Annotated in this window: 95 protein-coding genes (2 of these 95 running past the window's edge); 78 read left to right on the forward strand and 17 right to left on the reverse strand. The window is 55.5% G+C overall.

Translation table 11 applies throughout. From position 1 onward, the window contains the following. Positions 1-2,100, forward strand: the 3' portion of a protein-coding gene (locus W02_RS18210; RefSeq protein WP_173050308.1) for a TonB-dependent receptor. The gene continues 372 nt to the left of window position 1, outside the view; the window shows 2,100 of its 2,472 coding nt (coding positions 373-2,472); its start codon lies beyond the left edge, outside the window; the stop codon is at positions 2,098-2,100. A 207-nt stretch (positions 2,101-2,307) separates the two neighbouring features. Here W02_RS18210 and W02_RS21665 read toward each other — a convergent pair whose 3' ends face one another. Then, positions 2,308-3,249, reverse strand: a complete 942-nt coding sequence (locus tag W02_RS21665) for a transposase (RefSeq protein WP_173050311.1) — start codon at positions 3,247-3,249, stop codon at positions 2,308-2,310. A 500-nt stretch (positions 3,250-3,749) separates the two neighbouring features. Between W02_RS21665 and W02_RS18220 the strand changes: the two genes are divergently transcribed. The 6 genes from W02_RS18220 to W02_RS18240 all read left to right on the forward strand — a co-directional run bounded on the left by W02_RS18220 (position 3,750) and on the right by W02_RS18240 (position 12,520). Continuing rightward, positions 3,750-4,817 carry an efflux RND transporter periplasmic adaptor subunit gene (locus W02_RS18220; RefSeq protein WP_173050313.1) on the forward strand — a complete coding sequence of 356 codons (1,068 nt, stop codon included), beginning with the start codon at positions 3,750-3,752 and terminating at the stop codon, positions 4,815-4,817. A gap of 33 nt (positions 4,818-4,850) precedes the next feature. Continuing rightward, positions 4,851-7,463: an efflux RND transporter permease subunit gene (locus W02_RS18225; protein ID WP_197742065.1), complete on the forward strand. Its 2,613-nt coding sequence runs from the start codon at positions 4,851-4,853 to the stop codon at positions 7,461-7,463. Further along, the gene (locus W02_RS21840; protein ID WP_197742066.1) at positions 7,429-7,962 is read left to right on the forward strand and encodes an efflux RND transporter permease subunit; all 534 of its coding nucleotides are present in this window, start codon (positions 7,429-7,431) and stop codon (positions 7,960-7,962) included. The genes W02_RS18225 and W02_RS21840 overlap by 35 nt, the downstream gene beginning before the upstream one ends. A 164-nt stretch (positions 7,963-8,126) precedes the next feature. Next, positions 8,127-8,642, forward strand: a complete 516-nt coding sequence (locus W02_RS18230) for an RNA polymerase sigma factor (RefSeq protein WP_173050315.1) — start codon at positions 8,127-8,129, stop codon at positions 8,640-8,642. A gap of 58 nt (positions 8,643-8,700) precedes the next feature. Then, on the forward strand, positions 8,701-9,693 hold the full coding sequence (locus W02_RS18235) for a FecR family protein (protein WP_173050317.1): 993 nt from the start codon (positions 8,701-8,703) through the stop codon (positions 9,691-9,693). A gap of 262 nt (positions 9,694-9,955) precedes the next feature. Next, entirely contained in the window at positions 9,956-12,520 is a 2,565-nt protein-coding gene (locus W02_RS18240) for a TonB-dependent receptor (RefSeq protein ID WP_173050319.1), read from the forward strand. Positions 12,521-12,524: 4 nt separating this feature from the next. On the opposite strand, the gene W02_RS18245 is transcribed toward W02_RS18240, so the two are convergent. Then, positions 12,525-12,752: a hypothetical protein gene (locus tag W02_RS18245; RefSeq protein ID WP_173050321.1), complete on the reverse strand. Its 228-nt coding sequence runs from the start codon at positions 12,750-12,752 to the stop codon at positions 12,525-12,527. Positions 12,753-12,927: 175 nt separating this feature from the next. Between W02_RS18245 and W02_RS18250 the strand changes: the two genes are divergently transcribed. The 25 genes from W02_RS18250 (at position 12,928) to W02_RS18370 (ending at position 49,585) form a co-directional block, all read left to right on the forward strand. Beyond that, positions 12,928-13,446, forward strand: coding sequence for an RNA polymerase sigma factor (locus tag W02_RS18250; protein ID WP_173050323.1), 519 nt, complete (start codon positions 12,928-12,930; stop codon positions 13,444-13,446). After that, positions 13,443-14,414, forward strand: coding sequence for a FecR family protein (locus W02_RS18255; RefSeq protein WP_173050325.1), 972 nt, complete (start codon positions 13,443-13,445; stop codon positions 14,412-14,414). The genes W02_RS18250 and W02_RS18255 overlap by 4 nt, the downstream gene beginning before the upstream one ends. 362 nt (positions 14,415-14,776) lie before the next feature. Continuing rightward, positions 14,777-17,293 (forward strand): TonB-dependent siderophore receptor, encoded by a 2,517-nt coding sequence (locus W02_RS18260; protein ID WP_173050327.1) that lies wholly within the window; start codon positions 14,777-14,779, stop codon positions 17,291-17,293. Positions 17,294-17,391: 98 nt separating this feature from the next. Continuing rightward, positions 17,392-17,910, forward strand: a complete 519-nt coding sequence (locus tag W02_RS18265) for a sigma-70 family RNA polymerase sigma factor (RefSeq protein WP_173050329.1) — start codon at positions 17,392-17,394, stop codon at positions 17,908-17,910. Then, positions 17,907-18,896 (forward strand): FecR family protein, encoded by a 990-nt coding sequence (locus W02_RS18270; RefSeq protein WP_173050331.1) that lies wholly within the window; start codon positions 17,907-17,909, stop codon positions 18,894-18,896. The genes W02_RS18265 and W02_RS18270 overlap by 4 nt, the downstream gene beginning before the upstream one ends. Before the next feature lie 253 nt (positions 18,897-19,149). Then, complete coding sequence (locus W02_RS18275) at positions 19,150-21,633, forward strand: TonB-dependent receptor (protein ID WP_173050333.1); 2,484 nt, start codon at positions 19,150-19,152, stop codon at positions 21,631-21,633. Positions 21,634-21,746: 113 nt separating this feature from the next. Then, positions 21,747-22,259 carry a sigma-70 family RNA polymerase sigma factor gene (locus W02_RS18280; protein WP_173050335.1) on the forward strand — a complete coding sequence of 171 codons (513 nt, stop codon included), beginning with the start codon at positions 21,747-21,749 and terminating at the stop codon, positions 22,257-22,259. An 85-nt stretch (positions 22,260-22,344) separates the two neighbouring features. Then, entirely contained in the window at positions 22,345-23,397 is a 1,053-nt protein-coding gene (locus W02_RS18285) for a FecR family protein (RefSeq protein WP_173050337.1), read from the forward strand. 664 nt (positions 23,398-24,061) lie between these two features. Continuing rightward, positions 24,062-26,530: a TonB-dependent siderophore receptor gene (locus W02_RS18290; protein WP_173050339.1), complete on the forward strand. Its 2,469-nt coding sequence runs from the start codon at positions 24,062-24,064 to the stop codon at positions 26,528-26,530. Between the two features lie 397 nt (positions 26,531-26,927). Next, positions 26,928-27,443: a sigma-70 family RNA polymerase sigma factor gene (locus W02_RS18295; RefSeq protein WP_173050341.1), complete on the forward strand. Its 516-nt coding sequence runs from the start codon at positions 26,928-26,930 to the stop codon at positions 27,441-27,443. Positions 27,444-27,531: 88 nt separating this feature from the next. Next, positions 27,532-28,533: a FecR domain-containing protein gene (locus W02_RS18300; protein WP_173050344.1), complete on the forward strand. Its 1,002-nt coding sequence runs from the start codon at positions 27,532-27,534 to the stop codon at positions 28,531-28,533. A gap of 127 nt (positions 28,534-28,660) precedes the next feature. Continuing rightward, positions 28,661-31,231, forward strand: coding sequence for a TonB-dependent receptor (locus W02_RS18305; RefSeq protein ID WP_173050346.1), 2,571 nt, complete (start codon positions 28,661-28,663; stop codon positions 31,229-31,231). Between the two features lie 117 nt (positions 31,232-31,348). Further along, positions 31,349-31,897, forward strand: a complete 549-nt coding sequence (locus tag W02_RS18310) for an RNA polymerase sigma factor (protein WP_173050348.1) — start codon at positions 31,349-31,351, stop codon at positions 31,895-31,897. Then, positions 31,894-32,961, forward strand: a complete 1,068-nt coding sequence (locus W02_RS18315) for a FecR family protein (protein WP_173050350.1) — start codon at positions 31,894-31,896, stop codon at positions 32,959-32,961. The genes W02_RS18310 and W02_RS18315 overlap by 4 nt, the downstream gene beginning before the upstream one ends. 161 nt (positions 32,962-33,122) lie before the next feature. Then, a complete protein-coding gene (locus W02_RS18320) occupies positions 33,123-35,681 on the forward strand; it encodes a TonB-dependent receptor (protein ID WP_173050352.1) in 2,559 nt (852 codons plus the stop codon). Positions 35,682-35,864: 183 nt separating this feature from the next. After that, entirely contained in the window at positions 35,865-36,386 is a 522-nt protein-coding gene (locus W02_RS18325; RefSeq protein ID WP_173050354.1) for an RNA polymerase sigma factor, read from the forward strand. A gap of 76 nt (positions 36,387-36,462) precedes the next feature. Beyond that, positions 36,463-37,458 (forward strand): FecR family protein, encoded by a 996-nt coding sequence (locus W02_RS18330; RefSeq protein WP_173050356.1) that lies wholly within the window; start codon positions 36,463-36,465, stop codon positions 37,456-37,458. Positions 37,459-37,556: 98 nt separating this feature from the next. Beyond that, positions 37,557-40,142 carry a TonB-dependent siderophore receptor gene (locus W02_RS18335; RefSeq protein ID WP_173050359.1) on the forward strand — a complete coding sequence of 862 codons (2,586 nt, stop codon included), beginning with the start codon at positions 37,557-37,559 and terminating at the stop codon, positions 40,140-40,142. A gap of 137 nt (positions 40,143-40,279) precedes the next feature. Then, the gene (locus tag W02_RS18340) at positions 40,280-41,800 is read left to right on the forward strand and encodes a PepSY domain-containing protein (protein ID WP_173050361.1); all 1,521 of its coding nucleotides are present in this window, start codon (positions 40,280-40,282) and stop codon (positions 41,798-41,800) included. A 407-nt stretch (positions 41,801-42,207) separates the two neighbouring features. Beyond that, the gene (locus W02_RS18345; protein ID WP_173050363.1) at positions 42,208-43,542 is read left to right on the forward strand and encodes a nodulation protein NfeD; all 1,335 of its coding nucleotides are present in this window, start codon (positions 42,208-42,210) and stop codon (positions 43,540-43,542) included. A 1-nt stretch (position 43,543) separates the two neighbouring features. After that, positions 43,544-44,323 (forward strand): slipin family protein, encoded by a 780-nt coding sequence (locus W02_RS18350; RefSeq protein ID WP_173050365.1) that lies wholly within the window; start codon positions 43,544-43,546, stop codon positions 44,321-44,323. Positions 44,324-44,566: 243 nt separating this feature from the next. Further along, complete coding sequence (locus tag W02_RS18355) at positions 44,567-45,121, forward strand: RNA polymerase sigma factor (protein WP_255458534.1); 555 nt, start codon at positions 44,567-44,569, stop codon at positions 45,119-45,121. A gap of 40 nt (positions 45,122-45,161) precedes the next feature. Further along, positions 45,162-46,166, forward strand: a complete 1,005-nt coding sequence (locus tag W02_RS18360) for a FecR domain-containing protein (protein WP_173050370.1) — start codon at positions 45,162-45,164, stop codon at positions 46,164-46,166. 169 nt (positions 46,167-46,335) lie between these two features. Further along, complete coding sequence (locus W02_RS18365; protein ID WP_173050372.1) at positions 46,336-48,843, forward strand: TonB-dependent receptor; 2,508 nt, start codon at positions 46,336-46,338, stop codon at positions 48,841-48,843. A gap of 442 nt (positions 48,844-49,285) precedes the next feature. Beyond that, on the forward strand, positions 49,286-49,585 hold the full coding sequence (locus W02_RS18370; RefSeq protein WP_255458535.1) for a TonB-dependent receptor domain-containing protein: 300 nt from the start codon (positions 49,286-49,288) through the stop codon (positions 49,583-49,585). 598 nt (positions 49,586-50,183) lie between these two features. Here the strand turns inward: W02_RS18370 and W02_RS18380 are convergent. Together W02_RS18380 and W02_RS18385 are read right to left on the reverse strand one after the other, a co-directional pair. After that, on the reverse strand, positions 50,184-50,561 hold the full coding sequence (locus W02_RS18380; RefSeq protein WP_173050378.1) for a type II toxin-antitoxin system RelE/ParE family toxin: 378 nt from the start codon (positions 50,559-50,561) through the stop codon (positions 50,184-50,186). Positions 50,562-50,567: 6 nt separating this feature from the next. After that, on the reverse strand, positions 50,568-50,900 hold the full coding sequence (locus tag W02_RS18385) for a hypothetical protein (RefSeq protein WP_173050380.1): 333 nt from the start codon (positions 50,898-50,900) through the stop codon (positions 50,568-50,570). Positions 50,901-50,981: 81 nt separating this feature from the next. Here W02_RS18385 and W02_RS18390 point away from each other — a divergent pair, with 81 nt between their 5' ends. The 6 genes from W02_RS18390 to W02_RS18415 all read left to right on the forward strand — a co-directional run bounded on the left by W02_RS18390 (position 50,982) and on the right by W02_RS18415 (position 57,656). Further along, the gene (locus W02_RS18390) at positions 50,982-51,263 is read left to right on the forward strand and encodes a hypothetical protein (protein ID WP_173050382.1); all 282 of its coding nucleotides are present in this window, start codon (positions 50,982-50,984) and stop codon (positions 51,261-51,263) included. Between the two features lie 108 nt (positions 51,264-51,371). After that, on the forward strand, positions 51,372-52,937 hold the full coding sequence (locus W02_RS18395) for a PepSY domain-containing protein (RefSeq protein WP_173050384.1): 1,566 nt from the start codon (positions 51,372-51,374) through the stop codon (positions 52,935-52,937). A 3-nt stretch (positions 52,938-52,940) separates the two neighbouring features. Next, entirely contained in the window at positions 52,941-53,252 is a 312-nt protein-coding gene (locus tag W02_RS18400) for a DUF3325 domain-containing protein (protein ID WP_173050386.1), read from the forward strand. Between the two features lie 142 nt (positions 53,253-53,394). Continuing rightward, positions 53,395-53,895, forward strand: a complete 501-nt coding sequence (locus W02_RS18405; RefSeq protein WP_173050388.1) for an RNA polymerase sigma factor — start codon at positions 53,395-53,397, stop codon at positions 53,893-53,895. Between the two features lie 14 nt (positions 53,896-53,909). After that, positions 53,910-54,899, forward strand: a complete 990-nt coding sequence (locus W02_RS18410; protein WP_173050390.1) for a FecR family protein — start codon at positions 53,910-53,912, stop codon at positions 54,897-54,899. Positions 54,900-55,091: 192 nt separating this feature from the next. Then, positions 55,092-57,656 (forward strand): TonB-dependent receptor, encoded by a 2,565-nt coding sequence (locus W02_RS18415; RefSeq protein ID WP_173050392.1) that lies wholly within the window; start codon positions 55,092-55,094, stop codon positions 57,654-57,656. A 300-nt stretch (positions 57,657-57,956) separates the two neighbouring features. Here the strand turns inward: W02_RS18415 and W02_RS18420 are convergent, their stop codons facing one another. The 4 genes from W02_RS18420 to W02_RS18435 form a co-directional block, all read right to left on the reverse strand. After that, positions 57,957-58,226, reverse strand: coding sequence for a hypothetical protein (locus W02_RS18420; protein ID WP_173050394.1), 270 nt, complete (start codon positions 58,224-58,226; stop codon positions 57,957-57,959). Beyond that, positions 58,177-58,467 (reverse strand): BrnT family toxin, encoded by a 291-nt coding sequence (locus W02_RS22265; protein WP_173050396.1) that lies wholly within the window; start codon positions 58,465-58,467, stop codon positions 58,177-58,179. Before W02_RS22265 ends, W02_RS18420 begins: the two co-directional genes overlap by 50 nt. A gap of 87 nt (positions 58,468-58,554) precedes the next feature. Next, positions 58,555-58,914, reverse strand: a complete 360-nt coding sequence (locus W02_RS18430) for a type II toxin-antitoxin system HigA family antitoxin (RefSeq protein WP_173050398.1) — start codon at positions 58,912-58,914, stop codon at positions 58,555-58,557. Positions 58,915-58,929: 15 nt separating this feature from the next. Then, positions 58,930-59,223 (reverse strand): type II toxin-antitoxin system HigB family toxin, encoded by a 294-nt coding sequence (locus W02_RS18435; RefSeq protein WP_173050400.1) that lies wholly within the window; start codon positions 59,221-59,223, stop codon positions 58,930-58,932. 290 nt (positions 59,224-59,513) lie between these two features. On the opposite strand from W02_RS18435, the gene W02_RS18440 reads away from it, so the two are divergent. The 3 genes from W02_RS18440 to W02_RS18450 all read left to right on the forward strand — a co-directional run bounded on the left by W02_RS18440 (position 59,514) and on the right by W02_RS18450 (position 63,863). Beyond that, complete coding sequence (locus tag W02_RS18440) at positions 59,514-60,032, forward strand: RNA polymerase sigma factor (RefSeq protein WP_173050403.1); 519 nt, start codon at positions 59,514-59,516, stop codon at positions 60,030-60,032. A 93-nt stretch (positions 60,033-60,125) separates the two neighbouring features. Further along, positions 60,126-61,100, forward strand: coding sequence for a FecR family protein (locus tag W02_RS18445; RefSeq protein ID WP_173050405.1), 975 nt, complete (start codon positions 60,126-60,128; stop codon positions 61,098-61,100). 126 nt (positions 61,101-61,226) lie between these two features. Further along, positions 61,227-63,863 carry a TonB-dependent receptor gene (locus W02_RS18450; protein WP_173050407.1) on the forward strand — a complete coding sequence of 879 codons (2,637 nt, stop codon included), beginning with the start codon at positions 61,227-61,229 and terminating at the stop codon, positions 63,861-63,863. Between the two features lie 87 nt (positions 63,864-63,950). Here W02_RS18450 and W02_RS18455 read toward each other — a convergent pair whose 3' ends face one another. After that, a complete protein-coding gene (locus W02_RS18455; protein WP_173050409.1) occupies positions 63,951-64,349 on the reverse strand; it encodes a type II toxin-antitoxin system death-on-curing family toxin in 399 nt (132 codons plus the stop codon). Positions 64,350-64,352: 3 nt separating this feature from the next. Beyond that, a complete protein-coding gene (locus W02_RS18460; RefSeq protein ID WP_173050411.1) occupies positions 64,353-64,580 on the reverse strand; it encodes an AbrB/MazE/SpoVT family DNA-binding domain-containing protein in 228 nt (75 codons plus the stop codon). Between the two features lie 549 nt (positions 64,581-65,129). Here W02_RS18460 and W02_RS18465 point away from each other — a divergent pair. After that, positions 65,130-65,498 (forward strand): hypothetical protein, encoded by a 369-nt coding sequence (locus W02_RS18465; RefSeq protein ID WP_173050414.1) that lies wholly within the window; start codon positions 65,130-65,132, stop codon positions 65,496-65,498. A 51-nt stretch (positions 65,499-65,549) separates the two neighbouring features. Here W02_RS18465 and W02_RS18470 read toward each other — a convergent pair whose 3' ends face one another. Together W02_RS18470 and W02_RS18475 are read right to left on the reverse strand one after the other, a co-directional pair. Then, entirely contained in the window at positions 65,550-65,846 is a 297-nt protein-coding gene (locus W02_RS18470; protein WP_173050416.1) for a type II toxin-antitoxin system RelE/ParE family toxin, read from the reverse strand. Further along, a complete protein-coding gene (locus W02_RS18475) occupies positions 65,843-66,121 on the reverse strand; it encodes a type II toxin-antitoxin system Phd/YefM family antitoxin (RefSeq protein WP_173050418.1) in 279 nt (92 codons plus the stop codon). The genes W02_RS18470 and W02_RS18475 overlap by 4 nt, the downstream gene beginning before the upstream one ends. Positions 66,122-66,449: 328 nt before the next feature. On the opposite strand from W02_RS18475, the gene W02_RS18480 reads away from it, so the two are divergent. From W02_RS18480 to W02_RS18510, 8 genes are all read left to right on the forward strand, one after another. Then, complete coding sequence (locus W02_RS18480) at positions 66,450-66,962, forward strand: RNA polymerase sigma factor (protein ID WP_173050420.1); 513 nt, start codon at positions 66,450-66,452, stop codon at positions 66,960-66,962. After that, the gene (locus W02_RS18485; RefSeq protein ID WP_173050422.1) at positions 66,959-67,999 is read left to right on the forward strand and encodes a FecR family protein; all 1,041 of its coding nucleotides are present in this window, start codon (positions 66,959-66,961) and stop codon (positions 67,997-67,999) included. Before W02_RS18480 ends, W02_RS18485 begins: the two co-directional genes overlap by 4 nt. Positions 68,000-68,156: 157 nt before the next feature. After that, a complete protein-coding gene (locus tag W02_RS18490; RefSeq protein WP_173050424.1) occupies positions 68,157-70,667 on the forward strand; it encodes a TonB-dependent receptor in 2,511 nt (836 codons plus the stop codon). Between the two features lie 155 nt (positions 70,668-70,822). Continuing rightward, the gene (locus tag W02_RS18495) at positions 70,823-71,380 is read left to right on the forward strand and encodes an RNA polymerase sigma factor (RefSeq protein ID WP_173050426.1); all 558 of its coding nucleotides are present in this window, start codon (positions 70,823-70,825) and stop codon (positions 71,378-71,380) included. Continuing rightward, complete coding sequence (locus W02_RS18500; protein ID WP_173050428.1) at positions 71,373-72,410, forward strand: FecR family protein; 1,038 nt, start codon at positions 71,373-71,375, stop codon at positions 72,408-72,410. Before W02_RS18495 ends, W02_RS18500 begins: the two co-directional genes overlap by 8 nt. 260 nt (positions 72,411-72,670) lie before the next feature. After that, positions 72,671-75,115, forward strand: a complete 2,445-nt coding sequence (locus W02_RS18505; protein ID WP_255458602.1) for a TonB-dependent receptor — start codon at positions 72,671-72,673, stop codon at positions 75,113-75,115. Positions 75,116-75,253: 138 nt separating this feature from the next. After that, positions 75,254-75,490, forward strand: coding sequence for a hypothetical protein (locus W02_RS22270; RefSeq protein WP_370467946.1), 237 nt, complete (start codon positions 75,254-75,256; stop codon positions 75,488-75,490). Further along, on the forward strand, positions 75,487-75,684 hold the full coding sequence (locus W02_RS18510; protein WP_173050432.1) for a DUF2283 domain-containing protein: 198 nt from the start codon (positions 75,487-75,489) through the stop codon (positions 75,682-75,684). The genes W02_RS22270 and W02_RS18510 overlap by 4 nt, the downstream gene beginning before the upstream one ends. Before the next feature lie 143 nt (positions 75,685-75,827). Here the strand turns inward: W02_RS18510 and W02_RS18515 are convergent, their stop codons facing one another. Then, on the reverse strand, positions 75,828-76,505 hold the full coding sequence (locus tag W02_RS18515; protein ID WP_173050434.1) for a DUF4136 domain-containing protein: 678 nt from the start codon (positions 76,503-76,505) through the stop codon (positions 75,828-75,830). A 338-nt stretch (positions 76,506-76,843) separates the two neighbouring features. Here W02_RS18515 and W02_RS18520 point away from each other — a divergent pair, with 338 nt between their 5' ends. The 16 genes from W02_RS18520 (at position 76,844) to W02_RS18595 (ending at position 100,350) form a co-directional block, all read left to right on the forward strand. Continuing rightward, a complete protein-coding gene (locus tag W02_RS18520) occupies positions 76,844-77,350 on the forward strand; it encodes an RNA polymerase sigma factor (protein WP_173050437.1) in 507 nt (168 codons plus the stop codon). A 53-nt stretch (positions 77,351-77,403) separates the two neighbouring features. Next, complete coding sequence (locus W02_RS18525) at positions 77,404-78,441, forward strand: FecR family protein (RefSeq protein ID WP_173050439.1); 1,038 nt, start codon at positions 77,404-77,406, stop codon at positions 78,439-78,441. 273 nt (positions 78,442-78,714) lie between these two features. Continuing rightward, positions 78,715-81,183 (forward strand): TonB-dependent siderophore receptor, encoded by a 2,469-nt coding sequence (locus tag W02_RS18530; RefSeq protein ID WP_173050441.1) that lies wholly within the window; start codon positions 78,715-78,717, stop codon positions 81,181-81,183. Between the two features lie 687 nt (positions 81,184-81,870). Continuing rightward, entirely contained in the window at positions 81,871-82,173 is a 303-nt protein-coding gene (locus W02_RS18535) for a DUF3649 domain-containing protein (protein WP_173050444.1), read from the forward strand. 38 nt (positions 82,174-82,211) lie between these two features. Further along, entirely contained in the window at positions 82,212-83,753 is a 1,542-nt protein-coding gene (locus tag W02_RS18540) for a PepSY domain-containing protein (protein WP_173050446.1), read from the forward strand. A 3-nt stretch (positions 83,754-83,756) separates the two neighbouring features. Further along, the gene (locus tag W02_RS18545) at positions 83,757-84,089 is read left to right on the forward strand and encodes a DUF3325 domain-containing protein (RefSeq protein WP_173050448.1); all 333 of its coding nucleotides are present in this window, start codon (positions 83,757-83,759) and stop codon (positions 84,087-84,089) included. A 161-nt stretch (positions 84,090-84,250) separates the two neighbouring features. After that, positions 84,251-84,850 carry an RNA polymerase sigma factor gene (locus W02_RS18550; protein ID WP_173050450.1) on the forward strand — a complete coding sequence of 200 codons (600 nt, stop codon included), beginning with the start codon at positions 84,251-84,253 and terminating at the stop codon, positions 84,848-84,850. A 96-nt stretch (positions 84,851-84,946) separates the two neighbouring features. Beyond that, positions 84,947-85,963, forward strand: a complete 1,017-nt coding sequence (locus tag W02_RS18555; RefSeq protein ID WP_173050453.1) for a FecR family protein — start codon at positions 84,947-84,949, stop codon at positions 85,961-85,963. Positions 85,964-86,135: 172 nt separating this feature from the next. Continuing rightward, on the forward strand, positions 86,136-88,694 hold the full coding sequence (locus tag W02_RS18560; protein ID WP_173050455.1) for a TonB-dependent receptor: 2,559 nt from the start codon (positions 86,136-86,138) through the stop codon (positions 88,692-88,694). 321 nt (positions 88,695-89,015) lie between these two features. Next, entirely contained in the window at positions 89,016-89,771 is a 756-nt protein-coding gene (locus W02_RS18565; protein ID WP_173050457.1) for a ZIP family metal transporter, read from the forward strand. 446 nt (positions 89,772-90,217) lie between these two features. After that, the gene (locus W02_RS18570) at positions 90,218-90,730 is read left to right on the forward strand and encodes a hypothetical protein (RefSeq protein WP_173050459.1); all 513 of its coding nucleotides are present in this window, start codon (positions 90,218-90,220) and stop codon (positions 90,728-90,730) included. A 945-nt stretch (positions 90,731-91,675) separates the two neighbouring features. Continuing rightward, complete coding sequence (locus tag W02_RS18575; RefSeq protein WP_173050461.1) at positions 91,676-92,191, forward strand: RNA polymerase sigma factor; 516 nt, start codon at positions 91,676-91,678, stop codon at positions 92,189-92,191. 89 nt (positions 92,192-92,280) lie between these two features. After that, positions 92,281-93,282: a FecR family protein gene (locus W02_RS18580; protein ID WP_173050463.1), complete on the forward strand. Its 1,002-nt coding sequence runs from the start codon at positions 92,281-92,283 to the stop codon at positions 93,280-93,282. A gap of 242 nt (positions 93,283-93,524) precedes the next feature. Beyond that, positions 93,525-95,933 (forward strand): TonB-dependent receptor, encoded by a 2,409-nt coding sequence (locus tag W02_RS18585; RefSeq protein ID WP_173050465.1) that lies wholly within the window; start codon positions 93,525-93,527, stop codon positions 95,931-95,933. 198 nt (positions 95,934-96,131) lie between these two features. Beyond that, positions 96,132-97,187 (forward strand): efflux RND transporter periplasmic adaptor subunit, encoded by a 1,056-nt coding sequence (locus tag W02_RS18590; RefSeq protein ID WP_173050467.1) that lies wholly within the window; start codon positions 96,132-96,134, stop codon positions 97,185-97,187. A gap of 64 nt (positions 97,188-97,251) precedes the next feature. Next, positions 97,252-100,350 carry an efflux RND transporter permease subunit gene (locus W02_RS18595; protein WP_173050469.1) on the forward strand — a complete coding sequence of 1,033 codons (3,099 nt, stop codon included), beginning with the start codon at positions 97,252-97,254 and terminating at the stop codon, positions 100,348-100,350. A 196-nt stretch (positions 100,351-100,546) separates the two neighbouring features. Here the strand turns inward: W02_RS18595 and W02_RS22275 are convergent, their stop codons facing one another. Next, positions 100,547-100,903 (reverse strand): DUF72 domain-containing protein, encoded by a 357-nt coding sequence (locus tag W02_RS22275; protein ID WP_370467947.1) that lies wholly within the window; start codon positions 100,901-100,903, stop codon positions 100,547-100,549. 137 nt (positions 100,904-101,040) lie between these two features. On the opposite strand from W02_RS22275, the gene malQ reads away from it, so the two are divergent. The 3 genes from malQ (at position 101,041) to W02_RS18615 (ending at position 106,021) form a co-directional block, all read left to right on the forward strand. After that, positions 101,041-103,329: a 4-alpha-glucanotransferase gene (gene malQ / locus W02_RS18605; protein ID WP_173050473.1), complete on the forward strand. Its 2,289-nt coding sequence runs from the start codon at positions 101,041-101,043 to the stop codon at positions 103,327-103,329. 41 nt (positions 103,330-103,370) lie between these two features. Further along, positions 103,371-104,525, forward strand: coding sequence for a sensor histidine kinase (locus W02_RS18610; RefSeq protein WP_173050476.1), 1,155 nt, complete (start codon positions 103,371-103,373; stop codon positions 104,523-104,525). An 86-nt stretch (positions 104,526-104,611) separates the two neighbouring features. After that, positions 104,612-106,021 (forward strand): sigma-54 dependent transcriptional regulator, encoded by a 1,410-nt coding sequence (locus tag W02_RS18615; protein ID WP_173050478.1) that lies wholly within the window; start codon positions 104,612-104,614, stop codon positions 106,019-106,021. On the opposite strand, the gene W02_RS18620 is transcribed toward W02_RS18615, so the two are convergent. Genes W02_RS18620 through W02_RS18630 form a run of 3 tightly spaced genes read right to left on the reverse strand, consistent with a single transcriptional unit; the run spans position 106,022 to position 107,378 of the window. Continuing rightward, complete coding sequence (locus W02_RS18620) at positions 106,022-106,465, reverse strand: hypothetical protein (protein ID WP_173050480.1); 444 nt, start codon at positions 106,463-106,465, stop codon at positions 106,022-106,024. Beyond that, positions 106,462-106,878: an Lrp/AsnC ligand binding domain-containing protein gene (locus tag W02_RS21670; RefSeq protein WP_232068592.1), complete on the reverse strand. Its 417-nt coding sequence runs from the start codon at positions 106,876-106,878 to the stop codon at positions 106,462-106,464. Before W02_RS21670 ends, W02_RS18620 begins: the two co-directional genes overlap by 4 nt. A gap of 8 nt (positions 106,879-106,886) precedes the next feature. Further along, a complete protein-coding gene (locus W02_RS18630) occupies positions 106,887-107,378 on the reverse strand; it encodes a hypothetical protein (RefSeq protein WP_173050482.1) in 492 nt (163 codons plus the stop codon). Positions 107,379-109,129: 1,751 nt separating this feature from the next. Here W02_RS18630 and W02_RS18635 point away from each other — a divergent pair. The 9 genes from W02_RS18635 to W02_RS18675 all read left to right on the forward strand — a co-directional run. Then, positions 109,130-109,786, forward strand: a complete 657-nt coding sequence (locus W02_RS18635) for an NADP-dependent oxidoreductase (RefSeq protein ID WP_173050484.1) — start codon at positions 109,130-109,132, stop codon at positions 109,784-109,786. Then, entirely contained in the window at positions 109,783-110,046 is a 264-nt protein-coding gene (locus W02_RS18640; protein WP_173050486.1) for a zinc-binding dehydrogenase, read from the forward strand. Before W02_RS18635 ends, W02_RS18640 begins: the two co-directional genes overlap by 4 nt. A 265-nt stretch (positions 110,047-110,311) precedes the next feature. Beyond that, positions 110,312-110,533, forward strand: a complete 222-nt coding sequence (locus tag W02_RS22280) for a cupin domain-containing protein (RefSeq protein WP_197742249.1) — start codon at positions 110,312-110,314, stop codon at positions 110,531-110,533. A gap of 88 nt (positions 110,534-110,621) precedes the next feature. Further along, complete coding sequence (locus W02_RS18650; RefSeq protein ID WP_173050488.1) at positions 110,622-111,044, forward strand: DUF6130 family protein; 423 nt, start codon at positions 110,622-110,624, stop codon at positions 111,042-111,044. Between the two features lie 437 nt (positions 111,045-111,481). After that, positions 111,482-111,751, forward strand: coding sequence for a hypothetical protein (locus W02_RS18655; protein WP_173050490.1), 270 nt, complete (start codon positions 111,482-111,484; stop codon positions 111,749-111,751). A gap of 242 nt (positions 111,752-111,993) precedes the next feature. Next, the gene (locus W02_RS18660) at positions 111,994-112,557 is read left to right on the forward strand and encodes a hypothetical protein (protein WP_173050492.1); all 564 of its coding nucleotides are present in this window, start codon (positions 111,994-111,996) and stop codon (positions 112,555-112,557) included. 816 nt (positions 112,558-113,373) lie between these two features. Next, a complete protein-coding gene (locus W02_RS18665) occupies positions 113,374-113,919 on the forward strand; it encodes a helix-turn-helix transcriptional regulator (protein WP_173050494.1) in 546 nt (181 codons plus the stop codon). Continuing rightward, positions 113,916-115,157, forward strand: coding sequence for an efflux RND transporter periplasmic adaptor subunit (locus W02_RS18670; RefSeq protein ID WP_173050496.1), 1,242 nt, complete (start codon positions 113,916-113,918; stop codon positions 115,155-115,157). The genes W02_RS18665 and W02_RS18670 overlap by 4 nt, the downstream gene beginning before the upstream one ends. A 14-nt stretch (positions 115,158-115,171) precedes the next feature. Beyond that, positions 115,172-115,343, forward strand: the 5' portion of a protein-coding gene (locus W02_RS18675; protein WP_173050498.1) for an ABC transporter ATP-binding protein. The gene runs 533 nt beyond the window's last position; only the first 172 of its 705 coding nucleotides appear in the window; the start codon lies at positions 115,172-115,174; its stop codon lies beyond the right edge, outside the window.

Genomic DNA, 115,343 nt, shown 5'->3' on the forward strand with positions numbered 1-115,343 from the left:
GAATCGACACCATCAGGGCAGGGATCGCAAAAGCCGGTCAAGGTGCCGGAGATTCTCGTGAAGGAGGTTCGGGAGCGCGACAACGATACGAAATCCTATGTGGCCGAAGAAGCGAGCACTGCCACGAGAAGCAATACGCCGGTTCGTGACGTGCCGCAGTCGATTCAGGTGATCACCCGGAAAGTCATCGAAGAACAGCGGACGTTTCGTCTACAGGACAGTTTGGAAAACGTATCCGGCCTGGTCACCAATCGCAGTTCCCAGAACCTCAACGATTCGTTCCTCATCAGAGGATTTCAAGTCAACAATGTGTACCGTAATGGTCTCATCGATCCCAGCAATATTCTGAACGGGACAGATAGTTACAATATCCAGCGACTCGAGGTGCTAAAAGGACCGGCCGCGGTCCTGTATGGACAGGGTGATCCCGGAGGCATCGTCAACCTCATCACGAAGAAACCGCTGCCCGATCCGTATTACTCCATCAATGCGACATTCGGAAACTACAACTTCTACCGATCCGAGATCGAAGCGACCGGCGCACTCAGTCCCGGTAAGACGCTGCTTTACCGCCTCAACGTTGTCGGACAGGATGCGGGAAGCTTCGTCGATTACGTGAGGCGAGATCTGGTAGGCATCGCTCCCTCCTTCACGTGGTTGATGAACAATCGCACGACACTTACGGTGGAAGCCGACTACTTTAGACGATGGATGCCTCGGTACAGTGGAGTTCCTGCCCTTGGAACCGTGCTTCCGAATATCAACGGCGCGCTCCCACGCAGCCGGAATGCATCGCTTGGCGACTTCGAGAAGGACACGCGACAGCAGACTCGGGTCGGCTATGACCTGACGTATCAATTCAACAACGATTGGGCGGTTCGCAATGCGTATCGCTATACGGTGTTTGAACGGACCGAACTCGTGACCGCAAATCCGGGCGTCCTGCAAGCCGATGAGCGGACGCTGACCCGCTTTGGCCAAGAAGGCACGTGGCAACGCCACTTCCACAACATGTTCACGAATCTGACCGGCCGATTCAAGCTGTTGGAAATGGAACATAATCTGCTCGCCGGCTTCGAACTGCGGCAGGACAAGACGGACCCCACCGAAGGGGTGTCGCGAACGGCCCCCAATATTGATCTCTATGCGCCGAACTACTCACAGGGGTTGGGGCCGATCACGGCTCCGTTCCTTTTAAAGGATGATAGCAAGATGGCAGGGGTCTATCTGCAGGACATGATCGCCTTGTTGCCAAATTTGAAATTTATGGGAGGAGTCCGCTTTGACTATGTGCATCAGAGTATCAACCCCACGTCCAGCACTCAGGACACCTCTGACGATACCGCTGTCAGCCCCCGGCTAGGCTTGGTGTATCAACCTATCGAACCGGTTTCGCTCTATACCTCTTGGACCAGAGGCTTTCTTCCCAATACTCCTTCTGTGTTCAATCCCACTGGGCAATTGTTTAAACCTGAACGATCGACGCAATATGAAATCGGCATCAAATCTTTCTTCTTGGACAATCGAGTATCAACAACGCTTGCCTGGTATCATCTCACGCGAGAGAATTTACTCACTCCGGACCCCTTCAATCCTCTTGCCCAGGTCCAGACCGGGGAGCAACGCAGCCAGGGTGTTGAGTTTGATGTGGCCGCCACTCTAACCAGCGGATGGAATGTCATTGCAAGCTATGCCTATACCGATGCCGAGGTCACGCAGGACAATGATCCGACACTGGTCAACAAACGCCTCGCCTTTGTTCCATATAATAAGGCCACGTTGTGGTCGACGTATTATTTTCAAGAAGGAGTGCTGCAGGGGTTTGGAGTTGGCGGCGGTGTATTCGGCTACTCGAGTCGCAATGCTTCGCTGTTTGGGCCACAGTTGAACGTGCCAGGCTTTGTGCGAGTGGACGCCGCCTTGTACTACAACCACGATGTGCACTCCGGCAACTGGCTTCATGCAAAACAAGTCAATCTCGCGCTGAATTTCCGCAATCTCTTTGATCAGGGCTATATCGAATCCGCTTTTAACTCCACCACTCGACTCTTTTACGGCGAACCTCGCACCGTGCTGGCCACTGTGGGGCTGAAATTCTAACGGCTAGCTCACGGAGGCGATTGTGTTGCAAAAATTCTGCGTGTCCGAGGTTCCTAGCCCTGCCCCAAACTGGGGTCAGTTCTTGACTTTGCATGCGGCAAAAACTCGGACTTGGTGAGGCGAACGGGGTGCGGCTTCGATTGCCGTCTGAATTTTCGAGACTCGCGACAGGGAGATTCGAAAGCGAATCGAATTCAAAAACTGGGGTCAGTTCTTGACTTTGCATGTGGTAAAGACTCGGACCTGCTGAGGAGAATGTGATGCGGCTTCGATCGCCGTCTGAATTTTCGAGACTCGCGACAGGGAGATTCGAAAGCGAATCGCGACGGTCTGCAGCGGTTCATTCGCCACGCGCCGCAGCAAGTATACCGCTGTGTGATAGGCCTCGCGGTGTGAACGCTCGAGGACGGCATGCACCGGTAATCGATACGTGGTGGCAACGCGCTCGAGGACTTCGTCTGGAGAGAGACGGGTGGGGCAGGTTTGAAGAGCGGGAACGTTGATCAGCGGCTTCCCTTGAACGAGTCGTTCGATGCGTTCACGGAAACTGAGGCTGCCAAGAAAGATTTGGCCTCGCAGGTCCTTCCACGGTGACGGCTGGTGAAGCCCTTCGGCAACGAAGCGTCGGTAAGCGCTCCGAGCGGTTGATGTGTTGCGGTCGAAGAGGGACAGCACTGCAGAGACGGCAACCCAGTCTGGCGCGTCTTGCATGCCAGCGGTGGCTCGATAACTACTCCACGGCCACACCCCTGCCTCCGGCACCATGCCGGCTCGCACCGGATTCAACACGACATAACGGCAGAGTTCCTGGAGGTAGGGCTCCTTTTCCACAAGCAGACTTTTGAACCGGCCTTGCAGCAGGTGTCCCACGCGTTGATGGCCGCGATTGAACCATTGGGTGTAGGTGCCATGGAGTCGCCGGAGGCCACGACTGAGATTTGGCTCAGGCGTTTCAATCACGAGGTGATAGTGGTTCCCCATCAAGCAGTAGACGTAACAGTGCCAGCGCTGTTGCTGGACCTCACGACTGAGTAGGCGGATAAATTGTTGCCGATCGCCGTCATCAAGGAAGATAGGTTGTTGAGCATTACCGCGCGCGGTGATGTGGTAGAGCGCGCCGGAAAATTCGAGGCGGAGCGGGCGGGCCATGGGACGAGACGATAGGGCGTAGCTGATGCGAAGTCAAGAACTGACCCCATTGTGCCTTCTGACCCCCATTGTGCCTTCAAGAACTGACCCCATTGCGCATTGTGCCTTTCGGCATTGAAACCTGTCTCAGCCTGGACTAGGATCAACAGGGCTTCCAAGCGGCCGGAGGGTCTCGAATCCCGGAGCCTGTGTCCACAATAAGGATCACGAGACCATGATCAAAACATCCGTCGCTGTTGAACGCACGGTGGCTTGCTTCGATAGAAACCGTCGTCATACCTTGCATCCTCAATCCAGCGCTGTGCTTGACGATTTCGCCTCACGCTGAAGCGTGGGGGGCGGTGGGGTCCTGTCTTTGAGCGGGTAGCTTGTTCATGCTCTAGAGCGTTGTTGCGCGATCGAGCGAGAGCTGAAGCACGTGGCGTCACAACGGCTGCTTATACGCGGCAGTCTGACGCCATCGCGGTTGTGCTGAGACTTCAAGGGCCGAGAGGTCGTTCATGTCACGTCGATGGATCGGACTGGCGGTTCTCCTCCTGGTGCTCGTCGGCCTGGCCACGATGCTCATGTCTCTGCGAAGCGGGCGCGCGACCGGCGAGCCCCGCGTAACTGGACCGGAGGAGCAGAGGACGCTCGTCGAGACGGCGTGGGTGCAGGTCGCCCCGATCGCCGAAACCGTCACGGCGGTCGGCAGTCTCGACGCCAATGAATCCATCCTGATTCGTCCGGAGGTCGCCGGCCTGATCACCCGCATCCACTTCCAGGAAGGACAGTCGGTCGAAACGGGCACCCTGTTGCTCGAGCTGGACGATTCCGAATTCCAGGCTCAAGCGGCCCAAGCGGCCGCGCAGGAACGGATCGCGCGGTTGACGTATGAGCGGCTCAAGCGGCTCGGCATCAATCAGACCACGATTGTTCCGGCTCAACAACTCGACGAAGCCTGGAGCCTGTTGCAGGCCGCCGAAGCCAATCGCCTGCTGTATCAGATGCGGCTCAAGAAAACGAAGATTCGCGCGCCCTTTGCCGGGACGGTCGGCTTGCGCCGCGTGTCTCCGGGCGACTATGTCCAGCCGGGACAGGACGTAGTCAATCTGGAGGACCTCCGGACGCTCAAGATCGATTTCAAGGTTCCCGAGACATACCTCAGCCGCCTGGCGCTCGGGCAACACGTGACGCTCTCGACCGATGCCTATCCGGACCGGACGTTCAGCGGCGAGGTGTATGCCGTTGATCCACGGGTCGAGGCCACTAATCGGGCCGTCCATGTCCGCGCACGCATGCAGAACGAAGACGGGCGACTCCGTCCTGGCCTCTTTGCCACAGCGGCGCTCCTGCTGGCGAGCCGGAATGAAGCGTTGCTGGTTCCCGAGGATGTGGTCGTGTATCAACTGAACAAGACGTTCGCGTACCGCGTCGTGAATGGATCGGTTCATCTCACGGAAATCACGCTGGGCCAGCGCGCGCACGGCCGCGTGCAGGTCGTGTCAGGTCTTCAGCAGGCGGATATGGTCGTCCGGGCCGGCCACCACAAGCTCAAGGACGGGGCGCGCGTCGTCATGGCCCAATAAGACTCGCCGCCGATCCATACACACACCTCGCCCATGACCTTGTCTGACATCTGCATCCGCCGTCCGGTTCTCGCCACCGTGATGACCCTGCTGCTGTGTCTGTTCGGAGGGCTGGCGTTCACGGCGCTGCCCGTCCGCGAGTATCCCGCCGTCGACGCGCCGATCGTGGCCGTCGGCACGACCTATCCCGGAGCCGATGCCCGCATCGTCGAAACCGAAGTCACCACTGTGCTGGAAGATGTGCTCAGCGGGATCGAAGGGCTTCGCACCATCCGATCCAGCAGCCGTGAGGAGGTCTCGTGGATCACGTTGGAGTTTTATCTGTCGCGGGATCTGGACGCGGCCGCCAACGATGTGCGGGACCGCGTCGCGCGCGTGAGCCGCCTGCTTCCCAAGGATATCCAAGCTCCTCTGGTATGGAAATCGGACGCTGATGCGGAGAACATCCTGTTTCTGGCCTTGCTGAGCGACCGTCACAGCGAACTGGAGATTACCGACTTTGCCGAGCGCCACATCAAGGATCGGCTGGGAGCTCTGCCCGGTGTGGCGAACATCACCTTGGACGGGGAACGCCGGTATGCCATGCGCCTCTCGCTGGATCCCGACCGCCTCGCCGCGCGGCGCCTCACGGTGCACGATGTCGAAGAAGCCTTGATGGAGCAGAACGTCGTGATTCCGTCCGGGCGCATTGAAAGCGAGCGCCGCGAGTTCAGCGTCCGGACCGAGGGCGCGCTCCGGACGGCCGAGCAGTTCGATCGGCTGATCATCGCCTATCGCGACGGCTACCCCGTGCGCCTCCGTGAAATCGGACAAGCCGAGGTGGCCGCGGAAGACGACCGAAAAATCATCCGGGTCAACGGCCGGCGGGCCGTCGGGATCGGCGTGATCAAGAACTCGCAAGGCAATACGCTGGAGGTCGCCGAGGCGGTGAAGCGCGAAGTGGCCCTGTTGCGCACGACGCTGCCGGACGGCATGGCGCTGATGGTGCCGTTCGACAGCTCGATCGCCATCGATCGGTCCATCCGTGAAGTCTTCCGCGCGATGGGGTTGTCGCTATTGCTTGTCGTCGCGGTGATTTTTCTTTTTCTGCGGAGCGGGTTCGCGACCCTCATTCCGGCGGTGGTAATTCCCGCCTCGATTCTCGGCACGTTCGCAATCATGCAGAGCATGGGCTTTTCGATCAACGTGCTCACGCTGTTGGGGTTCGTGCTCACGATCGGGCTCGTGGTGGACGACGCGATCATCATGATGGAAAACATTCATCGGCGGATCGAGGACGGCGAGCGGCCGTTCGAAGCCGCCCGCGCCGGCAGCCGCGAGATCGGCTTCGCCGTCGTGGCCACGACGCTGGCGCTGGTCGCCGTCTTCCTGCCCATCGTCTTTCTGCCGGGCATGACGGGCCGGCTGTTCGCTGAGCTGGGTGTCGCGGTTGCCGGGTCCGTCCTGCTCTCCGGCTTTATCGCCTTGACGCTGACGCCGATGATGTGCGCGCGGCTGCTCCGCCCGCCGGCCGATTCGCGGATGAACCGGGCTGCGTCCTCGCCGGTGTTCGACGCCGTCTGCAACGGCTACCGGCGCCTGCTGCACGCCTCGTTTCACCTTCGGGGCGCTGCGATCGGAATGGGCGTTTTGGCGCTCGGGCTCGGTCTGGCGTTGATCGTCACGCTGCCGTCCGAGTTGGCCCCGTTGGAAGATACGGGATGGTTTACCGTGCATCTCATCGCCCCGGAAGGCGCCACCCTGCGCTATACCGACGAATACACCCGCCGGTTCGAAGCGCTGTATCAACGCATTCCCGAGCTGGCATCCTCCTATACGGCAGTAGCGCGCGGGGGCAGACCCACACAGGTGAGCCGTGCCGCGAGCTGGGCGGCGCTGAAGGACTGGGATGCGCGCGAACGGACGCAAGCAGAGATTCTCGAAGACCTTCAGCCGTCGCTCCCCGGCATTACAGGCATGACGGTCTTTGCCGTCAGCCCGCAGCCGTTCAATCAGGGATCCAACCGGCTGCCTGCCCAACTCGTCATCGGCGGCGCCTCGTATGAGGAATTGAGTCTCGTTGTGTTGCGGATCAAGGAGGAGGTGGAGACCTCGGCCATCCTCGCGATGTTCGACTCAGATCTGGAGTTGAACAAGCCGGAGCTGGTCGTCTCGGTGAACCGCGATAAGGCCGCGGATCTCGGCGTCTCGATCGGAACCGTCGCTCGAACGTTGGAAACGCTGCTCGGCGGGCGGAAGGTGACCACCTTCGTTCGGGACGGCAAAGAGTATCCGGTCATCGTGAAGATCAGGGACGAGCGTCGTATCCGTCCGGCAGACATCGACAACGTCCACGTGGCGGCCAAAGCCGGCGACTTCATTCCCTTGGCCAGCCTCGTGGCGCTCAAGGAATCGGTCTCGCCCAGACAGTTGAATCACTATAACAAGCTGCGCGCCGTGACGGTCAGCGCCGGTCTCGCGCCGGGGCATACGCTGGGGGAGGCCGTGGATGAATTGGAACGGATCACGCGGAAATATAGTCCGCAGGGAGCCACGATCGCGTACACGGGTTCGACACAGGAATATAAAGAATCCAGCCGCCGGCTCGAGGTCACGTTCGTTCTGGGCCCTCGTGGTCATCTATCTTGTCATGGCCGCCCAATTTGAAAGCTTCGTGCATCCCTTCGTCATCCTGCTGTCTGTTCCACCGGCCGTGGTGGGAGCCGTCCTCGCCCTGAAGCTGAGCGGCGGGACTTTGAACATTTATAGTGAAATCGGTCTGGTGATGCTGATCGGCCTGGTGAGCAAGAATGCCATTCTCATCGTCGAGTTTGCCAACCAACTGCGCGCCCGCGGGGCGGCGCTGGAACGCGCCGTGCTGGAGGCTGCGACGCTGCGGTTGCGCCCCATCCTGATGACGACGGCCGCGACGCTGCTCGGGGCTCTGCCGTTGGCATTGGCGACGGGGGCCGGGGCCGCAGGACGCCGCCAAATCGGCCTGGTCATCGTCGGCGGGCTGGTGGTCTCCACCTCGCTGACGCTGTTTCTGGTGCCGGCGGTATATCGGTTACTCGCCCGCAGATCGCATCATCCGGAGCCGGCTGCATATGAGCCATCGTCTCCACCGGTCTGCGAGCCGGAGTCGTCTGTCGCCGAACTCCGGTGATCCGGCGAACGGGAGAATAAACTGATCTACTAATGGACGGGACGGAACTGCAAAGACCTCCTGCCCATACATCTGGCTGTCAGAACCCACCTGGCGTTTGAACATGGTCTTTCCGAACCGATTGGTCTACGCTCGGCCTCCTTTGGGGAGATTCCTGGGGTGCCATGACCTCGGCAGACATCGAACAGCTCTATCGTGAACATCAACCCACGTTGGTGCGCTGGCTCGCGCGTCTCGTCGGGTGTCGGGAAACAGCGGCCGACCTGGCGCAGGAAAGTTATTTGCGCATCGCCGGAATGGACGGCCTGAAGACGGTCGATCATCCCAGGGCGTTCTTGTTTCGCACGGCCCGGAACCTTGCCTTCGACCACCTACGAAAAACGAATACGCGCAGCAAGACAGTCGAGCCGCTCGACGACGCGCTGGATGTTCCCAGTGCGCAACCGTCGGTCGAACAAATCTTATTGGATCGCCAACAGGTCGATCTGTTCACCAAGACGCTCGAGGCACTTCCCGACCGGTGCCGGGAAGTCTTTATCCTCCATCGATTCCATCATTGTTCGTACGACAGTATTGCCCGGCAACTCGGCATCTCAAAGAGCACAGTCGAGAAGCACATGATCCGGGCATTGCAGCATTGCCGAAAGGCCATGCTTGAATACGAGGCGTCCAGCCGATAGAGGGATTACCCAAGGCATGCGTCTAGGAGATATACTTCACATTTCCCATACAGGTGGCATGTCGCTGACGATGACGGACGACCGCTCTCAAGATGAAATGGATTCAATGGGTTCGCCGGCAGGCCCATCCGATGAAGCCATCGTGTGGTTCGCCAGGTTGTCTTCGGGTGAAATGACAGACCGGGAACGGACGAAGTTTTGGGAGTGGCGAAACCACAGTGCCGACCACGAGCAGGCATTTGTGGAGATCTGCAGGCTTTGGGATAAGCCCGAATTGATGGAAGCGGCGGGAGCACTGGCAGGATTAGGCACGCAGGCGGAGAGCCGGAGTATCCCGGAGCGGCATTGGGTTCGGGCGCTCGTAGCGGCGGTCGTCCTGCTGATTGTGAGTGCCGTGGCATACCAATTCGACGTGCCGATTCGTTTCCAGGCAGACTGGCTCACGGCCGTTGGAGAGCGGCAGACGATTACGTTGGCGGATGAATCGACCGTCATCCTGAATACGAACTCTGCCATCGCATCCAACTATCGTCCGGACAGCCGCCGGGTGCAGTTACTCAAGGGCGAGGCGATGTTCAAGGTGCAGCCGGATGCGACGCGGCCATTCTTGGTTGAGCATGGCGGGTTGGTCGCTCGGGCCGTTGGTACCGCGTTTGTCGTGCGGGAGTCCGGCAACATCACCCACGTTTCGGTCGTGGAAGGAGTGGTGTCGGTGGAATCATCGACGGCTTCTCAGGTCACCCTGGAGGCCGGTCAGCGGGCGATCATGAATGCTGACGGCAAGATCTCCGTGCAATCGATCGATACCGATGTGACGTTGGCCTGGCTGCAAGGTCGACTGGTATTTGAAAACACGCCGTTCGTTCAAGTGATTGAGGAAATCTCGCGATATCACGGAGGCTATATCGGCGTCTGGAATCCCTCGCTGGCCGGTCTCGCCGTCAGCGGAACCTACAATCTCTCGAACCCCACCACGATTTTAGCGACGTTAACGAAAACTCTCCCCGTACAGATGACCCGTATAACCGACCGGTTCGTCGTCTTCCGATAATCGAGACTGACTCCGGTGGTTATAGGGCCTGTCCCGTTCTTCAATGATCCGGGTCCTGACGCACCCTGTCCAGTCTCCCCTACAGATCTCCGGCACAGAATAATTTCTAAACACGATAGAGGTAGGGCCTCCTTCGTCCGTCAAGGCAGCACGCAGAACGAAAAATTCCTACGTGAGGCATGGCAGGCAAGGGAGGTGCTGGATGGTGCGAAGGCCGACACAGGCAGAGCAGTCATGTAGTCTGAGCGACAGGAGACGGCAGGTGAGGGGACGGCCACAATGGACGATCGCCACTGTGACCATGGTGTGTGTGTTCATGGTGGGCGGCATGGTTGACATCGCCGCTGCGTCCTCGCCGGTACTCCTTGCTCAAGACCAGCAGTTCTCTCGAAGCAAAACGCCGATGGAATTTGATATCGCTTCACAGCCGCTGACGTCGTCGCTCAGTAAATTTGCTGCGGTGACAGGTCTGCAAGTGAGCTATAACGCAGAACTGGCGAGCAACTTACAGTCCCCGGGCGTCGTTGGTCGTCTTACCCCGGAGGAAGCCCTGACGCAACTATTATCCGGTACGGGGTTGGGCTTCACTTTCGTGGATCAGGATACCGTGACCCTGCAACGAACAAACGGATCTCCACAGAGCGCCGTGCCGCTTGCGGCTGGGGCAGGAGCGGTGGCCGCCGCAGAAGGCGGCGCTTCCGCCGCTACGGCGAATCAGAAGCCCGTCAAGGTGCCGGAAATTCTCGTGAAAGAAGTACGAGAGCGGGATACCGATACCAAGTCGTACGTGGCTGATGAAGCCAGCACCGCCATGCGAACCGATACGCCAATCCGTGACACGCCGCAATCAATTCAAGTAATTACGAGGAAGGTCATCGAAGAACAGCGGGCAATCAGGCTAGACGACGTGCTTCAAAATGTCAGCGGTATTTTCTCTGCCGCCCTCAGTAATGATGTCAATGATGGATTTTTTATTCGTGGCTTTGCTGTGAGCAATAATCAATTCGTGCGCAATGGCCTGATCGATCCCTTTTCTGCATTGAATGCATCCGATCCCTATAACATCCAGCGACTGGAGGTGCTGAAAGGTCCCTCTTCGGTTCTCTATGGAATTGGTGATCCCGGTGGCGTGATCAATATCATCACGAGAAAACCACTCCCCGATGCGACTTATTCTGCCAATGTCATCCTAGGTAATTTCAACCTCTATCGCTCTGAGCTCGACGCCACGGGCCCACTGAATGCCAGCAAGACACTACTTTATCGGATGACCGTGGTCGGCCAAAAAGCCGGTAGCTACATGGACTTCGCCAACCGAGATGTTGTAGGGATTACTCCAGCCATGACCTGGATCGCAGGGTCTCGTACCACGCTGACCATCGAAGGGGAATATTTCAAGCGCTGGACGCAGCGTGTTTCCGGCCTTCCAGCGGAGGGCACGGTGCTGCCTAATATCAATGGACCCCTCCCTCGGAATCTTTTTACTGGGATGGGCGATTTCGGGCGTAATAATCGAACGAACTATCGAGTTGGGTATGATCTGTCTCACCAATTTAACAACAATTGGTCCATTCGAAATATGTATCGCTATTCGATCCAAGATATCAGTCAAGTCAATGGTGAGCCCGTAGCCTTGGATGCTGATCAACGGACCTTCCAGCGAATATGGTTTGGATCTGAGACGAGTATTGCTCGAGCGCATTATCACGACATGATCACGAATGTGATTGGTCATTTTAGAATTTTCGAGATGGACCATACGTTGTTGACTGGATTGGAATTGCGACAAGAGCGTAGCAATCCCTCCCAGCAGGTTCTTCGCATGGATCCCTCATTGAGTCTGGACCTCTACGCACCGAACTACGGTATTAACCCGTATAATGCGCCCATCGTGAGCAATAGTCGGTTTGATCAGGGTCAGAGCCTCGCTGGGGTCTACCTTCAAGATCAAATCGCTCTGTTCCACAATCTCAAACTCGTCGGCGGCATCCGTTTCGACTATGTACATCAGTGGGCAAAGAACGGCCCCTACCTGGATAATCCGCCTGAGCAGAATTCCGACGACACGGGGGTGAGTCCGCGTGTTGGATTGGTGTATCAACCCATCGAGCCGGTTTCGTTGTATACCTCATGGATGCGTGGGTTCTTGCCCAATGCTCCTGGTTTTTTTAATCCTACCGGTGCGCTTTTCAAGCCTGAGCGATCGGAACAGTATGAAGTCGGGATGAAGACCTTCTTTCTGCAGAATCGTGTGTCCGCGACGCTGGCCTGGTATCACCTGACCCGGCAAAATCTTGTTACACCCGATCCGTTCCTCCCGGGGTTCTTAGTCCAGACCGGTGAGCAGCGCAGTCAAGGCATCGAGCTGGATGTCACAGCAACTCTTGCAACAGGCTGGAACGTCATTGGAAGTTATACATATACCGACGCAGAAGTCACTCAAGACAACGATCCGGCGCTTGTGAACAAGCGCTTGGGGCTGGTTCCGTATAACAAAGCGTCGATCTGGTCTACCTACCACTTCCAAGAGGGAGCCCTGAAAGGATTTGGTCTTGGCGGAGGGGTATTGGGCTATACAAGCCGGAATGCGTCGATCTTTGGGCCGGGGCAAGTGGAAATGCCAGGCTATGCCATCGTGAATGCCTCGCTTTACTATGATCACGATCTGCAATCTGGAAATTGGCTAGGGGCAAAGCAAGTGAATATCGCAGTGAATTTCAGGAATTTGTTCGATCAACGTTACGTGGCAGTTGCTGAGAACAGCACAACTCGTTTTTACTTCGGCGATCCCCGCACGGTACTGGCCACAGTCGGCTTGCGGTTCTGAACGTTCATAGATTTCGATGGTAAACATGCCGTGCCAGTGGAGTGAAGGCAAGCTGGGTGGTGAGCGCAAGAAGACCCGAAACACGATCAACATCAATGCCCAGCGTGACGTCGATATCTCTCGTCAGGCGCGGCTCGCCGTACAACAAGACCGCTTGGCCGCCGATAATCATGTAGGGAATTCCGGCGCGGTCGAGTGCGGTGGCCAGCCGTTCAAGCAGTTGTGTGAACATTGAGCGCTCTGGCCAGGCGTATATCTGTGTCGATACCGTCGAGCTACGGGATCTGAACGCCAACACTGTACACGGTAAATTCTCTGCATGTTCCTGGCGTAGGAACATTCCTGCATGGTCATCATTTTGCTAGATTGGACGCCATTGTGGCATTCCGTCTTCCGCAATTGCGTCTATGAGCACATCCTCTCCGTCCGATCTCGAAGGATTTTTTCAGGACTATCAGTCCGAGTTGCTTGCGCGATTGAAACGTATCGTCGGCTGTGCCGATACCGCCGCGGACCTCGCACAGGAGACATATTTGCGCCTGATGCGCACGCCGCATGTGAGGGACATTGCGCATCCGCGTGCCTACCTGCATCGCATCGCGACGAATCTCGCGCTCGATCATCTTCGCAAAGAGAAATTGCGCCTGCCTCTGCATGCCACTTTGGAAGATGCGAGCGTCGTCCCCAGCAGCGCACCGGCGCCGCTCGATGAGATTTACGGCAAGCAGCGGCTGGCCGTGTTCCAGGATGCATTTCAATCTCTGGAAGCAACGACCCGCAACGTGCTGTGGCTGCGCCGTGTACAGGGCTGCTCGCATGAAGTCATCGCGGATCGGTTGAAATTGACGAAGCGGCAAGTGGAAAACCATCTGGCGAAAGCGCTATATCATTGCCAGAAGGCCCTTGACGATGAGGCAGGGGCATGATGCTGGTTACTATGGCAGAACCCAAAAGGGATGTTCTCGAAGAAGCCACCGAGTGGTTTGCTCGATTGGATTCAGGGGACTTTACGCAGGAGGACATTCAACAGTTCGAAGCGTGGCGCCTGAAGAGTCCGGCACATGACGCCGCGTTCGAGCGTGTGCAGCGGACGTGGGCCGCACCGGACATGGTCATGGCACTTGAGCCCTTCTCTCCGGAGGTCGAACCGGTTCGCCGCAACCGGCTTTCTTTTCGCTCGACGCGATGGCTCCCTGCTGCGAGCATCGCGGCGTCGGTCCTGATCGCTGGCCTATGGTTCATGGGCGATCCCATTCTCATGGCATTGCGGGCCGACGTTCTCACGTCAGTGGGCGAGCAGAAAACCGTTCGACTGCCGGACAAATCTTCAATGATTCTCAACACGAATACGGCCGTCGTCACTCATGTCGATGGGAAGGAACGCCGCGTCGAATTACTGAAAGGCGAAGCGTTCTTCCAGGTGCAGGCCGATCCGAATCGTCCATTTACCGTCCAGCATGCGGAACATCAGGTACAGGTGCTGGGGACCGAGTTCATCGTGCGAGAACGGCAAAAAGAAACGACGGTCACAGTTGTCAAAGGGCTCGTGCGGGTGTCGGGATCCGTTTCCCAGTCGCGTGAACTAATCCCAGGGCAGCAAATCTCTATTGGCACGGACGGCGAGCTTGGGCCGATTCGCGACGTGGCAGCGACCGATGCGATGGCATGGACACGCCGGCGATTGGTCGTATCGGATACCCCTCTTTCCGACGTGATCGCTGAAATTCAACGGTATCATCCCGGATACGTGCTGATCTGGAATGACGAGATTCGATCGATCCGTGTCACGGGCATCTACGATCTCGCAAACACGGCGGAGACGTTGAGCATCCTCGCCAAGACGCTGCCCATCCAGTTGGATAAGCTCACCGACCGCTTCATCATCCTCCGTTAGGACAGGATGCTGAAAAGGTCCGCCAGCTTTGTTCTCGCGTCGTTCAGAAGCTCAACGTGCAGAAGGACGCTCTTGAGGAACGGAACCTATCCGCTCGCATGTGATCGGAGCGAGCGGATCAAGCGAAGCTTGGTATGTACCTCCTCGGACCTTCGCTCGCTGAAGGCTTTTTTGAGCATCCTGCTGGCTCTCTAAAAATCTACTGCCTCAAAAATATTTTTTCTTCCGTTCCCGGATTGTCCCTTCCCATACGTTAACCCACATAGCAGGCATGGGAGGGTCAGGCGAAGAGCCGCATGCGATCCGACGCGGGCGCATGATTGAACTCCCATACATCGGGCGACGAATTGAGGAGGCTTCTTGTGAACAGAACGCCAGCGGGTCGGTCTGCCTTCGACAGACCGGCCGTTCTTCGAGTCATAGCGGTGATCGTGCTGCTGAGCATGGTGCTGGTCGGACATCCGTCGCATGCACAACCGGCTGATGCCTACGACTTCGATATTCCTTCGCAGCCGCTGGATCAGGCCTTGAAGGCGTTTGCCGAAAAGACCGATCTGTTGTTGAGCTATGAAGCCGGCATGACGGCAGGACGCCGATCGGCGGGCGTTTCAGGCCGTTATACGTCTGAAGAAGCCTTGCGACGCTTGCTGAGCGGTACCGGGCTGGACTATCGCTTTGCGAACGACAAGACCGTGACGCTGCAGCCCGCTGACGGTTCGATGATTGTGCCGATCATTCCGCCACCTTTGAGTGAGGCGTCCAGTGCGGAACTCGGCGCAGTTCAGAAACCTGTGAAAGTGCCAGAGATTCTTGTAAAAGACGTCCGCGAGCGGGACAACGATACGAAATCGTATGTGGCCGAGGAGGCCAGTACAGCGACGAGAACCGATACACCTATTCGGGATGTGCCGCAATCGATTCAAGTCATTACAAGGAAGGTGATCGAGGAGCAGCGGGCGTTTCGTCTCGCTGAGGGGCTGCAAAATGTATCCGGTGTTATCACAAACCGTCCATCACAAGGACTTAACGATTCCTTTCTGGTTCGTGGGTTTGCCGTCGATACGCTCTACCGCAATGGACTTGTTGATCCTGCGAATATCCTGGTTGGAACAGACAGCTATAACCTCCAACGGCTGGAGGTGCTAAAGGGACCAGCATCAGTGCTCTATGGTCAGAGTGATCCGAGCGGCATCATCAATGTCGTCACCAAAAAACCTCTTGCGGATCCCTACTACTCGACCAATGTCATGTTTGGCAGCTACAATTTTTACCGGACCGAACTCGATGCAACCGGTCCACTCAATAGCAAAAAAACATTGCTGTATAGAATCAATGTGGTCGGACAGAAAGCTGAGAGCTTCGTGGACTATGTCAAACGGGATTTGGTAGCCGTGGCGCCAGCTCTCTCGTGGCTTATCGATTCACGCACAACTTTGACCGTGGAAGCGGAATATATGCGGCGATGGGTTCCCTCGTACAACGGCGTCCCGGCATTGGGAACTGTGCTCCCCAATATCAATGGCGAAATTCCCCGCAACAGAAATACTTCCTTGGGAGAAGCGGAGCGGCAGGAGCGGGCGATGACTCGGGTAGGCTACGATCTGACTCACCAGTTGAACAACAATTGGGCCATTCGCAACGCCTATCGTTATACAGTCTTCGAGGGCATCAAACTCCTTGATGCTTTCCCGCTTGCCCTCGCACCCGATCAGCGCACTCTCTCCCGTGCTGGAATCGATATCGGCAATTCTGCAGGATCCATGTGGCACCGCCACTTTCATAATACGTTTACGAATCTGACCGGGCACTTCGATCTGCTGGGAATGGACCATCGTCTTTTAGCCGGGATCGAGCTACGGCAGGACAAGACAGATCCTAGTCAAGGTTCATCAAGAAACGCTCCAGACTTGGATATCTTCGCACCAAATTATTCCCTGACACTGAGCGGCCCCACGGATTCATTTCTCATCAAGTCCGACATGAAAGCCGCTGGCGTGTATCTTCAAGATCTGATGGCCATCTTGCCGAATCTCAAATTCTTGGGCGGTGTCCGCTTTGACTACGTCCATCAGAGCGTCAATCCGACCGAGGATACGCTTGCCAACTCCGACGATACAGGTATTAGTCCTCGACTCGGCCTCGTATACCAGCCGATCGAACCAGTGTCCCTATACACGTCATGGACTCGAGGCTTTCTTCCCAATGCACCTAACAGCATCAATCCGAACGGTCAATTATTCAAACCGGAACGGTCGACGCAGTACGAAATGGGGATTAAATCATTTTTTCTCAATGATCGTATTTCTACCACATTGGCCTGGTATCACTTGACGAGAGAAAATCTGCTGACGCCGGATCCAACGCTCGGTGGACTGGGGTTCATGGTTCAGACCGGCGAGCAGCGGAGTCAGGGAGTTGAATTCGACGTGACAGCCAGTTTGACTGATGGATGGAACATAATCGGTAGCTATGCCTACACTGACGCGGAGGTGACAAAGGACAATGATGTGAATTTGCTGAACAAACGTCTGGCTATGGTTCCCTATAATAAGGCGACGTTGTGGTCTACATATTTCTTCCAGGAAGGGACTTTAAGCGGCTTCGGCGTCGGTGGTGGAGTATTTGGTTACACGCGAGGTAATGCTTCGATTTTTGGTTCGCAGGTCAGTGTGCCTGGTTATGTCAGAGTGGATGCAGCCCTCTACTATAATCACGACTTGAAGGCGGGCAATTGGCTCCATGCCAAGCAGGTCAATATGGCGGTTAACTTCCGCAACATTTTCGATCAGGGGTATATCGAGACCACCTTTAACTCTACTACCCAGTTTTTTTTCGGCGAGCCGCGTACCGTCCTGGCTACAGTCGGATTGAAGTTCTAACAAACTTATTTGCAAATCCGGAATCTAAACATGGTTTTCCTGCCGTCTTTGTGTCTAACTGGCGCCGTCGATCCGCACACCAGTGGATTGCAGCGCCCATGGACGATCAGCACTCATTGCCGTTGCCGGCCACGATCGAGCGGCACTACAGCGAACTCACGGCTTTCCTGACGCGCAAGCTCGGCTGTCCGACGTTGGCGGCGGAGCTGGTGCATGAAGCCTATATCCGTGTTCGAAATGTCGGGACAAAGGCGTCCATCGACAATCCGTTGGCCTACCTCTATCGCATCGTGCACAATCTCGCCAAGGATCATCGCCGTGGCTTGCTGCGCCGCGCATCTCACATCAGCGATGAGTCTGTCCCTGAGAATATCGCGGACGAGCGTCCCAATATCGAAGTCCATCTCGACGAACAGCGGCGAATGGCGATGCTTCAGCAGGCGGTGAACGAGTTGCCGCCGCGCTGCCGCGAAGTCTTCGAACTCAGAAAATATCACTCGATGGAGCAGGACGCGATTGCGGAGCATCTGGGCATCTCTCGCAGCATGGTGGAAAAGCACCTGAGGAAGGCTTTATTGTATTGCCGTCAACGTGTCCAGGAACTGAGCGGCTCATGATCGTGAGCGACGACCGGAAAGACACCGAGTTTGCCGATGAGGCGGCGCAGTGGTTCGTGCGGCTGGATGCGGGACCGCTGAACCCGGATGAGCAGCGTGCGTTCGATGCGTGGCAAGCACAGAGTCCGAAGCACCGGCAGATGTTCCAGGAAATGACCGATCTCTGGAGCAGCTTCGATCGGTTGCCGGAGAACAGGTCATCACTTCCGGCAAGCACTTCGTCCGCGCGTCTGTCGCTGGCAGCCGACAGGCGCGGCCGCTCCTTCTCACGCTGGGCAAGTGGTGCTGCCGTAGCCGCATCGGTCGGATTGTGCCTGTTCTGGCTGGCCGGCGAATGGCCGGTCATGACGGCCGACTACCGGACATCCGTCGGCGAGCAAAAGACCGTGACGCTTGCCGATGGCTCGATCGTTCATATGAACACCTCTTCGGCGCTCTCGGCTGATTTTACACCCGGGGGGCGCCACCTCACCTTGATCAAGGGCGATGCCGTGTTCGACGTCGCGCCGGACGCGTCACGGCCATTCCGTGTCGAGGCGGGAGGTCTCAGGGCCACGGCGCTGGGAACGCAGTTTTTTGTACACCGCGAAGGCAGCCATGTATCGGTGACCGTACTGGATCATCGTGTGGCGGTGGCGACGTCGAGCGCCGATGGTCAGTCGAACGTGACATTGGAACCGGGTCAACAGATCTCCTATGAGCCGTCGCAGGGCTTGAGTCACATTCGCGAAGCGGATCTTCGAGCTGCCGTGGCCTGGCGCCGGGGCAAGATCATCTTCGAAGGGGAGACGCTCGGGACGGTCATCGACCAGTTGAACCGCTACCATCGAGGAAAGATCGTGATCGTCGATCCCGGTCTGCGAAATATGCGAGTCAACGGCGTGTTTCAGACCGCCGACCCCATACAAGTCATTACAGCTTTGGAAGAAACGCTGCAGATCAGCTCTACGCATTTGACGGACTACTTCATCTTCTTGCATCGGTAGGTCCTCGTCAGTTTCCCGTACCTCCAAAAAAAGTTGTAACTCGGCATCCTTTTTTGGGCTGCACCGGCGTCAAAAGATATAAGCCGGTCATTCGAATGCAGGCCGGCCACGTTAGCTAGCGAACAGGCACAGGAGGAGGAACGGCATGGAAGGGGCTGTGATGGACTTGTGTGTGCGATGGCGAGTGTGGGGCAGATCTTGTGTACATGCGTTCCGAATTCCGTTGTACACGCTGTTCACGTGGATCATCACGATGGGTTGTCTTTCGGGACTGGCTTGGGCGCAGGATCAATCGGTACGGCAATTCGATATTCCAGCCGGCTCTCTGGCACCGGCTCTGAACCGCTTCGCCGACGAAACCAGTCTGCAACTTGTCTATGACACAAAACTTGCCGATGGCCGTACGACGGCCGGCATCTCCGGGAGCTACACCGTAGACCAGGCGCTCAAGTTGTTGCTTGTGGGGACCGGACTTGATTATCGCTTCGCCAACGACCGAACCGTGACGTTGCAGCAGGCCGAAGGTTCTGCGGTGATCGTACCCCCGGTCGTCGCAACAGAAGGGACTTCATCCGGAGCCGGCATGAGCTCACAGACCGGACAGAAGCCGGTCAAGGTGCCAGAGATTCTCGTGAAAGAAGTGCGAGAGCGTGACAACGACACAAAATCGTATGTGGCCGAAGAGGCGAGCACGGCCACACGAACCGATACCCCAGTTCGCGATATCCCGCAGTCCATTCAAGTGGTCACGAGAAAAATCATTGAAGAGCAGCGGGCTTTTCGACTACAGGAAGCATTGCAAAACGTCAGCGGAATCACACCTTCTTTCCCAGTCACTCAGCAATTCGACAATATTATTATTCGCGGTTTTCAAGCGAACAATAATAATTTCTTCCGGAATGGTCTATTTGATCAGTTCAATGCGCAGTCAGGTTCGGATACTTACAATATCCAACGTCTCGAAGTGTTAAAGGGGCCATCGGCGGTGCTTTATGGCTTGGGGGATCCAGGAGGAATTATCAATATCGTAACGAGCAAGCCGCTGCCTGACCCTGCGTATGCTGGCAACGTCACGTTGGGGAATTTTAATTTCTACCGGTCAGAGATCCATGGGACAGGTCCGCTCAACGCTGACAGGACACTCTTATGGCGATTAGATGTTGCGGGGCAGAAAGCTAACAGTTTCGTCGATTTCGCCAACCGTGACTTGATGGCCTTCGCGCCATCAATCACATGGCTCATGAGTCACAAAACTACCCTAACGGTACAGGCCGAATACATTAAGCGCTGGTACAACAATCTGGCAGCGCTTGGCGTACCAGTAGAAGGTTCTGTCCGACCAAACATTAATGGAGAAATTCCAAGAAATCGTTTTACAGGCTTCGGCGATTTCGATAAGAACAATCGGACCACCTATCGAGCGGGGTATGATCTCACTCATCAATTCAACAACAATTGGTCAGTTCGGAACGCATATCAATATTCCATTCTGGAAAGTGATCAAATCGCAGGATTTGGGCTGGCTTTGTTAGCAGACCAGCGTACTCTCACTCGAGGTGTAGGTACGGGAGTGGAATCTAGTCTCAATCGGCAACATCTACACAGCATGGTGACCAATCTCGTAGGGCATTTCAAACTGCTCGAAACTGACCACACGCTCTTGACTGGGGTTGAACTGAGGCAAGTCCGGCAAAATCCTGTACAGATAACGAACCGCCGGAGTCCCGCTTCAGATCCGAGTCTTCTGAACCTTGACCTCTTTGCCCCAAGCTACGGGGTGAATCCGTTAAGTGCGCCCGTCACTACGAATAATCTCTTTGCAGGGGATCTTAAGCTCGTAGGAGTGTATATCCAGGACCAGATCGCGCTGTTGTCGAATCTCAAGTTCATCGGGGGGGTACGATTCGACTATGTGTATCAGTCTTCGACATCAGGTGCGGTTGCATCGAATCCTTCCGAACAGACATCGGACAGTACAGGGGTTAGTCCGAGACTTGGACTCGTGTATCAGCCAGTCGAACCTGTTTCGCTATATACGACCTGGATGAGAGGGTACCTGCCGAATTCTCCAGGCAATTTCAATCCCGGCGGAAAGCTATTCGATCCAGAGCGGTCCACATTGTATGAGATCGGGATGAAAACATTTTTCTTTCAAAATCGTCTTTCAACAAATTTGGCTTGGTTCCACTTAACAAGAGAAAACTTGCTGACGCCTGACCCATTTATACCGGGTTTCCAAGTTCAAACCGGAGAGCAGCGAAGTCAAGGTATTGAATTTGACGTTACAGCGAGTTTAGCCGCCGGTTGGAACATAATAGCGAGCTATGCATATACGGATGCAGAGGTGACAGCCGACAATAATCCAACCCTAATTAACAAGAGGCTAGCACTGGTGCCCTATAATAAAGCGACCCTTTGGTCGACGTATCACTTTCAAGAGGGAGTCCTAAAGGGTTTCGGTCTTGGCGGAGGCGTATATGGGTATACAAGTCGCAATGCTTCGATCTTTGGGCCAGGGCAAGTTGAAATACCAGGGTATGTACGGGCAGATGCGGCACTGTACTACAATCACGACCTTCAGGTCGGGAATTGGCTAGGAGCTAAGGAAGTCAATATTGCGCTAAATTTCAGAAATCTACTCGATCAACGATATGTGGAGGCTGCTGGGAACACTACGACTTTATTTTACTTTGCGGAGCCCCGTACCGTGCTGGCCACGGTGGGGCTGAGATTTTGATCTGAAGGCCTACATTGCCAAGTTACTTGAGCTGACCGATTCTCTAGAGCGCGGCAATTTCCGGAAACTGAACATGGTCTTTTGCCCACCGGAGCTGGTAGGAATCGGATTCGATGGGCAATTCAGCCGACCATCCGCTGCTCGATCCGTTTCTCGGTTGCTATGACGAGCTGGCTCGCTTTCTTACGCGTAAGTTAGGCTGCAAAGATCTCGCGGCCGAACTTGTTCACGAGACGTATCTCCGCATCACTCGAATCGCGCCGTCTGAACAGATCGCGAATCCTCGCGCGTTCTTCTTCAGGATGGCGGCCAATCTGGCCATCGACCACCAACGCAAAGCGAGCTACCGAACCACCTGTGACATTGACGGGGAGATGCCGCTTGAAACCGCGGACCATCGCCCGACGGCTGAGGCCGTGGTCTTCGGGAAGCAGCAGGTCGACCTGTTGATACAGGCGGTCGGCGAACTGCCGCCAAAATGCCGGGAAGTCTTCATCTTGCATAAATTCAAGCACTTGAGTTATGCCGACATTGCCGAGCGTCTCGACATTTCAAGAAGCACGGTGGTCAAACACATGGTGAAGGCGTTGGACTATTGCAAACGCAGGGTCGAGGGAGACCTGTAGCAATGATGTTCGACCGGTTCTCATGCAGCCGCCATGCGTCATATAATATGAACCTTCACATGAGCCCATGCTCTGATACGGTGCCATGGCTGTGATCACGAACGAAACCGAACAAGACCGATGGCGTGAGGCCTCGAGCGAGGCATCGTACTGGATTGCCTTGTCTGCGGAAGAGATGAGCGCGGACGATACGGCCCGATTCACCGAATGGCTGGCAACCGATCCCTTACATGAACGGGCGTATCAGGACGTGGCCCGATTCTGGGGGGCGTTGGATCGCATTCCACCTGAGGATGCCCGGCAGCTCGATCAGTATGTCGAGGTGCCGGTTCGCAACCCCTCAGAGACTGTGCCGGTAGAATCTTCATCCACTACCCGTCTCCTGAGAAAACATGGTCGGACGATCAGCGGCAGGCGACTTGCTCTCGTCGCCGCTTCTATAGTGTTGGTGCTTGGAGTTTGGTGGGTCGCCGGTGCATTCCATATGACGGCGGATTATCGCACTGCCACCGGGGAATTGCGCTCTATCACATTGGATGACGGCACGCGGGTCGATCTTGGACCGCGGACTGCGCTTTCCGTCGCTTTCGATGCCGGCTTTCGTAAGGTCACGCTTCATGAGGGCGAAGCATTTTTCCAGGTGGCGCCGGATGCGGCACGGCCTTTTGAAGTCGAGGCAGGGTGGGGAAGCATCAACGCCCTCGGTACGGCGTTCAATGTGCATCGATACGCCGATCACGTGATGGTCATGGTTTCAGAGCATGCCGTGCGGGTGGCGACGACCGCCGATCCGTCGAATGGACTGCGTCTCGAAGCCGGAAATCGCGTCCGCTACGACGACACGGGTCGCATCGGAACTGCGGAAGCAGCGGATACCCGCCGCGAATTGGCATGGAAACGGCAGCGGCTCGTTTTTGAGAATCAGCCGCTGGAGGATGTCATCGAAGATTTGAATCGTTACCGAAGCGGCTGGATCATCGTCCGAGATAGCACGCTCAAGCGGCTGTCGATCACGGCCTCGGTCGATACGGGTCATCCGGATCGAGCCCTTCGCATGATTGAGGAAACCCTTCCGGTCTCGTCTCTCCGTATTACGGATCGAGTCGTACTGCTGTCCCGCGGCACCACCTTTCACTAACAGGATGCTGAAAAAGTCCGCCAGCGGCGTTCTCACTTCGCTCAGAGGCTCAACGTACCGAAGCGTATGCCTCGCCTCTTCGCTCGCTGCGGCCTTGCTGGACGGCCTTTTTGAGCATCCTGCATGGCGTACGCCTGTTATTCCAGACGTCTCGGCCAGTGCAATTCCGGCGTACCCACAGGGTTTTTTCGCAGTCTCCTAACAGGCTGTTGACAAAGTCGCTCATATCACCCACCCGCCCGGACGCGCCGAGACGCGTCTTCACCAAGCTTTGTTCTCGCGGGACACTGCCGCCTCACTATGTTGGCGGCGTTCACAGGCGTGCCGTGCCTTATTCGGCACGGCGTGAACCTCAGAGGCTCAACGTACAGCCCGGGTAAGAGCAGCTTGGACCGCTCGGGGCGGGCGGGTGAGACCTGGGAAAACGACTGTTCTCACAGTCGGTGGGCGGACGGGTAAGAAACGACCTTTCTGAACAGCCTGCAAGGCATGCTAATGATGCCCGTGACCTCAGACGCGACTCCATTTCCGAGGTCATCACGTAGTTTGTCAACACACTGCTAATTCAGAAAAAATATTTTCACCGAACTAGACCTCCCATCACGCCCATCCGTCTCAGGATGTGATGTCCAAGTGTCACAACAGGGCGAACGGGAGGTTGGTAGTGAACAATGTTGCAGGTCTGAGAGGGTCGAAGAACGGGATACGAATTGCTTCAATGAGATGGCCGGCCATCTGGGGATTTACCGTCCTCATGATGATCTGGATTGCCGCGGCGTTTGCAGAACCGCTTTCCGATCAATCGCCTCGGTCGTTTGAGATTCCTCCACAGTCGCTTTCCTCAGCCTTGCTCCAATTTTCCGAAGCGACCAATCAGGAATTGATGGTTGATGCGTCGCTGACACAAGGCCTGCAAAGCCAGGGGGTCAGTGGTGAGCATACGCCAGCGGCCGCATTATCCGCCATTCTGGCAGGGACCGGTCTGACCTATCTCTTGACCGGCAGCGGCGCCATGACGGTGATCAAAGCTCCTGTTCCTGCTGCCACCCCGGGATCTCCTTCGTCGGAACTGCCTGGCGACACGTCCCGCGCGGCAAATCAAAAACCCGTCAAGGTACCAGAAATTCTGGTCAAGGATGTGCGAGCACGCGACGACTACTCGACGTATGCGCCATCAGAGAGCACGACCGGGACCAAGACCGAGACACCGATCACCGAAGTGCCGCAATCGATTTCGATCATTACCCGCAAGGAGATGGATGCACGTGCCGTGACGAGCGTGGCCGATGCCGTGCGCTATACGCCGGGCGTTCAAGCCGAAGGGTTCGGGTTCGATAGTCGAGGCTTTGACTGGTTTTTCATGCGCGGCTTCGACGCGTTGGCAACCAACGACTACCGAGACGGCCTTCGCCAGGTGGGGAGGAATTTCACATTTTTTAGAACGGAGGCCTTCGGTTTGGAGCGAGTGGAGGTCTTGCGCGGACCCTCATCGATGCTGTTCGGGCAAGGTGATGCGGGCGGCGTCATCAATCGAGTCAGCAAGCTGCCCAGTCTCGATGCTCCGCGTGAGGTCCGATTGCGACTTGGCAATTTCGATCAGAAGCAGCTCGCCTTGGACGTGGGGGGAGCTGCGACCGACAGCGGATCGTTGTTGTACCGTTTTGTCGGCGTCGGGTTGGATACGGACACGCAAGATAGATATAGCAGCAGCAGTACGGTTGAAAATCGGCGCCTCTATATTGCGCCGTCCGTGACCTGGAACGTCACGAACAAGACTTCTCTCACCGTGCTGGGCGATGTCCTGATCAATCGCACTCCCGGGTTCAGCTTTAGCGGCACACCGCCGGATTATACGACCAACCTGCGATTTCTGACGGGAGACCCGAGTTACAGCAAGTTCAATCAGGATCAATACACGGCCGGGTACCGGTTCGAACACCGCTTCGACTCCGTCTGGACATTACGGCAGCATATGCGGCACGGGCAGGTCAACGTGGTGTATCACCGCCTCGATGGCGATGATTTGGATGCGGACGGCAGGACGATCCTTCGATCTGCCGCGAACTTCAATGATCGTCTTCAACAATACGCGCTCGATACGCAGTTGATCGCCAAGTATGACTTTGGCATCACTGAGCACACGACAATGGCAGGCGTCGATTGGTGGCGGGCCGATGCCACCACCCAGCAATACCAAGACGCGGCGCCGAGCCTGGACCTCCTGGTGCCGTTCTATGGGCAGGTGATTCCGACTCCGACCACACCCGTCATGAACATCAAACAAAACGTGCAACAACTCGGCTTCTATTTGCAGGAACAGATGAAGATCGACCGGCACTGGTTGCTCACATTGGGGCTTCGGCACGATCGAACGTCGGTCGATTCGGACGATCGGTTGACCGCAACCGAACAGACACAGCGGAACAATGCGTTCACGTACCGGGCGGGACTGACCTACCTGACCGACTTCGGGTTGGCGCCGTATGTCAGCTATACCGAGTCCTTCTTGCCGCAAATCGGTACGGATGTGAACGGTAAGCCGTTCGATCCGACGCGTGGGAAGCAATACGAAGCCGGCATGAAGTACCGGCTGTCGTCGTTCCCGGCTTTGTTCATCGTCGCGTTCTACGACCTGACCAAGACCAATGTCTTAACGCAGGACCCGACGACGCCGCTCTTCTCGCGGGAGACCGGACGAATCCGGTCACGCGGTATCGAAACGGAGGCCAAGGCTTCGCTGGCGGAAGGGTTGGATCTGACGCTCGCGTATACGTTCAACGACATGCAGGTGACCGAAAGCAATGATGTCGATCTTGGGAAGCGGCCGGTCATCGTGCCAAAACACATGGCGTCGGGGTGGCTTGATTACACTTTGCAACAAGGCCTGCTGACTGGATTCGGAGGCGGCGCGGGGGTCCGGTACATCGGCTCACGATACAACGATCTGGAAAATCTTTCGATTATGCCGTCCTATACTCTGGTCGACGCCGCTGTGCATTACAGCCGCGGCCCATGGTATTACGCGCTGAATGCGAGCAATCTGCTCAATACTGATTATCTCGCTACCTGTTCGGGGGGCTGTTATCGTGGCTTTGAGCGCATGGTCATCGCCACGGTCCGATACAGGTGGTAGAGACCAGTTCTCTCCCGGTTCAACGGCCCCCTCCACCACAGCCCGACAATTCGCGCGCGTGCTTCGTCCAGATTCGTTCACGCTGGCTAGGCATATCCCTCGCCCACTAAGAAGAGATCACAGGTGGGACGGGCAACGACCTGTTCATTTGTGTGTCCTTCTCTCAGTGAAAATTATTCCGGCTCGTTCGTCTCTTAATAATGGGCTTCCGTTGCGGATTCATGATCGATTTCTCGAGACCCAAGCTGGAAGGTAAAAATCCGGAAACCGAACATGGTCTTCTGACCAGGCTTCTGGATAGACTCCCCATCCTCAAGCGGTCCTTGCGTATCTGTGCAGGCGCCGGCGATTTGACCTTGAAAGACTAGGACCCGTCTTTTATCTTAGGAACGATTCAATGGACGACGAGCAGCAGAAGCTTGAGCTCTATCTCAATCATCGGGGCGAGCTGATCAACTATGCAGCCGGTATCGTTGGCTGCCGTATGATGGCCGAGGACGTCGTGCAGGAAGCCTATTTACGTTTTCACAGGCCGAGTGAGCGTCCGGATGTCACGACACCCGTTGGATATCTTTTTCGCATCGTCCGCAATCTGGCTGTGGATTGGGCTCGGCGCCTCGCATTGGAGCGGCGGCATGTCGATATCGTAGAGGACCCGCCGGCCGTGGCCGAAGACCGCGCGACGCCGGAAGAAACCGCGAGTCATCGGCAGGAGTTGGCGTTGGTGCTGGAGGCGCTGGCGGAGCTTCCCGACCGGACACGCCAGGCGCTGGAGATGCACCGGTTCGGCGGGATGACATTGGAGGAGATCGGCCGAAGGTTGGAAATTTCTCCGGCTCTGGCTCATGGATTGATCCACAAAGCCTTGATCCATTGTCAGGCGCGGCTACGGACGAAAAACCCTGATCGGTAGCCAGAATGAAAACAGCGGGGACATGTTCGTCGATACAGTATGAGGCGAATCGCTTTTGACGTGAAAGGGCGACATCATTCTTATTGAGATGACTGAAGAAGAAACGTCCCGGCAGGCGTTGGATTGGCTCATTGCGCTTCACGATCGGCCGGACGATCACGACATACGTGAGCGGTTCGAGGTATGGCTGACTATTAACGAGGCCAACGGAAAAGCCTGGGCCGACGCATGGCGACTGTGGAAGCTGATCGGCGAGACGCCTCCTGCGCATGCCGATGCATGGGCGCCGAGGCCGGCTTCATCGATTCAAATCGATTCACCCGCCGTCGTGCCCGATCGAGCGAACAGACGAAGCAGCCGGCATATTCGCTATTGGCGGCCGGCAGCCCTGGCAGCGGGCCTGGCGGCCTGTTTGTTCTTTGCGCTTCCCAATATTCGAATCTACTGGCACGCCGATCATCGCACGGGAATCGGGGAATCAGCTCAAGTGACGCTCAGCGACGGCAGCATCATGCATCTGGCTGCGGATACGGCCGTTCGCGTAATTCACGATCCGATGACGAGGGGAGTCGAGTTGCTCAAGGGGGAAGCATTCTTCGAGGTCAAGCCGGATTCGTCACGGCCGTTTCAGGTCAAAGCGTCCGAATGGACGACCACGGTCCTCGGCACGGCATTCGACGTCAATCTCGGTTCGCAAACGGCATCCGTCGCGGTCGAGCAAGGAAACGTGCGCGTCGACCGTACCGGTGAGGGTCCTTCAGTAGAGCAGTCGCTGGAGGTTGGAGACTGGATCAGGGTCGAACGGGGTCGCGGCGTCACTGCCCAAGGACATGGCCAACCCTCGCAAGTGGCCGCCTGGCGCCTGGGCAGACTGATCGTGAAAAGCCGGTCTATTAGTGACGTGATCGGCGAACTCGAACGTTATCATCGTGGTGTGATACTCGTGACGGATCCTCGTCTGAAAAGCCGTCTTGTCAGCGGTGTCTATGATCTCCGTCAGCCGATCGAGGCGCTGCGAGCCGTGGTCCAACCACATCGGGCCGTGGTCAGAGAAGTGACGCCGTATCTCATCATTGTCTCCGCTTCGTAGGTCAGACTCCCAAAAAGTTTGTGCGTTCTATCAAACACCTCTGAAAAAGTTCCGCGCTCGTTCGTCGCTTGAATTGAGAGCTGCACGGTGGAGTGAGCGCCGTGAAGGATTCAAACAAGGAGCGCACATGAACGTGTCCATACGAACGCACCGGCGGCTTGCCGGGACAATGATGAGAAGATTGGGCCTGCTCTGTGCGGTGTCGATGAGCATGGTCGTACCGGGCTTGGCTGCACCGAACGCGACGACTCACGCAACGGCAAAGCAGACGCTAGTCGCTCAAGCCAACGTGGCACGACCGTTCGATATTCCCGCTCAACCCTTGGAGGACGCCTTGGCGACGTTCGGTCTCCAATCGGGTCTTCAAGTGACTGTGGATTCTGCGCTCGCGTCCGGCGTGACGTCAGAGTCGATGCAGGGGAATTATGTACCGCAGGACGCCTTGCAGCACTTGCTGCAGGGAACAGGACTGACCTACCGTTTCACCAGCCCTGACACGGTCATCGTCGAGCGCGATTCCTCGTCCGGCATCGTGCCGGGCGTGATGGGAGCTGCGGCCGCTGGTGCCGCGGCAGGAGCAGCCGCTGCCTCCAACGGCGACTCTTCCGGCGGCATGGCCGGCCAGAAGCCGATCAAAGTGCCCGAGATCGTCGTAAAGGATGTGAAACATCGTGAGGAATTGCCGCCGGAATATCCGGGAGGGGATGTCGCTACCGGCGGTAGGCTCGGTGTCTTAGGGAACCGCGACATCATGGACACGCCGTTTAACCAAACCAATTACACTTCGAAAGTGATTCAGAACCAGCAGATTCGCTATATGGCCGATGTCCTCAATAACGATCCGACGGCGCGCGCGAGCGCCTCTGAATCCACCGGCGCGGACGACTTCAGCATCCGCGGATTTGCCGTTAATAACCAGGACATTCTCTTCAATGGCCTGTACGGCGTCGCACCTTCATTCTTCAACTCCATGATGGCTGAATCGATCGAACGCGTTGAAGTGCTGAAGGGGCCGTCGGCTTTACTCAGCGGAGTCGCTCCGGGCGGCAGTATCGGGGGCATGATCAATTTGGTGCCGAAGCGTGCTGGGCTCGAACCCCTGACCCAATTCACCGGCACTTATATTTCAAGCACGCAGTTCGGAGGACATGCCGACCTCTCCAGGCGTTATGGTTCGGAGAAGCAGTTCGGCGTTCGCCTCAACGGTGTCTACCGAACCGGTGACACGGCCATTGACAATCAATCTCGAGAATCTGCGTTGATGGCACTAGGGCTAGATTATCAGGGTAAGAAATTTCGTCTGGCAGCAGACCTCGGGTATCAGTATCAGAACATACAGGGCATGCGAGACTTCACGACGGTCGTGGCAGGAGTGCCAGTTCCCCAACCACCCAACGTCCGGAGCAACTATGACGGTCCATATGATTTCAGCAAGCCGACGGTCTATTACGGTACGTTGCGCGGTGAATATGACTTGACCGACAACTTGTCGGCGTTCGTTGCCGCAGGCGGCAGCGAACGGAGTACACGCTACAGCTTGGTGAACCGGACGATCATCAATCCTCAAGGCGATTTGTCAGCTGCCAACTTTGCCAGCTTGAATGCCGACCGGACGTCCGCCTGGACAGTAGAAACCGGCCTGCAGGGTCGCTTCGCCACGGGCCCCGTGAAGCATCAGATGGTCTTGGCCTACACCACTCTTCACAGGGACTGGCGGCGTGCCAGTGTCCCGATTCCCCGGCCCGCATCGAACATCTACAATCCGAATTTCGGACCGGCACCGAATTTGGCATTGCAGCCGGATCCTAATTATGGGAAACCGTTGCAAGAGGCGGTGCTTTCGGGCGCCACGTTGGCGGACACGCTCTCCATCCTCGATGAACGGGTGCAATTGACGGCGGGGGCACGTTTTCAGATGATCGACATACAGCAATTCAACTTCACGACAGGCGTCAGGACCTCCAATTACGAAAAAGACAAGGCCACACCTATGGTTGGTTTGGTCGTCAAACCCTGGAAGCACGTATCGCTCTACGCCAACTACATCGAAGGTTTGCAGCAAGGTCCTACGGCTCCACTGACTGCAGCCAATGCCGGCGAGGTCTTTGCGCCTTTCGTGGCTAAGCAATACGAGGTCGGCAGCAAGGTTGACTTCGGCCGCTTCGGCACGACCTTAGCGTTTTATCAGATTGCCCAACCGACCGGCTTCGTCAATCCAACAGCCAACATCTTTGGGGTAGATGGTGAACAGCGTCATCGCGGCATGGATTTTAATGTCTTTGGTGAGGTGACAGAGGGGGTTCGGTTACTGGGCGGCGCGGCCTATATCGATTCGGAATTGACCAAGACGCAAGGCGGGGTCAACGACGGTCACAGAGGAATAGGGGTCCCCACGTGGCGGTTAGTACTGGGCGGGGAATGGGATACACCCTTCCTTCCTGGATTTACCGTTTTTGCCCGTGGCACTCGCAATAGCTCCATGTTTCTAGATGCGGCCAACACCCAAGAAATTCCAAGTTGGGCAAGACTGGATCTCGGCGCACGCTACATGTTCCTCCAACCGAACGGAAAGCCAGTGACGATCAGGGCCAACGTGACCAACGCTCTCAATAGTGGTTATTGGGATAGTAACACTTTCGGCCAACTGACATTGAGCGATCCACGAATATTCTGGCTGTCGGCGACCGTCGATTTCTGAGTCGTGCTCCGGAGTCCAGCCACGGTTTAATCGCTGACTTGCTCAGGCCTCTAGAGGTTCCTTTTCCGGAATCTGAACATTCCCATCCGTGCCCAAGCAGTGGTAACGTCCAGCCCCATGAGCGAGCAGGATGGTGTATACGCGGAGCCATTGCCGGCCTCTCCGTGGAGTGCCGCGTTCCGTCAATACGCCCAAGAACTGCAGCGGTTTCTGCTGCGCCGTATCGGATGTCCGGATACCGCAGCGGATCTCGTGCAGGAGACATTTCTCCGCGTCGCGCAACTGCCTCTCACGCCTCAACCCGATAATCCACGCGCCTTTCTGTTTCGCATCGCCTCCAATCTGGCGATAGACGAGCTGAGAAAAAACCAGGTTCGCAAGCCGTATCAGGCGCCGCTCGAAGATGCCGAGCATGTGCCGAGTGCCGCTCCTACCGGCGAACAGGCGGTCTTCGACAAGCAGAGAATGGAACTGCTGCAACAGGCACTTGATCAACTGCCGCCGCGCTGCCGCACGGTCTTTATCCTGCGCCGTATCGAAGGGTATAGCTATGAGGAAATCGCCTCGCGACTGGGACTCTCCGAGCGCATGGTTGCCAAGGAGATCAACCGCGCTCTGGCTCACTGTCAGGAGGTGTTGTTGAATAAGTTGACGGAGCTATCATGATCTCCGGGGACAGCCTCGGCGGCTGGTTCGTCACAAGAAGAAGGGGTATAGTCGGCTCTGCCATGACGGGTCAGGAACCAAAGGCCTATTCAGCGCCGAAGACAGAGGGCGCCCGCCTCCTGATGAAGGAGGCGACCGATTGGTTCGTGCGCTTGGGCGCCTCGGATGTCACGTCGCATGAGCGTGTGGAATTCGAACGGTGGCGTCTGCAAAGTCAAGCTCATGAACAGGCCTTCCGCGAAGTCACTTCGCTTTGGGATGAGTCGGAGCTCGAAGCCGCTGCTCTGCACACGAAAGCGGCTCTTGCCGAGATTCCGTACCGGCCCCGGCCGGGTCTGCGCGTCTCATGGGCATGGGGTTGGGGAGCAGCGGCGGCCATGCTTCTCTTGTGTCTCGGCTGGCTCGTGCACGACGCCATGTGGTTCAGATGGCAGGCGGATTTCATCACCGCGACGGCCGAACAACGGATGATCGAGCTTCCGGATCGTTCTACGGCGTTGCTCAATACCGGCAGCGCCATTGCGATCGACTTCAGCGGCGGAAGCCGGACCGTCCGCCTGCTGCGCGGTGAAGCGCTGTTCACGGTCCAGCCGGATGCGGGAAAGCCGTTCATCGTAAAGAGCGGAGCGGTAAACGCTCAGGCCGTGGGCACGGCATTCGCCGTACGGGCCAATGGTCATGATGTGGCCGTCACCGTCACGAGAGGTCTCGTGGACGTGTCGAGCGACCGGGCACCGGATTCGGCGGTGCGTCTCGAACAAGGGCAACAGGTATTCGCCGGCGATCAGGGAGTGGGCGCCGTCCATGCGGTCGACCTCTCAATGGCCGTGGCATGGTCGCGCGGGCAGCTGGTGTTCGTGCGGACCGCTCTGTCCGATGTCCTGGAAGAAGTCAAGCGCTATTATCCCGGTTATGTATTGCTGTGGTCCTCCAAGGCGCAGCACGTGCCGGTCACCGGCATCTACAAGGTCTCTGATCCCGCTCGGATTCTGAATATTCTCGCAGAATCGCTCCACCTCGAACTGACCCGCATGTCCGACCGCGTCATCGTCCTGCACGACTAATTCTGAACAAGCTTCGTTGTTTTTACGTCGGAAGAGCACCGGTGTTCATGCCCGCTCCTCTATCCGAAACCTTTTTCGGCGAGGAGAGGGGGGACAATGTTTCGCCGTGATCCGTCCTAGGTGGGTGAGAGACGTGAACAATCTGCAAAAGGAGAACGGACATGGTCGGTCGGGCAGTGGGAGTTTTGCGGTCAAAGTTGGGAATGTGCGCGGTGCTGTGCGTGGGGATCGTCCTTTTTGCGACGGCTCACAGTCGGCAGGCTGTTGCGGCCGAGGTCAATTCACGTAACACGGTTCAACAATTCGACATTCCCTCCCAGCCTCTCAGCGGCGCCCTCAAGGATTTCGCCCTTGCGGCTGGATTGCAGCTGAGCTTTAACGACGATCTTGCAGCAGGAAGAGTCTCCCCAGATGTAAGGGGCAGCTACACAAATGAACAGGCGCTGCAATTGCTGCTTGCAGGAAGCGGGCTTACCTACAGGTTCAGCGGCGGCGACACCGTGATTGTAGAGCGCGACTCCTCGTCCGGCATCGTGCCGGGAATGGTGGGTGCGGGAGCCGCGGGTGCGGCGGCAGGAGCTGCGGCTGGAATGACTGCCACGGTCCAGAAGCCGGTCAAGGTGCCGGAGATCATGGTCAAAGACGTGAAAGAGCGTGATAACGATACGAAATCCTATGTCGCGGAGGAAGCCAATACCGCGACCCGAACCGATACGCCCATCAAGGATGTGCCGCAGTCCATACAAGTCATCACGAGGAAAGTCATCGAGGAACAGCGCACGTTCAGGTTGCAAAATACGCTGGAGAATATTTCGGGTATCAATGCAACGGAATCAGGTGCGTCACTCTACGACTCTCTCATCATTCGAGGGTTTACGGCTACCGACCGGAGTTATTTCCGGAACGGGCTGATCGATCCGTTCGCGCAGTTTACGGCTTCCGACACATACAATATCAGGCGCATCGAAGTGCTCAAGGGTCCCGCCTCGGTGCTGTATGGGCAGGGTGATCCGGGCGGTGTGATCAATCTCGTGACGAACAGGCCGTTGCCGAATGCGGCCTATATGGCCAACGTGACGCTGGGCAATTTCAATTTCTATCGGTCTGAACTCGACGCGACCGGACCGCTCAATGCGAGCAAGACGGTGATGTATCGCCTCAATGTGGCCGGGCAAAAGGCACATAGCTTCATCGACTATGCGAACCGAGACCTTGCGGCGATCGCACCGGCCGTCACGTGGCTCATGGGCTCGCGTACGACATTGACCGTGGAAGCCGACTATCTGCGTCGCTGGAGCAACGATCCGTACGGACTTCCGGCCCAAGGCAGCTATCTTCCCAACATCAACGGTCCCATCCCGAGAGAGCGGTCGGTCACGCTTGGCCCGTTCAGTACGTTCAATCGGACCTCGTACCGTGTCGGCTACGACCTGACGCATCAATTCAACAACGACTGGTCGATCCGCAACGCCTATCGGCATACGATCGCCGAAGATGATCGCAACAATCTGTACGCCAGCGGCACCACTCTCGATCCGGATGAACGGACGCTTCAACGGTTTCAGGTCTTGCAGCCGGCTGTGAACCGGAGACACGCGCACTCCATGATCACGAACCTCGTGGGACACCTGCGCTTTCTGGAAATGGACCACACGCTTTTGACCGGCTTCGAATTACGGCAGGAAAAGGTCGACCAATTCCAATTTCAGTTCGACGCCGCGCCCCCGCTGGACCTGTTCGCTCCGAACTATGGGCTTCCGCCGCTGCCGTTTACCAATCCGCCGAGTTCATTGACCGGCGATACCCAGACTGCCGGGTTTTATGCGCAAGATCAGATAACGATCTTGCCGCAACTCAAGTTGTTGGCGGGCCTGCGATTCGACTATGTGCATCAAAGCACCAATAACAGCCCTGGCGGAACACAACCGGACCAGAAGGCCGACAACAACGCCGTCAGTCCAAGGGTCGGTGTCGTGTATAGCCCCATCGAGCCATGGTCGTTGTATGCGTCCTGGACCCGGGGGTTTCAGCCGAATTCTCCGTCGAACTTCAACCCGAACGGCGATCTGTTTAAACCGGAGCGATCCACGCAATACGAAATCGGGACCAAGTATTTCTTTCTGGACAACCGCGTGTCGGCCACCCTCGCCTGGTACCATCTGACCCGTGAGAATCTGCTTACCCCCAGCCCGGACCCCGCACAGGCGGTGCAGGGCTTCTCCGTACAGACCGGCGAGCAACGCAGTCAGGGTATTGAATTGGATGTGACCGCGCAGCTGACCTCGGGGTGGAACGTGATTGCGAGCTATGCCTATACGGATGCGGAAGTGACGAAGGACAATACGCCGGCGCTGGTGAACCAGCGTCTTTCCAACGTTCCCTACAATAAGATGACGCTCTGGTCGACGTATTACTTTCAAGAGGGTGCGTTGAAAGGCTTTGGAGCGGGAGGAGGAATATTTGCCTATACCGGACGCAATGCGACCATCTTCGATCCCACGCTCCCTGAGATTCCCGGCTATGTCAGGGCCGACGGAGCGCTGTATTACAATCACGAACTGCAGCCAGGAAATTGGCTGGGAGCAAAGATGCTGAATATTGCGGTGAACATGCGCAACTTGCTCGATCAGCGGTATGTGGCCACTTCGTACAACGGCTCGAACCAATTTTTCTTCGGCGAACCGCGCACTGTATTGGCGACTGTCGGCTTGAGGTTCTGAGCGGCACGGACTCAGACCGATCGGTTTGCGATGGCTGATTGTATGGCGAACGGTACCAGTTGAGTGAAAGTTCCGGACCGGGCTGGTGCCTGACAATTCCGGAAACTGAACATTCCCTCCGCGCGGCTCTTTGTGCTAGCGTCGGCCTTCTTTGAACGGGATCGTGACGGAAGGCATGGGCCGATGACGTTGTCGTTTGCGCATATCGAAAGCCTCTTTCATCAGTACCGTGACGAGCTGATGCGCCGATTGACCACCATGGTACATTCGCGCGACGCTGCGGCCGATCTGGTCCAGGAAACGTATCTACGGCTTGTCCGCTTGGCCGATACCCAATCAGTCGAGCAGCCCAGAGCCTTGCTCCATCGAATTGCGACGAACCTGGCCATCGATCACATCAGAGCCAACCGCAGCGGACTGACGGCGCCGGAACCCTTGGAAGCCGCGCTGGAATATCCCTGTCCGCTTCCCTCCCAGGAACGGGTGCTGATCGGGAAAGAACGGCTCCGGGAATTCATCGGTGTCATCGAAGGGCTTCCTCCTCGCACGAAGGAAGCGTTCTTGCTCTATCGCGTCTACGGGTATTCGTACCGTGAAATCGCTCAGCGGATGGAGATTTCGCTTAGCGGCGTGGACAAACACATCAGGCGTGCGATCGAGCAAACCTGTGCTTCTCTCGACTCGCCCGACAACGAAGACGAGTGAGAATATTGGCGTGTCAACTCGTCACACTATATACTGGCCCTCCTTGTTGAAGCCTCTCAAGCGTTCGAGGGACCCTATGCAGTCTCCGGAGAATCGCGAATACCGGGTGCCTTCGAAACCGGAACAACGCCTGATTCGCGAGGAAGCCATCGGATGGCTCGCGCGCCTGAGCGATCGGGAGGCCACTCCCGAAGACCGCCAGGCCTTCGAGCAATGGCAATCCCAAAGCCCGACACATGCGACTGCCTATAAAAAAATTTCGCACGTATGGCGTGATCCTCAATTGGATCAGGCCGCTCTAGAGGTAGCGCAAGCGGAAAGGGCACTCGATCATCAACATGTCTCGCCGTGGCGCCAGCGGCGCCAGATATATGCCATGGCGGCTTGTCTTGTCGTACTGCTCCTTGGGGCCATGTATTTCGATCTCGTGACGACCCTGCGGGCCGATCAACAGACGGCGGTCGGTGAACGCCGGACTGTGCGGTTGCCGGATCAGTCACTGGTCACGCTGAATACACAGACAGCGATTGCGATGGATTTCAGCGGAAAGGCACGCCGCGTGCGCGTGCTGAAAGGCGAAGCGTTTTTTCAGGTTCAGCATGATCCGAATCGTCCCTTCATCGTTGAAGGCGGGGAGACGGCGACCCGGGCCGTCGGCACCGAGTTCGTGGTCCGTCATGGACAGGGTTCCGACCGTGTCACCGTCGTCGAGGGTGTCGTCGAAGTCACTTCTCACGTCAGCGACAGCGTCTCGAAAGAGCGACTGGTCGCGGGAAACATGATCGAAAGTGACGGCGGACGATTAGGGCAGGTGAAGCCGGTCGATGCTTCCCTAGCCTCGGCATGGTTGCAGGGTCTGTTGATCGTCGACGACATCCCTCTGTCTGATGTCGTCGAGGAAATCAAACGCTATTATCCGGGCACGATCGTGTTGTGGAATCGCGAGATCGGTGCCCGGCACGTAACCGGAACCTACAAATTGGATGATCCCTCGAAGATTCTGTATCATCTCACCAAGACTTTTCCCCTCCGCACGGCCAACCTGGCCGATCGCGTCGTGATTCTTTTTTGAGCCTCAAAGAATAATTTTCTTCACCGGTTCCAAACCAGGTGCGAAAACCCGGGCCTCTTTCCGTCTACTGACACAGGGAACGGACAAGGAGGCGGTGGATGCTTACGATCGGACGATGCGGGATTGCAAAACAGGCTTTTCAAAAACTGGCAATGGGAGTTGGTTTCTTCCTGGTAGTGGCCAGCGGCCCGCTGATCGGCAGCAGTCTGGCTCAGGAGGGGGGCGCAGAGCTGAAAAACGACACGGCGATTGATTTTCACATCCCCCCGCAACCCTTGGGTTCGGCGCTGAATGCGTTCGCCGTGGCAAGCGGCTGGCAGATCAGCGCATCGAGCGAATTGACGAAAGGGACTGATTCCGCCGGTGTTGTCGGCAACTATTCGCGTGAGCAAGGTTTGCATAACTTATTGTCCGGAACAGGTCTCACCTATCGGATGGATGGCCAGCAGATGGTTACGATTGAACGGGATGCATCGTCCGGTGTCGTGCCGGGAATGATGGGTGCGGCAGGCGCTGGGGCAGCGGCCGGAGCAGTGGCGGCTGAAAATGCGGACGGTGCAGTAATGCAAAATCCTCAAAAGCCGGTCAAGGTTCCCGAGATTATGGTGAAGGACGTGAAACAGCGTGACGACGATACGAAGTCGTATGTGGTCGAAGAAGCGAACGCGGCAACCAGAACTGACACGCCAGTAAGAGATGTTCCGCAGTCGATTCAAGTGATTACACGCAAAGTGCTTGAAGAGCAGCGGGTGTTTCGAGTCCCAGATGTGCTGCAAAATATTGCCGGAGTGAACCCCAACAGTAACCCATCCGGCATATTTGACAGCGTGTTAGTTCGCGGTTTCCTGCTCTCGAATCGAAACTTTTATCGCAATGGGCTGTTCGATGGAACAGCCGGACAATTGGGGTCAGATACCTATAATATGCAACGCATCGAGATGCTCAAAGGTCCGTCAGCTGTCCTGTATGGACAGGGAGATCCCGGCGGGATTCTTAACATCGTGACCCGCAAACCGATGCCGAATCCCTCCTATGCCGGTAACGTGACGCTTGGGAATTTCAATTTCTATCGGTCAGAGATCGACGCCACCGGCCCGTTGAATGCCAGTAAAACGCTCATGTATCGCCTGGATGTTGTGGGTCAGAAAGCGAACACTTTTATCGATTACGTTAGTCAGGATCTCGTTGGGATCGCACCGACGGTCACGTGGCTGATGGGTTCACGCACGACCCTGACTGTCGAAGCCGATTATCTAAAACGGTGGAGTAACAATGTGAATGGGGTGCCGGCACAAGGATCGGTGCTCCCCAATATCAATGGAGAGCTCCCTCGGAATCTCTATGTGGGGCTGGGAGATTTCGACAAGAATAATCGAACCTCCTATCGCATTAGCTATGATCTGACGCATCAATTCAACAATACTTGGTCCATCCGCAATGCCTATCGCTATTCCCAGCTTGAATACGATCAGTTGACGGCATCGCCAGGAACTCTATCAGTAATAAACCAGCGCATATTGACCCGTTCTGGCTCGAACAATGCCTCAGGGCTTGCTCGTGAACATCATCACGACATGATTACGAACCTTGTCGGGCATTTTCGCATCTTTGAGATGGACCATACCTTATTAACCGGGGTGGAATTTCGGCAAGATATGGTTGATCCATGGGTGCGCACGAGTAATAGCGTCGCTCCGATTGATCTGTTTGCCCCTAATTATTCATTCGGACTTGGTACGGTTACAGGAACATCCTCCTTTAAAGGAGATACAAAGAACGCTGGTCTTTATCTGCAGGACCAAATCGCTCTTTTACCCAATCTCAAATTTATGGGAGGGTTTCGATTCGACTACATTCATCAAATGCAGAATCTAAACTGGCAGGCAGGTAGTCCCCAGCAGACATCTGACGATACCGGCATAAGCCCTCGCCTAGGCCTTGTTTACCAACCGATTGAACCCGTGTCCCTTTATACTTCTTGGATGCGAGGATTCTCAGCGAATGCACCGGGCTCGTTCAATCCGACAGGTGAACTATTTAAGCCAGAACGGTCGACCCAATATGAGATTGGAGTCAAGACATTTTTCTTGGAGAATCGAGTATCCACCACGCTCGCTTGGTACCATTTAACGCGTGAAAATCTGGTTACACCTGATCCGGATCCTGCTCGTGCCTTACAGGGCTTTTCGGTACAAACCGGCGAGCAGCGGAGTCAAGGAATTGAATTGGATGTCACGGCCAGTTTAATTGCTGGCTGGAATATCATTGCTAGCTATGCCTATACCGATGCCGAGGTGACTCAAGACAACAATCCAGCTCTGCTGCACAAGCGTTTAGCAAATGTCCCCTATAACAAGGCAACAATCTGGTCCACTTACCATTTTCAGGAGGGGGCTTTGAAGGGATTCGGTCTTGGTGGTGGCGTGTATGGCTACACGAGACGGAATTCCTCGATCTTTGGACCACAAGTCAATGATCCTGGGTACGTGCGCGTGGATACAGCGCTATATTACGACCATGACTTGCCGCAAGGTAATTGGTTGGGAGCCAAAGTGTTGAACATGGCGGTGAATCTTCGCAATTTGTTAGATCAGCGATATATCGTGCAGTCTAGCAATAGTACTACGGCCTTTCAGTTTGCCGAACCACGGACGATATTAGCCACGGTGGGATTGCAGTTTTGACCATTTATGGAGAAGATGACGTCCTGGGACAGGTAGTGGTCATGTGATAAACAACGCCGGAATCAAGGCAATGTCTACATAAGAAGTGGCGATAGATAAACGACAAGATTTTCCGATTGATATCATGGGCGCCATCGATGAAAGACAGCATCACCCAATCGATGGACTGGCTGCACACGTGGGGCGGGTTGCTCTCCGGCTGGCTGCTATTTGCGATTTTTCTCACCGGCACACTCACAGTCTTTGAAGAAGAGATCACCTATTGGATGCAACCCGAGCTGCATCCACTCCCTATTTCTTCTCCTCGTCTCGAAGCGGTGACGGATCAGTTGAGCCGGTTGGCCCCAAAGGCCGATTGGTGGCGGATTGAGCTGCCCAGCGATCGGATGCCAATCGCCGAAATCTGGTGGCAGTACCAAGGGCAACGTGTCCATCGCATCCTCCATCCTGCCACAGGGGATGTAGTGGTTTCACGGGACACGCGCGGCGGCGACTTCTTCTACCGGTTCCACTACCACTTGTTGTTGGATCGGCTTGGCATCTGGATTGTGGGGGCCGCCGCCATGGCGATGTTGACCGCGTTGGTGACGGGACTGGTCATTCATCACCGGATCTTCAAGGACTTTTTTACGTTCCGGCCCCAGGCAGCATCGCATCGCGCCTGGCTGGATGCCCACAATGTAACCAGCGTGCTGGTGCTGCCCTTTCATCTGATGATCACCTTTACCGGCCTGGTCATCATGTGGTCGATCTACATGCCGGCGGGGCTGCAGCTGGTATATGGGGGCGACGTGAATCAATTCTGGGCTGATATTGAGTCCCGCACGCCGCGCGGGCCGAGCCAGCAGGCGGCTCCCTTAGTCTCTCTCGCGGACCTTGAGCGGCGGGCTCGACCCTACTGGCAAGGCGGGCAGACCAAGCGGATCTTTGTAAGACATCCTGGAGACCGGCACGCGACTGTGGAAATTTCTCGCCGGTCGGATGATCGCTTAGCGCTGGTCCATGACCGGGTGAGCTTCGATGGCGTCACTGGGGAGATATTGGATGTCCAGACCACGTATGGACCGGCGTTCTTGACCCAAACGGTGCTCTCCGGGCTGCATTTCGTGCAATTCGGCGGGCCTCCCATGCGCTGGCTCTATTTCCTCATGGGGCTGGCGGCCAGCGCCATGATCGCTACGGGGTTGGTATTGTGGATCATCAAGCGGCGAGAGCGTCAGGCACACAGTTCACCGGCGCTGAGTTTTCACCTGGTGGAAGCCTTAAACGTATCCGCCGTGGCCGGGCTACTGGTCGCGACTGGTGTGTTCTTCTGGGTGAATCGGTTGTTGCCCGTTGAGCTAGAGCAGCGCGCGCTGTGGGAGCTGCGTTGTTTCTTCATTGCATGGACCTTGTGTGCAATACATAGCTTTATGCGGCTCAACTCGGTCGATGCCTGGAAAGAACAACTCACGATCTGTGCGCTGTTGTTTGGATTCTTGCCTCTGCTGAATGCTATGACCACAGGCACGAATTTAATGGCAAGCATCCCACACGGATTATGGAGTGTAGCAGGTATTGACCTGACAGCCTTGGCCATGGGAGTGCTACTTGGTTGGACGGCCTGGAGCCTCGGTAAATGTTCTTCGCACCATATTGCTGCTCTCAGATCGATATAGCAGTGAATTCAACGGTTGTTCCGCTTCCTGGGGGATTGAAGGGGCATTCTACATTTTCACTGTGAACGTCGTGGTTGTTACGGCGTTGGGGAACAGATTGAGGGGACATTCTGATTGTGGTCGGCGGCTCACTCCACATGGTCGCAAATTCAGAATGTTTACGTTTGCACTCCCACTCCAAAGAGACCCTCGCACCTTTTTGCTTTCGGCCACGTTTGATTTTTGATGCCGGCCGCCTAGGGACAGTTGCCTCTGTCAGCATCGCGGCCTGCAAAGTATCTCGATGGATCTTCACCGATATCGGTATGCTGCCCTTCCCCCTTTCTTGACAGGGTATCAGGTGGCCCGTATGCTCAACTAAAGAGATCCGCTGTACGTCCGCTCCGCTCGGTGGGGAGAACCTTTCGATGTTCCACTCCTGCACCCGTCTCCGACGCCCGTTTCTCCTTCCGATTGTCTTGATTGTTGCGATTTTTACCGGGTTGCTGGCCGGGCCGCTTCCGGTGCGTGCCGAGCCGCTCGTCTTGGTGGCGACCTATGACGGCGTCATCAATCCGGTCTCCGCGGAGTACATTCACGATGCCATAGCGGCTGCGCAGGAGGGTGGAGTTCAAGCCCTGATCATCCGTCTCAATACGCCCGGCGGCCTCGACACGTCTATGCGGCTCATCATCAAAGACATCACGGGGGCCACGGTTCCCGTGGTCGTCTACGTGGCGCCGTCGAGCGGACGTGCCGCGTCCGCCGGCGTATTCATCACGATGGCGGCGCACGTGGCGGCGATGTCACCCGGCACGAATATCGGCGCCGCCCACCCCGTCGCCATGGGAGGGGGCGACATGGACAAAACGATGAAGGAGAAAGTCGAGAACGACTCGGTCGCCTACCTCAAATCCATCGCAGAGCAACGGAAGCGCAATGTCGCCTGGGCTGAAGATGCCGTCCGGAAAAGTGTGTCCGTCACCGAGCGGGAAGCCATGAAGCTGAAGATCATTGATCTGGTTGCCGAAGACATGCCGGCGTTGCTGAAACAACTCGACGGCCGCACCATTGCGCTCTCGTCGGGTCCGATCGTGTTGCACACCGCGGGAGCCGCCACCAGAGAGTTCGCCATGGGTCCGCGGCTCGAATTTCTCAAGACGCTCAGCGATCCGAACATCGCCTATCTGCTGATGACGGTCGGGACGATCGGCCTGATGGCCGAATTATACAACCCCGGGGCGATTCTTCCGGGAGTCGTTGGCGCGATCAGTCTGATCCTCGCGTTTTACGCGTTCCAGTCATTGCCCGTGAACTATGCCGGTGTGCTGCTGTTTCTCCTGGGCATCGTCTTTTTTATTTTGGAAGCCACCGTCACGAGCTTCGGTTTGCTGGCCATCGGCGGGGTCGTCTCGATGATCCTCGGATCGGTGATGCTGATCAAAACCGACGCCGAGTTCCTGCAGATTTCCTGGTCGGTCATCGTGCCCATGGTGGCGCTCGCCGCAGGCGTATCGCTCCTGCTCGTGGGAATGGGAATGAAGGCGATGCGGCAACCCGCGATGACCGGACGTGAAGGAATGGTCGGTTCGGTGGGGGTCGTTAAAACGGCATTGATCCCACGCGGACAACTTGCCGTACATGGCGAACTGTGGGAGGCTATCAGCGAGCAACCCCTTCAACCGGGCGACGAAGCTGAAGTGACGGGTGTGGAGGGATTGCGGTTGCACGTGAAACCTCTCTCTCAGAAGAAAGTCGTGTGAGATGGATCTCTTCGCGAGCCCATTAGCGGTTCTGGCCCTCGTCGTCGTATCGATCCTGATGGGCTTCAACGTCCTCCGTGAATACGAACGAGCCGTGATCTTTCGATGGGGACGATTGGCTCGCGGACTTGTCGGGGGCAACGGACCGGGGGTGGTGATCATCATCCCATTCATCGACAAGCTGGTTCGCGTCAGCATGCGGACAGTGACGATGGACGTCCCGCCTCAAGACGTCATCACCAAGGACAACGTCACCGTCAAGGTCAATGCCGTCATTTATTTCAGGGTCGTGGACCAGGAGCAGGCCATCATTCAAGTCGAAGATTACCTCTATGCCACCTCCATGATGTCGCAGACGACCCTTCGTAGCGTGCTGGGACAGAGCCAGCTCGACGACCTGCTGTCGAAGCGGGAACAGATCAACGCCGACCTCCAACGCATCATCGACCAGCAGACCGAGCCCTGGGGCGTCAAAGTCACAGCCGTGGAAGTAAAAAACGTGGATCTTCCCCAGGAAATGCAACGGGCCATTGCGCGGCAGGCGGAAGCAGAACGCGAACGCCGCGCCAAAGTGATCCATGCCGAAGGTGAATTTGAGGCTTCGCAACGTCTGGCCGACGCCGCGAATGTCATCAGCCGGAATCCGGCGGCCTTGCAGCTCCGTTACCTGCAAACGCTGGTCGAGATCGCCTCCGATAAGAATTCCACCACCATCTTTCCCATTCCCGTCGATACCATCGCGCCTTTCCTCGCCGGCCTGACGAAACGCACGGAGCCATAGCGTTGCGCTCCGGCAGTCCTTTCACTCATGGAGAGATACATTGTGAAACCCCTAAGCAGGGAGAAGCAGGCATATGTTACGGCTGTTTTGGACGTTCATGAGCTTTTCCGACGGGTTTCGACTCGGCAGTCTGGTCTGCCGATACGCCTGGTCATGATCCTACTTTCCGGAAACTGAACATTCCCTCCTTGGTCTCGTTCCACTATATTTGCCCTTGGCTGACTGGAAACCTGGTTCGACGCAATGTTCGACCCAAAACCTGATTTCTGCCCGCATCCATTCACAGATTCACCCGTCTTCCACGTCTTCACATCATGCGTGAAGGAATTGCGGTCCTTTCTGACGAGAAGATTGGGTTGTCCCGAGACAGCTGCCGAACTCGTGCAAGAAACATATATTCGGTTGGCGACGAGACAAGAACAGGATCCGCATGTCAATCCGCGCGCGCTGGTGTTCCGCGTGGCGTCGAATCTTGCGACCGATCATGCGAGACATCAGAGCGTCAGAGAGCGGTTTGATGGAGGAACTATCGACGAAGATGCATTGGTGGCCCCCGTTCCGTCGCCGGATGCGGCGCTCGCGGAGGAGCAAGAGAGAAAACTTCTGAAGCTAGCCATTGCCGAATTGCCGGAGAAACGGCGGATGGTGTTCCTCCTACGCATGTCTCAGGAGCTGTCCTACAGCGAAATTGGGAAGCGTCTGGGCATATCGGTGAGTGCCGTTGAAAAGCATATCAGCAAGGCCGTCTTGCATTGTCGCGCTCATGTGGAACGCCATCGTGGGAGTCGGGCGGAGTGAGTGAGGCTTTCATCCGTATGATCGTTGTGTAAGGATAGGAATGCAGAGCGCCTTCTTTGACATGATCGATCCGAGACCCTCTCAGCACACCCTCGTCGAGCAGGCTGTCGCGTGGCTCGTCCGCCTGCAATCAGATCACGTGACCGATGCGGATCGGGCACGATTCACTGCCTGGTATGAGACGAGTGACGCGCATCGGGTCGCGTATACGGAAGCGAAAGATCTTATGGGGCGGCTCCACCAACCGGCGCAAGAACTGTGGGATGAGCAGGTTCTGACCCCTGTTCCGGGAGCAGGGCAAATGGTTCGAGGACTCATTGGGCGGTGGATCCCTGCCACGGCAGTCTGCGCGGTTTTGGCCCTGGCCGTGTTCGTGCTTTGGAATGCCTTCACGATTGAAGCGCCTGGGACGATCAAGACCGTCAAAGGAGAACATCGTACGGTCAATTTGGAGGATGGATCGACTGTCTTGTTGAATGCGGAAACGACGGTGCGCGTCGCGTTCACCGATCAGCATCGCAGTATCGAATTGATCGCGGGAGAAGCGTCGTTTGTCGTCGCCAAGGATCCACAGCGGCCGTTCGAAGTCACAGCCGCTCATGGCATGTCGACGGCACTGGGAACCGAGTTCAATGTCCGGCTTCACCGATCGGCGACAACCGTCACCGTTGTCGAAGGGGTGGTGCAGGTGTCGCAGCAACGAGATCAGGCTCACGTCTCAGCACCAGTGCGCGTGCATCCCAGGGAGACCGTGAGTTATTCCAAAACTGGCGGCATAAGCGCCGTCGTTCCGAGCGATGAAGTGATGAGCCTTGCCTGGCAGCGTGGTCAATTGGTCTTCAACAAAAAACCCCTGGCGGAAGTCGTCGAGGAATTGGACCGCCAGTGGACCGGCCACATCTTCGTGGCCGGCACTCAGCTCAGACAGCTTCCGGTCAATGGTGTGTTCGACATTCATGACGCATCCTCCGCCGTGCGGGCTATCGAACGCATCCTGCATGTCCGCTCGGTGACTCTCCCGCTCAATGTCATTGTGATCTATTAAGGAGCTGGCTCCGCCTTGCGGTGCCTGTCCGGTTCTCCCGCGCCGTTAACGATACGCACGCCTTCAGAGGTCGCCTCCAAAAAAAGTTTTAATAGCCGGTGTGGGTTCAGTTTGGCTGTCCGTTGTATCGCTATGAGATCAGCGGTCAACCTCTAGCCAAGGAATGTTCATGCGGCCTTTCGGCGTCAGCGTTTCACTAATCGTGAGAATCGGTGTCTTCTGCCTTCTGGCCTTGGGGTGGGGGTTTTATGATGTGCGGCCTGCCGCTGCGGCAGAGGAGAATCAGTCCTCCAGCTCTCGCCAGTTCGATATCGATGCCCAACCACTCGGCTCGGCCGTCGCCGCGTTTGCTGCCGCGACGCGGTATCAGGTGCTCTATGGCGAGGGGATCCACCAGGACACACCGACCAAGGGAGTCAAAGGCACGTTCACCCCGGAAGATGCGCTGAAACACCTTTTGGAGGGAACTGGAGTCACCTACCGGTTTACCGACGATACGACGTTCACCCTGGAACGGGATTCATCGTCCGGTCTGCCAGGCTTGGTGGGAGCCGGGGCAGCGGGCGTGGCTGCTGGCTCAATGGCTGCCGCTGATGGATCTGAGGAAGCGGCTCAATCTGTTCAGAAGCCGGTGAAGGTGCCGGAGATTACGGTCAAGGATGTGAAACAACGCGATGACGATGCGAAGTCCTATGTCGCCGAAGATGCCAGCACAGCGACTCGAACGAATACCCCGCTTATCGATGTGCCCAGTTCGGTTGAAATTGTAACCAGAAAAGTTATGGATGATCAGCGAGCTGTGAGATTGGAGCAGGCTCTTCGCAATGTCAGCGGAGTGGTCACCAATGAGATCGTCGGGCGGGGAATCAACAATGACGTCACGGTCTGCCGCGGGTTCGCCTGCGGATATTTTAAGAACAACCTCCGCAACGACAATGGCCAGCAAGTGCTGACCTATCGTGATGTCGCCAACATTCAACGTCTGGAGGTTCTGAAAGGGCCGCCATCCGTTCTATATGGACGCAGTGAGCCGTCCGGCATCGTGAACATCATGACGAAACAACCCCAGGAAGAAAAGTACGCGTCGCTCGAAGCGATCTTCGGCAGTTATGGCCTCTACCGGCCAATGGTCGATATCACCGGACCGCTTAACGAGGAAAAGACGTTGTTGTACCGGGTCAACGCCGCCTATGAAAACTCGGAGAGTTTTCGCGACATCGTACGCGGCCAACGATATTTTGTCGCGCCGGTCTTCACCTGGAAGATGGACAACAAGACCACGCTCACGATCGAAGGAGAATACATCAAGAACTATGCGACATTCGATCCGGGCCTTCCGGCGCTCGGATCAGGAGCGCCTGCCGTGCCGAACAGCCGGTATTTGGGAGAGCCATTTGCCCATCAGGATACGGAAGAAGGGCGAGCGGGGTTTGTGCTGACCCATCATCTGAATAGCAGTTGGCGCATCGAGAGCCTGATGCGGGCTGATGTGACGCACAGGCGTACCCTGGCGGTCTTCACCAACGGGGTGCTGCCAGGCAACCAACTGGTGAGTCGGTCCGCGCAAGATACGATCAGCGATGCCCACAGCTATTATTGGCGGAACGACGTCATCGGGAACGTGGCGACGGGATCGGTGAAACACACTGTGCTTGGCGGAGTCGAACTGGGCAGGCAGGATCGTTCTTCGGCGCTGGGCGGGATTCTGATCAATCCTCTGAACATGTTCAATCCGGTGTACGGCCAGAATCCTCCCCTCAATATTCCTATTACGAACCGGAGCGATGCCTTTGCGAATGCCGCCGGCGTCTATCTCCAAGACCAGGCGGCGTTGCTCGATAATCTGCATCTGTTGATCGGCGCCAGAGGCGACTACTTCTATCAGCACAGTAGCGCGGGTATTGCGGCAAGAACGGAGACGAAGGCGGAGAATTGGGCGTTCAGTCCCCGGATCGGCATGACCTTCCAGCCTGTAAAGCCGGTTGCTATTTATGCCAATGTCACTCGTTCCTTCAATCCACAGTTCAACGTATTGGGCAATGCGGACAACCAATTCAACCCGGAGACGGGGACTCAGTATGAAGCCGGCGTCAAAACCGATGTGGTTCCAGGTCGCTTGACCAGCACGTTGGCGTTTTACCGAATCGTGAAGCGCAATGTCGTGACCGTGGATCCATTCAATCCGTTGCTGTCGGTTCAAACGGGGGAACAACGCAGTCAGGGCATCGAGTTCGACGTTGCGGCGCAATTGTTACCGGGATGGAAGGTCATCGCAACGTATGCCTATACGGATGCACGAATCACGTCCGACAATTTCTTTCCAGTCGGAAACCGTCTGCCGTTGGTGGCACGGCATACGGGTAGTCTCTGGTCGACCTATGACTTTCAGGCGGGGCTCCTTGAAAATTTCGGCGTCGGCGGCGGTCTGTTTGCCGTGGGCGAGCGTGCCGGTGATCTGAATAACACCTTCGAAATTCCAGGGTATGTGCGGGCGGATGCGGCATTGTACTATCGAAAACCAGACATATTTACGCATACCAATTTGATAGCCCAATTGAATGTGCAGAATGCGTTTGACCAGCCCTACTATACCGGCGGGGCTGGGAATCGGTCGGCCGGTTTCTTTCCGGGTGCTCCCCTGAGTTTCATCGGATCCGTTAAATTGGAATTCTATTGATGAACGGAGGCTGATTGAACTTCCTAGGATTTAACAGACACCGTTGAGAGGCAGATTAAGGAGCATTCTACATTGTGGTCGGCGGCCGAAGTCCACATGGTCGCGAAACTCAGAATGTCCCCGTTCGTCAGCCGTGGAGGGTTCGTTTCTTCTCTGCTCTGACAGGAGGAGCGTTCACAGTTCTTCGTACACACTCCGACGGGGCCAGCAAAGATGACATCAATGCAGGATTCACGATCATCGAGCCGATAGATGATGCGATACGTCCGAATGCGATAGGCCCGCAGCCCGGCTAATTCAAACCTAAACGCATGTCCGGCAACTTGGTGCTACGAGAAGTTCTTTGATCCCCTGCATGATCTCGCGCTTGACTTGAGGATCGAATTTCTACACGCTCGGTGGCTTCGCGAGTATAGCGTGCCCGATACCTATTCACACGCCCATGGTTGGGCTCGTTGTGAAGCCGTGGCACCATGTATCAGTCTGCGGAAACTACATTGAAGCTCTGCAACAGGGTTCCACGGCACCGCTGACGGCCGCCAATGCAGACGAAGTCTTTGCACCATTTGTCTCGAAAGGATATGAAGCTGGCGTCAAGGCGGATCTCGGCCGCATTGCCTCCACATTGGCGGCCTTTCAGATCACAAGACCGAGCGCTTTCGTCGACCCTTCGACCAATGTCTTCGGCGTTGATGGTGACCAACGCCATCGTGGATTGGAGTTCAGCGTCTTCGGCGAGTAATGGAGGGTGTTCGCCTTCTCGGCGGCACCAGCTCTATCGACGCCGAGTTGACGAAGACTCAAGGTGGTCACCAGTCGCGTCACACGCCTCCTCGCAATATGTTAATTTTGCAAATACGCAGAAGACTCGAGAATGGACCCAATGGGATTTCGGTGCTCGATATCGGTTTGAGCGACCTGGCGGCAAACCGATCACAGTTCGCCTCAATATCGACAACCTGCTCAACACGAACGCATGGTACGGGGGAAATTTCGCTTCTGGCTGGATCACTGCACGCGATCCACGCACCTTCTTGCTCTCGGCGACCTTTGATTTTTGAAATGCGAATTGACAACTTCAGGCGAGGCAGGCTGTTCCTGAAAGCAACGTGATAGGTCCGCATGTCTCTGTTTTCCTGAACTCCATAGGAGAGTTCTCACTCACTCTCGCGATTTCTGGAAACGGAACATTCCTTTTCCCAAATGGTTGTGCTAGCCATGGTAAGAAACGAGGTATGCTGGTCAGATGCATGCTACAGACCCTCGCACCTTCTGCTCTCGGCCACATTTGATTTTTGATGATCGCGATGGACGGCCCGGGGAGACTGGCACTTTTCCGATCAGCGCCTGCCTCCCGTTACAAAGAGCGGGACTGGCACCGGCAAAGCCGCAAGATTTCGAGGGGCGGGGATCAAAGAGGCTGGAATCTTTTCACGACCCTTTCTTGAACATATCGTAGTCGTAAATCGACTGATGATGACCGATGTAGCGAAGCTCGACATGGTTGGGGTCGAGAAATTTGAAGATGACACGATACGCGCGATCGACTCGAAGCTCCAGACCTCGTGATGCTTGGGATGTAATTTATCGCTGTGAAGGGACGGATGAAAAGGATTCTCTCGGAAGAGGTCGGTCTTGGTGGAGGCTTTCCGCTGAATGGGCTTGGGAAGTTTGGCGAACAGTTTGTCGAAGGTTGCCGTCGTCGACAGTTCGAGCATGATCGGCTAGGCGATCAGTTCTCGCAGCGACTTGCGTTTGGTCACCCTTCCCGCACGGTGGTCCTTTTCGGATGCGTCCAACGCGCTCAGAAATTCTCGGCGATAGAGACCGATCGAGTTGCAGAACGACTCAAAATTCTTTTTCGAGACCTCGAATTGAAACCTGTTGCGCGTCCGCTTCACGACTTTTGCGGCCAAGGTCATAATGTTGTGATTGTTTCGTGTTCCGGTGCAGAGGACAATCCTTCGACAATCAATGGAGAGAGGGCATGATCCATTGGCGCGAGAGGGATCGTACCCGGCTCGATACGGAATGGCAACCGGACGAATGAATGTCAAGGCAGTTATTCCAGTTGTTAGGTGATATTGATGGCGGTCGCGGCGGAGCAGTCAGGACTGTCTGATCGGATGGCAGTTTCAATGTCTAACCGACAGTGGCCCAGTGTGCTCGCACGGATCCTGCTCGTGGTGGTCGGTGGGTACGCGGCCGCTGCCGGTTGTGTCGCCGGATTGTCCGCGGCGTTGACCTTAACAGGTATGGAGAGGAGCGATGCGGTTGTCCTCGCCTCCATGCTTGGTTTTCTCGTTTATCTCGTGCTGCTTCTCTGGGGCTTCACCGAACGCCGGCTCTGGCGGCTCGGCCTTTGCCTCGCCTTGTGGATCGGCGCCGGCTTTGGTTTCGCGCGACTGATCGGATTATGATGGAGATTGGCTGCATGGACCGTCGCCACTCCTTGTCCTGGCTAGCTAGCTCAGGATACGGGACGGGCATACCTATGGCTTTTGCCGATTTCCCCGGGGGACCCTGATATGGAATCCTCGTTCCGCCGTTCCATGGATTGGCTGCACACATGGGCGGGCATCATTTTTGGCGCGTTGCTCTTCGCCATTTTCTGGATGGGCACACTGGCGGTTTTCGACAGGGAGATCGACAGGTGGATGCTGCCGATGACCCGGCGGGCGGCTGTGGAGTCCGCCATCTCGTTTGAGCAACTCCGGCCTTTCCTCGATACGGCAGCTGCCGTCAAGGCGCCGAATTGGTCCGTCGTCTTCCCGACGGACCGCCAACTCGTGCCGTCGGTGCACTGGCGAAAGGGAGAGGAGCAGATCCGGCGCTATTTGGATCCCGCGACGGGAATACCGCTGCCCGGTCCCGGCTCCTGGGCAGGCTCGCAATTCCTCTATCCGTTCCATTATATGCTGCACATCAAGCTGTGGCAGTTGGGGATGTGGATAGTCGGACTGGCTGCCATGGCCATGTTGGCGCTCTGTGTTTCCGGCATCGTCATTCATCGCACGCTCATCGCCGATTTCTTTACCTTTCGGACCCGCGGCAAGCCGCTCCAGCCGATCCTGGATCTTCACAATGTCACCGGCGTGCTCGGTTTGCCGTTTCATGTCCTGATTACGCTGTCCGGCCTGATCATCTTCTTCGCCAATTATTTCCCGATCGGGTGGCAAGCGACCTATCCGACTCGTGAAGCCTTCAACGCGGACGCCTTCGGCACCTATAGCCGCCCAAAGCTGAAGCAACCAGGGTCGCTGGCCTCGCTCGATGAGATGATGAGAGAGGCGCAGCGGCGCTGGCAGGGAGAAGCGCCGTCACAACTAACGGTCTTCCATCCCGGCGATGCCGCTGCCTATGTGCGAGTCGTCCGGCTCACGCACGATCGGGTCACGCGCCAAGTAGACAGCGTATATTTCGACGGCGCAACGGGCCAATTGCTCCAACAGAATTCCGCGCTCCGTCCGGTCATGACGACGCAACGGTTTATTTCGGGTCTGCACTTCATTCAATTTCGGCATTGGACGCTGCGGTGGCTCTATTTCGTGCTCGGTCTGTCCGGCTGCGTGCTGATTGCGACCGGCTCGTTGTTCTGGATGGAGACGCGGCGCGAGCGGCATGCGCGGTCGAATCTCTCCGGAGTCCGCCTCGTCGAGGGGGTGACGATCGGCAGCGTGACGGGCCTCATTCTCGCTACACTGGCATTTTTCGTCTCGAACCGCTTGCTGCCGCTCGAGGCCACGTTGCTGGGATACGACCGCGCGGCCTTGGAAGTTTGGATCTTCTATCTCACCTGGCTGATCACCTTTGCGCATGCATGGCTGCGGCTCAAGCAAGCCTGGATCGAACAGTGCAGAGCCATCAGCGGGCTGGCTATTGCCGCGGTATTCTTCAACTGGCTGACGACCGGCGATCACCTCGTGTCGAGCTTGGCATCCCGTGAGCTCTGGCCGGTGGCGGGAATGGATCTCCTGTTGCTCGTGAGCGCGCTCACGGCCTGGCTCGCCGCGCAGAAGCTCCGGTATCGCACAGTGCCGCACCAGCCCCGTCATGAAGCCATGCCCGTCGCCGAGCCGCAGGGCTTCGGATAAGGCATGGCCGATGTCCTGTCTCTCGGCGCACTGTTCGGGTTGATCTTTACAGGGCTCATGCTGCTTGCGCTGAGTCAGAAGCACCACTGGCGCGCGCTGCGAGGAACCTCCCCGCGGCCTCGCACGCGGATCCTCGTACATCGCGTCATTGCCGGATCACTCCTGGCGTTGAGTCTCCCGCTCACCCTTTGGCGTGACGGCCCAGGCTTCGGCTCGCTTCTCTGGGGCACGCTGCTCTCGATTGCCGCATACACCACGACGATGATTCTCAGCCGTCGTCCCGGTTGGCTGAAGGCCGTTGCACGGCTGCTCTAGCAGAGGGCTGCCCTCCGTAATCCGCTCATTGTCAGCTCTCTGAGTTATCGTGTTCCGGAAACGGAACATTCCTTTTTTAAGATTCTCTGTGCTAGCGTGGCCCGCTCGCAAGGAAGGGTTTTGTTATTGCGGAGGAGTTATCTTGGCGACGGAAAAGGATCTGGGCGCGTTGTTTCTTGCGCATGAGCCCGAGCTGCGCGCCTATCTGACGCGAAAACTCCGCTGTCCGCATATGGCTGCCGATTTTACGCAGGAAATATTCTTGCGTTTTGCCGAATTGCCCGCAGCCAACGTCATCGACAATGTCCGATCGTACCTCTATCGCACCGCGCACAACCTGATCATCGATCACTTTCGTAAGGAGGAACGGCAGCAAACCTTCTCGACGGATCATGAGGCGCTGCTGGCCATTCCGAAGGAAGCCACCGCGATCGACGATGCTCTGGCCGCCCAACAAGAACTGTTGCGTCTTCAGACGGCTGTACAGCACTTGCCGGCTCGGACACAGTTGGTGTTCAGGCTGAATCGGATCGAAGGCCTGACGTATACGGAAGTTGCACGCCGCCTGAAGATTTCCGAAAGCTCCGTTCAGAAACATCTGACGAAAGCGCTGGCGCACGTGATGAAGTGTCTTGAGACGTAACGGGATGAGATGACATGATGAGTGCGGTTTCCATTATGAAATCACGCGAGGATCTACAGGCCGAAGCGGCCGAATGGGTCGTGCGGCTCGGCGCCGAATCCGCCACCGATGAAGATCGTGCTGCCTGTGTCAAATGGAAGGGACAGAGTGCAGCGCATCAGGCGGCTTTCGATTATGCCGATCGCACATGGCGCCACCTGGCGATGTTGGATGCCACTCCGGTCGCTGTCCAGTCTTTGGCGATTCAGCCTCACACGAGGCGATCGAGGCGGGTGCAATGGCTGGGACTGGCGGCCTGTTTTGCCGGTCTTGCCATCGTACTGTTTCTGCAGTTCGATGCGCTGCGAACGATGGTCATGGCCGACTACCGGACAGGCAGCGGGGAGCAGCGCCAGATCTCGTTGCCCGACGGCTCTACCGTTTTCCTCAATACCGCCAGTGCAATTGCGCTTCGTTTTGATGACCACGCGCGACGGGTGGAACTTTTGAGCGGAGAGGCGCTGTTCGTCGCAGCTCCCAAGCAAGGTTCTGAATCCCGCCCGTTCGTCGTGACCGGAGGCGAGGGGAGTGTACGTGCTTTGGGAACGCAATTTATCGTACGCCGGTTCGAGCACGCGGACGAACTGACTGTCATCGAACACTCTGTCGAAGTGTCGGTCGATCGCCACACGCAAGCTGCGGCTCCGGTTATCGTCGAGGCCGGCCAGCGAGTACGGTATGATGGCCGGTCTGGCCCCGGCTCAGTTGCTGATGTGAACATCGAACAGGTGACTTCATGGCAGCGGGGCCGCTTATTGTTCGATCGTATGCCGCTGGCGGAGGTCATAGCGGAGATCAATCGCTATCGGCGCGGCCGCATCGTGATCATGAACTCGGATCTGGCGACGCGACGCGTGAGCGGTGTCGTCATGATCGACAAAGTCGACGATTCACTCTCCATCATCGCTTCAGAGTTGGGCGCTCGAACGGCTTCTCTGACCTCTTACCTCACCCTGCTCTACTGACTCCTTCTCATAGCGTCTACAGTTGTTATTGGAATTCACCTGGTTTCTGCACTGTTTAGGCGTGAAGCCGGCGCCTTCTGCCCTGACCGTTACCGACTTTTTCCACTGATTCGTCTTCACCTATGACACAGGAACTGAGTCCTCTCGACGGACCGCCGAACCGCATCGAGCCAATCAAGGGAGTAGAGAGAGATGAAGAGAACAGAATATGTCCTCATGGCCATCATCGTCTTGAGCACGATGTCCGTCGGGACAATCAGCCGAGCCGCAGCTTACGCTGAGTCACCGGCCCGAATCCTCGTCGCACAAACAAACCCATCCATCGAGTTCGATATTCCCGCGCAGGAATTGAATAGCGCCATCCTGACGTTTGCTGATCGCAGCGGGATACAAGTTTTCTATGACGCCGATCGGATGAGCGGCCTGCGAACGCAGGGGGTCAATGGCCAGTACAAATGGGAGGACGCTCTCCGAGAGCTTCTGGCAGGCACTGGAATGGGCTATCGCGTCACCGGAGAAAAGACGGTCACCATTCAGAAGGACAATTCAGACTCGGCCGGAGCGGCGGCGGGTGTGGTCGGTGCGGCAGCTGCTGGTGTTGCCGCCGGAGCCGGAGCAATGGCAGCTGACAGCAATGAAAATGGTGCGGCGGCCAGTCCTCAAAAGCCGGTGAAGGTGCCGGAGATTCTCGTAAAGGATGTGAAGCAGCGCGAGACGGCAGACCTCGGCACTCTTCCGCCCGAATATGCGGGGGGTGATGTCGCACGCGGCGGCCGTGTGGGAATTCTCGGCAATAAGGACATCATGGATACGCCGTTCACGCAGATGAACTACACCTCAAAGCTCATTCAGGATCAGCAGGCACGATATCTTGGCGAGGTGCTCAGAAACGATCCGTCCGTCCAACTCACCCAGCCGACTTCGGCAGGATTTCTGACTGCCGCAATCCGTGGATTTTCACTCGGTGAGGGCGACCTATTGCTTAACGGGTTGGCGATCGCGCCAGCCATCAATGGGACGATGATGACAGAGTCCATCGAGCGAGTTGAAGTCCTGAGAGGGCCCAATGCCCTGCTGAACGGAGCCGCTCCGGGAGGGAGCGTCGGAGGCATGATAAATCTCGTGCCGAAGCGTGCCGGCGACGATGCATTAACCCAATTGACTGCCCAATATATGTCTGACACGCAGTTCGGCGGGCACGCGGATATCAGCCGGCGCTTTGGTTCGCACAAACAGTTCGGCGTTCGTATCAATGGAGTCTACCGAAACGGCGAGCTACCCATCGATCATTTATCACGAAAATCAGCCTTGGCGACACTGGGCCTCGATTACCGCGGCGACATCGTCCGGCTCTCGGCCGATTTCGGCTATCAAGAACAGGAAATGAAAGGTCTCCGACGGCCAATTTCCGTGGCTCCTAGCTTGACGGCAATCCCCGAGCCACCCGACACTCGCATCAATGCGAACCAACCGTGGGAGTTCAATCACAACCGGGCGTTGTACGGCACCCTACGTGGCGAGGTGGACTTGACCAAGCAGATTACCGCATTTGCGGACTTTGGTATCACCCACGACCGTCGGCAAACCATCCTTTCGAATCCTCAGATCTCTAGTCCCACGGGCATGTTGGCCGCAGGAAGTACTGCTCTTCTGACATTTGAAGACCAGGTCTTAACGGGCAACGCAGGGCTACGTGGAGTCTTTGACACCGGCCCCGTTCATCATCAGGCTGTCGCGGCATACACTCAGTACTCACGAGAAAGACCACGATCATCAATAAATTCCTATCCGATCCCTGTGTCCAATATATACAATCCTATCTTCGCGCCGCCGCCACCTTCGTCGTTGTTGCCTGGTTATGGTTCTATGACAAAGACCAGTGAAACGACCTTTTCAAGCGGCATGTTTGGAGACACTTTGTCGATTCTCGATGAGCGCGTGCAACTGACCGGGGGTGTCCGATTTCAACAGATCAAGAATACAAATTTCAATCAGGCGACAGGAGCCGTCATCAGTGAATATGAGAAAAGCGCCGCCACGCCGATGGTTGGACTCGTCGTCAAGCCGTGGCAGAATGTGTCGGTATATGGGAATTATATCGAAGGGCTGCAACAGGGTCCGACGGCGCCACTGACCGCAGCCAATGCAGGTGAGGTCTTTGCGCCGTTTGTCAGCAAAGGGTATGAGGCTGGCGTCAAAGTGGATTTTGGGCGCATCGCCACCACGCTGGCAGCTTTTCAAATCACCCAGCCTAGCGCCATCCTCGATCCCGTCACAAATATATTTAGCATGGAGGGTGAACAGCGCAATCGCGGGATAGAACTCAGTGTCTTCGGGGAGGTGATGGAAGGCCTCCGCCTCCTGGGGGGCACTACTTACATCAATGCCGAATTGACGAAAACACAAGGCGGCGTCAATCAGGGCAACAAAGCACCCGTTGTTCCCTTCCAGCTCACTTTCTACGGCGAGTGGGACCTGCCATTCCACAAAGCAATGACCCTCACCAGCCGTGTGACACACGGGTCCTCACAATATCTCAATTTGGCCAACACTCAGAAGGTCCCAGACTGGACCCAATGGGACCTCGGCGCGCGGTACCAGTTTATAGGTTTGAACGGCAAGCCGATCACAATCCGTGCATTTCTCGAGAATGTCCTCGACAACAACGCTTGGTATGGCAGTCCGAGTCCGACAGCTGGGCAGATCTTTATGAGAGATCCTCGCACCTTCCTGCTCTCGGCGACCTTTAATTTTTGAATGCGAATTGATGACTTTGGGTGAGCGTGGGCTGTTTCCTGAAAGCAACGTAACAGGTCCGCATGTCTCTGCTTTTCCTGGCTCTCACCGAGAGTTCTAATCCACTCTCGTGATTTCTGGAAACGGTACATTCCTTTTCCCCAAATGGTTGTGCTAGCCATGGTATGGAACGAGGAATGCTGGTCAGATGTATGCTGCAGACCCTCGCACCTCCCTGCTCTCGGCCACATTCGATTTTTAAGGACGTCCCTCACATAGGCGAGAATCAGTGAAAAAATTGGTATCCTGACCTGAAGAAAGTCAATAACATTGCATGGACAACGCTGCGGACAAAACATAGGTAGAGGCCGATGGGATTCTGTTAGGTTGTCCGTTTTCGCCACCCCTCACGAGCGTTCGCAAGGCCTTGTTCACAGATTCCGAGGTTCGAAAAACTTTCGCCATATCTGGAGCAAGAACGACGATGTTCGTCCCTTCCGCATAACGCTTGACGTATTTACCGCGGGCACCCTTTCTGAAATCATATTCCGGAAGGATGTCGTGTTGACTCTCTTGTTTCGCCTTCTTCATGGTCTTTCCTTTCAGAGTTCGTGGCCTTGCGGGCGCTGATGATCCGAATTCGGCTGCCTCGGTCTGCATGCACAACGACGAGCAGTCTGTGTTTGACTGAAACTGAAAACGGGGACATTCTCCTGTTCAGGTATGAACGTGGCGGGGATGTGACCGCTCTGCATGCACGTGCTTGTACCCGTGAACTCGGAATGATGGCATTTAGAATGCTGATATTATGTCTAGTGCGCCGGACGAGCATTCCATCTTGACCGCTCTCCCTGGATTCAGCATGGAAGCCCGCCTCGAAGACCGTGACCGTTTATTGCAATCCGCGAGAAGAAAGCTTCTAGGCCGCGGTCCCGATGAGGCTTTCGAGCGGGATGCGGAGTTTGCGGTGAAGCCGACGGATCATTTCAAGAGACAAACTCCGCTTCCTGGTGAGGATTTCGGAAACACGTCCGCGCCCGCCGAGCACGGCTTCCAGTTCTTTGCGGGTCATGCCCAACTGGTCCATCCTGAATTTAATGGCTTCGATGGGATCGGGCGGGCAAATGGTGTAGTGCTTCGCTTCGTAGGCTTCCACAAGCGTGGCTAAGACGTCTAGCTCGTCACCTTCCTTAGTCCCAGGCTTGGCATCCATGAGTTCTTCGACGCGCCGCAACGTGCGCACGTAATCTCGCTTCGATTTGATCGGAGCAATGGTCATGGCGGTCACATCCTTTCAGACTGTCGTAGCATCGACGGCGTCATAGTCCTCGTGCGAACCGATGAACCGAATGTACACGATGCGATAGGAGTAATTGATCTTCACGATCAACCGGTATCGGTTACCCGCAATATTGAACACGACTCTATTGCCGTGCAGTACGCTGGCCGACCGGAATTGGAGCTTGAGAGTTGAGGGAGAACTCCAATCGGCTCGCGCAACCTCTTGATGCCAAGCCTCCAAAGGGCCTTTCGCAGTGGGATGCTGAGTCCAGAACTCGCGAAGGCTCCGTCTGGCTACGATGCGCACCGTATCACACTAGCATGATCCCAATATGGGAGCAATATCTGAGAAGACGCCAAACGCGGACATTCTCCTGTTCAGGTATGAACGTGGCGGGAATGTGACGGCTGAGTCGAGCGGGCATGTGTGGCAAGGCCGATTTCAAGGCTTTTCCCATTCAGCAAGACGAACAAATATCGCCGTTTAGAGCCACCTCCGTTTCGAGTCAATTTCCGGAAAGTAAACATTCCCGTGGCCAGAGGGTTCTGGTATCCTCCACCCTCTGCAGTACCGATCCCTTTTGCCATCGGGGTCCGATGAGTCTGACGCATCTTCAACTCGAAGAACTCTTTGCCGGCCAGCGAGAAGCCTTGAGCCGCCGATTGATGAGATTGGTCGGTTCGAAGGAATTGGCGGCGGATCTCATACAGGAAACCTTCGTCCGGTTGCTGGGAATCGCGGCCACACAAACCGTGCTCAATCCGCGGGCGCTGCTGTTTCGAACGGCGTCCAACCTGGCTATCGATCATTTGCGCAGGCAGAAGATCGAGAACCGGCACATCCGGGAGACCGTCCCGCTCGAAGCGGCCGAGCAGGTCGCCTCTCAGGCGGCTACGCCGGAACGGGAGTTGTGGGGGAAGCAGCAGCTTCAGTGCGTGCAAACGGCGATCGACGCACTACCAACTCCGATCAGGGAAGTTTTTCTCCTCCATCGGCTCCATGGCTATGCCTACCACGAGATTGCCGCTATGCAGGGCATTTCAGAAAGCGCTGTCGATAAACGGATGAATCGCGCTCTCAAAGAATGTTGGGCGGCTCTCCAGTCGAAAAAATAATTCTGGCGCCACTACGGAAGTAGCGCGCTCCCTCGTCTACTGCTTATAGTGCAGCTCCCACTACACCGTTGCCGGTGCTCCGGTGAGGAACCTATGGATCAACCATCGTCTCCGTTCCTGCCAGGCAAGAATGAGGATGAGATCGCCGACGAAGCGATCGCGTGGTTCTCCCGCCTTCGCATGAGCACGGCCACCTCGAAGGATTTGGAGGCATTCGAGCGGTGGTGCGCTACCCATCCATCGCACCGGCAGATTTACGACCGCGTGTCTGCCATGTGGAAAAATCCGGGGCTGCAGGTTGCAGCCGCACGTGCGGAGCTTGTCAGCGGCGACGGCCGACCTGACACGCATACCAGTTGGCGATCGCTAGCGGCCATTGCGGCATCTGTCGTCATTTTGGGTTTTGTGACAATCCAGTGGGATCTTTTCACGCGGGCACGCGCGGATTACTACACCGGCGTTGGTGAACAGACGACGGTGCGGCTATCCGATCAGTCGGTGGTGACGCTGAATACCCAGACGGCCATCGCAGTCGATTACCAGCCAGGGACTCGAAAGATTCGTCTTCTGAAAGGCCGGGCCCTCTTCAAGGTTGCTCCGGATTCCTCCCGCCCATTCGTCGTCGACCATCAGGGGATTCACACGAGGGCAGTGGGCACTGAATTCATCGTCAGAGAATTGGCCAGCGGTGCACTGGTGACCGTGGCAGAGGGCAAAGTCGCCGTTTCGAAACCGGGAGCATCCTGGCCGGAGATTCCGCTGGAAGCCGGACGCGAGGCCCTGATAGATCAGGCAACGGGCGGGGAGCCATACGACATCGATGTGCCCATGGCCACGGCCTGGCTTCAGGGGCGGCTCGTAGTGACGTCCGTGCAATTAGGTGATGTGCTCAATGAGGTTCGCAGATATCACCGGGGCACTATCATCATTCTCAACCGTGACATCGAACGCATGCGGGTCACCGGAACCTACAATCTAAACGACCCTCCCAAACTTCTCGTGACACTGTCCAAGACCCTTCAGTTTCACATCATCTCAGTGGCCGATCGTTTGACCGTCCTCTATTAGCAGGATGTTGAAAAAGGCCGCTAGTTTTCTTCTAGTCTCTCAACAGCTGCTGGACTCCATATAAAAATATTTTCCGGAAACCTTACGGAGAGAACGCCTCACTTCGTCTACTCCTATCAGTCGGTCATGAATGAGACCAAGGAGGCGTTGGACATGCACGGGTCGTATCGATGTTTCACCGAGGCAATACTCGGACTCAAGGGTTGTCTCAATGTAAGAGGTTGGAGAGCAGTGCTCGCCCGCATGCTAGTGGTTGTATTTGCCATGACATGCGTAATGGGTCATGCCGCTGCTGCGGAAGGTCAGACGGAGACCGCACTCGATCAACAAAAAGTCGATTTCAACATTCCGCAACAACCGCTTTCTTCCGCATTGCATGTCTTCGCGGGAAACACAGGCTGGGAAGTCAGCAGCCCGGCGGACTTGACGGAAGGAAAGGTGTCTCATGGCATCGCGGGAGCAGCAACGCCAGAGGATGGGCTGAAAGCCTTGCTCGCGGGCACCGGATTGACCTATCGGATCATCGGACTCAAAACCGTCACGATCGAGCGCGAGACGTCATCTGGCATCGTGCCGGGGATAGTAGGTGCGGGGACAGCGGGGGTGGCTGCCGATGCAATGGCAGGTGCGGGGAGTGAGAATGGCGTGTCGGCAAGTCCTCAGAAGCCGGTCAAGGTGCCGGAGATTCTGGTGAAGGATGTCAGAAATCGTGAAACGGCGGAACTGGACAATCTTCCACCGGAGTACGCGGGCGGTGACGTTGCACGCGGCGGCCGCGTCGGCATTCTCGGCAACAAGGACATCATGGATACGCCGTTCACGCAGATGAACTACACCTCCAAGCTCGTTCAAGACCAACAGGCAAGGTTTCTGAACGATGTTCTGAGAAATGATCCATCCGTGCAATTGAACCTGCCGTCGGCTTCGGGGTTTGCCAGCAGTCCCACGATCCGCGGATTCCAGGTCAATGCCAACGATATTTTGTTCAACAGTTTTGCAATCGCTCCAATCAGTGGAACGGTGATGACGGAATTCGTCGAGCGGGTCGAAGTGCTTAGAGGACCGAACGCTTTGCTGAACGGCGCCGCGCCATTTGGGAGCATCGGGGGTATGATCAATCTCGTGCCGAAGCGAGCCGGCGATGAAGCGCTGACTCAGCTCACCGGTCAGTACATCTCCGACACACAGGTCGGCGGGCATGCGGATATTGGCCGGCGGTTCGGTTCAAACAAGCAGTTCGGCGTTCGTATCAACGGTGTCTATCGGACCGGGGATCTCCCTATCGATCATGCCTCGCGGCAATCGGCCTTGGCGACGGTGGGACTTGATTACCGCGGAGACATCTTTCGTCTCACTGCCGATTTCGGATATCAGGAACAGGAAATTCAAGGCCCGCGTCGCCCATTCCTGGTGGCTAACGGAGTGACTGCTATGCCGGTTCCGCCGGATACGCGTACGAATGCGGCCCAGCCCTGGGAATTTGTTCATTCCCGGGCACTCTATGGAACGTTTCGAGGCGAGGTCGATATGACCAAATACATTACTGGGTTCGCGGGGTTTGGCATCACTGACAATCGCTTTCAGAATATCCTGTCGAATCGACAGATCACCAATGCGCAGGGCGCGTTGGCTGCAGCGAACAATGCCCTCAATGTCCGAATGTTCGACACGCAGATCCTGACATTCGACGCCGGAGTGAGGGGAGCCTTTGACACAGGCCCCATCCATCACCAGGCAGTCGCGGCCTATACGTGGTACACCAGGCAGCTCCGAGTAGGCCGGGGAGGAAATGCCAACCTTCCTGCTTCGAATCTCTACAACCCGGTTTTTGCGCCGGCGCCGCCCAGCTCGATATTGGCGAATGCGAATTACGGTGATGGGCGGAAAGAAAATGAAACTGATCTCTCCAGTTTTATGCTGGGCGATACGCTCTCCGTCCTCGATGAACGTGTCCAGCTGACCGGCGGCGTTCGCTTTCAGCAGATCAAGGCAACGAACTTCAATCCGACGACGAGCGCGGTCACCGACCAGTATGACAAGAGTGCCCCTACGCCGATGCTGGGGCTGGTGGTGAAGCCATGGCAACACGTCTCGCTCTATGCCAACTACATCCAGGCTTTGCAACAGGGGCCAACGGCTCCGACGACTGCCGTCAACGCGGGTGAAGTCTTTGCCCCGTTTGTGTCCAAGGGATATGAAGCCGGCGTCAAAGTAGATTTTGGCCGTCTCGCGACCACATTGGCGGTTTATCAAATTACACAGCCGAACGCGTTCATCAATCCTGCCACGAATGTCTTCGGCGTCGACGGTGAACAGCGTAATCGCGGGGTGGAACTGAGCGTCTTTGGCGAGGTGATGGACGGACTTCGCCTACTTGGGGGGACCAGCTACATCGACGCCGAGTTGACCAAAACACAGGGTGGGGTCAATGAGGGGAACAAAGCACCGATTTTTCCGTTCCAATTCGTCCTCTACGGTGAATGGGACACGCCGTTCTTCAAAGGGTTCACACTGACCAGCCGTGTGACGCATGCTTCCTCGCAATACATCAACTTGGCCAATAGCCAAAGGATTCGGGAATGGACTCAATGGGACTTAGGCGCCCGCTACCGGTTCGAACGCGCAAACGGCAAGCCCATCACGATCCGTGCGAACCTCGATAATGCCCTCGATACCAACGCATGGTACGGGGCCGCTCTTGCCGGCCAGGTCTTCGTGAGAGACCCTCGCACCTTCCTGCTCTCGGCCACATTTGATTTTTGAGAGTACGGAAGTTCTACATTCCCACCATGGAGTGCTGATGCGACCGAAGCTCGGTCCATCTGAAGATGGTCTGGTGGCCGGTGAAGACTATCCGTTGCCGCCGCCGATCTGCTTCCGCATCCAGCGGACCAGTTCATCCTTGGTTTGCTCACCGGCCGCAACACGGCGCGTCGCGGTTTCGAGGTATTGGGGAGGTGGCAACTGCTCGATGCCGTTTACACGCAAAAAAGCCAGAGCCGACAATGCCGCGGTCCGCTTATTTCCATCAAAAAATGGATGGTTTTGAGCAATGTGGAAAAGATAGGCAGCAGCCATAGCGGCGAAGTCCGGGTGCAAATAGGTTCCGCCGAATTGTTGGCGAGGCATGGCCACTGCCGCATCGAGAAGTCTATGGTCTCTCACCCCGCCTAGGCCGCCTTCTTCTTCCAGGGTATCGGCATGGGCCAGTAACACATCTTCGACATTCAGAAAGATAATGTCGGCCATGACTCAATCAGCCAACCGCTTCAGCATTGGACCGTAGCGTTTCCGTAAGTCTTTGAGTATCTGCTTCATGTGCTCCGGTCCTACACCGACGTTGGCCGGCGTGATGACGAGGGCATTGCCGCTGAGTGTGATTTGAAGGGGGGTATCCTCCTGGATGCCGAGCGCTTCCATCATCGGTTTTTCGATGACCAGCGCCATGCTGTTCCCGTGCTTCTGAAGGGTTTTGATCATCACGCACCTCCGTTTGTACAATGTTATAACATGGCCATGTCGATGTCCATGGCGTCTTCATGTTCATGACGCGAGAAATTTTTTCAGTCTGTGGAATCTCCCCCTGATTCTTGTTTAGTGGGGTCAGTTCTTGACTTTGCACCGGAGGCTGCTGCAGCGTTCGCCCGTATGGTTCGCCCGCTGCGCGTACCGGCGGTTTGTCGCCGACGGCCTCCAGCAGGTGCTGCAGCACGTTGCCACGGCGTATCGGCTTCACGCCGCGCGTCATCGACCGGGCGCATCAGGCGGCATACCGGAACCGCCGTGTATCTCAAGCGCCCAAATGGGGGTCAGTTCTTGACTTTGCACGTGGCAAAGACTCGGGCTTGATGCGGTGAACGAGGTGCGGCTTCGATCGCCGTGTGAATTTTTCGAGATTGGCGACAGGGAGATGCAAAAGCGCACCGCGACGGTCTGCAGCGGTTCATCGCCACGCCCGGCAGCAAGTATGCCGCGGTGTGGAAGGCCTCGCGATGTGAGTCTTCGATGACGGCACTCACGGCGGAGTAGGTGGATAAACTGCCGCCGATCGCCGTCATCAGGGAAGATAGAGGGTTGAGCTTTCCCGCGCACGGTGATGGGGTAGAGGGCGCTGGAAAATTCGAGACGGAGCGGGCGAGCCATGGCACGAGACGATATGGTGGAGCTGGTGCAAAGTCAAGAACTGACCCCCTATTTGGCGTGTCAGTGATCTCAGTGCCCGATCCATCATCGTCCGCATTCTCAGCCGCTTCGCGTTGTTTGAATCTGATCACGATCGTTGTCCTGATCAGCGGTCTCTATCTCTGGTGGGAAAACGGATTGTTCGTTCGGACGTCCTCAGGTTGTTCATCCTCTCATGCACCCGGTCTTGATCTGGAAGAGAGTCTTTTTCCATAGGAATTTTCCCATGGGGATGACCGTCCCCATCGTGAGGCTCGAGGGGGAGGTTTAGTTTCTTCTCTGTTCTGACAGGAGGAGCGTTCGCAGTTCTTCGTATACGCTCCGACGGGGGCCCGCAAAGATGACATCGATGCAGGCTTCACCATCATTGAGTCGATAGATAATGCGATACGTCCGAATGCGATAGGCGCGCAGTCCGGCCAATTCAAACTGAAGCGCATGTCCGGCAACTGGTGCCACGAGAAGTTCTTTGATACCTTGCTTGATCTCGCGCTTGACTTGAGGATGGAATTTCCGGATTCGCTCGGCCGCTTCGCGCGTATAGCGTGCCCGATACCCCTTCACTGAGTGTCACGGCCAAACACCGCCTCATGGGAGACCCACTGCTTTTTCTCGGCCTGTTTCAACGACCGGCGAAGCCCGCGCATCGCTTTCTGATCGCTCAGAATCTCAATGGTCTCCATCAGTCCCTCGAACTGGTCCATACTCAGCAGCACCGCTGAAGGCACGCCATCGCGCGTAATCGCAACGATTTCCTGTTTGTGTTTCATGCGTCGGATCAAATCCAACAGCTTGTTCTTGGCCTCACTGACAGAGATAAATTCATCGACCTGCGGCATACCCTCACCTCCGATAGGCTATAGTAGTGGCTATTATAATGGCCTTCGCGAATGCCGGCAAGCCAGTTGGACATGGTCGTCAGTGAAAACGGGACATTCTACATTTCAACTCTGAACGTGATGGGAATTGGAACATTCTGCGTCTCGGTCGATCGCATATGGCTGGAATTGGCCTGAGGAAAAGTAGAAAGTCCCCGTTTCTCGCCTTGAGCCTCCTATGAAGCTCATCCCTCTCCTGCCTTTTCCGGAATCTAAACATTCCCATGTGCTGTGAAAATCGTTAAGCTGCGGCCCCGTAATAAATCTACGGAAGCAGGCCGTCACGATCATGATCGCCGGAAAAGCGCAATTTTTAGCCCTTGCCGCCAGCCGTTACTATGACGAACTCTTCGCGTTCGTGACGGCGAAGCTGCATTGCCGGCACGAAGCGGCTGATGTGGTGCAGGAGACCTTCGTGCGTCTCGTCGAGGTGGAGGATCCCGGCGTCATACAGCAGCCGCGGGCATTTCTCTATCGAATCGCGCATAATCTCTCCGTCGATGTGTTTCGTAAGCAACAAGTAAGGCACGCGCATCTGGTTGACGTTCCCGATCTGACCGCGATACCGTCGAGCAGCCGTGGCCCGGACGAGGCGATCCAAGAGGATCAGGAATTTCGCGCGCTGCGAGAGGCCATTGCATCGCTGCCTCCGCGGCGCCGGCAGGTGTTTGCGCTCTATCGGTTCAAGAATATGCCTCAGACTGAAATTGCCGCCAAGTTGGGGATCTCCGTCACCATGGTCGAACGGCATGTGAGAAAAGCCATGCTCCATTGCCGAGAACGCATGAAGGCTTCGCGATGAGCACACATTCGCAACAGGCGGTCGATTGGTTCCTTCGGCTCCGATCCGAGGGTTGTACGGAGGCAGACCGTGCCGCGTTTCAATCGTGGCTCAGCGCCGATCCGGATCACCGGAAGGAATTTACGGAAGTCAGGTCGATGTGGGGAGGCATGGACAAAGTGCTGGCCAGGCCGTTTCCCGAGTTGGAAGCCTGTCTCGCGTTGCCACCCCGGCCGGCCTCTTCGCTTGCCGGCGGCCTCACCTCACTCGGCCGTTGGCTGACGTGGTCGCCGGCAAACCAATTCATCCCTGCCCTTCTTGCGCTCGTGCTGGTTGCAGGCGGTTGGTGGTTATGGGAGGCGCTGTCGGTCCAAACGGCAATCTATGAAACCGCCGTGGGCGAGCAGAAAACCGTCACGCTGGCCGATGGATCGCGACTGGATCTGAACACGGGAACTCGCGTGACAACGGCGTTCTCATCGCGGCGTCGATCGATCGAGCTGCTCCAAGGCGAGGCCGCTTTCACCGTCGTCCATCAGTCCGACCGATCCTTTACGGTTTCGGCGGGAGGACGGCACATCTTAGATATCGGCACACAATTCGTCGTGCATCAACATCAAAACCGGATTGATGTGACTGTCACGCAGGGATCGGTGCTGATCAGTCGCGACGAAAAGGCGGGTTCTTCATCATCAGGGGAGAGCGTCGTGCTCGAGGCCGGACACCGTCTGCGATATGTGGTTGGTGGCCAGGATGATGGAGGGGTGATCGCGCTCGATCCGACCGAATCACACCGTTCGACTGCCTGGCGAGACGGCAAGCTGATTTTTTCAGGAGTGCGACTTGCCGAAGCCGTTCAAGAGGTCAATCGATATTGGCCCGGACAAATCGTGATCGACGCCCCAAATCTGGCCGATGTGAAAGTCCAAGGAGTATTCAACGTACGTCAGTTGGATCAGTTCTTTACCACGCTGCCACGCATCTTGCCGGTCGAGGTTTCACGGCGATCCCCTCAATACATTCTCATTACTGCTCGCCACTCCGGTTCTTCGAACTGACAGGTCAGTCTCCGGTTCCCACTCCAACCCATCACTCAGAGTGAGTTGTGCTTTTCATCCACGCAGGGGGGTTAGGGCAGGGCTCTGTCTCACGTCTAACCCACTGAGACTGACATTCTGGTTGCAACGTGTAGGGGTGGGGAGGAGGAGACGGCGCATGGCGTTTTCAAGGTTTCGCAACAGCAAAGACTCGTTCCGCATCGTTGGAGAGGTAGCACTGCTCGCACTGGTGCTGTGTATTGGCTTGTCATCCATGGCGTCCGCAGCGGAACAGCAGACCGTCAGGTCATTCAACATTCCCGCTCAGCCGCTCAAGACCTCGCTCGAACAGTTTGCCGAGCAAGCAGATGTTCAAATGCTCTACGCGCTGGATGTCGTCGAAGGTCTGCAGTCGCAGCCGGTGGTGGGGGACTACACACCCGAACAGGCGCTCGGGATCATGCTTGCCGGGACCGGCCTGATCATGGAACGAACCGATTCCAATACGATGGCCGTCAGGAAGCCGACTAATGTAGGCGCTGCTGCAGGAGCCGCAGCGGCCGGTGGTGCCGCATCGCAAAAGCCAGTCAAGGTGCCGGAGATTCTGGTGAAGGACATTCGCGAGCGCGACAACGATACGAAATCGTTCGTAGCTGAAGAAGCTTCGACGGCGACCCGGACCGACACACCGATCCGCGATGTCCCACAATCGATTCAGGTGATCACACGCAAGGTGATCGAGGAGCAGCGGGCGTTTCGTCTGATCGAGGCTACGCAGAATGTTTCTGGCATCAACACTGGCGGAGGCACCGGACCGACAGGAGTATTTGATAATTTCATCATCCGAGGATTTCAAGCCAATACGAACAATTTTTTCCGCAATGGCCTCTGGGACGGTGTTGCCCAACAAGTTGGCCCGGATACCTATAACATTCAACGATTAGAGGTGCTGAAAGGGCCGGCTTCGGTCCTTTACGGACAGGGCGATCCTGGCGGCATTATTAACATTGTCACGCGCAAGCCGCTGCCGGATCCTCGCTATTCAGGGAATGTCACATTGGGGAACTTCAATTTCTACCGATCAGAAATTGATGCAACGGGACCGTTAAATGCTGGCAAAACGTTCCTGTATCGTCTCAGCGTGGCAGGCCAAAAGGCCAACAGCTTCATCGATTTTGTCAATCGCGACATGATGGCCATCGCCCCTTCCGTGACCTGGCTCATGAGCGCTCGAACGACGCTGACCGTTGAAGCGGATTACTTGCGCCGCTGGTACAACAATATTCCGTCGTTCGCCGTTCCGGGGCAGGGCTCGGTTCTGCCGAACATCAATGGAGAACTTCCGCGCAGTATGTACACCGGACTTCCGAATTTCGATAAGAATGACCGGAGGTCTTATCGCATCAGCTATGACCTCACCCATCAGTTCAACGATCGCTGGTCCATCCGGAATGCGTATCGCTATGCCATTCTCGAATACGATGCGTTTAACGCGGCTCCGAATAACTTGCTCGCTGATCAGCGGACACTAACCCGACTCTGGACTAACAATGAATCGAGCGTCACTCGGCGACATCAACAGAGCATGATTACGAATCTGGTCGGACACTTCCGACTATTGGAGATGGACCATACTTTATTGACCGGCGTCGAACTACGACAAGATCAGAATAACCCTCAGATTCTGACTAACCGCCCCGTTCCATCTCTCGACCTGTTTGCTCCGAATTATGCGTTGGTGCCCGGTGCTCCCACAGGAACGTCATTTTCCGGATCGGACACCAAACTCGCTGGATTCTATCTTCAGGATCAGATCGCGCTCTTGCCGAATCTCAAGTTCATGGGTGGCTTTCGGTTTGACTATGTCCATCAGACCATCACATCTGGTACCACTGAGGCGACGGGAGTTGAACGGGATTCCGATAATACGGCTGTCAGTCCTCGACTCGGCCTCGTCTATCAACCGATCGAAGAGGTATCGCTGTATACATCATGGATGCGTGGGTTTCTACCGAATGCCCCGACAGTCTTCAATCCCAATGGGACTTTATTCGAACCTGAACGCTCGACCCAATATGAGATTGGCATTAAGAACTTTTTCCTCAACAATCGGGTCTCCACTACTTTGGCCTGGTTCCATTTAACGCGCGAAAACCTGCTGACGCAGGACCCGGTGATTCCATTCTTTCAGGTGCAAACTGGGAAGCAGCGGAGCCAGGGGATTGAGCTCGATGTGACGGCGAGTCTGATCGCCGGTTGGAACGTCATCGCCAGCTATGCGTATACGGATGCCGAGGTGACGGCTGATAATAATCCGGCCTTGCTCAACAAACGCCTCGGCAACGTTCCGTACAACAAAGCGACTATCTGGTCCACCTATCATTTCCAGGAGGGACCCCTAAAGGGATTCGGTCTTGGCGGGGGGATCTATGGTTATACCAGCCGCAATGCCTCGATCTTTGGTCCTGGGCAAACGGAGATTCCTGGCTATGTGCGGGTGGATACGGCATTCTATTACGACCGTGAGCTGCCGCAGGGCAATTGGCTGAGGGCGAAGGAAGTCAATGTTGCACTTAACTTCCGCAATCTGCTCGATCAACGGTATGTCGACTCGGCGCAGAATCCGCTGACGCGTTTCTGGTTCGGTGAACCCCGCACCGTGCTGGCCACAGTCGGGTTGCGGTTCTGAGCGGCTCCATAAAGCCCCGGCCAGAGTGATAACAGAAAATTCTGTTGCATCTCCCACCTGGCGAGTGAACATGTCCTCGGTGTTACGAATGGTGTAGACTCCGCCCCCCATCACATTGCCATTTTACACGTTTGAGGTGTTGGGGATATGCCGTAATGCACAGCGATATCCTTCAAGTCTTTCAGGCCTGTGCGGCGGATCTCCGGCGGTTTTTTACCGGCCGTGTCCGTTGCGAGCAGACGGCGGCCGATCTGACGCAGGAAATTTATCTCCGCCTGACGCGGCTCGAGCAGCCGCATCTCATCGCCGATCTCCGTACCTATCTCTTTCGGATCGCTGCCAACCTTGCGACCGATCATGAACGGGCCCGGCAACGTCGTGCGGCCCTGGTCAACGAGGAAGCGGATTGGCAGTCCGTGCCGGATCACGGCGCCTCTCCCGAGACAGCCCTGTTGGCCAAGGAAGAGCTCCGGCTCGTGGAAGAAGCCTTGAGTGAATTATCGCCCCTCTGCCGCACCATTTTTCTGCTGAATCGTTTCGAAGGGCTTGCGCACAGCGACATTGCGGCTCGCTTGGGCGTCTGTAAGAGTACGGTGGAAAAAAACATCGCGCGAGCGCTGAACCATTGCCGGGAGCGGGTGCAGCATCCCGACCGGCGCCGGCCATCCGGGTCGAGTCGCTTCATTCGTCTTTTTGAGAGACGCCATGATTGAAAAGATGGTGCGGGTGTCGTATCTCTGGTGGACTGTGGACAAGGATGGCATCAACCGCCCTGAGCAGCCGGGGGACCGGGATGAGCTCGACCGGGAGGCGGTCGCCTGGCTGGTTCGGCTGACATCCGGTGAAGCCACGCAGGCAGATGAGGAGCAAGCACGCGCATGGCGGGCGCGCAGCGCTTCCCACGAGCAGGCGTTTCAAGCGGCACGGCGAGTATGGGACGGCATGGAGCCGCTTCGCGAGCGGATTCCTCAACTTCACACAGACCTACGGACCGTACCGTTGAGAGGCCGGCAAACATCGCTTCAATGGGGTGCCATCGCCGCCATGCTGGCGTTGATCACGCTGGGAATTGTCTACGAGAACGGCACGCTGAGTATCTGGCTTGCCGACCATCATACGGCGACCGGCCAGCAACAGAGCCTGCGATTGGCTGACGGCACCGTCGCACACTTGAACACGGACACTGCCCTATCCGTCGAGTACAGCGATCAGGCACGCCGAGTCACCCTGCTGACAGGAGAAGCGGCATTTGTCGTTGCCAAGGATTCGTCGCGGCCTTTCATCGTGAACGCGGCGGCCGGTGCCATCGAAGCCGTGGGAACCGAATTCGTCGTCCGCCGCAACGCGGACCGCATCACGGTCACCATGCTGGAAGGCTCCACCCGTGTGACGTATGGAGAGGGACGGCAACAGCCGTCTGCCGCAACCCCGTTGCATGCGCCGCAGCGAGTTCAGTACAGTCAGGAGACCGGCCTCGGTCATGTGGAACAGGCTGACCTTCGCCTGGAAAGCGCGTGGAGAAGAGGCAAGTTGATTTTTGAAGGCGCGCCTCTCTCGACCGTGCTGCAAGAGATCAACCGGTATCGGCCCGGCCATGTCTGGACTCTGCGCCAAGAGCTCGCCGCGATGCCGGTGAGCGGAGTCTTCGATCTCGATCGATTGGACGAGGCGGTCACGGTCATCGAGCACACCTTGCATCTCAAGGTCGTCAGTGTCGGCCATCGGTGGATCTTCCTGCTATAGCATTCTCCCTCCGTTGCAAAATCTTCGTGCCGGCTGCTGGTAAAAAAATCCGTCCGGTTTCGTTCTGCTCAAACGTGTTCTAGGCGAAGACCGAATCGATTGAGTCACGACCTAGGAGCCGAACGATGTCCAGACCCGTACGTTCACGCAGATATCTGATTCCTGCCATCGTCATGATCACTGCGGCTTTTACTACATTGCCCGCGGCCGGCCAATCGCTTGGGACGCCATCTGACGCCACGATGCCGGTTGCACGGCTTATGGCCCAAGCCGACACCGTGGCCTTCAATATTGCGCCTCAGGACTTGAAAACCGCGCTGACCGCATTTGCCGAGGTCAGCGGATGGCAACTCTTCTACAGTACCGAGATGGCCGAAGGCCGACGAACCTCCGGGTTGTCCGGTCAATACGCACCCGAAGATGGACTTCGGCAACTCCTTGCCGGTACGGGGGTGGGCTACCGCCTGACCGGACCCAAAACCGTCACGCTCAAGCGGGCAGACGGGTCCGCACTTGTTCCCGTGCCGCTGGCGGCGGGAGCAGCAGCGGCGGCAGCTGAAGGCGCTGCTACGACTGGAACGGCGAACCAAAAGCCGGTCAAGGTGCCGGAAATCATGGTGAAGGACGTGCGCGAGCGGGATGCCGACACGAAATCCTATGTGGCCGAGGAGGCCAGTACGGCCACACGAACCGATACACCAGTTCGCGATATCCCACAATCAATTCAGGTCATTACTCGAAAAGTGATTGAGGAACAACGGGCTTTTCGCTTAAGCGAGGCGCTACAAAATATCAGTGGATTCAATGCATTTCTTCCGACGAGTCAGACGTTCGAAGGATTTATCATCCGCGGCTTTACCGCGAACAATAACAATTTCTTTCGGAACGGTCTTTTCGATCGGTTTGGCGCACAGTTTGGTGCTGATACCTATAACATCCAGCGCCTGGAAGTGCTCAAGGGGCCGGCGTCAGTTCTCTATGGCCTAGGAGATCCGGGCGGAATTATCAACGTTGTGACGAGAAAGCCTTTGCCGGATGCAGCTTACAGTGGCAATGTCACCCTCGGAAATTTCAATTTCTATAGATCAGAGCTCGATGCCACTGGTCCATTGAACGCAAACAAAACCCTTATGTATCGTCTCAATGTGGTTGGGCAAAAAGCCAATACGTTTATGGACATTGCCCGCCGTGATCTGGTCGCGCTAACACCCTCTGTTACCTGGCTCATGTCTTCTCGTACAACTCTCACCGTGCAGGGCGAATATATTCGGCGTTGGTATAACGATTTGTCGGCGGCCGCCGTACCCGCTCAGGGAACAGTACTGCCGAATGCGAATGGTGAGCTTTCACGAAACTTCTTCGGAGGGTTTGGAGAGTTCGACAAGAATAATCGTACGCTGTATCGCATAGGATACGATTTTAATCATGAGCTTGGACACAACTGGTCGATTCGGAATGCCTATCAATATTCCATATTGGAAATTGATCAGTTTGGAAATAGGCCTCTCGCCCTGCTGGACCAACGCACCTTGACTCGTAGTCCAAACGCGAATCCCGAATCAAGCATTTCCCGCAGCCATATGCACAGCATGGTGACGAATTTAGTAGGACATTTCAAAATCTTGGAAATGGACCATACATTATTGACCGGCTTGGAGTTGCGCCAGGAAAGAGCGAACCCCACCGTTCTAACTAACCGTGGCGGTGCCTCTTTAAATCTAGATATCTTCTCGCCAAACTACGGAATCAACCCCTTCAATGCCCCAATCACCGCCACCAACTATCAAGAGGGCGAACTTAAGCTTGCCGGAGTCTATCTCCAGGATCAGATCGCTCTGCTGCCAAACCTCAAGTTTGTTGGCGGCGTTCGGTTCGACTATGTGAATCAGTCCGCAATTTTTGCACCGCTCGCGAGCAACCCTCCTGACCAAACATCGGATGATACAGCGGTCAGTCCTCGGCTTGGGCTTGTTTACCAGCCCATTGAGCCGGTTTCATTGTATGCCACTTGGATGCGTGGCTTTTTGCCAGTCTCTCCCGGTACGTTCAATCCAGGCGGAGCATTATTTAAGCCTGAACGTTCGACACTCTACGAGATCGGAGTGAAGACATTCTTTTTCGAGAACCGAGTTTCAACCACGCTAGCATGGTACCGCCTGACCAGGGATAACATACTGACTCTTGATCCTTTGGCGCCTGGGTTTCAAGTGCAAACTGGTCAACAGCGCAGCCAAGGGATTGAGTTGGATGTTACCGCTACCCTGACCAGCGGATGGAATGTGATTGCCAGTTATGCCTATACAGATGCGGAAGTAACGCAGGACAACGATCTTACAATTGTTCATAAGCGACTGGGCAATGTGCCATATAATAAGGCTACGCTCTGGTCTACGTATCACTTTCAGGATGGTTCACTGAAAGGCTTTGGAGTTGGAGGTGGAGTTTACGGCTATACCAGCCGCAACGCATCAATATTTGGTCCAGGTCAATTAGAGATTCCTGGCGCTGTGACGATCAATACAGCATTGTACTATGATAGAGACCTTCCGGCAGGCAACTGGTTAGGTGCGAAGGTTGTCAATGTAGCGTTGAATTTTAGAAACCTGTTTGATCAGCGCTATGTCGAGTCGGCGCAAAATACGACAACGAGACTGTACTTCGGTGAACCCCGTACCGTCCTGGCCACGGTGGGGCTGCGGTTTTGAACTATTTAACTTTCGCAGGGCTGTTTTGCGTAGACTCACGCCGGCAGCCCAGGATTCTTCGGCAGGATAGTAGATAAATCGTAGAATTTTCAGTAGACTTGATCGCCACGTGTTGCTGAGTATGGTGAAGAACGCACGGTGAAATTCACCAGGTACTTCGAATTCATTCGGATGCGTCCTGATCGGGCTCTCATTCGCAAAGAGTGGATCGAACAAGTGGTCAACAATCCCGTGAAGGAAGTAGTCCAAAGAGACGGACGAATCCGTCGATGGAGGCCTATCGAAGAAATGGAAAACAGATATTTGCGTGTTGTGTTATTGCCTGACCGCAACACCGTCCACAATGCTTTCTTCGACAGGGGATTCAAGCCATGACCATCAAGTATTTTCAAGACACCGATACCTTGCATATTGAGTTCAAGGCGGTACAAATTGCAGAGACGAGAGATTTGGACGAGAACACGCAACTTGACCTTGATAAGGACGGTAATATCTGCGCCATCACCATTGAACATGCCCACGATCGAGCAGACATCCCGCATTTCTCTTTTGAACAAATCGCAGCCTAATCAGAGCCACATCCATATCTACTGTCAAGGAGGCTGGCACAAATTCTGTCTGCACTTCGATTCTGACGAGCGCATCGATCAGCGCATTCTAAAAGGAATTCAAAGTCTTCACTCGTGACAGTGCCTCTTAATCGGCTCGATCGTTATTTCGACTCCCGGATCTTCTTGATTTCCTCTTCAGTGAATTGGTGCTTAACCTGGTTGGACGTGTTTTCGCCAAAATGCTGAAATGCCGCATCCACCATGAGTGGCGCCAATTCCTTCAGATCCCGTGAACCGCTCGTATTCATCGTTTCACCACGCCATAGCTCCACCGCAGACCCGGTGGAGTTCGACTTCTGAAAATCCACGACGACGATGACGAGCTGATTGGTATAGAGGCGCTGCCCCGTGGATCCTGCAGGCGCGCTGCCCATTCCATAGCCGCCACCGCCGCCGTATGAACCTCCACCGCCTCCCGGACCCATCCCTCCACTGGGGCCCATGCTTCCGCCTCCGGGAGGAAGACCCCCTCCCGCATTGCTGATAGCCCTGGACCCTTCAGTCGTGCCGTACGCAAGGAAGATCCCAAGCTGAGCGGTTTTGGTGCTGGTCTGTTTATAGCCGCGGGCATCCATTTTAGTACTCACGAGGCGTGCATATTCGGGAAAGTCCTGATCCTTTTCCACTTCGTTCGTGGGCAGGACGGTGTAGGTGACGTGTTGAGGGATCGATTCGCCGGATTTGCTCGATCCCGTCACGTTGACCGCGACGGTTTGCGCGCACCCGGCGCACAGCAGCAAGAGTCCGACGATGGTGACGGTGCTGAGCGTTCTCTCCATGCGATGCCTCCCTACTAAGTGATAGCGATCATGATAATGATGGATGGTTCCGGTCATGAGTTCAAGAGCTATCACGGTCTGAAAAAATATTTACAGATCTGGAAACCGAACATGGCCTATTGGCTGCTTAGTGTCTAATCTGCATTCTCTGCCTGTTCGTCTTTCGTCTTCCGTGGTTGACGGCGGACGCAGTTTCATTGTGTCTTCATAACCGCCATTCGACCTGTGCGCCATCACTTGCGCGCATCGAATCCGGAAAGTAAACATTCCCTTCTTCTCTTCCTCATGTATAGATTGCTCCGCTCACACTGATCGCTGATGATGGTGTCACTGGAGTCATGAGTCAAAGCGAATTGCTTCAGGCCTTTGAAACGCATGCCCTCGACCTGCGTCGATTTCTAGCCAAGCGGGTGCAGTGTGAAGAAACTGCGGCTGATCTCGTGCAGGAGACGTATTTAAGATTGTCGGGAATTGCCCGTTCAGAGCCGATTCAGAACATCCGAGCCTTTCTCTTTCAGGTTGCCGACAATCTGGCGATCGACCATTTGCGATCCCGAACGAGATTTTACCAGCGCTATGCCGGAACCCCATCCCCGGACCTCATGGGCTCCACGCCGTTGCCGGATCGGGAGTTGGCTGCGAAACAGGAGTGGTCGATCATTCAACAGGCGATCAGCGAATTGACTCCGAAATGCCGGACGGCGTTTCTGTTGCACCGAGTGCAACACCTGAGCTATAGCCAAATTGCCGCGAAATTGGACATTTCACAGCGGACGGTCGAGAAACATATTAGTAAAGCGTTAGCGCATTGCCGGTTGCGAATCGATCGTGCCGGGATGCCGTGAATGCGTATGACCGCTGCGAAGAAGGCGGCTGACATCGTTCACCTGGATTTGCGATGATACGGGAGCACATCTTCTCTCATCCGGTTGCAATTATGGGGCGTACGCCCGATTCTGATCGGTACGAAAAACTTGTCGGAGAAGCATCCGATTGGTTCGCCCGTCTCCGTGCAGAAGACGCCACGGAGGATGACCGCTGCGCATTTATCCGCTGGAAGTCGCAAAGTCCTGCCCATCATGATGCCTATGAGTCTGTCCGGCTGCTGTGGGATAGCATGGCTCAGCCGGCCGGTGCGTGGCCTGAGATCGATTTGCAGAGTCTCGAACGCGATCGTGTCAACGATCTCTCTCCACGCCGATCACGTTCTGCCATGGCCGGAGTCTTCCGAACGGTCGGGATGGCCACCATGGTGGCAGCGGTGGCAGTCGCCGCCGCTCTGTGGGGTCCCGACGTCCTGCAACGTTGGCAGAGTGATTATTCGACTTCTGCCGGTGAGCATCGAGAGGTGCAGCTATCGGACGGTTCAACGGTCCTCTTGAATACGGCCAGCGCACTCGCGCTCGGCACGTGGGATCACGAGCGGGTCGTCAAGATTCTCAAGGGCGAGGCGGCGTTTTCTGTTGCAGCCGATTCAACAAAGCCGTTCATCGTGAAAGCGGGGGCCGGTGAAGTCCGCGTTGTCGGCACAAAATTCTCGATCCGGACATGGCCCGGTCGTACCACCGTCACGGTCACGGAAGGAGTCGTGACGGTTGGAACGGATGCGGAGTCCGACACTGTCCAGGTCAGAGCCGGGGAAGAGGTCTCGTACGGCGGGCAGGGGATGGGGGCGATCGTCAAGGCCGATCCCATGAGAAGCCTGGCCTGGCAGCGCGGACAACTGGTTTTCACGATGGAGCCTCTGAGCGCAGTCATCGAAGAACTGAACCGCTATCATTCCGGCGCGATCATGGTGGTCAATCCCTCTCTGAAAACACGCATGGTCAGCGGGGTGTTTGCAACCGATGATCCTGTACGAGTCATCAGTGCCGTCACCCGGACTCTGCACGTGCGTTCGTTTTCTTTGACCGATCGGTTCGTCTTTCTCTACTGAAGGCCAGCCTGTACCCACTTCATTAGCTTCAGATCTCAATTCCACGTCTCTCGCCCCGACTGATACTTGAAACAGGAGTCTGCCGATCCATCTCTCCATACGCCTCTAATTGGCTCGGGATGCCAGTTCCGGCCCGCTCGGTTCTTGGGCCGCACACGCCATGAAATTTTTCTATGGGGGTCATGCCCGGTTGGTTCGTCTAGAGAGAACATTGCCGCAGAGCGGCTCAACGAATCACGGCCACGATCACATCACTTCATAGGAGTCGAGCGCATGAGACGGTTCGGAGTTCTCGTTTGGTCATTCATCGCAGTCATCGCCATACTGGGCGCGCTTGGTCCCGCATCAGGATACGGAGCAGACGGGTCGCACACCGGGAGCCCGGTCGCGTTTGATATTGCGCCGCAGCCACTGACCGATGCCTTGATCGCTTTCTCGGCTCACACCCATCTTCAAGTATTGTATGAAGGGCCAATCACAGAGGGCATACAAAGTTCCGGCGTGTCGGGAGAAATGATGCCGATGGTTGCTCTCGACCGGCTGCTGGCCGGGACCGGCCTGTCTTACCGGTTGGCGGAGGGCGATACCATTACCCTGGTGCGCGATTCGTCGTCCGGCATCGTCCCAGGGATGGTTGGGGCGGGCGTTGCTGCCGGTGCCATGGCTGTGTCAGATGGGTCCGACGAGGCAGTGCAACCAACCCAGAAGCCGGTGAAGGTACCGGAGATTCTGGTGAAAGACGTGCGGCAACGCGGGGCGGACACCTCCTACGTGGCGGAAGAAACGAACACGGCGACGAAAAGCGATGTCCCGTTGTTGGAAACGCCGCAATCGATCACGGTGATTACCCGCGCCCGCATGCAGTCGCAGGAGGTCAACACGCTGGCCGAAGCGTTACGGTATGCGGCGGGTGTGCAAGGTGAGCCGGCCGGATTTGAACCTCGTTTGACATGGCTTCGCTTGCGCGGATTCGAGAGCTCGACGGACGGAATTTTCAAAGACGGGTTACAGCTCCGCAATCCCGCCTTCGGCACCACCTACAACTTGGAACCCTACGGTGCGGAGCAGTTGGACGTCTTGCGCGGTCCCGCGTCGTTTCTCTACGGACAAGGAAGCCCGGGCGGGCTCTTGAACTTCATTACGAAGCGGCCGACCAAGGAATCGTTGCACGAAGCGCAGTTTCTCGTCGGCAACTACGGTCGCTACGAAGGCCGGTTCGATTTGGGTGGGAAGATCAATGACAACGACAAACTCTTGTTTCGTGTGACCGGGCTTTTCCGCGAGAGCGGCACGCAGATCGACAATGTGCCCTACGATCGGATCTTCATCGCCCCGGCCTTGACGTGGCAGATGGCGTCGAGAACCAGCCTCACGCTGTTAGCCACCTATCAAAAGGACAATGTCAATGCGTTGCAATGGTTGCCGTCGGACGGGACCTTGCTGCCGAATCCCAACGGTGTCGTCACGCCGCGGCGATTTGCGGGGCAGCCCGGCGTCGATCATTACCGGCGGACCGAGTTCCATATCGGCTATGAGTTCCGCCATGAATTCTCCGACAGCTGGAACTTTCTTCAGAAGGTTCGCTACAACGAGAACAATCTCGACCAGACCACGACGTACATCTACGCCATGGATCCGGACCGGCGGACAGGTCTTCGTGACGAGTGGGCCGACGTCGGCAAACTCGGCGGTCTGGCGATGGACAATCAGCTGCATGGTAGGTTTTCAACCGGTTCGCTGCACCACGCCTTCCTCGGCGGTCTCGACTTTCAACGGGTGACCTTTGCACTGAAGCGGCAGTTCGCGGAGGCGTCTTCGATTGACGTGTTCAACCGGTACGACTACGGTCTTCCGGGTGTCGTTCCCTATTTCAACAGCAATCAGGAGATCACGCAGTACCAGACCGGCCTCTACGTGCAGGATCAGGTCAAGTACGATCAATGGCTGCTGACGATCGGCGGGCGCCACGATTGGGCGAAAAACGAAACGACCGACCTCCTTGCCAATACGAGCCAGAGCCAGACCGACAATAAGTTTACCGGCCGTGCCGCCCTGACCTATGTTTTTAAGTCGGGCATCGCGCCGTATGTCAGTTATTCGACGTTCTTTCTGCCGTCGATTGGAACCGATCCCGAAGGACAGCCGTTCAAACCAGAAACCGGACGCCAGTATGAGGCGGGCATCAAATATCAGATTCCCAACACACGCGCATTCCTGACGGCGGCCGTGTTCGACCTGACACGGGAGAACTATGTGCAGACCGATCCCGGAACGTTCTTGCCGGTCCAGCGAGGGAAGGCTCGTTCACGGGGCGTCGAACTGGAAGGTGCGGCGAGCTTCGATTCCGGCATCGATGTCATTGCAGCCTATACCATTCTCAATACGCGGATTATCCAGACGACAGAGCCGACAGAGCAGGATAAAATGTTCATCCAGACGCCGGCACAATTCGGATCACTCTGGGTGAAATACACGGTTCCGGAAGGTACGATGAAGGGGCTCGGAATCGGCGGCGGCGCGCGATACACCGGCTATACGTATGGCGACGCTGCGAACAACTTCAAGGTGCCCAGCTACGTGCTTGGCGATGCGGTCGCAGATTACCTTTGGGGCCATTGGCGGTTTGCCTTGAACATCAGCAATATCTTCAACCGCCATACGTTCGCCTGCTTCAACGAGGGACAGACCTGTACGTACAACGAACTTCGCCAGGTGGTCGGTACGGTTGCGTATCGGTGGTAGTGGCGGTGAGGGCAACGGATTCCGAGTACATGGAGGAGCAGAATCTCGTGCCGTTGACAGCCACGATCGGACGGTATTAATTGGTTGGATCGTTTAGGCTGTTCGACTCCGGTTTTCATGACACTGTAATCGGAGGATTTGAAAAGGGTTTCTCTTACCGTAAGTATCCGAATTCGTCCAAGTCAGCTGACCCACGCACCAGGATGTTCTCGGGCCGTACGTGGACCGACCACGCCAGACTGAACCTCTGAGCCCTATTTCTCAGCCTCGCGAGTGTAGTAAGGTACACCTCCCTGTCGCTGGTGCGTAATGAAGGTGAGGTTTTCCCAGCTTCATGCGTCAATGTTAGAGAGACGGAGTATTTCCAGCCGTGATTGGGGGATTATGCTGATCCTACTGCTCATACCTCTATTCCTGGTCTCGTGCGCTGAAGGCCGCTGGGCACATCCGACAAAGACGGAAGCTCAGGCTCAACAGGATTGGGAAGTATGCAAATCTGAAGTGTTATCCGGGGCCGAACATCAAAAGGACACGATGGCGGGCAGCATCAATCTGAGCGGCTGCATGCAGTCAAAGGGATATCGATACGTAGAGGATGAGCACCCCAAATATCCCAGCGCAGACAGTCCCGTTCCTCATTAAGCCATCAATCCAGCCTGGCCAAGGCGATGCGCTTGGGAGATTTGCATGGGGAATGTCAAAGGGATCAAGAGAGTTTCGTGGCAGCATGTCGCTTCACGGACCGCCGCAGCGGTGCTTGGCGGCTATGCGCTGGCGTACGCGGCAACGGCCTGCCTGACGCTCATCCTGCCCTTGGCGAAATCTGAAGCGGTGTTGACCGCGGCCATGCTCTCTTTTGTCTGGTATACCGGCGCCATTCTCTGGGCTTTTGCCGCAGCCACGCCACGACGCGCCTGGATTGGAGTCGTGGTTCCAACCATCTGCTTCGCGGCGGTCGCCTTTCAGCTTACATCGGTTCTTGGTCCGTAAACGACGCCATACCCTGACATGCAGGACCGGCTTCAGCGATGAAGGACAGTTTCTCACAGTCCATGGACTGGTTGCATACGTGGGGCGGCCTATTGTTTGGCTGGCTCTTGTTTGCCATCTTTCTCACCGGTACCCTGACCGTTTTCGATAAAGACATTACCTACTGGATGCGGCCAGAACTGCATGCTCTTACGCCTTCGACGCCGAACGTGGAAGCCGCAGCGAACCAGCTTTCAAAGCTTGGAGTTCATGCGGATGAATGGTGGATCGAATTCCCGCATGTGCGAGATCCCGCGTTCACGATTTATTGGGAAGACAAGGGTGCGGGAACCATGGAAGAACGCCATCTCGATCCCGCCACTGGCGATGTCCTTCGCGTGCGAGGAACGAGAGGGGGGGATTTTTTCTATCGATTTCACTATCAGCTTCACTTGGATCGGCCCGGTATTTGGATCGTCGGGGCTTCGGCCATGGCGATGTTGACAGCACTGGTCACTGGGCTCGTCATTCATCGGCGGATCTTCAAGGACTTTTTTACATTCAGGCCCCGAGCCACGCCGCATCGGGCTTGGTTGGACGCCCATAACGTCACCAGTATTCTGGTGCTGCCGTTCCATCTCATCATCACGTTCACAGGGTTGGTCATTTTCTGGAACACGTATATGCCCGCCGGTGTAGACCTCTTGTACGAAGGCAAGCCGGAGCTGGCGTACAAGGATGTAGAACGTCGCATGGAGCGCGAGCCGGCCAACGTTCAGGCCTCACTGGGGTCCTTAGTCGACGCGGACCGTAGGGCTCGGACATATTGGCGCGGAGGCAACACCGAGTGGCTCGGTGTGAAGCATCCTGGTGATCGCCACGCCCTCGTCGAGGTCACGCGCCGTGCCGATGACCGACTCGCTTTGATTTCGGATCGTGTCACGTTCGACGGAGTCACCGGCGAGGTTTTGCAAGTCTGGACAGACAACCGGCCGGCATTTTTGACATATTCCGTCTTGATCGGGCTTCATTACCTCTGGTTCGATCATATGGCGATTCGCTGGTTGTATTTCTTCATGGGGCTCTCTGCCACTGTCATGATCGGGACGGGTCTGATGTTGTGGATCGTCAAGAGACGCGATTGTCACACAGGCTATCGACGCGGATTTCAGATAGTTGAAGGGCTCAACATTGCCGTCCTGGCTGGTTTACCGGTAGCCATCGCGGTGTTCTTTTGGGGGAATCGCTTGCTGCCGGTTGATGTAGCGGATCGGGCCTTGTGGGAAATGCGGCTGTTCTTTCTAGCCTGGAGCCTCTGCGCCGTCTACAGCTTTACGCAGCAGGATGCGCTCGGGCTTTGGAAGCGGCTGCTCCACATATCGGGATTGCTGTTTGTTTTGCTGCCGGTTCTGAATATGGTTACGACCGAAAGCCATGTTGTTCAATCGTTGGCTGACCACAATTGGAGACTGGCCGGGGTGGATCTCGTGAGCCTGGGTGTGGGCAGCATATTGTGCTGGACCGCCTGGCGTATTAGCCGTCCGTCACGAGAAGCGGTCGCGCACTCAACCGATTCCTTGGTGAACGCCGGGCAGGTTTGAACAATGCGTTGGGTGGCAATCGCACTTTGTTATGGAGGATTGCTGAGTTTGTGTCTGGCCATGCCAAAGCATTATAGGCAACTTTTGCATCGGAATTCTTCTTCGACTGTTCGAATCGCTTGGACCATAGCAGGGTGGGGAGGGTTAGCCGCCTCGTTGGCGGCTGCGATATCGGCCGATGGATGGGCATTCGGGACAGTTGCGTGGGTATCTCAATTGGCTGTCATCGGACTGTTGCTGGTGTTAATGCTTCCCCATATGCCTCGATTCGCGCTGGCCGTAGGGGTACTCAGTCTCGGGTCTGTATTGACGCTGTTGCTCTTGTCGCTCCGTTAGGCGGGGGTTCCGCCGCGTCGTCATATAGTCGAAAATAAATATATTTCCGGAAACCGAACATGCCCTAACGCCATCCATTCTGGTAGGGTAGGCTCCGTCTGTGCTCCGGCCGGCAGAGTTTCCAAGCCGAGGTTTACCTGTTCGCCGACTGAGGATCCACGATGACAGATTGGTCGAACAATCCAGGCATCCCGCCGTTTTCATTGTCCTGCTCCTCGGGGGAAACCTCCGATCATCCTGTTCCTACTCATCTGGATACACTTGTTGAATTCGTGAAGAAGGAACAGGCTGAGTTACTCAGGTTTCTGACCTGGAAGGTCCAATGTCCCTCTGCAGCGGCTGACCTCGTCCAGGAAGTCTATCTCCGAATCGTTACGCTGACCAGGCCGGAGGCCATTCGTGATCCTCGTGGTTTTCTGTATACGACGGCTAAACATCTCGCCATAGACTATTTGCGGAAGAAGGATCGCACGCTTCCCAGGTCCGAACCACTTGAGCAGGCTGTGTCCGTCCCCGCATCGACTCCGGATGCCGAAACCACGCTCGACGCCAAAAAACGGTTGGCCGCAGTGCTGCAGGCAATTGAAGAGCTTCCTGCCAGGCAACGTGTGGTGTTCATCATGTTTAAGTTCGAACATCGAACGTACGGAGAGATTGCTCAGGCGTTGAACATCTCGACAAAGACGGTCGAACATCACCTCACCAGAGCTATGGCTCATTGTCGCGCCCGTTTCGAGGGATTAGATAGTCCGGTAGAATGATCCCGCATGGGCCATTGAGTCGCCATTGCCATCTCAATTATCATATGAGTCCGAGTTTGCAGGTCAGAATATTCTGCACCCCATCCTGGTCGGTGTATGTCTGAACAAGAACGTGTAACGATTGGTCGGCGGAATAATGTTTCCCCTGTATGGGAAGAGGCCAATGCACGGCTTCTGCGCCTACATTCCGGCCTGATGTCCGAAGCAGAACATCAAGAATTGGCGAAGTGGCGTGAAGATTCAGCCCATGAACTTGAATTTCGTCAGGCTGAGCTGTTCTGGAATGCGCTGGACGGATTGGGAGGGCAGGTCTCTCGTCCGATTACAACCGTACTGACGGGACAGGTTCGGCCTGCGGCCAAGGCCGCATCGTACGACCCGTCGAGAACCCGATTCGGATCATGGCGTCGATTCTCATTGGCCGCTGCAGCCATGGTGCTGACGGTTGTCCTGGTCTCGGTTCTGTGGTCTGCTGTTGACTTCTGGCTGAGCGACTATCGTACATACACCGGAGAGCAGACGTCCGTGGCCCTTGCCGATGGCTCGACTGTGTACCTGAACACGCAATCCGCTTTGTCAGTGGATTTATCCGCCAGTCGTCGTGCACTTGTGCTCAAACGGGGAGAGGCCTTGTTCGAAGTCGCTCATGATCCCTCAAGACCCTTTGACGTGAGTGTCAACGGCGTGGTTGTGCGGGCTGTCGGGACGACGTTCAACATCGATGCTCACGGCAAAATGACCGCTGTCAGCGTCATTGAAGGGGCTGTGAGATTAGTCGATCAAGGGGCGCAATATGACATACCTGCAGGGTATCGTCTCGCATATGAATCGGGATCTCGCCCCGGTGCTATTGAACCGATCAGCCCACCGAAAGTGACCGCTTGGCGTCAACACGAGTTCCTATTTGACGACATGCCGCTGGACAAGATCGTCGCGCAGTTGAATCGCTATCGATCTGGGGCAATTGTTGTTATGGATTCGAAACTCAGATCTCAACGATTGACGGGGAGCATTGCCCTCGATAACCCTGAGCATTCTCTCAAAATGCTTCAGCAGGTACTGCCATTTCATGTCAGGCAAGTGACGCCCTACCTCACGCTCATTTCCTCCTGACTCCCTGGACACCAGAGCATTCGTCCAATAGGTACGATCGGCATAAGCTATGACGAAATTTTGAGAATGATTGTAAAAAATATTCATATCGAGTAGGGAAACCCATATTCCCATGTCGTCCTTTGTCCTGAGGTGTCCGACAAGCGCGGGTTCATCAGGGAAAGGAGTCTGTATGTGGAGGGTACGAGCGTTCTTGCTTGTTTTGGTATGGGTAGTGATAGGGGAGGGATTCGACCAGGATGCCTTCGCCCAACAACCGGTTGGACTACGAGGTGGCATCATCGCATTTGATATTCCGCCACAACCTCTGCCTATGGCGCTGAACACATTTCGTGAACAGAGCGGGGTGCGATTTCTTCATCGGGCCGAGCTGACACAATCACAACAGTCTCAAGGAGTGGTCGGCCGATACTCAGCGGAAGACGCGCTCTCTATTCTACTCCAGGGTACGGGATTGACCTTCTACGTTGCAGAAACCGACACCGTGATTCTCGAGAGGGCGTCGTCTTCAGATGTAGGACCAGCGATCCCTCTAGCGGCAACGCCAACCGGCGAAGAAACCTTAAAAGTGCCCCTGGTCGAAGTGATTGGAACCGCGCCCAATGCACTCGATCACATACCGGGATCCGGCCGTGTTGTGACGAGCGAATCGATTCAGAACAATCGCCGCTTTACCATCAATGAAGCGCTGCGCGAAGTGCCGGGAGTGCATGTGCGCGATGAGGAAGGATTCGGATTGCGCCCCAACATCGGTGTTCGCGGTCTGAATCCGACAAGGAGTTCGAAGCTTCACATCATGGAAGACGGCGTGCCGATCATGATCATGCCGTACGGCGACTCCACATCATATTATTTTCCTCCACTGTTCCGATTCGATCGTATCGAGGTATTGAAGGGAAGCGGACAGCTTCTCTACGGTCCTCAAAATATCGGCGGGGTCATGAATCTCATCACAAGAAATCCCCCAGCCACTCCCGAAGGTCATTTGGAGGTCAGGGGCGGGAGTCTCAGCTATCTCATGACCCATCTGGATTATGGAGGGACGTGGGGCACCGGAGGCTACTATGCCGACTATACTCATTACCAGGGAACAACCCCTCGGTTTTTCAATCAGCGCGCAGAGGTCGATGACGTCACATTTAAGACGGTTCAAGAGATCAGTCAGCGCTCGTCCATTATGGCAAAGTTCAACTACTACCGAGAGGATTCGACCATCGGTTATCAGGGTATCTCGCAGTTTCAATACAACACCAATCCTCGCAACAACGGCTTCAACAACGATGCCTTCGATTTTCGGCGCATCGGCATGCAAGTCGCACATCAATACATGTTCACGGCGAATCTGAATGTCACTACGAATTTCTTCGGCCACTACATATCCCGAGACTGGGGACGTCAGAGCACGGATCTTGACGGCAACCCGGCGACCGCCAATCCTTCGTTTAATACCGGGAATACCATCAATGGAAGTGCGACGCAGGCTATTCCCACGAATGGCCGGTTCTTGAACGCGCGTGATTATTTTGTATACGGCGTGGAACCCCGTTTTCATTACGACCACAGTCTATTCGGCATTAAATCTGAGGCGGACTTCGGAGCCAGATTTATGCACGAAGAGTCGACGAGACGGCAGTTCCAGAACTTGACGTCAGGAATAGGGCTCACCTGTCCTACGACCCAAACCGGTTGCCTTGGTGAGGATACCTTTCGTACGACCAATGCCTATGCGTTCTTCTTCCAGGACAAGTTCTATTTTATGCAGGACAAGATTACCGTGACTCCTGGCGTTCGAGTTGAACAGGTGAATTACGACCAGAACAACAGGCTGGCGAATGGAGGGACGGGAGCATATTCGAGCGCTCATACGATCGAACCCATGCCTGGAATCGGTGTGACGTATACGCCGGTAAAGGACTATACCTTTTTCGGCGGCGTTCATCGGGGGTTCGCCCCTCCAACCATTCCTGACGCGGTACAAATCGTCAATGGTGTTCAAGCCGATTTGAACGCAGAACTGAGTTGGAATTATGAGCTCGGAGTTCGCGGAACGCCGACCAAGTGGGCGGGGTTCGAATTCACTTTGTTTCAGATGGATTTCCAGAATCAGGTCATCGCACAGTCTTTGGCTGGTGGTTCAGGAGCCACACTTACGAATGGCGGGCGCACGCGCCATCGAGGGCTCGAGTTTGCGACGAAAATCGATTTGCTCGATATGGTGACCGGGCAGAATCCTGATCAGGACATTATTTTTGACGTCAATTACACGTGGGTGGCTGATGCGGAATTCCGCGGCACCAGATTCAGCAATCTGAACTGTAATCCGCTCGCGGCAGGAGGAAACAACAACTGTCCACTGTTGCCCGGAGAGCCGGCGGTCGTCAGTGTGAGCGGGAATCGCTTGACCTATGCTCCGAAGCACTTATTGTCTGCGGGTCTTGGATATAACAATCGTACCATCGGCTTTAACGCCCGCGTTGAAACGCAGTGCATCAGCGACCAGTTCAGCGACGATCGCAATACGGTGAATGCGACACCGAATGGTCAACGCGGAATTATTCGGGGTTGGTGCATCCTGAACGCCGTGGCGAACCAGTATGTGAAGCCAATCAAGACGACGTTCTTCCTGGATGGCAAGAACCTGTTGGATCAACTCTTTATTGTCGATCGCTCCCGCGGTATCTATCCGGGATTGCCGCTCCTGGTTCAAGGGGGTGCGCGATGGACGTTCTGAGCTGAAAAATTTGACTTCTAGTCGAACGGGAAATCAGCGCGCACGGGCTGTCCTCAAAGATCGGGAACCTCGTCGCGGTACAGCGTGATTGCGGTGATGTGGCGACAACGTAACTTTATCCGCTCGAAAACATGTCCCGAAATGATTGGATTGTGCAGGAACATGCGATGCGAAGCGGATCTGCTGCTTGTTTGACGAGCCCTGTTATGTGTATAACATTGCCCGCTTAAAGAGTGGGCGTGTCTCTGATCGTGTCAGCGTCAAGACGCGCATTAAGGGCACGATCTAAATGCTGGTCAACAAGTTCATGCGGGGTTGCCAATGATCGATCTCATCGGGTTAGGCTTCATTGCCGGTGTCATTCCCGTATATGCAGGGATCGTTGTAGCCCTAGTACTGGGTAAGGTATTGCCTCGCACCTGGGAAGGAGGCTTGATCGGGATCGCTACCGGCGTGCTCGTGTATTTGTTCTTTGATCTGATGCACGAATCAGTCGAGCTGACTGGTGCACGCGATCCGATCTCGTGGCTGGTATTTTTGGGCAGTCTGGGTATCAGTTTTGTCGGCCTCGTGGCCTTCGAGAGAAATCAAATGGTCGGAAGTCGTCGTGCTCCAAGTCGATGGGCCACCTTGCCGTATATGATTGCGATCGGCATGGGGTTGCATAATCTTGGAGAGGGACTGGCTATCGGGGCAAGTTATGCAAATGGGGAGTGGGTTTTGAGTGCACTGCTAGTGGCTGGTTTCGGTTTCCACAATGGAACAGAGGGATTTGGTATCGTCGGTGCTGCAGGCAAAAACTCTGTGACGGGCACCGATGCTCTTCTGTTGGGTTTAGTGGCCGGTGCCCCCACGTGTCTAGGCACCTTGTTAAGCGGGCAAGGATTATCACCGTATTTTACGATTCTGTTTTATACATTCGCCGCTGGATCGCTACTGTATGTCGTGTTCACTCTCACCGCAATGTCCTATACCGCAACTCGCCGGCTCCAAATGGCCTTTGGCGTCTTCATGGGCATCAGCCTCATGTATATCACCGCCATGGTTCTGACCCTCGTCGGCGGCATCAAGACGTAGGTTTCTCGCTTAAAAAAATAGTTCGGAAAACTGCTTGACACTACGCTCACTAAATGATATTGAGAATACATATCAAATAGTGATCGCTTGTGAGGCCAGCGGTCTCAAGGACCTGAGCCCAAGGTTAGAACGGTTATACCTTGGGCTTTCGTTTACTCAGGAATGCTTGGGACTCTGGCGCGATGGCGGTGAAGAGCATTTTACACGTGAAACCAATGGAGCATATCTATGATGCATCAAGCCAGATCTCGGGGAAGTGAATCATGCCAGCGATGCAGAGGATTGCTGGTGGTGGACAAGCGATTGGATTTCTATGGATCGCTACCTGCGTGGAAATGTGTGAATTGCGGATGGTGTTCGGAGGTACAGCATGCGCAGTCGAATCATTCGCACGCAACGGCAAGGGGAGCCTACAAATAAACGGATCCACTAAAGGAGAGACACGAATGAAACAGAACGGTTCATATGTGTTGAATTTTCGAGGGCCCGCATTGGTGGGGCAGCAACTGACGTTCGTACACGGGAAGCAGTTCGAAGGACGCACGATGGCATTGTGCTTTCTGCCGTATGCGGGTTTGATTGCTCCAGATAAGGCAGATCATGCGTCGGAACAGTTCGAGTTCGTGGGTACCACCCTCGTGATCGTTGTTTCGGGTGCATATCCCATGCATAGGCTATGGAGTCCTCATAGTGAAAAGCCCAGAACGACGATTTTGGCTGATCCTTGTGGCCGGCTTCATCGGTCGTTTGGCGTCATGGATTCGCAGCCGTCGTCTCGATGCCGGACCTTCCTGATCGATCGCGAGGGAATCCTCCGTCTCAGAGTGACTCATGATTTCATCGAACAGGATCTCGAGGCGATTCGGACCATCGCCGGTTTAAGCCACCACCCGTCGCTTCGCGGCAATGGAACCACAGAACCGGCTTGTAATGTCCATATGGAGTATTTGCCGGTGTAGCCGCGCCATTGCAAAGCCACGCGCATTACTTAATCAATGGAGGGGTACGATGCTCGGTCACGGTCAGGGCAAACTTGCGATGTGCGGATGCGGGAAATGTCATTTCACCTATGGATCCGTCACATTACATTTTGACAGGGAAGAGTTTCTCCTTTTCGCGGATTCCGTGGGGCGCTTGGGCGCTATGATCAGACAGGTCGGTCAGGAGCCGGCCGCGTCATGGCATCCCCCGAGTGCCAATACCTGTCACTAACTAGGGGACACGTCCGATGAAGATTCGTCATTGTCCACGCTGTCAGCGAAACAGCCTTTATCAGACCGGCGCATTCTGGGCTTGTGGAGTGTGCGGGTACGCCATCACTCAAAGTGCCTTACTGGTAGATGAGTCGAGGGGCAAGAGATCCCAACCTGGAAACTTGAATCCGAATCCCTAAGAAGAGGGGATGGCAGGAAGCACTTGATGGATAAATTGCGTTCACGTCTGAAAGACGAACTGGCAGTAGGCCTCAGTCTCGCGGCTGCGCTAGGAATGATCATCGGTGCAATCGCCACCATCTGGATCCGTAGCGTCGCGTCATGAGAACAGCCGATTCGTGCACATATACCCATTGCATCCAATCACTCGAGTGGCTTCAGACATACAGGACGATCACGCATGTGACTGGAGCAGTCGAAGGTCAAATTCTCAAAGTGCGAATCCCTCTTTCTGATAACACCCGTTGCCATGCCTCCGAGGTCTAGACTTTTGATCAGGTACAGACGTACAATCATCCACCACTGAGACTGTTTCTCAAAATCATGGTATGGTTGGAATGGTCACGTCGACAGGGCTTGCAGGTGGATACAGTCCAATGCAGTTGGAGAAGCAATTAGCATCAACGCGTGACGGGGGATGATTCAGTATCTTTTGGCATGACACCCCCGGATGCCAACGACTCTATAGCCATGAATCTAAGTTACGAAGACATCGAGCATCTCTTTCATGAACATCGATATGAAGTTACGCGTTCGCTCTACCGAATGGTGAGGTGTGAGCAAACGGCAGCGGATCTCACGCAGGAAACATTCATGCGATTAGTCAATTTGGCGCAAACCAGTTCGGTTATGTATCCGCGGGCGCTCTTATTCAAGACAGCCACCAACCTTGCTATCGACTACCTTCGGAAAGGCAAGTCTGAGCAACACAGTGGCGAAGCCCTTGAGCTCGCTTTGGAAGTTCCGTCCGGAGCCCCATCAGCGGAACGGACTATCCTGGACAAGCAACGGCTTCAGATTTTCTTGAACGCCATAAATACCCTGCCACAGCGCAGCCGCGAAGCATTTCTTCTTCATCGGGTGCATGACTGCTCGTATCGAGAAATCGCAACACGGTTGAACATTTCGGAAAGCGCGGTCGAAAAGTTGATCATGCGTGCGCTGCTGTACTGTAGGCGGGCTCTTCAAGAGCATGACACGGACTGAGGTGAGGGACTGGCACGTGGATTCGTCACAAGGATATACTCGGCCCCTTGGTGTCGTTCCGCGCAGTTTAAACCCGTCAGGCTGTCGTCATGTCGCCAGATTCCGATTCGCAGAAGTCTTCACGTCCTACGGACGACGACCATGCAATAGCTGAGGAAGCGGCCCGCTGGTTTGTCCGCCTTCGTGCTCAAGACATATCAACTGATGAGCGCCGAGCGTTTGAACGCTGGCGGGCGCAGCGTTCCCTTCACGATCGTGCCTACAGGGAGATCTGTGATCTTTGGAATGATGCTGCCTTCAACGCGGCCTCCATACAAAGCGAAGAAGAGGGATCTCATGCATCAAGCCGGTTTCCATTCAGAATCTGGCGTCGATCAAATTTCACCCGATATCTTGCAGCCGCGGCCATTGCAGGCCTGCTAATTGTTCTCGGGCTACAATTTGACCTCCCGCTCCTGTTTACAGCTGAATATCGGACGGCGACAGGGGACAGGCGCGTCATCTCTTTGCCCGATCAATCGCTTGTAACCCTTAATACCCACAGCGCCATTTCGACTGATTTTCTCCCGCATGAACGTCGCATCCATCTGCTGAGTGGAGAGGCGCACTTCAAAGTTCATTCCGACGAACGGCGGCCTTTCGTAGTCGACCACCATCATATCCATTCCCGCGCCGTCGGCACGTCCTTTGTGGTTCGGGAGGAGGCTCAGGGTATCCGCCTTACGGTTGCAGAAGGGGTCGTCGAGTTATCTCCACGGGAGGGCTCTTGGAACTCTTTGCAAGTAACGGCGGGTCAACAAGTACTTGTCGATCAGGATGGGCCAGGGCCGATACGGCCTGTGGACATACACGCCGTAACTGGATGGATGCGCGGACGGCTCGTTTTCGACAATGTGTCGTTAGAACAAGTCGTGACGGAGATCCGGCGCTATCACAATGGATTGATCATATTATGGAACCCGGCTCTGGCTAATATACGTGTCAGTGGCAGTTATAATCTCTCGGATACGACCGCCATTCTTACCACCCTTACACAAACCCTTCCGATTCATCTGACACGGCTCACAGACCGTCTAGTGATCCTTTTTTAAACAATCAGTAAAAATTTTCTCAAACCGGGTGAGGGAAAACTCTCTCAGGCCGTCATTAGAGGGCAATCCATTTTATTTTGTCTTGATTAGCTCTTTCATGTCGAACCGGGGGAGAGACTCCAATGGGAAGTCATGTTTCATATAGAACAGTCGTCATCATATTCTTATGTTTGGCTATGTCGATCATGCACGTCGCTTTGCCGGCATCAGCCCAATCCGCGGCGAATGCTAGGACAGGGGAGGTGGCTGCGACCACCTACGACATTCCTGCGCAGCCTCTGACCTCGGCCCTGAACGCGTTCGCGGAAACATCCGGTCTTCAGGTGAGTTTCCCTTCCGAGTTGGCAACCGGCGTCGATTCTCCGGGATTGAACGGCAGCTATACGCCGGCGGCGGCGCTCGACACACTTCTCGGAGGCACCGGACTCGGGTATCGGTACACGAATCCACACACAGTCACCCTGACCAATAAACAAACATCACAATTAATGCTGACGCAGGAACAGGATGCTCAAGGGGCCGTACAGGCCGATTCGCCTGCTCCTGCAGCCACGAAACCCGTCAAGGTGCCGGAAGTGATAGTCAAAGATGTCAGAGAACGAGACGATACCTATGTCAATGAGGATGCAAGCACGGCGACAAGACTTCCGGTTCCCATTCAGGACATGCCGAAGTCAATTGAAACGGTCACACGTCAGGTCATATCGGATCAGAGGGTGATTCGACTGGAAGATGCCCTCAGAAACGTCAGCGGTACATTTGCTCCAAACAACAATGGTGGGAGAGCGGCCGACTTCACAATACGTGGCTTCCAAAGCGGCTTGAACGTGTTCAAAAATGGCTTCCGCGACGATAGCACTTTCGGGGGCCGAGCGGCTAGAGACATCCTGAATCTGCAAAACGTGGAAGTAGTGAAAGGACCACCCTCCTATCTCTATGGCCGATCGGATCCGGGTGGTGTCATCAATCAAATTACCAAAGATCCTCTGAAGACCCCATATTATTCCGGGGAGATGATCATCGGCAGTTATGATCTCTATCGGCCGACCATGGACATCGGCGGTCCGATGAATGAGAGCAAGACACTTACCTACCGGTTAAACGCGCTGTACGAAACCGCTGGCTCCTATAGAGAGGGTGTGCGAAGTCAGCGCATCTTTATCGCGCCGACCTTAGGATGGGATATCGGATCACGCACCACTCTCCGGTTTGAGGGAGAATATCTTTATAACAATGCACCGATCGATCGGGGACTCGTTGCCTATGGAAATGGGGTTGCTCCAATTCCCATCGGCCGTTTTCTGGGGGATCCTAACAGGAAGCTTGAAGTCAATCAGGGGAAAGCGACTCTGATATTGATCCATCAGTTCAATGATATGTTCAAATATCGGAGCGCATTTCGTGCAGCGGTGTCAAAGCAACGATATTCAAGCCTTGAATCGAACTTTCTTGATGAAGCGACTGGAGACTTGAATCTTGCAAGGTACGAATTGCCCGGGCTGTTCCAAAGTCACTACTGGCAAAACGAAATCCATGGGAAATTTGCGACCGGCTCGATTAAACATACCGCGTTGATCGGAGTCGAGTTGGGCAGAGAAGCGACGACCCAACAGGCCGCCGGGGATTTTGGAACCAACTTAAGCTTCATCAATATTTTCAACCCCAATAGTCGTCTCTTTGTTGACGGTCCGATATCAAAGTTCAATGACTCATCTCAGACGAATAACATTTTGGGTGCGTATTTCGGCGATCAAATCGATCTCTTGGATAACCTGCATCTCCATGCGGGAGGCCGATTCGATCTATTCGAGCAGAAGTTGACGAATCGCCCCACTGATTTTTCGCCGAATCAAACGACTGACAGCCAAACAGACCGAGCTTTCAGTCCTTCGGTCGGCCTCTCGTACAATATTGTGAAACAAGTAGCTGTCTATGCCAACTGGACCACTTCCTTCGCCCCCCAAGTGGGAGGGTCGAGAAGCGTTGACGGCAATCTCTTCAGTCCAGAGCGTGGGCGTTCTTACGAGGGTGGTCTGAAGTTTCAGACCGCCGATCACCGGGTTCGTTCCACGTTAGCTGTGTTCGAAATCACAAAAAAGAATGTCTTAACAGCTGATCCAACACAGCCACCTGGATCTGGTTTCTCCGTAGCGACCGGCGAACAGCGGAGTAAGGGCGTGGAGTTTGACGTGGCCGGTCAAATACTGCCCGGGTGGGATGTGATCGGAAATTATGCGTATGTTGATGCACGGGTCACGCAGGATCCTCAATTCGTCGTTGGGAGCAGGCTTCCCAATGTCCCTCTCCATCAAGGAAGTCTCTGGACAACTTATTTCTTCCAGGAGGGGGTGGCCAAAGGTTTTGGAGCCGGGATTGGAATGTACGCCCAGGGGAAGCGCCAAGGGCTTCTCTCTTGTCAGGATCCGACATTGTGCCAGGCACCCTTTGACTTGCAGGGATTCGTGCGAATGGACGCAGCGCTCTATTATCGCAAGCCGGAATTTTTTAACAGAACCAATCTCCATGCCGCGATCAATTTCACCAACCTCCTTGATCAACGCTATTTCACAGGCGTAGGAAACTTCCGCGAAGTCGTCTACACTGGTGCGCCGTTGACGGTTATTGGGTCTATTAAACTGGAATTTAACTAAAGTAATCGAGACATGTATATCATCAGGTGGTCAAGGACCACCTAGCGCTCACTCACTTTATCTAGTAAACTTCCGCCAACTTGCCGCACCATCTAATGAATGATGGTGCGGTTCCTTGCTTTTCATACGTCTATACATAAATAGACATTGACTGCAATTCAGAATGCCTGGCGCATGGGCGCATCAGGGTGGCTTGCAATGACCTTCAAGCGCATCTTCCTGACTCTTGTATTACTAGGCCTCGCCGGTGTTCTTACGCTGAGGATCTGGGACAGGCCGGCCAGTGAGTCGGCTGTGCCTGCCGTCTCTGAGAGAACTGCTCTCGTCGACATTTCCCAAGTCACGCTAGGATCAGTCACCGAATCTATTCAGGCAGTCGGCACCCTTCAGGCTATCGCATCGATCATGATCAGACCTGAGATTGCGGGGTTAGTGCGTCGAATCCATTTTATCGACGGCCAGTTGATTGAGCGAATGGCCCCCATGGTCGAACTCGACCAAGAAGAACTGCAAGCGCAAGCCAATCAAGCCGTTGCTCAGGAGCGAATCGCTCAAGTCACGTTCGAACGGCTCAAACGATTGGCAGCGCAACAGACCACCATTGTACCTGCTCAACAGGTTGACGAGGCCCGTTTGGCACTTCAGGCTGCGGCCGCCAATAGTGTGCTGTATGCCACTCGACTCAAGAAGAGCATTCTCAGAGCCCCCTTCAGCGGGACCGTGGGGTTACGACGGGTATCCGTAGGGGATTATGTGCAGCCGGGACAGGACATCGTCAATCTTGAGGATCTGCATACCCTCCACGTTGATTTTAAAGTCCCGGAAATCTGGCTCAGCAGACTCTCTAATGATCAGTCCGTCCAAGTCACGACCGATGCGTTTCCCAGCCTGGTCTTTGAGGGACATGTCACCGCAATAGATCCCAGAGTCGACTCGGTGAACCGCACAGTTTCTGCCAGGGCCGCAGTGCCGAATCCTGACGGTAAACTTCGTCCGGGACTTTTTGCAACAGTCGGCGTCAAGTTGGGACAAGACGTTCATGCGCTACTGATTCCTGAGGAAGCGGTCTTCATGCAAAAGGACAAAGCCATGGTATTTCGCATTGAGGATAACATCGCGCGCCTCACCGAAGTTACTGTCGGAGTTCATGCGCAGGGTATGGTTCAGATTCGCAGCGGTCTGACCGAAGGAAGCTCCGTGGTTCGGACCGGGACGCATAAGATCCGCGATGGAATGCGTCTGGCTCTCAAGTGATTCGCCTTGTAGCACATGCCGCTCCCATTTCATTTATCCGATCTCCGCTTAAGGATAGCCTCGCATGAAACTGGCGACCGTCTCAATTCACCGACCGGTATTCGCGGTCGTCATGACCCTTCTTCTCGTGCTATTCGGCGTGCTCAGCTTTCTGCGTCTTTCTGTCAGAGAATATCCTGACATCAAACCCCCGGTCGTCCAAGTCCGCACAGTGTACCCAGGAGCCAGCGCATCCGTCATAGAGATTGATGTCACCACACCTCTGGAGGACGTCCTCAGCGGTATTCAAGGACTCAGGACGATTACTTCGAACAGCAGAGAAGAAGCGTCCACGATCACGCTGGAGTTCGAGATCGATCGGGATCTTGATGGGGCGACTAACGACGTTCGCGACAGAATTGGATCCATTCGGACCTCACTCCCGCTGGGGATTCTCGAGCCTGTCGTGTACAAAGCTGCAACCGATAGCAGTGAGGTGTTGTGGCTCGCTGTGGCCAGCGACCGGCATACGGAGCTTGAAATGACGGACATCGCCGACCGGTTCATCAGGCCAAGGCTTGTCATTATTCCAGGGGTTTCCAGCGTATTTCTTGACGGCGAACGTCGTTACGCCATGCGAGTGTGGCTCGATCCTGAACGACTGGCGGCGCGCCGGCTGACGGTGCAGGACGTGGAAGAGGCTCTGCGCGATCAGAACGCGTCGATTCCATCGGGACGCATCGAGAGTGACCGCGTCGAATTCGGTGTCTCGCTGAAGGGTACGCTGCACAATCCGGAAGAATTCGAAGCCATCATTGTCGCATACCGAAACGGATATCCCGTGCGCATGCGGGATATCGCACGTGTCGAATTGGGAGCGGAAGATACTAGAAAGCTTAGCCGGGTGAACGGAACCCCTTGCATCGGGGTTTCCGTCATGAAGCAGTCAAAAGCCAACGCGCTGACCGTTGCCAGGATTTTAAAGGAACGCCTTCCTGGAATCACTGAAACGCTGCCTGAGGGCATGACGCTCATCGTGGCGTGGGACAGTACGGCTTCTATTGAGCGGTCGCTCTATGAAGTGTATCTCGCGCTCGGAATGTCCTTAACGCTAGTGGTCCTTGTCATTTTTGGATTTTTGGGAAGCGGGCGGGCGACGATTGTTCCGGCCGTCGCGATTCCCGCTTCAATTATCGGGACATTCACAGTCATGGCATTGACCGGATGCTCGCTCAATGTCCTGACGTTGTTAGGTCTCGTGTTGGCCGTGGGACTCGTTGTCGACGATGCCATCATCGTGTTGGAAAACATCCATCGACGTATTATCGATGGAATGCCTCCGATGCAGGCGGCCGTAGAAGGTACGAAAGAAATAGGCTTCGCGGTATTGGCAACCACCATTGCACTCGTCACCGTATTCATTCCAATCGCCTTCTTGACCGGTATCGTCGGCCGATTATTTGCTGAGTTGGCCATCGCTGTAGCTTCGGCGGTCCTGCTCTCAGGATTTGTGGCACTGACACTGACGCCCATGATGTGCAGTCGATTACTGCGGGCGAATTCGCATGTCAGCGCCGCCCAGAGCTTCGGGGAACGGCTGATCGACCGGCTTCGGTTTGGCTATCGGGCGAAATTGATTCGTGCCATGGACACGAAAGTCACGGTCGTGATCATCGGGATCGGGGCGAGCCTTGCGAGCCTTGCCTTGCTGTTCCAACTGCCTTCGGAATTGGCGCCGGCAGAGGACGTCGGGTGGTTCGCTGGACATGTGACGGCACCCCAGGGGTCGTCGATTCGCTATACCGATACGTATGTGCGTGAACTCGAGAGCATGATCAAAGCCGTTCCAGAAGTGGAAATGATGTATACCGTTGTGGCGCGCGGCGAACGCCCGACGATCGTGAACAAAGCGGCAAGCTGGGTGACCTTGAAAGATTGGAGCGATCGCAGCCGGTCTCAACAAGAGATCGTTGCCAAACTGAATCAACACATTCCAGCGCTCACCGGCGTCAAAGCGTTTCTTTTGAATCCCGCCTCACTTAGCGATTGGTCGGAGAAACAGTCGATGCAAGTCGTCATCGGAGGTCTGGACTACCAAGAACTCGAGCGGACTGCCAGAACAATATTGAAAAAAATGGAGGACAATCCAGGATTTATTTCTCCGGAATTGGATCTTGCTCTCGATACTCCGCACATCGCCGTCGAGGCCTATCGGTCCAAATCTGCCGACTTAGGTGTTTCCGTATCGGTCATCGGCCGCACACTTGAGACACTCTTGAGCGGTCGCGCGGTGAATACATTTACGCAGAACGGACGACAGTATAAAGTGATCGCGAAAGTCGATGATCGACGTCGTGAGAGGCCTTCTGATATTAGCGGACTCTACGTGAGAGGCAATGGTGGGGAGTTAGTTCAATTAGACAATGTCGTGACCGTCAAGCAAGCTTCGGCTCCTGAATCGCTCAATCATGTGGATCGTATGCGCGCGGTCACTGTCAGCGCAGGGTTGAGGGACGGATTTGCCATGGGGCAGGCGCTGCAATACATGGATCGCATCGCAAAGGAAGTGCTGGCACCGGGCATGCGGACCAGTTATGCGGGCGAGGCCAAGGAATACGTTGAGAGTAATCGCAATCTATACGTCACGTTTGGGTTGGCACTCGCCGTGATCTATCTCGTGCTGTCCGCGCAATTCGAGAGCTTTCGTCACCCGGTTACGATTCTGCTCGCGGTACCTCCTGCTGTCATGGGAGCGCTTATGGCTCTGACGGCGATTGGGGGCACATTGACGATCTTCAGTCAGATCGGATTGGTCATTTTGATCGGCCTGGTGAGTAAGAATGCGATTCTCATCGTGGAGTTTGCCAATCAATTGAGGGATCAAGGCATGAACGTAAAGGAGGCTGTCGTAGAGGCAGCCAGTCTACGACTTCGTCCGATACTCATGACGACGGGAGCGACGATTCTTGGTGCCCTTCCGCTTGCGTTGGCGACCGGTGCAGGTGCGGCTGGTCGACGCCAAATCGGCATGGTCTTAATCGGCGGGTTGATCGTTTCGACCGTTGTGTCCCTGTTTCTGGTTCCCGCCGCCTACGCGATCGTATCCAGACCTTCACTGCGACCAACTGCCCAGCGAGCGTCCGAACGCATTGAGCCAGTTGGGCATGTTTCGCCGGGTATATGAGATATCAACAAGCCGCCTGATTCGTGGTCTCGACCATGGCTTGGATGGTCAAGGGGCTGCAGGCTTCCGGGTGAGCGCGCTTCCACTGCGTATTCAAATCCTGAAGGCAATTGGCCGAGAAAGCGGGCTGACAAGAAATAGCCCAGCCTCGATTCACCACTCTGAAACTCGAACAAGAACGGACCGAGTTTGGAGCCTAGACCTTCTTTGGACGTTCCAACACCAAATCACTTAAACGCACCCGCATCGAGGAAACGCGGTTTCGCGTTCCAGCCTTCGATCCATACCGTGGCAGATTCACATATGATGGAATAGTCAGTTCCTCCCACACCTTGGAACACAACCGAAAGTGGACTGGAACCTGACTGGCGTAATGAGTGAGTTGTACGACGTTGGCTGGATGATAAAAGAAGCGATCGATGCCTACCGTGTGAAAGAGGGGTGCACCACCGTGGGTTTGGCCGTCATCACAAAGCATATTCTGCGAGGGTATCCTGGCTGAATCGGCTTTTGTGATAGGGACGATGATAAACGAGTCCCTGCCAACCTTCATAGGCCCATGAACTTGTCCCAAATCTCACGGTTCCTGGAGGTGAGATCATATTTTGATATGTGGCATTGTCAGAAATCCCGAGCTAGAACAATGGGATACCTTGACTTGCTGGCGTTGATCACTCACACTCTGTGGTCATGTCGGAGCCTACCGAAGAATCACTACTTGCGGCGCTTGCTGAGCGGGTTGGCATCGCTAACCATTATCACGATATTGCCGGCACGTACCATGCGACAACTAACCAAACTAAGCGCGCATTACTGTCTGCAATGGGGTTTGCCGTTCAATCGGCTGCCGAACTCGTCCAGGCCATCAAAGCATGGGACGAAGCTCCGTGGCGTCGTCTATGCGATCCGGTTCGCATCATCCGTGCGGGATCCAAGGATCATCTTTCCTGCACTCTCCCTCTGGAAGACGGGAGAGAACGAGACATCGTGCTGCACTGGAGATTGTCGGATGAGACCGGTGCAATGGTGCGGCGCGGCCAGACGGGTCCGTCATTGGAAGCAGCCGAAGTTCGTTTTTTAGACGGCAGGCGCTACGTTCGAGTTGAGATTGCCCTTCCCGACGATGTGTCGATCGGGTATTACACGTTCTCAATCCAAGTTGAGGGAGCGATTGATGCACCGGTGAGTTCGATGCGGCTCATCGTCGCACCGGAGCAGTGCTATGTACCTCAGGAACTGGAACACCATTCTGTCTGGGGATTTGCACTGCAACTCTATTCTCTGTCTTCAGCGCGCAACTGGGGCTGCGGTGATTTCACGGATTTGAACAAAGTCGTTGAATGGGCTGCAAAACATCTCGGAGCTCACCTGATCGGACTCAATCCGCTCCACGCTCTCCGCAATACCTTCCCACATCACACCAGCCCGTACGCGCCGTTCAATCGGTTATATCTTAATGAGTTGTATATTGATCTCGAACGCCTGCCGGAGTTTTTCAGTTCTGAGGACGCGCGACGAGCCTTTGCCACGACAGAGTTTCAAGCTCAACTGAAGCTGTTACGAGATAGCCGACGAGTTGATTATGACTCGATTGCGTCAGCCAAGCGGACAATGCTGGACTTCGCCTACCGCCAATTTCTCAAAGAAAACTATCGCGGTGAGGAGCCCGAACTTGCGGCCCAGACCCCGCGGGCCAAGCTATTGGAGCGCTTTATCGAGACCGAAGGTGAGCCGTTAGAACTCTATGCCATTTTTCAGACATTGGAAGAAGAGCGGCGACTCATTCAATCCAAGATGACGATGTGGCAGGATTGGCCGGCTCAGTTCAGGTCCCCCGGGCAGGCTGCCCGAGAATACGGAAGACGTCACCGCAAACGTGTTCGCTTCTTCCAGTACATTCAGTGGGTGGCATCCGAACAGTTAAAAGAGACTCAACGTTTGGCAAAAGAATCAGGCATGGCGATTGGCTTATACAACGATTTGGCCTTGGGCGCGGAGCGAAACGGGGCGGAGTCCTGGATGTATCAGCGGTTTCTCATCCACGATGCCGACTGTGGCGCTCCTCCCGATGCATTTGCGCCGGAAGGACAAAACTGGGGAATGGCGCCCTGGAATCCCATTGCGCTCAAGGAGAGTGGATACGAACCGATCATTCGTTTGCTGCGAAACAATCTCCGATTCGGAGGGGCTATCCGTTTGGATCATGTCATGGCGTTGGCCCGGCTCTTCTGGATTCCCCGCGACAGGGCTGCATCGGAAGGCACGTACGTTCACTATCCATTCCAGGACTTGCTCGCGATTGTGGCGTTGGAAAGCGCGCGCGCAAAAAATCTCGTCATCGGCGAGGATCTTGGCACGGTTCCCGACTACGTGAGAGAGCAGTTGGCTAAAAGCCGCATCTTTTCCTATCGTGTGCTCTACTTTGAGCGCCATGAGGACGGCGCGTTGAAGGGGCCGGAGGAATTTCCTGAACAGTCTCTTGCTGTCGTCACGACCCATGATCTGCCTACGCTGACAGGATTTTGGTCGGGAGAAGACTTACGCGTGCGTGCCGGTCTCAGCGCAGTTCCGGATGACGCATCCAAGCAACAGGCATGGGATGAGCGACAACGTGACAAAGGACATCTACTCTGTGCGCTCAAAAAGGAGTTGTTGTTGCCCCCCGGCATGACGGAGGATCCGTCCTCGGTGCCGCTCATGACACCTGCGCTGTGTCAGGCCCTTCATCTCTATCTGGCTCGAACATCCTCTTTGCTCGTCCTGGCGAATTTGGAAGACGCTCTGGAGGAGTTGTCTCAAACCAATCTGCCGGGAACCGTGGAAGCCCATCCGAATTGGACACGGAAATATGCGGTTTCGGTCGATGGGTTCCTCGGCGATCCAAGGCTTCGTGACTTGGCCGCTGTCTTGCGTTCCGCCCGCCGCTACGATAAGAGTTCGCATGATTCCACGGCCTCGGCTGGCCGTCTTGAGCCTTAATCCAGGGCTCGCGCCGTTTCCGATATCGCGCCACAATATTTATGGCGAATCAGAATAGAATTCTGCTGGCCATTTCCGGAACGGTGTTCCTCGCCATTGTGATCCTCGAAACCGTCGCCCCGGCGAATATCGTATGGGCCTATGCGTTTGTCTTGCCGATTCTTCTCGTCGCGACGATGCGCAGTCGTGCGCTTATGGTGTTCACCGTCCTTGCCTGCGTAGGCGCCACGTATTTGGGTCTCATGCAACCGACCAAACCCGGACGTTTTCAGGCAGCGGTCATCAATCGATCGGTCGTGGCCGGTGTGTTGGTGGTCGTGGCGTATATCGGGATGACAAGGGAGGAACGGAAGGCACGAGAGGAGACTGCGAGGGTCGCTCTTGCCCAGCAGACGGAAAGTTTGCTTCGAGCGAATTCACTGTTGGTTGAAGCCAAGGATCAACTCAATCGGTCAGAGCGTCTCGCCGCTGTCGGCCAGCTCGTGGCCTCGGTCGCTCATGAAGTCGGCACCCCGTTGCACTCGATCGCCTGGCATGTCCAAGCTCTCGCGGAAGAGCCTCAGGCGACACCAGACATGAAAAAGCGAATCACGATTATCGATGAGCAGCTGAATCGAGTGGTCCGGATCATCCAAGATTTATTGTCTTCGACGAGGCAAAGAAAGCCCGAGCCGTCATGGATGTCGGTTGAGCGCGTGATTAGTCCGGCAACCGCCCTCATGGAGCCAGCCTTTCATGCGAAGGGAGTGACTTTGCGGACGGATCTGGCGATCGGAGTTCCTTTGGTATGGGCTGATGCGGAAAAGGTGCATCAGGTCCTCGTCAACCTGTTGACCAATGCGTTGGCCGCGACTGCCCAGTACGGATCGGTGACGGTTCGCGTCGGAGGTCGTTCGACGTCTCCCGACGAACTAGAAGCCGGACGTCGCTTCGCGTCTGACATGTCCCCTATGATGGTCACTGTTGCTGTGCGCGATACCGGCGTTGGAATGCCAAAAGAAGATGTTCGAAAAGCGTTTCAACCATTTTTTACGACGAAAGAGGTTGGAAAGGGGACTGGGCTGGGATTGTTCCTGAGCCGAGAAACCGTGGCGGCGCATGGAGGCAGCCTCACGTTGGAAAGTGAAGCTGGTCACGGGACAACGGTGACCATTGCCTTATTGGGGAAAATGCCCCAGCCACCAGCCGTCTTGTAAAAATCCGACGTCGCCTTGTCTCGTCTCCCGCTGTTATAACTAAACGTCAGATTGGAGACGCTCAACATCCCAATTGAGAGGAATTGATGCAAGCTGCAACCATTCTTGTCGTGGACGATGATTCTGTGGCGCGTGAGTTGCTGGCCGAAGCGCTGAAAAAGGAAGGTTATGACGTCGAGGCTTTCTCAAGCGGGGAGGAGGCTATTGCACGCGGTAGGCAAGGCCGAGTCGACTTGGTGTTGACAGACATTCGCATGGGAGCGGTGGATGGCTTGGCAGTCTTGCGCGAATTCAAGCGGTTCAGCCCAGGCACGGAGATCGTGGTCCTGACAGCATTCGGCTCTCTCGAGGGAGCCATCGAAGCGATCAAACAGGGAGCCTATGATTACCTGGCCAAGCCGTTCAAGAAAGAGGAAATCAAGCTTGTCGTGCAGCGTAGTCTCGATCACTGCCGGCTTGTCCGTGAAAATGAACGGTTCCGGGAAGAATTGAAGGAGAAAGATGATTGGTCCCCGTTAGTCGGCAACAGTCCTCCTATGATGGAAGTATTTAAGCTTGTGGCACGGGTGTCCGAGAGCAAGAGTACGGTGTTGTTGCAGGGGGAAAGCGGAACGGGCAAGGAACTCATTGCTCGCGCGATTCATTCAAACAGCCCTCGCAGGGATAAGCCGTTCGTGCCTGTGAATTGCGGTGCGTTGCCGGATACGCTTCTCGAATCGGAAATGTTTGGTTACGAAAAAGGTGCGTTTACGGGAGCCGTAGGCAGCAAATTGGGATTGTTCACCGCGGCGAACGGCGGGACGCTGTTCTTGGACGAAATTGGAGAATTGGGTCCTGCGGTTCAGGTCAAGTTGCTTCGTTTCATGCAGGATCACGAAGTACGGCGAGTCGGGGGGACGGGACTGATCAAGGTCGATGTCCGGATCATTGTGGCGACAAATCGCAACCTCGAACAACTGGTCAAGGAAGGAAAATTTAGGGACGATTTGTTCTATCGGCTGAATGTCGTTCGCATTACACTTCCTTCGTTGGTTGATCGGAGCGAAGATATTCCCATGCTCGCTCAGCACTTTCTCTATAAATATGCCAACAGCGCGGCAAGACCGGTCCATGGATTCTTGCCAGAAACAATGGAACTGCTCTCACGATATCGATGGCCTGGAAATGTCCGCGAATTGGAGAATGCCATTGAGCGAGCGGTTTCACTCAGCCACGGTCCGCTGTTAACGCCTGAGGATCTGCCTTCCAGCATTCGTCAAACCCATAATGAAGTTGGCAGAAAAAGCGATGCACCCGAATTGACGACGACGGAAGTCTGCCTCACTCTAGAAGAGGTTGAAAAGCGTCATTTAGTGCGTGTCCTCAAGGAGACAAAGGGCAATAAAGTCAAAGCCGCTAAAATTCTCGGCATCGATCGGAGAACCCTCTACCGGATGGCAGAACGATTCGGCGTTGATTTGGGAGACGAATTGGATGGTGGCGAGAGGGATGCGTAGTTACAAGATGCGCAGCGTGTTTTTGATCAGTCGAAGCTGGTGTTCTGCACTCTGAGGCAACGCGGTCGGTGCCGTATCCCAACGCGTTAGTATGCCGTCTTTGCCCTCGTAAAGGACGCTCATATACAAGTGCGAGGTCGTCTCATGGTCGGCCGTGACGGTCGCTTCGACACGACTTCTGACAGTCCCCAGCCGCCAGCGCAACAACCAGTCCCAGGGGCCGGCCATTTCCTCTCTATAGTCTGTGGTGAGCCGCTGTGCATCCTCACGCACTGTATATCCGCCTTCAGAGAGCACCTCGATCACCGCCATCTTGACCTTGTCAGATGGTGCAGGCAGGACGACATCGATGACATCCGGTTCGTGAGGTATTGATTGACCGGCGCAGCCCGGGATGCCGACGGCAAGGATTAACAGTAACAGGTATAAGCGGGAGGCGGTCACCTAATTTTGGCTTCCTTTAAGCGATAGACAAGATGGGTGTCGGTCTGTGTGACGCCTTCAATTGCATGAATGCGGCTGAGAACGAGTTGTGTCAGCGCATCCTGGTCGGAAACTTCCACGACGGTGATGATGTCCGGCTTCCCCCAACAAGGATCCACGGTCTTAATCTGTTTGATTTCCCGCAGGGAGCGAACCACCGCACTCGTTTGGCCCGGTAACACGTGAATCAGAACGTAGGCACGGTCTGCCATGACTACTCCACCGTCCACCGGCGCGTGAATCGTGCAGGGCACCGCCGGAATGGCAGGCGCACCGTCAACGTAACGGATGCCCGGCGCACCTGTCAATGTTGCACCGGCAGCCACGGCTTTCGATACCGGTTGTAGCGCGGCGCTGGATTTTCCTCGTTTCATGGGCAGCCTCATTTAGGTGCAATGAACACATCGACTGTCAATTGATCAGTGATCCGCATCACGTCGGTTTCCAGTCCACGGGGATTTCCGATGCGGCCTTCCGGATCATAGACGAAGCATAAGAGAGTGGCCTTCTGCTTGATCGTGTGGCAATACTCGACATCGGCACGAAGCTGGCCCGCCAAATCCTTGCTGGACAGCCCGGTCCTCGTCTTCTTGACGATCAAAACGAGTTGACCATCGTCCAGAAGGAACATGACTCGATGCGCTCCGTTTGCATAGGAAGGCGTCCACTCTTCGGTATCGATGTCATCAAAGTGCAGGCGTAACAATGCATGCATCAAGTCCTGAACGTCGAACTCATCCTCAACGTCGAGTGTTGCACGATACTCCCCTCGAAGACGCAATTGACGCGCAACCATGTGAAATCTCTTACAGAGGGATTTCACTTGTTGAAGAGAGTCGATGGTGGAGACAGTGGGAGACAGTAGTCGTGACATATTTGCCGCCTCGAAGGATGGTATGGTCTCAGATGTTTGCCTAGCCGGCTTGATTGGAATAGACATGGATAAATCCGGAGCGTCTGTGGCGACGGTGTTTTGGTTGGGCGATGCATGAGAGATATCGGTCTTAGGCGTTGAGCTTGCTGATGAAGCAGAATGCTCAACCGGTGCAATCGAAGTAATGGTTTTGTTCTCAGAATCCAATAGGGCTGGCGCAGCAGGTGTCGTAACCCTTTCAGCCGCCATACCAGGCATTGATGTGTGTAATGGTGAGGGAGCGGTTGGGTCGCTCGTAGGCGGGATAGGAGGAGATGGAGGTGAAACCGAGGAGGGGGAAACGGAAGTCAAGTCAAGGTTCGTTGTTAGTGCCACTGACATGGTGATGGGAGGAGGCTGGGGAGGGGGTGCGGCTGTGATCGTGACATGGGCAGTAGGAGGCGATAATGGAGCTGACGGCGGAACGAGGGCCATCTTCGGTTTCGACAGGGGGGAGGAGGGTAGATGATGTACAGACGGTTCCGAGTCGGGAGATGGTGACTTGAGTCCTTGAATTTCTAATTTTCTATCTTCTAGAGACGTAATGAGCCCCCGCACTAGGGAGATGCTTTTCTTAGTGTCTGCGGGAGTCTCCATGGATAATTTATGTTGGCGGTATGTTTGATATTCAATGGACTTGTCACCAAAGATCTTTCGGATGCATTCCCGCAATTGCAACTCCGTCCTTGACCGTGCGCCTTCAAGATACGGAAAACCTTCTCGGCCCAAGTCCTCTATCTGGGAAAGAAAGCCTTGAAGTTTTTCAATTCCGAGGGCCAGATCCTCGAGAGCCGTGGGTTTTGCTTTTGATCGCTCGGGCTTCGCGCGTGCCATGTATGTGGCAAGAGTCTAGCCCACGGCTCATAACGTGACAAGAAAACAACGCAAATCTGGCTCAATGCAACCGACTCTGCTAATGACACGGAGAAAAGAGCCTAGTTGTCTCCTCCGAACTAGTTCGGACTTCTAGTTCCAGCACAAGTTTTATGGTCTCATCTTCTGAACGGCTGTCCATTTACGCGGCTATATCGAAATCGCGATCTGCCTGATCAAGAAGCGACTCCACTTGTCTAGTCGAACTGGTGACGGCGGGGACAGTGGCAGAGGTTATAGCAACCTGTTGCTTTTGGCGATTCTGTTCGAGTACAGGATCGAGGACGTATCCACAGTTAATGCAACGCCAGCTTTGCGTCCACCATTCTCCACCGCTTTCGAGCAAATCTACGAAGTGATCCTGAGTCATGCAGCCCTGACAGCGACGACAATTCATGGTGTTCCCTCCCTGACTTGTGAGTAATGATGACATACCAAGACTAGCCGGGAAGGCATACTCGCGTTAGACCCAAACGAAGTACTTCGGAAGAGGGGGATGGATCCAACCTGAATTTGATGTGCGGGAACGGGCACTCCCAAAATCCCTACCAGGCTGCTGTTTAATGAAGCAATTCAGACAAGAATTTGGATGAAGTTAGCGGTAACGTTGTAGCACAATCCTAGCACCGCGTAGGAGTTTCCAATGCCTCTAGGTTTTAAAAATCCTCGGATCTCACTTCCTAATGAACGCCGGCACGACCACCCCGTTAGTTACCGATGGACAGGACCCTTCTAACCTCCTCTGTCAATTCTGACAGTTTTGGGAGACTGATTACTAAGTAAAATGGCATTGTCTCGGGACATTGGTTGTCAGATGGCTGTAGGCGGAGCCTATTCTCATGAAAGCGATAGGGTTACACCACCTCGGTGGGTCGGAATCCCTGGTCTATGAGGAGACACCAAAACCGATTCCGAAGAACAACCAGGTGCTGGTCCAGGTCTGTGCTACGGCCATCACACCGACGGAGTTCGAATGGTACCCCACGTCTCATACCCCTGAAGGCGGGAAAAGGCCGTTCCCAATTATTTTGGGTCACGAATTCTCGGGCGTTCTCGATGCAGTCGGATCGGATTGTACTGATGTCCAAGTTGGCGAACACATCTATGGACTGAGCGATTGGTTCATAAACGGTGCTCAGGCTGAATATTGTTTGACTGTGCCTGCCCACATTGCGCCGAAGCCAATCACTCTTGAGCATACTCAGGCCGCGGTCGTCCCGATCTCCGCTCTGACCGCCTGGCAGGCGCTCATAGATCGCGCACACCTTTCAGCAGGACAACGAGTGTTGATCCATGGCGCAGCCGGTGGTGTGGGAAGTTTTGCCGTGCAGTTGGCTCGGCGTCAGAACGCACACGTCATCGCCACGGCCTCACCGGCGAACATAGACTTTCTTGAAGCTCTCGGTGCCGATGAAGTCATCAATTACCAGATCACGCCATTTGAACCGCCGTTAGGGACGTGGATGTGGTGTTTGATACGGTCGGAAGCGATATGAGAGATCGTTCCTGGGAGGTGCTTAAAAAGGGTGGTCGGTTGGTGACCATCGCAGCAGACGCCGAAGGATCGAAGGAACAGCGGGTGCGTGATGCGTATATCATCGTCGAGCCAAACCGGAGCCAGTTGATGACCGTTTCGCAGCTGATTGATAGCGGCATTATCCGACCCATTGTAGATGCCGTTTTCTCGATGGAAAACTTTAGGGAAGCCTACAAACACAAAACCTGTGCGCGGCAAGAATGTATTTCGTATCGCTGAGTAGAAACTGACGCACAGATTTACCGGAAAGGAACACGTCAATGATGACGATCTCATCGTGTGGCTGCACAGTCGCAAGACAGACTCTGTACTGGACAGTACTGGTCGGCATGACTCTGGTACTGAGACAGGTAGCGTTGGCAGAAGACGCCGTGTCGGAGCTGCTGAAGCGGCAGTTGGCTGACATGAGCGGCAAAGAGGGTACCCTCATAACCGTGACTATGCCCCAGGCGCTGCATCCGACTCACACGTTCATCCGGGGTCGGTGTTCGCCTACGTCTTAGAGGGAGCCGTAGTCTCGCAATTAGAGGGAGAGAAGCCGGTGATCTATTCAAAAGGTCAGAGTTGGTATGAATCTCCTAAAAAACCGCACGTCGTGTCCAAGAATGTAAGTAATACTGCACCGGCAAGGCTCTTGGTGTTTCTGCTTTCGCAGGAGGGCGAGGCGCTGGTACTGCCGATGAAATCCCCAGACAGTACAAAGTGATGCTCCTGGAAAGATTCTTCGCAGGCAGTAACACGGCCTCTGCAGCAGGGTTTGCAACTCATGTGCAATCCATCAAGGAGGACGAACTATGAAACGGACTGCTTTGTTGCTGTTCGCAGTTGCGATGGTTTTTGATGTTGCCCCCGTCCAGGCCGAAACTTCTACGCCAGCTAATGAACCTCCACCCAAACTGATTGTGGGGTCGCCAGCTCCTGACCTCTTGGCTCAGGGCGTCGTGTGGATTGAATGGCACGCTGAGAACGTGAACATCGTGCCTGTATTTGGCAAGGAAGCCCTCGACGTATCTCCTCGAGTGGGCCATCTGCATGTACACGTGGACGACCTGCCGTGGCTGTGGGCGGACATGAGTACGAACCCGATCGACGTGGCCCTACTGCCGCCCGGCCAGCACAAGATCAGAATCGAATTGGTTAACGCCATCCATCGACCCGTTCCCGGTCAGTCCAAGACAGTGACTTTCACCATCCCTGAGGGAGCGTCTCCTCACTGAAGGTCGCGGAGGTTGGGACAAGGAGGATCTGAGGAGCGTCAGCACATATGTGGAAGGTTCATGGTCGATAACGGACCGATACTTGTAACCGGGGCAGCCGGTCAGCTCGGAGCCGTCGGCCGAAACGGTGACCAAGCTACTTCTCAACCGAGGTCTTCGGGTTCGCGCCATGGTCCGCCGTCAGGGACGACCGGGCTGCGGTCTTGCGAGTTGCTGGTGCCGAGGTGGCGGTTGGCGACCTACTCGAACCGGATGACGTCTATCGCACCGTAACTCGGCGGCGTGCAGCGAGTGACTGGCCGGCCGGCAACGAGCATCCGGGAATTTGTCTCACTTTATCCAGAGCAATTTGACGATCGTAAAGCTTGAAAGTGAGCCCCGGGAAAAATGAAACGTGATCGGATATGGAAAGCGCATGTGAGCGGGATCATTCTCTAATGAAAACACGATTGCATCATTGTTTGGGTGCGCAAGATGAACAGCAAAAGACTTCGCCTATTGCCTGCGTCTTTATTGAGGCAATCCAAAAAGCAGATTACAGGGCGGTAGAGTACGGTTGCCTTGGTGTCCTTACTATCAAGTGGGTTAGCCAAGGGTTCTCAAACAAAGGAGAGGTGAGTTCAACAAGTCACGGCAACACCATTTGGTCGGCTGTTTATGCTGGCCCCTATCAATATTTACGCGTGTCGGAGGCTTTTCTGGAGTGAACCCTTCTCTGTTAACTCTTCATCAAGTTTTGGCGAGAAGCATTGACGAACGCCTGCGTGTCTTCTATCGTCCCTGGCATTGTTCGACGTAGATCACTTTCCTTCGGGTGTCTATCTGAAGCAGCGGGCGAGTCCGGTGGGAGGGATGGGCACTCTTCAGATGAGCGGGTTTCAGTGTCGGACGAACGATGCAAGACCGGCTCTGGCAGCGCTGGAGCCGTCTCTCCTGAAAGGAGACGGATATGACAAAAACCGTTTCAACCGTGCTCATGTTGGGTGGGATGCTCGTCTGGTGGCTGTTTTGCACCGCGGCGGAGGCGTCGCTCGTGCAATTTCAGTTCAACGGGACTGGAGGCGGTGAAAATGTCCAGGCATTGCTGGGGATCGATTCGTCCCTAGTCATGCCCAATGGCACTTTCACGCAAGCCAATCTCTTGTCATTTTCTGTGCAAGTGACTGGAGCCGTCACGGGATCGACGACGGCGATTCCAGTCAGTCTGTCGGGGCAATTCAACAATACGGCAAATGTCTTCTCCTCACTGTTCAGCAATAGCCCACTCACAATTCCGTCTTACACCGGGACCAATAACTTTCAGTTTTTTGGTGCCTACGGGGAGTCGTTCCAATTCGCCGGATCGGGATCGGCAACCCCTCCGGCACCCCCCTTCAACTTCGTGAGTACGGGCACTTGGTCACTCACGCCTGTGCCGGTTCCCGCCGCGTTCTGGCTCTTCGGGAGTGGTATTGCCGCCGCCGTTGGATTTTCACGACGGGAGAGTGTGTCTAGCAGAGCGGTATCTCATTGATTAGGTGCCAGGACATTACCCTGACATGCCCGCCCTCATAAATCTTAGAGCGTCATCCTGGCAACTCGCCCCACGAGGACATGCCATTAGGATTTTGGCTCGAATGACCGTCGCTCGCCAGCGATGGCCATTTGTGGTGGCACATCGTTCCAGTTTGAGATTCATCAATTCGACACACGCCGCACCAGAATCATCGGATCCAGTATAAGTTTGTTCGGCAATGATATCCACGACGGCCAAAATCTTACAATGGCAATCATCGGCGGGCGAGGGTCTCATTAATAAATTGCATAATCCAACGCCTTATATTGCGGGCGTGCTGGAGACAGTTCCTGGTGGAGCGCTCGATGATTCCGCCAGTGCTCGCGTATCGGGCGGTGATTTGACAGACGCATTCAAAATACGATATTAGTAATCGTTCTCAATATTGCTTGCGGCGATGTTGAATCATCACATCGTCCATAAGTAACAGGCTAGAGGTTCGAACCCAGAGCCCTGATCACGATGGTGATCCGGGCTTTTCTTTTTTCTGACATGCAAAGATGGCGAAACATCTTGAGCACTCAGCCGCTTTGTTGTCACACACCGGAGGATCATTGTGGGAGTTCAAGATCAACTTAGCGTCGATGAGCGTGATATTCGCTGCATGTGCGGACAGTTAGTCGCACGATGGTCTCACAACGGTGTGGAAATCAAATGTAAACGTTGCCGACGTGTTGTCCATATCCCCTTCAAGCTGATCAGAGGGAAATCGCCAAACATGTCCTGAGTAAATCAAATGGAAATTCGGACTGCTTCGAAAAGTCACCTAACTGTATGACCAGATCGGCGCACTCCATACATCAACAGAATTGGCTTCACGATATCGCCTCCGAACTGCGCCGGCGGGCTCCGCAATGGGCCATGCGCCTTTCGCAGGCGGAAACGCAACAGGAATTTCTGCAAACGATCTGCGAACTATTTACCTTAACGAATGCCGTCCCCGCTGAGCGCGACATTCCAGTTGATCCTAAGAGCCTGCAGGCAAAAATCGATCTGTTCATCAACGACAATATACATCGCGGGGTGACGCTCAAGGTCCTATCTCAATTTCTAGGATATTCCGAAAAATACTGCTCAGATCTATTTCATAGCACCATGGGAGAATCTTTTACGGAATATCTCAGGCAGCGTCGACTGGAGAAGGCTACCTTTCTCCTGTCAATGTCAGATAAGAGTGTCGTAGATATTTCACAAGCACTCGGTTTCAGCGATCAGTCGGCCTTCAGCCACTTCTTCAAGCGAGCGACAGGTCAGTCACCCGTCCGCTTTCGATCGCGTCGCGGCCGGCATCATCGTGACGCGCTTGAAAGGCATCGATGAGCGGTTCGCCTGTGCGCGATGCCGATGTGTCCGTGCTGACCTTGCCGCGAGATGAGCCGCCGCGCAGTCATGATCCGCGACGTACTCGATTCACATGGGTGCTGGTAGTGCTAGTAGTCGGTGTCTGTGTGGCACTGGTCTACCTATCCGGCGTTCTTGTCCTTTTGCCACCGGAAGTCGACACCATGCTGGTTCGCGTCTCCGAAAACCAGGTTTCCTCTCCACTGTTGAGTGCGAGCGGGTATGTGGTGGCGCAGCGACAGGCATCGGTGGCATCGAAAGGAACGGGACGCTTGGAATATTTAAGTGTGACCGTAGGTAGCCGTGTCAAGGCAGGAGATGTCATTGCCCGGATCCAACAGGATGATGTTCAGGCGATCCAGCACCAGGCACGGGCCCGGTTGGATGTCGCCAAAGCTGCGCTGGCCAATGCACGCGCCGAACTCCGGGACGCTGAATTGAGTCAGGAGCGGGCCGCAGCCTTGCTTCCACACCAATTCGTTTCCCAGGCTGAATTCGATACGGCCGTCAATCGTCTTCACCGAGCCCAGGCAGCGGTGCGTTCATCGTCGGCAGCCATTACAGCAGCCGAGGCCGACGTGCAGACTGCCGATGTCATGCTGGATAGTACCCTGATTCGAACACCATTTGACGGCATCGTTCTGAAGAAATTTGCCGAGATCGGAGAGGTGGTTGCCCCCATGGCCAGTTCCGCGAGTTCGCGGGGCGCAGTCGTCCTGATCGCCGATATGAATTCTTTGGTCGTCGAGGCCGAGGTATCCGAATCGTCCCTGGCCGGAATCTCACACGGACAGCCTGCGGCTATCGTGGTGAACGCCGTTCCCGGCAAACGACATTCGGGAACCGTCGAACAGATCGTCCCGACTGCCGATCGATCCAAGGGAACGGTTCTCGTCAAAATCCGATTCAACGAACTTGACGATCGTGTGTTCCCGGAAATGAGTGCGAACGTCTCGTTTCTGTCGTCCGCGCAATTGCCCTCACAGATCTCGTCTCGGATGTTCGTTCCTGCCTCGTCATTGTCACGCGCCAACGGCCGTACCGTTGTGTTCGTGCTCGAGGATGAGGTTGCCAGAGAAATCCCCGTTGAAGAGCTGGGGCGTCGTGGTGGAGACAGTGAAATTCAAGGAGCGCTGCCTCCGTCGGTCAAAGTGATCCTTGCCCCGCCTGTTTCGCTCACATCCGGCGCCAAGGTTCGAGCACGAGCCGGAAACTAGGAGGCCTGCCATCGATGGATCAGCCTACGATTGAGTTCCGCGGTGTCACGAAATCGTATCTCCGTGGTGAACAAGAGGTGCCGGTCCTACGCGATTTCAGCCTGTCGGTCTCTCCGGGAACGTTTCTCGCCATCATGGGACCCTCTGGGTCGGGCAAAACCACGATTTTGAATCTGATCGCCGGAC

The sequence above is a fragment of the Nitrospira sp. KM1 genome (assembly GCF_011405515.1).
Lineage (GTDB): Bacteria > Nitrospirota > Nitrospiria > Nitrospirales > Nitrospiraceae > Nitrospira_C.

What these genes read in the sequence shown, in the direction of transcription:
- W02_RS18430 (WP_173050398.1), bottom strand. Translation starts at nt 58,914, where the DNA reads ATGACCATTGCTCCGATCAAATCGAAGCGAGATTACGTGCGCACGTTG.
- W02_RS18505 (WP_255458602.1), top strand. Translation starts at nt 72,671, where the DNA reads ATGGCCCAAGCCGACACCGTGGCCTTCAATATTGCGCCTCAGGACTTG.
- W02_RS22265 (WP_173050396.1), bottom strand. Translation starts at nt 58,467, where the DNA reads ATGCTCGTCCGGCGCACTAGACATAATATCAGCATTCTAAATGCCATC.
- W02_RS18380 (WP_173050378.1), bottom strand. Translation starts at nt 50,561, where the DNA reads ATGCTCGAACTGTCGACGACGGCAACCTTCGACAAACTGTTCGCCAAA.
- W02_RS18265 (WP_173050329.1), top strand. Translation starts at nt 17,392, where the DNA reads ATGGACGATCAGCACTCATTGCCGTTGCCGGCCACGATCGAGCGGCAC.
- W02_RS18285 (WP_173050337.1), top strand. Translation starts at nt 22,345, where the DNA reads ATGGCTGTGATCACGAACGAAACCGAACAAGACCGATGGCGTGAGGCC.
- W02_RS18540 (WP_173050446.1), top strand. Translation starts at nt 82,212, where the DNA reads ATGAAGGACAGTTTCTCACAGTCCATGGACTGGTTGCATACGTGGGGC.
- W02_RS18275 (WP_173050333.1), top strand. Translation starts at nt 19,150, where the DNA reads ATGGGTTGTCTTTCGGGACTGGCTTGGGCGCAGGATCAATCGGTACGG.
- W02_RS18650 (WP_173050488.1), top strand. Translation starts at nt 110,622, where the DNA reads ATGAAACGGACTGCTTTGTTGCTGTTCGCAGTTGCGATGGTTTTTGAT.
- W02_RS18325 (WP_173050354.1), top strand. Translation starts at nt 35,865, where the DNA reads ATGACGTTGTCGTTTGCGCATATCGAAAGCCTCTTTCATCAGTACCGT.
- W02_RS18580 (WP_173050463.1), top strand. Translation starts at nt 92,281, where the DNA reads ATGTCGCCAGATTCCGATTCGCAGAAGTCTTCACGTCCTACGGACGAC.
- W02_RS18660 (WP_173050492.1), top strand. Translation starts at nt 111,994, where the DNA reads ATGACAAAAACCGTTTCAACCGTGCTCATGTTGGGTGGGATGCTCGTC.
- W02_RS18520 (WP_173050437.1), top strand. Translation starts at nt 76,844, where the DNA reads ATGAGTCAAAGCGAATTGCTTCAGGCCTTTGAAACGCATGCCCTCGAC.
- W02_RS18630 (WP_173050482.1), bottom strand. Translation starts at nt 107,378, where the DNA reads ATGTCACGACTACTGTCTCCCACTGTCTCCACCATCGACTCTCTTCAA.
- W02_RS18550 (WP_173050450.1), top strand. Translation starts at nt 84,251, where the DNA reads ATGACAGATTGGTCGAACAATCCAGGCATCCCGCCGTTTTCATTGTCC.
- W02_RS18395 (WP_173050384.1), top strand. Translation starts at nt 51,372, where the DNA reads ATGGAATCCTCGTTCCGCCGTTCCATGGATTGGCTGCACACATGGGCG.
- W02_RS18295 (WP_173050341.1), top strand. Translation starts at nt 26,928, where the DNA reads ATGGACGACGAGCAGCAGAAGCTTGAGCTCTATCTCAATCATCGGGGC.
- W02_RS18450 (WP_173050407.1), top strand. Translation starts at nt 61,227, where the DNA reads ATGAATGAGACCAAGGAGGCGTTGGACATGCACGGGTCGTATCGATGT.
- W02_RS18445 (WP_173050405.1), top strand. Translation starts at nt 60,126, where the DNA reads ATGGATCAACCATCGTCTCCGTTCCTGCCAGGCAAGAATGAGGATGAG.
- W02_RS18530 (WP_173050441.1), top strand. Translation starts at nt 78,715, where the DNA reads ATGAGACGGTTCGGAGTTCTCGTTTGGTCATTCATCGCAGTCATCGCC.
- W02_RS22275 (WP_370467947.1), bottom strand. Translation starts at nt 100,903, where the DNA reads ATGAAGGTTGGCAGGGACTCGTTTATCATCGTCCCTATCACAAAAGCC.
- W02_RS18455 (WP_173050409.1), bottom strand. Translation starts at nt 64,349, where the DNA reads ATGGCCGACATTATCTTTCTGAATGTCGAAGATGTGTTACTGGCCCAT.
- W02_RS18335 (WP_173050359.1), top strand. Translation starts at nt 37,557, where the DNA reads ATGCTTACGATCGGACGATGCGGGATTGCAAAACAGGCTTTTCAAAAA.
- W02_RS18420 (WP_173050394.1), bottom strand. Translation starts at nt 58,226, where the DNA reads ATGAAGAAGGCGAAACAAGAGAGTCAACACGACATCCTTCCGGAATAT.
- W02_RS18360 (WP_173050370.1), top strand. Translation starts at nt 45,162, where the DNA reads ATGCAGAGCGCCTTCTTTGACATGATCGATCCGAGACCCTCTCAGCAC.
- W02_RS18575 (WP_173050461.1), top strand. Translation starts at nt 91,676, where the DNA reads ATGAATCTAAGTTACGAAGACATCGAGCATCTCTTTCATGAACATCGA.
- W02_RS18565 (WP_173050457.1), top strand. Translation starts at nt 89,016, where the DNA reads ATGATCGATCTCATCGGGTTAGGCTTCATTGCCGGTGTCATTCCCGTA.
- W02_RS18640 (WP_173050486.1), top strand. Translation starts at nt 109,783, where the DNA reads ATGAGAGATCGTTCCTGGGAGGTGCTTAAAAAGGGTGGTCGGTTGGTG.
- W02_RS18590 (WP_173050467.1), top strand. Translation starts at nt 96,132, where the DNA reads ATGACCTTCAAGCGCATCTTCCTGACTCTTGTATTACTAGGCCTCGCC.
- W02_RS18570 (WP_173050459.1), top strand. Translation starts at nt 90,218, where the DNA reads ATGAAACAGAACGGTTCATATGTGTTGAATTTTCGAGGGCCCGCATTG.
- W02_RS18515 (WP_173050434.1), bottom strand. Translation starts at nt 76,505, where the DNA reads ATGGAGAGAACGCTCAGCACCGTCACCATCGTCGGACTCTTGCTGCTG.
- W02_RS18485 (WP_173050422.1), top strand. Translation starts at nt 66,959, where the DNA reads ATGAGCACACATTCGCAACAGGCGGTCGATTGGTTCCTTCGGCTCCGA.
- W02_RS18495 (WP_173050426.1), top strand. Translation starts at nt 70,823, where the DNA reads ATGCACAGCGATATCCTTCAAGTCTTTCAGGCCTGTGCGGCGGATCTC.
- W02_RS18330 (WP_173050356.1), top strand. Translation starts at nt 36,463, where the DNA reads ATGCAGTCTCCGGAGAATCGCGAATACCGGGTGCCTTCGAAACCGGAA.
- W02_RS18235 (WP_173050317.1), top strand. Translation starts at nt 8,701, where the DNA reads ATGTCGCTGACGATGACGGACGACCGCTCTCAAGATGAAATGGATTCA.
- W02_RS18250 (WP_173050323.1), top strand. Translation starts at nt 12,928, where the DNA reads ATGAGCACATCCTCTCCGTCCGATCTCGAAGGATTTTTTCAGGACTAT.
- W02_RS18415 (WP_173050392.1), top strand. Translation starts at nt 55,092, where the DNA reads ATGAAGAGAACAGAATATGTCCTCATGGCCATCATCGTCTTGAGCACG.
- W02_RS21670 (WP_232068592.1), bottom strand. Translation starts at nt 106,878, where the DNA reads ATGAAACGAGGAAAATCCAGCGCCGCGCTACAACCGGTATCGAAAGCC.
- W02_RS18510 (WP_173050432.1), top strand. Translation starts at nt 75,487, where the DNA reads ATGACCATCAAGTATTTTCAAGACACCGATACCTTGCATATTGAGTTC.
- W02_RS18560 (WP_173050455.1), top strand. Translation starts at nt 86,136, where the DNA reads ATGTGGAGGGTACGAGCGTTCTTGCTTGTTTTGGTATGGGTAGTGATA.
- W02_RS18490 (WP_173050424.1), top strand. Translation starts at nt 68,157, where the DNA reads ATGGCGTTTTCAAGGTTTCGCAACAGCAAAGACTCGTTCCGCATCGTT.
- W02_RS18355 (WP_255458534.1), top strand. Translation starts at nt 44,567, where the DNA reads ATGTTCGACCCAAAACCTGATTTCTGCCCGCATCCATTCACAGATTCA.
- W02_RS18655 (WP_173050490.1), top strand. Translation starts at nt 111,482, where the DNA reads ATGAAAACACGATTGCATCATTGTTTGGGTGCGCAAGATGAACAGCAA.
- W02_RS18555 (WP_173050453.1), top strand. Translation starts at nt 84,947, where the DNA reads ATGTCTGAACAAGAACGTGTAACGATTGGTCGGCGGAATAATGTTTCC.
- W02_RS18665 (WP_173050494.1), top strand. Translation starts at nt 113,374, where the DNA reads ATGACCAGATCGGCGCACTCCATACATCAACAGAATTGGCTTCACGAT.
- W02_RS18345 (WP_173050363.1), top strand. Translation starts at nt 42,208, where the DNA reads ATGTTCCACTCCTGCACCCGTCTCCGACGCCCGTTTCTCCTTCCGATT.
- W02_RS18350 (WP_173050365.1), top strand. Translation starts at nt 43,544, where the DNA reads ATGGATCTCTTCGCGAGCCCATTAGCGGTTCTGGCCCTCGTCGTCGTA.
- W02_RS18310 (WP_173050348.1), top strand. Translation starts at nt 31,349, where the DNA reads ATGAGCGAGCAGGATGGTGTATACGCGGAGCCATTGCCGGCCTCTCCG.
- W02_RS18370 (WP_255458535.1), top strand. Translation starts at nt 49,286, where the DNA reads ATGGTTGGGCTCGTTGTGAAGCCGTGGCACCATGTATCAGTCTGCGGA.
- W02_RS18500 (WP_173050428.1), top strand. Translation starts at nt 71,373, where the DNA reads ATGATTGAAAAGATGGTGCGGGTGTCGTATCTCTGGTGGACTGTGGAC.
- W02_RS18595 (WP_173050469.1), top strand. Translation starts at nt 97,252, where the DNA reads ATGAAACTGGCGACCGTCTCAATTCACCGACCGGTATTCGCGGTCGTC.
- W02_RS18525 (WP_173050439.1), top strand. Translation starts at nt 77,404, where the DNA reads ATGATACGGGAGCACATCTTCTCTCATCCGGTTGCAATTATGGGGCGT.
- W02_RS18270 (WP_173050331.1), top strand. Translation starts at nt 17,907, where the DNA reads ATGATCGTGAGCGACGACCGGAAAGACACCGAGTTTGCCGATGAGGCG.
- W02_RS18410 (WP_173050390.1), top strand. Translation starts at nt 53,910, where the DNA reads ATGATGAGTGCGGTTTCCATTATGAAATCACGCGAGGATCTACAGGCC.
- W02_RS18320 (WP_173050352.1), top strand. Translation starts at nt 33,123, where the DNA reads ATGGTCGGTCGGGCAGTGGGAGTTTTGCGGTCAAAGTTGGGAATGTGC.
- W02_RS18610 (WP_173050476.1), top strand. Translation starts at nt 103,371, where the DNA reads ATGGCGAATCAGAATAGAATTCTGCTGGCCATTTCCGGAACGGTGTTC.
- W02_RS18670 (WP_173050496.1), top strand. Translation starts at nt 113,916, where the DNA reads ATGAGCGGTTCGCCTGTGCGCGATGCCGATGTGTCCGTGCTGACCTTG.
- W02_RS21665 (WP_173050311.1), bottom strand. Translation starts at nt 3,249, where the DNA reads ATGGCCCGCCCGCTCCGCCTCGAATTTTCCGGCGCGCTCTACCACATC.
- W02_RS18440 (WP_173050403.1), top strand. Translation starts at nt 59,514, where the DNA reads ATGAGTCTGACGCATCTTCAACTCGAAGAACTCTTTGCCGGCCAGCGA.
- W02_RS18300 (WP_173050344.1), top strand. Translation starts at nt 27,532, where the DNA reads ATGACTGAAGAAGAAACGTCCCGGCAGGCGTTGGATTGGCTCATTGCG.
- W02_RS18535 (WP_173050444.1), top strand. Translation starts at nt 81,871, where the DNA reads ATGGGGAATGTCAAAGGGATCAAGAGAGTTTCGTGGCAGCATGTCGCT.
- W02_RS18615 (WP_173050478.1), top strand. Translation starts at nt 104,612, where the DNA reads ATGCAAGCTGCAACCATTCTTGTCGTGGACGATGATTCTGTGGCGCGT.
- W02_RS18460 (WP_173050411.1), bottom strand. Translation starts at nt 64,580, where the DNA reads ATGATCAAAACCCTTCAGAAGCACGGGAACAGCATGGCGCTGGTCATC.
- W02_RS18400 (WP_173050386.1), top strand. Translation starts at nt 52,941, where the DNA reads ATGGCCGATGTCCTGTCTCTCGGCGCACTGTTCGGGTTGATCTTTACA.
- W02_RS18635 (WP_173050484.1), top strand. Translation starts at nt 109,130, where the DNA reads ATGAAAGCGATAGGGTTACACCACCTCGGTGGGTCGGAATCCCTGGTC.
- W02_RS18390 (WP_173050382.1), top strand. Translation starts at nt 50,982, where the DNA reads ATGTCTAACCGACAGTGGCCCAGTGTGCTCGCACGGATCCTGCTCGTG.
- W02_RS18480 (WP_173050420.1), top strand. Translation starts at nt 66,450, where the DNA reads ATGATCGCCGGAAAAGCGCAATTTTTAGCCCTTGCCGCCAGCCGTTAC.
- W02_RS18545 (WP_173050448.1), top strand. Translation starts at nt 83,757, where the DNA reads ATGCGTTGGGTGGCAATCGCACTTTGTTATGGAGGATTGCTGAGTTTG.
- W02_RS18225 (WP_197742065.1), top strand. Translation starts at nt 4,851, where the DNA reads ATGACCTTGTCTGACATCTGCATCCGCCGTCCGGTTCTCGCCACCGTG.
- W02_RS18365 (WP_173050372.1), top strand. Translation starts at nt 46,336, where the DNA reads ATGCGGCCTTTCGGCGTCAGCGTTTCACTAATCGTGAGAATCGGTGTC.
- W02_RS18475 (WP_173050418.1), bottom strand. Translation starts at nt 66,121, where the DNA reads ATGCCGCAGGTCGATGAATTTATCTCTGTCAGTGAGGCCAAGAACAAG.
- W02_RS18255 (WP_173050325.1), top strand. Translation starts at nt 13,443, where the DNA reads ATGATGCTGGTTACTATGGCAGAACCCAAAAGGGATGTTCTCGAAGAA.
- W02_RS18245 (WP_173050321.1), bottom strand. Translation starts at nt 12,752, where the DNA reads ATGTTCACACAACTGCTTGAACGGCTGGCCACCGCACTCGACCGCGCC.
- W02_RS18315 (WP_173050350.1), top strand. Translation starts at nt 31,894, where the DNA reads ATGATCTCCGGGGACAGCCTCGGCGGCTGGTTCGTCACAAGAAGAAGG.
- malQ (WP_173050473.1), top strand. Translation starts at nt 101,041, where the DNA reads ATGTCGGAGCCTACCGAAGAATCACTACTTGCGGCGCTTGCTGAGCGG.
- W02_RS18230 (WP_173050315.1), top strand. Translation starts at nt 8,127, where the DNA reads ATGACCTCGGCAGACATCGAACAGCTCTATCGTGAACATCAACCCACG.
- W02_RS18220 (WP_173050313.1), top strand. Translation starts at nt 3,750, where the DNA reads ATGTCACGTCGATGGATCGGACTGGCGGTTCTCCTCCTGGTGCTCGTC.
- W02_RS18305 (WP_173050346.1), top strand. Translation starts at nt 28,661, where the DNA reads ATGAACGTGTCCATACGAACGCACCGGCGGCTTGCCGGGACAATGATG.
- W02_RS18340 (WP_173050361.1), top strand. Translation starts at nt 40,280, where the DNA reads ATGAAAGACAGCATCACCCAATCGATGGACTGGCTGCACACGTGGGGC.
- W02_RS18280 (WP_173050335.1), top strand. Translation starts at nt 21,747, where the DNA reads ATGGGCAATTCAGCCGACCATCCGCTGCTCGATCCGTTTCTCGGTTGC.